The 115343-nt window shown below is 46.0% G+C and carries 104 protein-coding genes, 1 tRNA gene, 1 riboswitch and 1 other annotated feature (2 of these 107 cut by a window edge); of the genes, 74 read left to right on the top strand and 31 right to left on the bottom strand.

Features of this window, described 5'->3' with window-relative positions; translation table 11 throughout:
- From ruvA to MTO69_RS08555, 15 genes are all read left to right on the top strand, one after another.
- A protein-coding gene (ruvA, locus tag MTO69_RS08625) for a Holliday junction branch migration protein RuvA (RefSeq protein WP_248334443.1) crosses the window boundary here: on the top strand, window positions 1-109 show its 3' portion. It extends 509 nt beyond the left edge of the window; only the last 109 of its 618 coding nucleotides appear in the window; its start codon lies beyond the left edge, outside the window; its stop codon occupies window positions 107-109.
- A gap of 12 nt (window positions 110-121) precedes the next feature.
- Window positions 122-1126, top strand: coding sequence for a Holliday junction branch migration DNA helicase RuvB (ruvB, locus tag MTO69_RS08620; RefSeq protein WP_248328368.1), 1005 nt, complete (start codon window positions 122-124; stop codon window positions 1124-1126).
- A 457-nt stretch (window positions 1127-1583) separates the two neighbouring features.
- Complete coding sequence (gene cydA, locus MTO69_RS08615) at window positions 1584-3170, top strand: cytochrome ubiquinol oxidase subunit I (protein WP_248328366.1); 1587 nt, start codon at window positions 1584-1586, stop codon at window positions 3168-3170.
- Between the two features lie 15 nt (window positions 3171-3185).
- Window positions 3186-4322 carry a cytochrome d ubiquinol oxidase subunit II gene (cydB, locus tag MTO69_RS08610; protein ID WP_248328364.1) on the top strand — a complete coding sequence of 379 codons (1137 nt, stop codon included), beginning with the start codon at window positions 3186-3188 and terminating at the stop codon, window positions 4320-4322.
- Window positions 4323-4334: 12 nt separating this feature from the next.
- Entirely contained in the window at window positions 4335-4442 is a 108-nt protein-coding gene (cydX, locus tag MTO69_RS08605; protein ID WP_000270284.1) for a cytochrome bd-I oxidase subunit CydX, read from the top strand.
- The gene (gene ybgE / locus MTO69_RS08600; protein WP_248328362.1) at window positions 4435-4737 is read left to right on the top strand and encodes a cyd operon protein YbgE; all 303 of its coding nucleotides are present in this window, start codon (window positions 4435-4437) and stop codon (window positions 4735-4737) included. Before cydX ends, ybgE begins: the two co-directional genes overlap by 8 nt.
- A 150-nt stretch (window positions 4738-4887) precedes the next feature.
- Window positions 4888-5319, top strand: coding sequence for a tol-pal system-associated acyl-CoA thioesterase (gene ybgC, locus MTO69_RS08595; RefSeq protein ID WP_248328361.1), 432 nt, complete (start codon window positions 4888-4890; stop codon window positions 5317-5319).
- Window positions 5309-6007: a protein TolQ gene (gene tolQ / locus MTO69_RS08590; RefSeq protein ID WP_248328359.1), complete on the top strand. Its 699-nt coding sequence runs from the start codon at window positions 5309-5311 to the stop codon at window positions 6005-6007. Before ybgC ends, tolQ begins: the two co-directional genes overlap by 11 nt.
- 5 nt (window positions 6008-6012) lie before the next feature.
- Complete coding sequence (locus MTO69_RS08585; RefSeq protein WP_176287483.1) at window positions 6013-6456, top strand: ExbD/TolR family protein; 444 nt, start codon at window positions 6013-6015, stop codon at window positions 6454-6456.
- A gap of 12 nt (window positions 6457-6468) precedes the next feature.
- On the top strand, window positions 6469-7539 hold the full coding sequence (gene tolA, locus MTO69_RS08580; protein WP_248328357.1) for a cell envelope integrity protein TolA: 1071 nt from the start codon (window positions 6469-6471) through the stop codon (window positions 7537-7539).
- Window positions 7540-7552: 13 nt separating this feature from the next.
- A complete protein-coding gene (gene tolB, locus MTO69_RS08575) occupies window positions 7553-8905 on the top strand; it encodes a Tol-Pal system beta propeller repeat protein TolB (RefSeq protein WP_248328355.1) in 1353 nt (450 codons plus the stop codon).
- 34 nt (window positions 8906-8939) lie between these two features.
- A complete protein-coding gene (gene pal, locus MTO69_RS08570; RefSeq protein ID WP_248328353.1) occupies window positions 8940-9467 on the top strand; it encodes a peptidoglycan-associated lipoprotein Pal in 528 nt (175 codons plus the stop codon).
- A gap of 15 nt (window positions 9468-9482) precedes the next feature.
- Window positions 9483-10256 (top strand): tol-pal system protein YbgF, encoded by a 774-nt coding sequence (gene ybgF, locus MTO69_RS08565; protein WP_248328352.1) that lies wholly within the window; start codon window positions 9483-9485, stop codon window positions 10254-10256.
- Between the two features lie 129 nt (window positions 10257-10385).
- A complete protein-coding gene (gene nadA, locus MTO69_RS08560) occupies window positions 10386-11447 on the top strand; it encodes a quinolinate synthase NadA (protein WP_248328350.1) in 1062 nt (353 codons plus the stop codon).
- Between the two features lie 96 nt (window positions 11448-11543).
- Window positions 11544-12599, top strand: coding sequence for a potassium channel family protein (locus MTO69_RS08555; protein WP_248328348.1), 1056 nt, complete (start codon window positions 11544-11546; stop codon window positions 12597-12599).
- Window positions 12600-12800: 201 nt separating this feature from the next.
- On the opposite strand, the gene MTO69_RS08550 is transcribed toward MTO69_RS08555, so the two are convergent.
- The gene (locus MTO69_RS08550) at window positions 12801-13370 is read right to left on the bottom strand and encodes a UPF0149 family protein (RefSeq protein ID WP_248328346.1); all 570 of its coding nucleotides are present in this window, start codon (window positions 13368-13370) and stop codon (window positions 12801-12803) included.
- A gap of 129 nt (window positions 13371-13499) precedes the next feature.
- Between MTO69_RS08550 and MTO69_RS08545 the strand changes: the two genes are divergently transcribed.
- The 3 genes from MTO69_RS08545 (at window position 13500) to MTO69_RS08535 (ending at window position 16831) form a co-directional block, all read left to right on the top strand.
- On the top strand, window positions 13500-15929 hold the full coding sequence (locus MTO69_RS08545; protein WP_248328344.1) for a hybrid sensor histidine kinase/response regulator: 2430 nt from the start codon (window positions 13500-13502) through the stop codon (window positions 15927-15929).
- A gap of 219 nt (window positions 15930-16148) precedes the next feature.
- On the top strand, window positions 16149-16598 hold the full coding sequence (locus MTO69_RS08540; RefSeq protein ID WP_248328342.1) for an L-alanine exporter AlaE: 450 nt from the start codon (window positions 16149-16151) through the stop codon (window positions 16596-16598).
- A 145-nt stretch (window positions 16599-16743) separates the two neighbouring features.
- Window positions 16744-16831 (top strand) — tRNA-Ser (locus tag MTO69_RS08535).
- A gap of 413 nt (window positions 16832-17244) precedes the next feature.
- Here MTO69_RS08535 and MTO69_RS08530 read toward each other — a convergent pair.
- The 7 genes from MTO69_RS08530 to MTO69_RS08500 form a co-directional block, all read right to left on the bottom strand.
- Window positions 17245-17874: a hypothetical protein gene (locus MTO69_RS08530; protein WP_248328340.1), complete on the bottom strand. Its 630-nt coding sequence runs from the start codon at window positions 17872-17874 to the stop codon at window positions 17245-17247.
- A 243-nt stretch (window positions 17875-18117) separates the two neighbouring features.
- The gene (locus MTO69_RS08525; protein WP_248328338.1) at window positions 18118-18345 is read right to left on the bottom strand and encodes a hypothetical protein; all 228 of its coding nucleotides are present in this window, start codon (window positions 18343-18345) and stop codon (window positions 18118-18120) included.
- 8 nt (window positions 18346-18353) lie between these two features.
- On the bottom strand, window positions 18354-18707 hold the full coding sequence (locus MTO69_RS08520) for a hypothetical protein (RefSeq protein WP_248328336.1): 354 nt from the start codon (window positions 18705-18707) through the stop codon (window positions 18354-18356).
- A 3-nt stretch (window positions 18708-18710) separates the two neighbouring features.
- Window positions 18711-19901, bottom strand: coding sequence for a hypothetical protein (locus MTO69_RS08515; RefSeq protein ID WP_248328334.1), 1191 nt, complete (start codon window positions 19899-19901; stop codon window positions 18711-18713).
- 18 nt (window positions 19902-19919) lie between these two features.
- Complete coding sequence (locus tag MTO69_RS08510) at window positions 19920-20306, bottom strand: hypothetical protein (protein ID WP_248328331.1); 387 nt, start codon at window positions 20304-20306, stop codon at window positions 19920-19922.
- On the bottom strand, window positions 20284-21174 hold the full coding sequence (locus MTO69_RS08505; RefSeq protein ID WP_248328329.1) for a hypothetical protein: 891 nt from the start codon (window positions 21172-21174) through the stop codon (window positions 20284-20286). The genes MTO69_RS08510 and MTO69_RS08505 overlap by 23 nt, the downstream gene beginning before the upstream one ends.
- A gap of 533 nt (window positions 21175-21707) precedes the next feature.
- On the bottom strand, window positions 21708-22031 hold the full coding sequence (locus tag MTO69_RS08500; RefSeq protein WP_248328327.1) for a hypothetical protein: 324 nt from the start codon (window positions 22029-22031) through the stop codon (window positions 21708-21710).
- A 289-nt stretch (window positions 22032-22320) separates the two neighbouring features.
- On the opposite strand from MTO69_RS08500, the gene MTO69_RS08495 reads away from it, so the two are divergent.
- The 5 genes from MTO69_RS08495 (at window position 22321) to mobH (ending at window position 27020) form a co-directional block, all read left to right on the top strand.
- Window positions 22321-23547 (top strand): tyrosine-type recombinase/integrase, encoded by a 1227-nt coding sequence (locus MTO69_RS08495; protein WP_248328325.1) that lies wholly within the window; start codon window positions 22321-22323, stop codon window positions 23545-23547.
- 77 nt (window positions 23548-23624) lie between these two features.
- Complete coding sequence (locus MTO69_RS08490; RefSeq protein WP_248328323.1) at window positions 23625-24476, top strand: hypothetical protein; 852 nt, start codon at window positions 23625-23627, stop codon at window positions 24474-24476.
- 119 nt (window positions 24477-24595) lie between these two features.
- A complete protein-coding gene (locus tag MTO69_RS08485; protein WP_248328321.1) occupies window positions 24596-24784 on the top strand; it encodes a helix-turn-helix transcriptional regulator in 189 nt (62 codons plus the stop codon).
- Between the two features lie 107 nt (window positions 24785-24891).
- Window positions 24892-25422: a conjugative transfer protein MobI(A/C) gene (mobI, locus tag MTO69_RS08480; protein WP_248328319.1), complete on the top strand. Its 531-nt coding sequence runs from the start codon at window positions 24892-24894 to the stop codon at window positions 25420-25422.
- A gap of 38 nt (window positions 25423-25460) precedes the next feature.
- Entirely contained in the window at window positions 25461-27020 is a 1560-nt protein-coding gene (gene mobH / locus MTO69_RS08475) for a MobH family relaxase (RefSeq protein ID WP_248328317.1), read from the top strand.
- Window positions 27021-27428: 408 nt separating this feature from the next.
- On the opposite strand, the gene MTO69_RS08470 is transcribed toward mobH, so the two are convergent.
- The 4 genes from MTO69_RS08470 to MTO69_RS08455 all read right to left on the bottom strand — a co-directional run bounded on the left by MTO69_RS08470 (window position 27429) and on the right by MTO69_RS08455 (window position 32433).
- Entirely contained in the window at window positions 27429-28319 is an 891-nt protein-coding gene (locus tag MTO69_RS08470; protein WP_248328315.1) for a 6-carboxytetrahydropterin synthase, read from the bottom strand.
- Between the two features lie 570 nt (window positions 28320-28889).
- Window positions 28890-30113, bottom strand: a complete 1224-nt coding sequence (locus tag MTO69_RS08465) for a DGQHR domain-containing protein (protein WP_248328313.1) — start codon at window positions 30111-30113, stop codon at window positions 28890-28892.
- 5 nt (window positions 30114-30118) lie between these two features.
- Window positions 30119-31504: a tRNA-guanine transglycosylase DpdA gene (gene dpdA, locus MTO69_RS08460; RefSeq protein WP_248328311.1), complete on the bottom strand. Its 1386-nt coding sequence runs from the start codon at window positions 31502-31504 to the stop codon at window positions 30119-30121.
- Entirely contained in the window at window positions 31501-32433 is a 933-nt protein-coding gene (locus tag MTO69_RS08455) for a hypothetical protein (RefSeq protein WP_248328309.1), read from the bottom strand. The genes dpdA (MTO69_RS08460) and MTO69_RS08455 overlap by 4 nt, the downstream gene beginning before the upstream one ends.
- 109 nt (window positions 32434-32542) lie before the next feature.
- Here MTO69_RS08455 and dpdA (MTO69_RS08450) point away from each other — a divergent pair, with 109 nt between their 5' ends.
- The 13 genes from dpdA (MTO69_RS08450) (at window position 32543) to dpdD (ending at window position 55495) form a co-directional block, all read left to right on the top strand.
- A complete protein-coding gene (dpdA, locus tag MTO69_RS08450; protein ID WP_248328307.1) occupies window positions 32543-33760 on the top strand; it encodes a tRNA-guanine transglycosylase DpdA in 1218 nt (405 codons plus the stop codon).
- Window positions 33753-34868, top strand: coding sequence for a DGQHR domain-containing protein DpdB (gene dbpB / locus MTO69_RS08445; RefSeq protein WP_248328305.1), 1116 nt, complete (start codon window positions 33753-33755; stop codon window positions 34866-34868). The genes dpdA (MTO69_RS08450) and dbpB overlap by 8 nt, the downstream gene beginning before the upstream one ends.
- Window positions 34852-35517 carry a 7-carboxy-7-deazaguanine synthase QueE gene (gene queE, locus MTO69_RS08440; protein ID WP_248328303.1) on the top strand — a complete coding sequence of 222 codons (666 nt, stop codon included), beginning with the start codon at window positions 34852-34854 and terminating at the stop codon, window positions 35515-35517. The genes dbpB and queE overlap by 17 nt, the downstream gene beginning before the upstream one ends.
- A gap of 9 nt (window positions 35518-35526) precedes the next feature.
- Window positions 35527-36198, top strand: a complete 672-nt coding sequence (gene queC, locus MTO69_RS08435; RefSeq protein ID WP_248328301.1) for a 7-cyano-7-deazaguanine synthase QueC — start codon at window positions 35527-35529, stop codon at window positions 36196-36198.
- 13 nt (window positions 36199-36211) lie between these two features.
- On the top strand, window positions 36212-36835 hold the full coding sequence (gene folE / locus MTO69_RS08430) for a GTP cyclohydrolase I FolE (RefSeq protein ID WP_248328299.1): 624 nt from the start codon (window positions 36212-36214) through the stop codon (window positions 36833-36835).
- 796 nt (window positions 36836-37631) lie between these two features.
- Window positions 37632-40793, top strand: coding sequence for a protein DpdE (dpdE, locus tag MTO69_RS08425; protein ID WP_248328297.1), 3162 nt, complete (start codon window positions 37632-37634; stop codon window positions 40791-40793).
- 5 nt (window positions 40794-40798) lie between these two features.
- Window positions 40799-43303 carry a protein DpdF gene (gene dpdF / locus MTO69_RS08420; RefSeq protein ID WP_248328295.1) on the top strand — a complete coding sequence of 835 codons (2505 nt, stop codon included), beginning with the start codon at window positions 40799-40801 and terminating at the stop codon, window positions 43301-43303.
- Window positions 43294-44244, top strand: a complete 951-nt coding sequence (gene dpdG, locus MTO69_RS08415) for a protein DpdG (protein ID WP_248328293.1) — start codon at window positions 43294-43296, stop codon at window positions 44242-44244. Before dpdF ends, dpdG begins: the two co-directional genes overlap by 10 nt.
- Window positions 44241-47489, top strand: a complete 3249-nt coding sequence (dpdH, locus tag MTO69_RS08410; RefSeq protein ID WP_248328290.1) for a protein DpdH — start codon at window positions 44241-44243, stop codon at window positions 47487-47489. Before dpdG ends, dpdH begins: the two co-directional genes overlap by 4 nt.
- Entirely contained in the window at window positions 47479-48231 is a 753-nt protein-coding gene (locus MTO69_RS08405) for a hypothetical protein (protein WP_248328288.1), read from the top strand. The genes dpdH and MTO69_RS08405 overlap by 11 nt, the downstream gene beginning before the upstream one ends.
- The gene (gene dpdJ, locus MTO69_RS08400) at window positions 48224-52690 is read left to right on the top strand and encodes a protein DpdJ (protein ID WP_248328286.1); all 4467 of its coding nucleotides are present in this window, start codon (window positions 48224-48226) and stop codon (window positions 52688-52690) included. The genes MTO69_RS08405 and dpdJ overlap by 8 nt, the downstream gene beginning before the upstream one ends.
- A 74-nt stretch (window positions 52691-52764) precedes the next feature.
- Complete coding sequence (gene dpdK / locus MTO69_RS08395) at window positions 52765-53268, top strand: phospholipase D-like domain-containing protein DpdK (protein WP_248328284.1); 504 nt, start codon at window positions 52765-52767, stop codon at window positions 53266-53268.
- On the top strand, window positions 53252-55495 hold the full coding sequence (dpdD, locus tag MTO69_RS08390; RefSeq protein WP_248328282.1) for a protein DpdD: 2244 nt from the start codon (window positions 53252-53254) through the stop codon (window positions 55493-55495). The genes dpdK and dpdD overlap by 17 nt, the downstream gene beginning before the upstream one ends.
- A gap of 232 nt (window positions 55496-55727) precedes the next feature.
- On the opposite strand, the gene MTO69_RS08385 is transcribed toward dpdD, so the two are convergent.
- Together MTO69_RS08385 and MTO69_RS08380 are read right to left on the bottom strand one after the other, a co-directional pair.
- Entirely contained in the window at window positions 55728-57347 is a 1620-nt protein-coding gene (locus MTO69_RS08385) for a methyl-accepting chemotaxis protein (RefSeq protein WP_248328280.1), read from the bottom strand.
- Window positions 57348-57630: 283 nt separating this feature from the next.
- Entirely contained in the window at window positions 57631-58515 is an 885-nt protein-coding gene (locus tag MTO69_RS08380; protein WP_248334442.1) for a LysR family transcriptional regulator, read from the bottom strand.
- Window positions 58516-58630: 115 nt separating this feature from the next.
- Here MTO69_RS08380 and MTO69_RS08375 point away from each other — a divergent pair, with 115 nt between their 5' ends.
- Together MTO69_RS08375 and MTO69_RS08370 are read left to right on the top strand one after the other, a co-directional pair.
- Window positions 58631-60166 (top strand): NADH-quinone oxidoreductase subunit L, encoded by a 1536-nt coding sequence (locus MTO69_RS08375; protein WP_248328278.1) that lies wholly within the window; start codon window positions 58631-58633, stop codon window positions 60164-60166.
- 1 nt (window position 60167) lies between these two features.
- Window positions 60168-62579, top strand: coding sequence for a YbcC family protein (locus MTO69_RS08370; RefSeq protein ID WP_248328276.1), 2412 nt, complete (start codon window positions 60168-60170; stop codon window positions 62577-62579).
- Between the two features lie 36 nt (window positions 62580-62615).
- Here MTO69_RS08370 and MTO69_RS08365 read toward each other — a convergent pair whose 3' ends face one another.
- From MTO69_RS08365 to MTO69_RS08355, 3 genes are read right to left on the bottom strand one after another with little or no spacing between them, the layout of a single operon-like run.
- Window positions 62616-63029, bottom strand: coding sequence for a PPC domain-containing DNA-binding protein (locus MTO69_RS08365; protein ID WP_248328274.1), 414 nt, complete (start codon window positions 63027-63029; stop codon window positions 62616-62618).
- A gap of 16 nt (window positions 63030-63045) precedes the next feature.
- Window positions 63046-63348: a DUF1496 domain-containing protein gene (locus tag MTO69_RS08360; protein ID WP_248328272.1), complete on the bottom strand. Its 303-nt coding sequence runs from the start codon at window positions 63346-63348 to the stop codon at window positions 63046-63048.
- Between the two features lie 18 nt (window positions 63349-63366).
- Window positions 63367-64266, bottom strand: a complete 900-nt coding sequence (locus MTO69_RS08355) for a 1-aminocyclopropane-1-carboxylate deaminase/D-cysteine desulfhydrase (RefSeq protein ID WP_248328270.1) — start codon at window positions 64264-64266, stop codon at window positions 63367-63369.
- Between the two features lie 456 nt (window positions 64267-64722).
- Between MTO69_RS08355 and MTO69_RS08350 the strand changes: the two genes are divergently transcribed.
- The 3 genes from MTO69_RS08350 (at window position 64723) to fabV (ending at window position 69092) form a co-directional block, all read left to right on the top strand.
- Window positions 64723-65349, top strand: coding sequence for a TetR/AcrR family transcriptional regulator (locus MTO69_RS08350; protein ID WP_248328268.1), 627 nt, complete (start codon window positions 64723-64725; stop codon window positions 65347-65349).
- 57 nt (window positions 65350-65406) lie between these two features.
- On the top strand, window positions 65407-67698 hold the full coding sequence (locus tag MTO69_RS08345; RefSeq protein WP_248328266.1) for an acyl-CoA dehydrogenase: 2292 nt from the start codon (window positions 65407-65409) through the stop codon (window positions 67696-67698).
- Window positions 67699-67889: 191 nt separating this feature from the next.
- Window positions 67890-69092 (top strand): enoyl-ACP reductase FabV, encoded by a 1203-nt coding sequence (fabV, locus tag MTO69_RS08340; protein WP_248328264.1) that lies wholly within the window; start codon window positions 67890-67892, stop codon window positions 69090-69092.
- A 298-nt stretch (window positions 69093-69390) separates the two neighbouring features.
- Here the strand turns inward: fabV and xthA are convergent, their stop codons facing one another.
- On the bottom strand, window positions 69391-70197 hold the full coding sequence (xthA, locus tag MTO69_RS08335) for an exodeoxyribonuclease III (protein WP_248328262.1): 807 nt from the start codon (window positions 70195-70197) through the stop codon (window positions 69391-69393).
- A gap of 207 nt (window positions 70198-70404) precedes the next feature.
- Between xthA and MTO69_RS08330 the strand changes: the two genes are divergently transcribed.
- Window positions 70405-72522: a methyl-accepting chemotaxis protein gene (locus MTO69_RS08330; RefSeq protein WP_248328260.1), complete on the top strand. Its 2118-nt coding sequence runs from the start codon at window positions 70405-70407 to the stop codon at window positions 72520-72522.
- A 57-nt stretch (window positions 72523-72579) separates the two neighbouring features.
- On the opposite strand, the gene rsmS is transcribed toward MTO69_RS08330, so the two are convergent.
- From rsmS to dinG, 4 genes are read right to left on the bottom strand one after another with little or no spacing between them, the layout of a single operon-like run.
- On the bottom strand, window positions 72580-72741 hold the full coding sequence (gene rsmS / locus MTO69_RS08325; protein ID WP_248328258.1) for a pleiotropic regulatory protein RsmS: 162 nt from the start codon (window positions 72739-72741) through the stop codon (window positions 72580-72582).
- On the bottom strand, window positions 72738-73289 hold the full coding sequence (locus MTO69_RS08320; protein ID WP_248328256.1) for a primosomal replication protein: 552 nt from the start codon (window positions 73287-73289) through the stop codon (window positions 72738-72740). The genes rsmS and MTO69_RS08320 overlap by 4 nt, the downstream gene beginning before the upstream one ends.
- Before the next feature lie 13 nt (window positions 73290-73302).
- On the bottom strand, window positions 73303-74082 hold the full coding sequence (locus tag MTO69_RS08315; RefSeq protein WP_248328254.1) for a sulfite exporter TauE/SafE family protein: 780 nt from the start codon (window positions 74080-74082) through the stop codon (window positions 73303-73305).
- A gap of 27 nt (window positions 74083-74109) precedes the next feature.
- On the bottom strand, window positions 74110-76182 hold the full coding sequence (gene dinG, locus MTO69_RS08310) for an ATP-dependent DNA helicase DinG (protein ID WP_248328252.1): 2073 nt from the start codon (window positions 76180-76182) through the stop codon (window positions 74110-74112).
- Between the two features lie 514 nt (window positions 76183-76696).
- On the opposite strand from dinG, the gene MTO69_RS08305 reads away from it, so the two are divergent.
- Together MTO69_RS08305 and MTO69_RS08300 are read left to right on the top strand one after the other, a co-directional pair.
- Window positions 76697-77767, top strand: a complete 1071-nt coding sequence (locus tag MTO69_RS08305) for a porin (RefSeq protein WP_248328250.1) — start codon at window positions 76697-76699, stop codon at window positions 77765-77767.
- Between the two features lie 117 nt (window positions 77768-77884).
- Window positions 77885-78559 carry a YccT family protein gene (locus tag MTO69_RS08300; RefSeq protein WP_248328248.1) on the top strand — a complete coding sequence of 225 codons (675 nt, stop codon included), beginning with the start codon at window positions 77885-77887 and terminating at the stop codon, window positions 78557-78559.
- A 66-nt stretch (window positions 78560-78625) separates the two neighbouring features.
- Here the strand turns inward: MTO69_RS08300 and bioA are convergent, their stop codons facing one another.
- Window positions 78626-79906 carry an adenosylmethionine--8-amino-7-oxononanoate transaminase gene (gene bioA, locus MTO69_RS08295; RefSeq protein WP_248328246.1) on the bottom strand — a complete coding sequence of 427 codons (1281 nt, stop codon included), beginning with the start codon at window positions 79904-79906 and terminating at the stop codon, window positions 78626-78628.
- Window positions 79907-80037: 131 nt separating this feature from the next.
- On the opposite strand from bioA, the gene bioB reads away from it, so the two are divergent.
- The 4 genes from bioB to bioD are packed head-to-tail and all read left to right on the top strand — an operon-like array spanning window position 80038 to window position 83702.
- Window positions 80038-81090, top strand: a complete 1053-nt coding sequence (gene bioB / locus MTO69_RS08290) for a biotin synthase BioB (protein WP_248328245.1) — start codon at window positions 80038-80040, stop codon at window positions 81088-81090.
- Window positions 81062-82222, top strand: coding sequence for an 8-amino-7-oxononanoate synthase (locus tag MTO69_RS08285; RefSeq protein WP_248328244.1), 1161 nt, complete (start codon window positions 81062-81064; stop codon window positions 82220-82222). Before bioB ends, MTO69_RS08285 begins: the two co-directional genes overlap by 29 nt.
- Window positions 82222-83022 carry a malonyl-ACP O-methyltransferase BioC gene (gene bioC / locus MTO69_RS08280; RefSeq protein WP_248328243.1) on the top strand — a complete coding sequence of 267 codons (801 nt, stop codon included), beginning with the start codon at window positions 82222-82224 and terminating at the stop codon, window positions 83020-83022. The genes MTO69_RS08285 and bioC overlap by 1 nt, the downstream gene beginning before the upstream one ends.
- Window positions 83019-83702, top strand: coding sequence for a dethiobiotin synthase (gene bioD, locus MTO69_RS08275; RefSeq protein ID WP_248328242.1), 684 nt, complete (start codon window positions 83019-83021; stop codon window positions 83700-83702). Before bioC ends, bioD begins: the two co-directional genes overlap by 4 nt.
- A 44-nt stretch (window positions 83703-83746) precedes the next feature.
- On the opposite strand, the gene MTO69_RS08270 is transcribed toward bioD, so the two are convergent.
- Complete coding sequence (locus tag MTO69_RS08270; RefSeq protein ID WP_248328241.1) at window positions 83747-83914, bottom strand: hypothetical protein; 168 nt, start codon at window positions 83912-83914, stop codon at window positions 83747-83749.
- 286 nt (window positions 83915-84200) lie between these two features.
- On the opposite strand from MTO69_RS08270, the gene htpX reads away from it, so the two are divergent.
- The 9 genes from htpX (at window position 84201) to MTO69_RS08225 (ending at window position 91313) form a co-directional block, all read left to right on the top strand.
- Entirely contained in the window at window positions 84201-85064 is an 864-nt protein-coding gene (gene htpX, locus MTO69_RS08265; RefSeq protein WP_248328240.1) for a protease HtpX, read from the top strand.
- 189 nt (window positions 85065-85253) lie between these two features.
- Window positions 85254-85673, top strand: a complete 420-nt coding sequence (locus MTO69_RS08260; protein ID WP_248328239.1) for a nuclear transport factor 2 family protein — start codon at window positions 85254-85256, stop codon at window positions 85671-85673.
- Window positions 85670-86404, top strand: coding sequence for an SDR family oxidoreductase (locus MTO69_RS08255; RefSeq protein ID WP_248328238.1), 735 nt, complete (start codon window positions 85670-85672; stop codon window positions 86402-86404). The genes MTO69_RS08260 and MTO69_RS08255 overlap by 4 nt, the downstream gene beginning before the upstream one ends.
- 4 nt (window positions 86405-86408) lie before the next feature.
- Window positions 86409-87689 (top strand): NAD(P)/FAD-dependent oxidoreductase, encoded by a 1281-nt coding sequence (locus MTO69_RS08250; RefSeq protein ID WP_248328237.1) that lies wholly within the window; start codon window positions 86409-86411, stop codon window positions 87687-87689.
- The gene (locus MTO69_RS08245) at window positions 87689-88465 is read left to right on the top strand and encodes a DUF1365 domain-containing protein (RefSeq protein WP_248328236.1); all 777 of its coding nucleotides are present in this window, start codon (window positions 87689-87691) and stop codon (window positions 88463-88465) included. The genes MTO69_RS08250 and MTO69_RS08245 overlap by 1 nt, the downstream gene beginning before the upstream one ends.
- Before the next feature lie 15 nt (window positions 88466-88480).
- Window positions 88481-89728: an SAM-dependent methyltransferase gene (locus tag MTO69_RS08240; protein WP_248328234.1), complete on the top strand. Its 1248-nt coding sequence runs from the start codon at window positions 88481-88483 to the stop codon at window positions 89726-89728.
- A gap of 10 nt (window positions 89729-89738) precedes the next feature.
- Window positions 89739-90266: a DUF2878 domain-containing protein gene (locus MTO69_RS08235; protein ID WP_248328232.1), complete on the top strand. Its 528-nt coding sequence runs from the start codon at window positions 89739-89741 to the stop codon at window positions 90264-90266.
- Window positions 90220-90780 (top strand): chalcone isomerase family protein, encoded by a 561-nt coding sequence (locus MTO69_RS08230; protein ID WP_248328230.1) that lies wholly within the window; start codon window positions 90220-90222, stop codon window positions 90778-90780. Before MTO69_RS08235 ends, MTO69_RS08230 begins: the two co-directional genes overlap by 47 nt.
- On the top strand, window positions 90780-91313 hold the full coding sequence (locus MTO69_RS08225; protein WP_248328228.1) for a DUF3833 domain-containing protein: 534 nt from the start codon (window positions 90780-90782) through the stop codon (window positions 91311-91313). The genes MTO69_RS08230 and MTO69_RS08225 overlap by 1 nt, the downstream gene beginning before the upstream one ends.
- A 97-nt stretch (window positions 91314-91410) precedes the next feature.
- Here MTO69_RS08225 and purB read toward each other — a convergent pair whose 3' ends face one another.
- The 3 genes from purB to mnmA all read right to left on the bottom strand — a co-directional run bounded on the left by purB (window position 91411) and on the right by mnmA (window position 94725).
- Window positions 91411-92781: an adenylosuccinate lyase gene (gene purB, locus MTO69_RS08220; protein ID WP_248328226.1), complete on the bottom strand. Its 1371-nt coding sequence runs from the start codon at window positions 92779-92781 to the stop codon at window positions 91411-91413.
- Window positions 92782-92930: 149 nt separating this feature from the next.
- On the bottom strand, window positions 92931-93548 hold the full coding sequence (hflD, locus tag MTO69_RS08215; protein ID WP_248328224.1) for a high frequency lysogenization protein HflD: 618 nt from the start codon (window positions 93546-93548) through the stop codon (window positions 92931-92933).
- Window positions 93549-93603: 55 nt separating this feature from the next.
- Window positions 93604-94725, bottom strand: a complete 1122-nt coding sequence (gene mnmA, locus MTO69_RS08210; protein ID WP_248328222.1) for a tRNA 2-thiouridine(34) synthase MnmA — start codon at window positions 94723-94725, stop codon at window positions 93604-93606.
- A gap of 196 nt (window positions 94726-94921) precedes the next feature.
- Between mnmA and MTO69_RS08205 the strand changes: the two genes are divergently transcribed.
- Both MTO69_RS08205 and MTO69_RS08200 read left to right on the top strand, forming a co-directional pair.
- The gene (locus MTO69_RS08205; RefSeq protein WP_248328220.1) at window positions 94922-95191 is read left to right on the top strand and encodes a hypothetical protein; all 270 of its coding nucleotides are present in this window, start codon (window positions 94922-94924) and stop codon (window positions 95189-95191) included.
- 171 nt (window positions 95192-95362) lie between these two features.
- The gene (locus MTO69_RS08200) at window positions 95363-96667 is read left to right on the top strand and encodes an inosine/guanosine kinase (protein WP_248328218.1); all 1305 of its coding nucleotides are present in this window, start codon (window positions 95363-95365) and stop codon (window positions 96665-96667) included.
- Window positions 96668-96821: 154 nt separating this feature from the next.
- Here MTO69_RS08200 and MTO69_RS08195 read toward each other — a convergent pair whose 3' ends face one another.
- Entirely contained in the window at window positions 96822-97235 is a 414-nt protein-coding gene (locus MTO69_RS08195) for an H-NS family nucleoid-associated regulatory protein (protein WP_248328216.1), read from the bottom strand.
- 519 nt (window positions 97236-97754) lie between these two features.
- A riboswitch (Lysine riboswitch) is annotated at window positions 97755-97936 on the top strand.
- A 113-nt stretch (window positions 97937-98049) separates the two neighbouring features.
- On the opposite strand from MTO69_RS08195, the gene MTO69_RS08190 reads away from it, so the two are divergent.
- The 9 genes from MTO69_RS08190 (at window position 98050) to hisIE (ending at window position 107162) form a co-directional block, all read left to right on the top strand.
- Window positions 98050-99651 carry a Na+/H+ antiporter NhaC family protein gene (locus MTO69_RS08190; RefSeq protein WP_248328214.1) on the top strand — a complete coding sequence of 534 codons (1602 nt, stop codon included), beginning with the start codon at window positions 98050-98052 and terminating at the stop codon, window positions 99649-99651.
- Between the two features lie 176 nt (window positions 99652-99827).
- Window positions 99828-99963, top strand: a sequence feature (His leader region).
- Window positions 99964-100013: 50 nt separating this feature from the next.
- Entirely contained in the window at window positions 100014-100910 is an 897-nt protein-coding gene (gene hisG, locus MTO69_RS08185; RefSeq protein ID WP_248328212.1) for an ATP phosphoribosyltransferase, read from the top strand.
- Between the two features lie 5 nt (window positions 100911-100915).
- Window positions 100916-102211, top strand: coding sequence for a histidinol dehydrogenase (gene hisD, locus MTO69_RS08180; protein WP_248328210.1), 1296 nt, complete (start codon window positions 100916-100918; stop codon window positions 102209-102211).
- 11 nt (window positions 102212-102222) lie between these two features.
- Window positions 102223-103263 (top strand): histidinol-phosphate transaminase, encoded by a 1041-nt coding sequence (gene hisC, locus MTO69_RS08175; RefSeq protein ID WP_248328208.1) that lies wholly within the window; start codon window positions 102223-102225, stop codon window positions 103261-103263.
- Between the two features lie 60 nt (window positions 103264-103323).
- Window positions 103324-104397 carry a bifunctional histidinol-phosphatase/imidazoleglycerol-phosphate dehydratase HisB gene (gene hisB, locus MTO69_RS08170; RefSeq protein WP_248328206.1) on the top strand — a complete coding sequence of 358 codons (1074 nt, stop codon included), beginning with the start codon at window positions 103324-103326 and terminating at the stop codon, window positions 104395-104397.
- A gap of 13 nt (window positions 104398-104410) precedes the next feature.
- Window positions 104411-105025, top strand: a complete 615-nt coding sequence (gene hisH, locus MTO69_RS08165; protein WP_248328204.1) for an imidazole glycerol phosphate synthase subunit HisH — start codon at window positions 104411-104413, stop codon at window positions 105023-105025.
- Window positions 105026-105037: 12 nt separating this feature from the next.
- The gene (gene hisA / locus MTO69_RS08160; RefSeq protein WP_248328202.1) at window positions 105038-105775 is read left to right on the top strand and encodes a 1-(5-phosphoribosyl)-5-[(5-phosphoribosylamino)methylideneamino]imidazole-4-carboxamide isomerase; all 738 of its coding nucleotides are present in this window, start codon (window positions 105038-105040) and stop codon (window positions 105773-105775) included.
- Complete coding sequence (gene hisF / locus MTO69_RS08155) at window positions 105757-106530, top strand: imidazole glycerol phosphate synthase subunit HisF (RefSeq protein WP_239868127.1); 774 nt, start codon at window positions 105757-105759, stop codon at window positions 106528-106530. Before hisA ends, hisF begins: the two co-directional genes overlap by 19 nt.
- Window positions 106527-107162, top strand: coding sequence for a bifunctional phosphoribosyl-AMP cyclohydrolase/phosphoribosyl-ATP diphosphatase HisIE (gene hisIE / locus MTO69_RS08150; RefSeq protein ID WP_248328200.1), 636 nt, complete (start codon window positions 106527-106529; stop codon window positions 107160-107162). The genes hisF and hisIE overlap by 4 nt, the downstream gene beginning before the upstream one ends.
- Before the next feature lie 53 nt (window positions 107163-107215).
- Here hisIE and MTO69_RS08145 read toward each other — a convergent pair whose 3' ends face one another.
- Window positions 107216-108070 carry a tetratricopeptide repeat protein gene (locus MTO69_RS08145; RefSeq protein ID WP_248328198.1) on the bottom strand — a complete coding sequence of 285 codons (855 nt, stop codon included), beginning with the start codon at window positions 108068-108070 and terminating at the stop codon, window positions 107216-107218.
- A 295-nt stretch (window positions 108071-108365) separates the two neighbouring features.
- Between MTO69_RS08145 and ectA the strand changes: the two genes are divergently transcribed.
- The 4 genes from ectA (at window position 108366) to MTO69_RS08125 (ending at window position 112136) form a co-directional block, all read left to right on the top strand.
- Window positions 108366-108908: a diaminobutyrate acetyltransferase gene (ectA, locus tag MTO69_RS08140; protein WP_248328196.1), complete on the top strand. Its 543-nt coding sequence runs from the start codon at window positions 108366-108368 to the stop codon at window positions 108906-108908.
- A gap of 24 nt (window positions 108909-108932) precedes the next feature.
- A complete protein-coding gene (gene ectB / locus MTO69_RS08135; protein ID WP_248328194.1) occupies window positions 108933-110198 on the top strand; it encodes a diaminobutyrate--2-oxoglutarate transaminase in 1266 nt (421 codons plus the stop codon).
- A gap of 14 nt (window positions 110199-110212) precedes the next feature.
- A complete protein-coding gene (locus MTO69_RS08130) occupies window positions 110213-110599 on the top strand; it encodes an ectoine synthase (protein WP_248328192.1) in 387 nt (128 codons plus the stop codon).
- A gap of 97 nt (window positions 110600-110696) precedes the next feature.
- Complete coding sequence (locus tag MTO69_RS08125) at window positions 110697-112136, top strand: aspartate kinase (RefSeq protein ID WP_248328190.1); 1440 nt, start codon at window positions 110697-110699, stop codon at window positions 112134-112136.
- A 91-nt stretch (window positions 112137-112227) separates the two neighbouring features.
- On the opposite strand, the gene MTO69_RS08120 is transcribed toward MTO69_RS08125, so the two are convergent.
- Window positions 112228-113430: a putative manganese transporter gene (locus tag MTO69_RS08120; RefSeq protein WP_248328188.1), complete on the bottom strand. Its 1203-nt coding sequence runs from the start codon at window positions 113428-113430 to the stop codon at window positions 112228-112230.
- 208 nt (window positions 113431-113638) lie between these two features.
- Here MTO69_RS08120 and MTO69_RS08115 point away from each other — a divergent pair, with 208 nt between their 5' ends.
- Window positions 113639-114544, top strand: a complete 906-nt coding sequence (locus MTO69_RS08115) for a manganese-dependent inorganic pyrophosphatase (protein WP_248328186.1) — start codon at window positions 113639-113641, stop codon at window positions 114542-114544.
- A 67-nt stretch (window positions 114545-114611) separates the two neighbouring features.
- Entirely contained in the window at window positions 114612-114995 is a 384-nt protein-coding gene (locus MTO69_RS08110) for a DUF2750 domain-containing protein (protein ID WP_248328184.1), read from the top strand.
- 4 nt (window positions 114996-114999) lie between these two features.
- Here the strand turns inward: MTO69_RS08110 and MTO69_RS08105 are convergent, their stop codons facing one another.
- Window positions 115000-115343, bottom strand: partial view of a DUF2927 domain-containing protein gene (locus tag MTO69_RS08105; protein ID WP_248328182.1) — the final stretch only. The gene runs 439 nt beyond the window's last position; only the last 344 of its 783 coding nucleotides appear in the window; its start codon lies beyond the right edge, outside the window; its stop codon occupies window positions 115000-115002.

Below are 115343 nucleotides of genomic sequence, written 5' to 3'. Positions count from 1 at the left end.
GGCGTTGGGGTACAAACCGACTCAGGCCTCTAAAGTCGTCTCTCAAGTCATGACCGCAGACATGAGCAGCGAGCAGTTGATCCGCGAAGCGCTCAAATCCATGGTATAGAGGGCATAAGCTATGATTGAAGCGGATCGTTTGATTGCGCCGGATAATACGGTTTACAGAGATGAAGACGTTATTGACCGTGCAATACGCCCGAAAAAACTGGAGGATTACCAAGGTCAGGACCATGTCCGAGATCAGATGGAGATCTTTATTAAAGCGGCTCAATTGCGTAAAGAGGCGCTTGACCATTTATTGATTTTTGGTCCACCGGGGCTGGGCAAAACCACCTTAGCCAACATTGTGGCCAATGAGATGGAGGTCAATATTCGCACCACCTCTGGCCCGGTATTAGAAAAAGCGGGTGACCTTGCTGCTCTATTAACCAATCTAGAAGAGAATGATGTTCTGTTTATTGATGAGATTCATCGCCTCAGTCCTATGGTTGAAGAGGTGTTGTATCCGGCAATGGAAGATTACCAACTGGACATCATGATTGGAGAAGGTCCGGCTGCTCGCTCGATCAAAATTGACTTACCGCCCTTTACCTTGATTGGTGCTACGACACGTGCAGGTTCGTTAACGTCACCGCTTCGCGACCGCTTTGGTATCACTCAGCGCCTCGAATACTACAAAATTCCTGATCTGCAACATATCGTCCAACGCAGTGCCGATTGCTTGGGTTTGTCTATGGAGGCGGAGGGCGCACTTGAAGTTGCGCGCCGTGCTCGGGGAACACCGCGTATTGCTAATAGGCTGCTGCGCCGAGTCAGAGACTATGCCGAAGTCAAAGGCAATGGTCATATTTGTGCCGAGGTTGCCGACAAAGCACTCAACATGCTCGATGTTGATGCTCAAGGGTTTGACTACATGGACCGCAAGCTGCTGCTTGCCATTATGGAGAAGTTTGGTGGTGGTCCGGTCGGCCTAGACAATATGGCTGCGGCGATTGGTGAAGAGAAAGACACGATCGAGGATGTCCTCGAGCCTTACCTCATTCAGCAAGGCTACTTGCAGAGAACACCGCGAGGTCGGATTGCAACAGACCGAGCTTACCTTCATTTCGGAATTGAAAAATAAGTTTGCACAAGCCAGCGATAAAACGCTGGCTTTTTTATTTGTGAACAAAATCACACTGAATTACATTAGTTACTCCTAATTGGGTAGCGTAATTGAGTGACTTGTTAAACGTATGTGCTGCATAAATAGTTGATTTACCCCTCACGATAACGCCTGTTTAACAAACCCCTTGGTCTTTAGTTGATCTATATCAATTTGATGTTTTTTTAAACAGAAATGCCGCACAAAAGTTGATGCAAATCAAAGCGAACTCTGGCTATAAACCTTTTGAAACATTCATTTTTTAGCAGTAGTATTAGCGCCAGCTATATTAGCTGATGCTTAACAATTAACTAACCGTTACGGTACATTTTTGCAACAAGATGCCTAATATTGGCAACAGTGGTTGAGTGCGATTAACACTGACTAACAATGCATTAATGTCGAAAGTGTCTTCAGCCGACACATAGGAGTAAACATGATTGACGTAGTTGATCTGTCGCGGTTGCAATTTGCACTGACAGCGATGTATCACTTCCTCTTCGTACCTTTGACTCTGGGTATGGCATTCCTTCTTGCCATCATGGAGTCTCTGTACGTAATGACGGACAAGCAAATCTATAAGGACATGACTAAGTTCTGGGGTAAGTTGTTCGGAATTAACTTTGCGCTGGGTGTGGCAACTGGCCTCACGATGGAGTTCCAATTCGGAACCAACTGGTCATATTACTCGCATTACGTTGGTGATATTTTTGGTGCGCCGCTCGCGATTGAAGCTCTGGTCGCATTCTTTTTAGAATCCACTTTTGTAGGTCTATTCTTCTTTGGCTGGGATCGCTTATCAAAACGTCAACACCTTGCTGTCACTTGGTTAGTTGCGCTAGGTTCCAACTTCTCTGCTTTGTGGATCTTAGTGGCCAACGGCTGGATGCAAAACCCAGTTGGCGCCGAGTTCAATTTTGAAACCATGCGAATGGAAATGGTCAGCTTTGCCGAAGTGGTGCTCAACCCAGTGGCTCAGGTGAAATTTGTCCACACGGTCGCGTCTGGCTACACCACAGGTGCGATGTTCGTTTTAGGCATCAGCGCATACTATCTACTAAAAGGTCGTGATATCGCCTTTGCACGTCGCTCGTTCGCGATTGCGGCTTCATTTGGTATGGCTTCCATCCTGTCTGTTATCGTACTGGGCGATGAGTCAGGTTACGAACTGGGTGAAGTTCAGAAAGTGAAGTTGGCCGCAGTGGAAGCAGAGTGGCACACAGAGCCAGCGCCTGCTGCATTCACACTCTTTGGTTTGCCGAACCAGGAGACCATGCACACCGACTACGCTATCAAGATTCCTTATGTAATGGGCATTATTGCAACGCGTTCATTTGACGAGCAAGTGACCGGTCTTCGTGATCTGCGCGACCAGCACGTCGACCGCATCCGCACCGGTATGTATGCCTACGAGTTGCTTGAAAAGCTGCGCGCTGGCGATAAATCTGAAGCCAACATGGCAGCCTTTGATGAAGTGAAGGGCGATTTGGGTTATGGCCTGTTGCTCAAGCGTTATACCGACAATGTGGTTGATGCGACTGAAGACCAAATTCAAGCCGCTGCGGATGATTCTATTCCGACGGTTTGGCCGCTGTTCTGGTCATTTAGAATCATGGTCGCGTGTGGCTTTATCATGCTTTTCGTCTTTGGTGCTGCTTTCGTTCAAACCTGTCGTCAGAAAATCGAGCAAAAACGCTGGATTCTGCGTGCTGCGCTACTTAGCATCCCACTGCCTTGGATTGCGGTAGAAGCCGGTTGGTTTGTGGCCGAGTTTGGTCGTCAGCCATGGGCGGTTGGTGAGATTCTTCCGGTTCATGTGGCAGCATCAGCCTTGACTGCTGCTGAAATTTGGACGTCATTGTTCGCCATTCTTGCGCTTTACACTGTGTTCCTGATTGCGGAAGTTTACTTGATGGTGAAATTTGCCCGTAAAGGACCGAGCAGTCTAAAAACCGGTCGCTACCACTTTGAGCAAAATCCACAATCTGTGGCAGACAAAGTTAGTCGCCAAGTAGAAGCATAAGGCAAGGAGAGACAAATGTTTGATTACGAAATCTTGCGACTTATCTGGTGGGTACTGATTGGTGTCCTGCTAGTAGGCTTCGCGATTACCGATGGTTTTGATATGGGTGTCGGCGCGCTGGTACCTGTTATCGGCAAAAATGACAACGAACGTCGTGTCATGATTAACTCTATAGCACCGCACTGGGATGGTAACCAAGTATGGCTTATCACCGCGGGTGGTGCGTTATTTGCAGCTTGGCCTCTGGTTTATGCAACTTCGTTTTCCGGTTTCTACCTGGCGATGATTGTCACCCTAGCGGCGTTATGGTTGCGTCCAATTGGTTTGGACTACCGTTCTAAAATCGAAGATCCAAAATGGCGTCAAACTTGGGATATCTGTATCTCTATCAGTGGTTTCGTTCCGCCGGTAATCTTTGGTGTGGCGTTTGGTAACCTACTGCAAGGTGTCCCTTTCCAATTGAGCGAATTCCTGATGCCTACTTACCATGGTTCGTTCTTTGGCTTGCTTAATCCATTTGCATTGTTGTGTGGTCTGGTTAGCTTGTTCATGATTCTGATGCAAGGGGCGACCTGGCTGCAGATGAAAACCACAGCAGACGTACACACTCGTGCACGCAATGTGGCGCAGTTGACGGGTCTATTGACTGTGTCTGCATTTGTTGCCGCAGGCTTTTGGGTACAAGGTATGGAAGGTTACGTCATCACGTCGGTGATGGATGGCAACGCAGCATCTAACCCATTAAACAAGGAAGTGATCCGAGAAGCGGGTGCGTGGATGAATAACTTCGAAACCTACCCACTGATGTGGATTGCGCCTGTGCTAGGTGTGGTTATGCCACTGCTAGCGGTTTTGGCATCGCGCCTTGATAAAGGTGGTATTGCGTTTCTTGCATCAAGCCTTGGCAATGCGGGGGTTATCTTCACTGCTGGTTTAGCTATGTTCCCGTTCATTATGCCTTCAGACCTGGTGCCTAATCACAGCTTAACGATGTGGGATGCCACGTCGTCAGAACTTACGTTGAATCTAATGACTGCTGTCGCCTTTGTTATGGTTCCGGTGATTCTTGGCTACACAACGTGGACTTACTACAAAATGTTTGGTCGCTTGGACGAGAAGTTCATCGAAGAAAACAAAAACTCACTCTACTAAGGAGCTATTACTATGTGGTATTTCGCATGGATTCTAGGCGTACTACTTGCCTGTGCATTCGGCATCATTAACGCTCTTTGGTTAGAGCACTCGGAAATGATGGATAAAGATAGTGAGTAATTTTGCTCACCAGGTGGCGAGATTGCACGCCCCTGTCGACAAGGCTCTTTGGCGAGCCTTGTCGTTACTCCTGGGTTTTTATCATGTGGCGTTGCTGATGTGGGATCCGGAGCAGTATTCCGTCTCTATCGGTGGGTTTAACGCTGTGATTGCTCCGCTGCTTATTTGGGCAGTTTGTTCCAGCATGGTGTTTGGTGTCGGTTTTAAACCACGCCATTGGGTATGGCAACTGTGCTTTAGTCCTTATTGCAGCTTGACCATTCTCGGCTATCTCACGGTGTTACGCCTGCTCTAGATTTGAGCACTATGGTAAACCAGTTGTATAAAAAAAGCGCATCACTCTTACCAGTGGGCGCTTTTTTTTGTTTCAAGCTTTGAATTCATCGATTTACCCTTGCATTGGGGGTGACGAATTGCGTTATAGTATCGAGTCAATCAGTTAGAGATGGATAGCAAGGTGCAGCAAGATAAGCCGATATTCGAATGGCCAGTGACGGTGTATTACGAAGATACTGATGCCGGTGGGGTTGTCTATCACTCGAACTACCTCAAGTTCTTCGAGCGAGCGAGAACCGAGCTGCTTCGCACAATTGGTGTTTCGCAGCAAACCTTGCTGGAACAAAACCTTGGTTTTGTAGTCCGACACATGGACATAGACTTTCTACAAGGTGCGCGTCTTGACGACCATCTAACTGTCACCACTCAAATCGCTGACCTTAAAAAAGCCTCATTGGTATTCTGTCAGGAGATCGTTAATCCTGATGGCAAGACATTGTGTAAAGCAATGGTTAAGGTAGCATGTATCGACAATAAGAAAATGAGGCCAAAGCCGATGCCTCAATCAATCGTAATGGAGTTAACTCAAAGTGACCGCTGATATTTCAATGCTCGATCTATTTTTGCAAGCCAGTTTGCTGGTGAAAATGGTGATGTTGATCCTGCTGGGCATGTCGATCGTTTCATGGGCAATGATCATCAAACGCAGCAAAATATTGTCGCAAGCGAGTAAAGAGGCGGAAAGCTTCGAAGATAAGTTCTGGTCAGGCACCGACTTATCGGTACTCTATCAAGCGACCAAGCAGCGTAAGGATGAGTTAGCAGGCACTGAAGAGATCTTTTATTCAGGTTTCACTGAGTTTGCTCGTTTACGTAAATCTAATGCTGGTTCGCCGGATTTCATCATGGAAGGGACGGGTCGTGCGATGCGCGTAGCGGTGGCACGTGAAGTGGACGAGCTAGAAACCCATCTTCCTTTCTTAGCAACGGTAGGCTCGATCAGCCCTTACATCGGCCTATTTGGTACCGTATGGGGCATCATGCACGCATTTATCGCACTCGGTGAAGTGAAGCAAGCAACCCTTGCTATGGTTGCGCCGGGCATTGCCGAGGCCTTGGTGGCCACCGCAATGGGCCTATTTGCTGCTATCCCCGCAGTTATGGCGTATAACCGATTGAGCAACAAAGTCGGCAAGCTCGAGCACAATTACGCCACCTTCTCTGAAGAGTTTCACAGTATATTGCACCGCCAAGCGATGGCTGGGCGTGATACTGTGCAGAAGGATTAGTCGCGATGGCGGGCTACCAACCTAAGAAACGCAAAATGACAGCAGAGATCAACGTCGTGCCATACATCGACGTAATGTTGGTGCTGCTGATCATCTTTATGGTGACTTCACCTTTTGTGACGCAAGGGGTCGATGTCGAGCTACCAAAAACCGCGACCGCTAAGCCTGCTTCGGAATTGGCTGGCGATAGCGATGCGAGCTTTATCATTGTTGAAATCGATCGAGAGGGCAACTTAGGACTAAGCGTCAACGATGAAGAAGTGACACGTGGCATTTCACTGCAAGATGTGATTGTTCGTGTTAAAGCTGAATTGTCATTGAAGCCGAATTCTCCCGTTGCGGTCGGTGGAGACGCAGCGACACCCTATGCGGATGTCGTGTTGGTTTTGGATGAGTTGAGTCGCGCTGGTATACCCAAAGTTGGGCTGCTGACGGACATTAAGGAATAACGTTCGCGATTCATGAAAGAGAAAAAGATCAGAAAAGGTAGTGATTACAAAAAGCCGATATTGATATCGGTCAGTTTGCATGCGCTACTGATTGTGGCCCTTATCTGGGGCACAGACTTTACGATGTCGAAACCCGAGCCAAGTGGGCGCATGGTGCAGGCAGTCGTTATCGATCCAACATTGGTTAAACAGCAAGCTCAGCAGATCCGTAGCCAACGTGAAGCTGCGGCTAAAAAAGAGCAAGAACGTTTAGACAAGCTGCGCCGCGAGAGCGAGCAGCTTGAGAAAAATCGTAAAGCGGAAGAAGAGCGAATTCGCAAGCTAAAAGAGCAGCAAGCCAAAGAGGCGAAAGCGGCGCGTGAAGCTGAGAAACGTCGGATCGAAAAAGAGCAAGAGCGCAAAGCTGAAGAGCAAAAAGCCAAGCAAGAAAAAGCTCGCTTAGCCAAGCTCGAAGAAGAGCGCAAAGCCAAAGAACAAGCGGTTAAGAAAGCAGAACAAGAACGTTTAGCCAAAGAAGCGGCGATTGCTAAGGCAGAGCAAGAGCGGCTTGAGCGTGAACAAGCGGCCAAAGAGGCCGAAGAGAAAGCGCGCAGAGAGCGTGAGGCCGCAGAAAAAGCTGAGCAAGAGCGTATAGCGAAAGAGAAAGCGGCGAAAGAAGCGGCAGAGAAGGCACGTCAAGAGCAAGAGCGTTTAGAGCGACTTGAGCGCGAGCGCAAACAACAAGAAGCGGCGCTTAACGACATATTTGCCGGTCTAGAGTCTGAAGCAGAGCTAAATACCTCAGCTCGCTCTCGATTTGTCGCCAGTGAGGCTGAGCGCTATGGCGCAATTTACACTCAATTGATTCAGCAAAACTTGTTGTTGGAGGACGCTTTTCGGGGAAAGTCTTGTCGAGTTAATCTGCGTCTGATCCCAACAGGCGCCGATGCGATTTTGGGCAATTTGTCGGTGCTCGACGGCGACAGCCGCTTATGCGCGGCAACCAAACGTGCTGTCGCGCGTGTTGCCAGTTTCCCTTTGCCCAAAGACCCTGATGTGGTCAATAAAGTAAAGAATATCAATTTAACCGTAGTACCTGAGTAATAAGGAATAGCTTGTGTTAAAGCGACTAATAATAGGATGTGTGCTCACCGTATTGAGCGTGATACAGACAGCAAATGCGGCGCTTGAGTTAGTTATCACTGACGGTATCGACTCTGCGCGACCTATCGCGATTGTGCCATTTAAATGGGACGGACCAGGAAACCTGCCACAAGATGTGTCTGCCGTTATTGCTTCAGATCTGCAGCGCAGCGGGAAATTTAGTCCGGTGGCGACCAGTAAGATGCCTCAAACGCCATACAGCGAAACTGAAGTCGACTTTAATGCATGGACTGGCTTAGGTGTTGACGCTTTAGTGACTGGCTCCATCACCCAAAGCGCAGATGGAAACTATATCATCAACTACCAACTGGTGGACGTGGTGCGCGGCCAGCTTACTCAAGGCCAGAGCAAAGCGCTGAGCGATGATGGGCAATTGGTGTTATCGAAAGATCATGTCCTGTTTAATAAGCGCGCGACAGTGCCGGGTGATCGGATGCGAGAGTATGCTCACCGTATTTCTGACTTAGTGTACGAGGCACTAACCGGTGAGAAAGGCGCTTTCCTGACCCGCATTGCCTACGTTGTGGTGAATGATAAAGACAGTTTCCCTTACCAGCTTCGTGTCGCCGATTATGATGGGTATAACGAACGTTTGGTGTTGCGCTCCAAGCAGCCGCTAATGTCTCCAGCGTGGTCGCCTGATGGCAAGCAACTGGCATACGTAAGCTTTCAAAACGGCCAAGCTGAAATCTTTATGATGAACATCTACACCGGCGAGCGTGAGAAGGTAACCTCATACCCACGTCACAATGGTGCACCTAGATTCTCTCCTGATGGCAGCAAGCTGGCATTGGTTCTGTCGAAAACTGGTAGCTTACAGGTTTACACCCTGGATTTGGCTAGCAGAAAGCTGACCCAAATAACACGCGGTCGATCGAATAATACTGAACCGTTTTGGCACCCAGATGGTAAATCTCTTATCTTTACCTCCGATCGGGGTGGAAAACCTCAAATTTATCAAGTAGATTTGGCAAACGGTTCGACAAATCGACTCACTTGGCAGGGCAGTCAAAACCTAGGCGGTCAAATTACGCCAGATGGCCGTTTCTTAGTCATGGTTAATCGCAGCAATTCTGGTTTCAATCTGGCCAAACTCGATTTAGAAACAGGCGCGATGCAGACATTAACCAAAACGTTGCTCGACGAGTCACCAAGTATTTCACCGAATGGTGGCATGGTCATCTACAGTTCGATTTACAACAAAACCAATGTCTTATCGATGGTCTCTATCGATGGGCGCTTTAAAGCAAGATTACCGGCAACAAATGGTCGAGTTCGTGCACCTGCATGGTCACCGTTTTTGTAGCAAGTAAGTATCAATAACAAAGGAAACGATAACAATGCAACTTAACAAAGTTCTTAAAGGGCTTCTAATTGCGCTACCAGTACTAGCCGTTACCGCATGTAGCTCAAGCGATGACGCAGCCAATACTTCTGGTTCTACTGAAACTAACCAGACTCAAACTGTTGATAACACAGTTGTGTCGCCAATTGATCAAAACGGTCAACTATCAGAGCAAGAGCTAAAAGAGCAAGCGCTACGCGAAACTCAAACTATCTACTTTGCCTTTGACAACGCAACTATCGCTGGTGACTACGAAGAGATGCTTGCTGCACACGCTGCATACCTAAGCAAGAACCCTGCGCTAAACGTGACAATTGAAGGTCACGCAGACGAGCGTGGTACGCCTGAATACAACATCGCTCTTGGCGAGCGTCGTGCAAGTGCGGTATCTAAATACCTACAAGCGCTAGGTGTTCAAGCCGATCAAATCTCTATCGTTAGCTACGGTGAAGAGAAACCACTTCTTCTAGGTCAATCAGAAGATGTTTACGCGAAGAACCGCCGCGCAGTTCTCGTGTACTAATAGAGGAATTGCCTCATGTTCAGTAACCTTAAGCGCGTTTTTACGCTAACGTTACTGGCAAGTGCAGCGAGCCAAGTGCTCGCTGCACCAGCTCCAGTATCCGATCTAAGCGGTAGCACGACTGCCCGATCAACGTCTTCAGTTTCTGCCAATGAAACTGATGTCCAGCGCTTAGAGCGCCTATTGGAAAACCGCAATCGAGTCCAGTTGCAGATGCAGCAACAGCTTGATGATATGTCTCTTGAAATCAGCAACCTGCGTGGTCAGTTGGAAAAAAGTACTTACGATATGGAGCAAATGTTACAGCGCCAACGTGAGCTTTTTATCGAGCTGGATAAACTGCGTGAGCAAGTGGCTAAGCCCACAGCGCAAGTTGAGCTCAGTGAGGACACTCAACCTGAAGCGGCAGGAACCTTTAGCTCTAACGTGGACGAGCAAACTGCTTATCAAAATGCAGTCGACCTGATTCTCAAAAAGCGTGATTACACCGGTGCCATTGCGGCGTTCCAACAGTTCCAAAAGGACTACCCGGATTCAAGCTTTACCCCAAACTCTCACTACTGGTTAGGCCAGCTCTATTTTGCTAAGAAGCAAGATAAGGAAGCAGTAAAAAGCTTTGCTGCGGTGGTGACGTATAAAGACTCCAACAAGCGTGCAGATGCATTGGTGAAGCTGGGCGATATTGCTAAGCGTAACAACAACGAAGCACAAGCGTTGAAGTACTACCAGCAAGTCGTCGCTGAATACCCAAACAGCGCGTCAGCGAAGCTCGCTCAAGAGCATCTATAACCGAGCTTGTGGTCATTTCTAAAAGGAGCGTACATCGCTCCTTTTTTTGTTGCCGTAGAGAAACTGGAATCTTCGTCGAAGTTGGGGTTACAATAGCCGGATTATCGGAAGTTGCGTAGAGCAAAAGCAATGAGCCACATATTAGACAAAATAGAAACAGTTTACCCTTTCCCTCCAAAGCCCGTCCCACTGACAGCAGAGCAGCAGCAGGCACATATTGCCAATATCAAACAACTGCTCAAAGACAAAGATGCAGTGTTGATCGCTCACTACTATACCGATCCTGAGATCCAAGCACTGGCTGAAGAAACCGGCGGCTTTGTTGGTGATTCATTGGAAATGGCTAAGTTTGGTAACCGCCATCCTGCCAGCACTCTGATTATTGCAGGTGTCCGCTTTATGGGGGAGTCTGCTAAGATTCTCACTCCAGAAAAACGCATTCTGATGCCAACGTTAGAGGCCGAGTGTTCACTCGATCTTGGCTGTCCTGCGGATAAGTTTACTGAGTTCTGTGATGCGCACCCTGACCACACAGTGGTGGTGTACGCCAATACATCCGCAGCGGTCAAAGCACGCGCCGATTGGGTTGTGACATCGAGCATCGCGCTAGAAATAGTTGAGCACCTGGATGCTGAAGACAAGCCAATCATCTGGGGGCCAGATCGTCACTTAGGCTCTTACATTGCCAATAAAACCGGCGCTGATATGCTACTTTGGCAAGGTGAGTGTGTGGTACATGATGAGTTCTCGGCCGACGCGCTGCGTAAAATGAAGGGTTTATATCCTGACGCAGCAATCCTGGTTCACCCTGAGTCTCCAGCTAGTGTTGTAGAGCTTGCTGATGCCGTAGGCTCAACCAGTCAGCTGATTAAGGCTGCCAAGGAGCTGCCGCATCAGCAGATGATTGTTGCTACAGACAAGGGTATCTTCTTCAAAATGCAACAGTTGGTGCCGGAGAAAGAGTTGATCGAAGCGCCGACAGCAGGTGCAGGCGCAACTTGTCGCAGCTGCGCTCACTGCCCTTGGATGGCGATGAACGGCCTTAAAGCCATTGAGTCTGCGCTGCGTGATGGTGGAGAAGAGCACGAGATTTTTGTTGATGAGGAAGTGCGGGTGAAATCACTGATTCCTCTCAACCGAATGTTGGACTTTGCTGAGCAGCTTAATCTGCAAGTGAAAGGCAATGCGTAAGTAGCGCTCGACCCTGTGTTTTGAAACCAGCCAACTAGGCTGGTTTTTTACACTGAATCGGTTCGATCAAAAACCAGCGTTGTAACAAGGAGCACTATGTCCCTTTGGATAACTTTTAGAAAGTGGCTACATTCAAACCTGTTTAGCCTAAGTAATCGAAACTTAGCCTTGTTGCTATTGGCCTACATTGGCTTATCTTGGTTGCTGTTATCCGTCAGTGGTGAGCAAGCGCTGACCCAGGAAGTATCGACGTTTATCTACTTTCTGATGGTAACGGCATCGACGGTGGGCTACGGGGACTTGTCACCAACCACACCTCTGGGTAAGTGGGTAGTGGTTTTGTTTGTCATTCCTGGAGGTTTGTCGCTGTTTGCAGCCTTGATTGGACGCTTGGCTTCAGGGGCGGTGGATTACTGGCGTGCAGGTGTATTAGGTAAACGGAGAGTGGGTGTGGACAATCATATCTTATTATTAGGTTGGAATGGGCAGCGTACTATTCATTTGATTCGGATGTTGCAACATGAAGAAGAGGGCAAACGTCCGATTGTGTTGTGTAGCCGCTCTGATATTGAAAACCCGATGCCAGGTGAGATTGGCTTTGTCAAAGTCAACAGTTACACCGATAGCCAAGAGATGGCCAAGGCGGCGATTTACAGCGCCAGCTGCATCGTCGTCGATAACTTAGAAGACGACATTACCTTATCGGCGGCGCTATATTGCGCCAATGTTAACCCGAGCGCTCATCTGTTAGCCTACTTCAAGGATGAGGCTTTGAGCCATCTACTCAGCCAACACTGCCCGAATGCCGAGTGTATACCGGCTGTTGGCGCAGAAATGCTGGCGAAGTCAGCGGTTGATCCAGGCTCGAGTGCGCTTCATCAAGAATTATTGGCCTCGACTCGCGGTATGACCCAATACTCCACGCTCTATCCGCTAGACCTTGATCCGTTGTCGGTTGAAACGGCGTTTGACTTTCTCAAGCGCCATTATCAAGCCACACTTATCGCGGTGGATATTGGAAAGGGGATTGAGCTCAATCCAGATCTGGCGCGCACTATTACCCCAGGCGGCAAAATCTTTTACATTGCCGATGAACGCATCGAGCAGATTGATTGGCGATCGGCGCTAACTAATACCAAACGGGATAAGTAGGTGTTCAGATAATTGCGCAGGAAAAATCGCTGAAAGCAAGGCATAGATTGCAGCTAGCTAGTTGACCTACCTACAAAATCTATAACGATGCTATCAGCGATTTTAACCAGCAAGAATGACCAGATATTTATGCTGTTTGGTATAAATAGGTTGAGAAAAAAACGCAGCTCTGAGCTGCGTTTTTGATTTCAATAGAGTGAGTTAAGCCTGGTCTGCCAGCATGGTACCGCGCATGGTTAACCCACATAGCATGGTTGGCATTGCGTTAAAAATCTCTTCAAACTGTTCAAGGCCTTCAATGCCCTGTTCGGCGAGCGTCGCAATGGAAGTTTCCGGATCGTAAAGCATGCTCAATGAAAGCAACACGCCGCCAAGTAGTGCGTTGTCTTCGCTATCTTCTGGCATGATAGTTTCCCAATCATCGCGGGCAAGTTGCCAGCCTTGAAGAACCCCTTCACAGAAATCTCTGGTCTCTTGGGTGACGATTTCTTCTTCGTCTAATCGGCATCCATCAGGCCACTGCCAGCGATTTTCAAGTAGTGCAGGGCGGTATTCATTCCAAATTGCTACAATAAGTTCGATATAGGTTTCGAGTTGTTCACCATCGCTAAAGGGCGCGACCTCCTCTCCGCCCCACAGAAACGGTAGCCACTCATGAGGGGGCAATATATTGGGTGCCGCTGCCATAGCGGTGACAAAGCCCTGCGTTTTTGCCTCATTAATCAGTTTCTGTTCCAGTTCAGGCAAAGCAAGTAGTTGTTGTAGTGTCAAAATAGGCATCCTATATCGAGCTTAAGTTGTGATGGCGGCATAGTAACACAGCCAAACTGTGAGATAAAAAGGTTGCTGTAGGCAGTTATTCACTATAATTTTCTATAAAAGGACAAAATTCAAAGATTTATGGAAATACGCTCGTCACTCAAAAGGAAAAGCATCCTAGCGCTGGCCATCTATTTAGCCTTGGTGGTCGCGTTGATCGGTACGATTAGCTATTTAGTGGTTGAGCCTCCTACCCGTGACAATTTGAAACAAAACCTCGACCTAAGAACCGAGATCATCTCCGAGCAAATTCTTCATCCGGTCAACGTGTCACTGGGTATCTTAAAGGCGATTGTCAGTATTGGCGGCTTTAATGATGATCAGTCACATCAAGCAGAGCAACTCAGTCAACTGTTTGCATTGATCGATGGCGTGACGATAAGTGGGGGGATATGGCCCAAACCCTATTCAGTCGATGCGGATACTGCCTACACCAGCCTGTTTTTCAGCCGTGCCAGCGACGGCCAAATTGACCAGCTTCAATCTTGGAACAACCCAGCATTGGGTGGGTATGAAAATGAGTCCTGGTACTTATCGGTGGTCGACAAACCGAGCGGCACCGTCGCATGGTCGCCAGTTTATATCGACCCTTTCACGCACATTCAAATGATTACCGCCTCTTCACCATACTACGTTGATGGAGCGTTTGCCGGAGTCGCTACGGTCGACATTTCGCTGGAAAGCTTAGTTAAGTTTGTTCGCCAACACGCCGAAGAGTATGGGCTAGGGGTGATTTTGCGCGACGGCTATGGCGACATGGTGACAGAGTACAACTTTCAATTGGCAGAAGATGTCTATATCAGCCGACATCAATTTGGTGGTTTCGATTGGAGTGTTGAAGTCGTCAATGCAAATCAACTGGTGGCTGATCAAGTCTACAATGTGGTTTCGAAAGTCGAGGCGGCGATTGTCCCCATTATGCTCGCGTGTGTCATGCTAGGTTATATTCTCATCGATCGATTTTTGATTTCGCCGATCATCACGATTGCGCGCAGTGTTGATAACTCGAAGCAGGGCGGCATTATCGAAACGGACTATCATAGCCAAGATGAAATTAAATATCTGATTGACTCATTCAATCACAAAACCATCTATCTCGAACGCGAAAAAGTCAAAGCACAAGCTTCAACCAAAGCTAAAAGTGCATTCTTAGCCACCCTATCTCATGAAATCCGCACCCCGATGAATGGTGTTCTTGGTACCGCGCAAATCCTGTTGAAGACAGACTTAAATGACGAGCAGCGCAAGCACCTAAAAACTCTGTACGAATCCGGTGAGCATATGATGACCTTACTCAACGAGATCCTCGATTTCTCTAAAGTAGAGCAGGGGCATCTAGAGCTCGAGAGCTCGCCATTTCCGCTTGAGTCAATTATCGGCAGTATCAATAGCGTGTATTACACCCTGTGTTCGGAGAAGGGCCTACAGTTTAAAGTGTACTCAGAAGTCCCTAACGAGCGTTGGTACCTATGTGATAAGGCGCGATTACGGCAAATACTGTTCAATCTACTCAACAACGCGGTCAAGTTTACCTCGCGCGGCTATGTGGAAGTGTACTTCAAAGAGGAGCAGCTAGATGGCGAAGTCTATCTATTGATCCGAGTACGAGACACAGGGATCGGCATTGCTAAAGAGGCGCAGCAGAAAATCTTTAAGCCATTTGAACAAGCTGAATCCTCGACGACACGACGATTTGGCGGAACCGGTCTTGGACTGGCTATCGTAAAACAGCTGTGCGAGCTGATGCAGGGTGAAATAGAACTCACCAGCGAAGTCGGGATCGGTTCGAGTTTTGAAGTACGATTGAAAGTCGAGCAGTGTGAGCCAACCTACGCTGAGTTTGCCGAGAATCAAAAACTCGATTATCACGGTCTAAGAGCTTTAATCGTTGAAGACAATCGAACCAATGCCATCATTTTGTCCACCTTTATGACCAACAAGGGCTTTGCCTGCGATACCGTAGAAAACGGTGAGCTCGGTGTGCACGCGGTGGCGAACGATAACTACGATCTCGTACTGATGGACAACCATATGCCTGTCATGGACGGCGTAGACGCAACAGCGGCGATTAGAAGCTTAAATAGTGCCAAAGCGAATGTGCTCATTTTTGGTTGTACTGCCGATGTGTTTAAAGATACTCGAGAGCGGATGCTTGGCGCGGGCGTTGACTATATTATTTCTAAACCTATTGACGAAATTGAACTCGATGACGCTCTGATGAGTTATTCAGATAAACTCTATCAGTATCGTCCTCATCCAAATCTTATTGAACCCGCCAACTCAGTCAATCTAGAAGAGCCGTTGGCGCTGTTCTACATGGCGATAGAGAACAAAGATCTATCTTACGCCCAGAGCCGCTTCGAGCTAATTGGCGAAGAGCTTGCCGCCATCGAAACACCGCAGTTACAACAAACGCTTGCCACCATCGAACGCCATTTAAAACAAGGTACTTTTCCACCTCAGCAAGACCTTGATGTGCTGACCCTTCTGGTTAAAGATTACTGTAATTAACTTTCATCTAAAGCAAATTCTACGGCTTTTCTAGCGTGATAGTGACTTAATCTAGTTTGTTTACTAGATTTGGTGCATTATTCACCCTCGCAAATAAACTTTGAAATTTAAAACTAATGAAATAATGTTTTAATAGCGCTATAAACTGGGTTGTTGCTTATTATCTGGTTTATGGTTCCTTTTAAATTGATTATGTTGGTTTTTTGTTTGGTGTTGTTTATGAAGTCGCGTGGGCCTTTTTGCATCCGCCATGCCGCCGCAGATACATTTGCGATGGTCGTGTTTTGTTTTGTTTCGGGAATGATTATTGAGGTTTTTGTGTCAGGTATGACATTCGAGCAATCATTGGCCTCAAGGACGTTATCAATACCAGTCAATATTGCGATCGCCTGGCCTTACGGAGTGTTTCGTGACTATGTCCTCAAGCAAGGCTATCGTGTATCGCCATCAAGCATGATGAAGAATCTATCAGACTTGCTGGCGTATGTGCTGTTCCAGTCACCGGTTTATGCGGCGATCTTATTTGCTGTGGGCGCACAACCAGAACAGATTGCAACCGCAGTTGCCTCCAATGCTGTGGTTTCTTGTGCGATGGGCGTACTGTACGGTTATTTCCTCGATATGTGTCGTAAGTGGTTTAGAGTCCCCGGCTACTATCAACAGGCTTAATTTGCTCTATTGCCGATCAAATTAGACAGTTAGTGACCAGTTGCACCACAGACTAGGATTTTTTTGGCTATTTGGCTTGACCTATACCAATAGAATCATTAAATTAGCGCCTCGTTAGCCGATTGCGCTAACCACAATCTGATTCGGTGAGTTGTCCGAGTGGCTGAAGGAGCACGCCTGGAAAGTGTGTATACGGCAACGTATCGAGAGTTCGAATCTCTCACTCACCGCCACATTCTTGAAGAAAGACGTCCTAGGACGTCTTTTTTTATATCTTGATCAGATTAAAATCAATGGCTTATGCTCTAATACGGTTTAATAGAGTGCTATTGAATCCGAGACTCTTTGTAATACTTTTACGCCGGGTATTACTTAGAAGAGTGACAGAGTATTACTTATAAGTAATATTGAAGTCCTTTAAAAAGGATTTTTAATACCAGAAATGTAATGGTCTGCGCAAATTGCTCCAAGTTAAATAATTGAAGTTAAAGTGGATTTCTTGGCTTTGTAATACTTTTTCATTCTTGGGGCCGGCGCTTGAATTATGGCAAATCTGGTATTACTTTTCGTCAATTCTAATGACTGAAACTATCACTAGGCTAAGTATGCAGCGTTTGATTGGATAAGTTTGCTATGCAAAACTTAACTATTGCTTAGTGTCATCGATGGACATTTTTTCATTCCCTTTTCGAAGCGTTAGTCGTTCTTGGAGCGCTGTGAACGCTTCCTTAATCTCTTCCTGCTGCGTTGATGCGCCACGAGTATCTAACGCTCGATTAAACTGCTCGTAGGGCATCTTCATAAGCTGATAGGAGGTAAACTTGCCATCCAGTGTAACCAGCTCTTGCTGAACCACTTCGAACCCCTGCATTGGAATTTCAGCCACCAGAGAGTCGACAAGTTGCGTGTACTGCTCCGTTGTGCCCGTTGACGAATCGCGCAAATAACTTTGCTCATTACCTGATAGCTCTTGACCTAGAGACTTGGCGAGTTCGTATTGTGCGTTCAAGCCGGACTTTTTAATGGCCAACTGCAGTTTTGAGCTTTCACCAACCCCGACTCCATAAACACCTGTAGCGTCCGGTTTCGGTGGGTTGATTACCCATTGGGGCACAGAAGCAAGAATAGCCTGTGCCTTTTCTTGCTCCATTTCATTTTTGATGGCCTGTGCCTCAAGTTGATCTTTAGTTATATCAGCAGCAGTTTGAAGGGTTGATGTACAGCCGACCAACGTCAGTGACGACAGTGCGACCGCTATTAACGTGTTCTTTTGCATGGCTCTTTCCTTTGTATGCGTTGACGACTTCGTTGTATCACGTTTTCCAAAATTCCAAACTTAACGAGATTACTCGATATCAGCGATCAGCTCTTTGTCCACCTCTCCGAGCGATTTTTTGTACTCACTGTAATCAACAAAGGTGATTTTAACTTCGTCTGGGATCGATTTTTTCTGTTTGATGGCCAGATTGATTTCTAGTGCTGACCACCCTTTGAAAAGAGGTGATTTTTTGTACTTACTCTAGTTTTCACTGCCCGTTAGTAACAATAAGCGAGCTGAGTTTGCAAAGGTGTTAGGCGCGGTCGCTGCTTTTGTCGATGACTTTAGTGCAGGGTGCTTACTCAAGTAACGCTCACATATTGATACTTCTTGAATGAGATAGTTCGCATTTAGCAATGACGGATATTTTTCGCGCAATGACGCGATTTCGTGTTCAAACTGGCGCATTGCAATTTTTGTCTTGACCATTAAGTGAGTTATCCTTGTTTGACTGTGACACAGTAGTGGCGCTGTCCGTTTTGAACGCGATACCCCGAAGAGACAGTGCTTACGCGCTGTACTTTGTGCCGGCTGGTCAATTCCACCTGCTCAGTGATAACATCCGTGGTTTCAACGTTATGGTGACTCTCTGTGGTGACTGTTTTGAGTTCGGTTCTTGCGTTGACCTCAACCCCCAACTCATGGGCCAGTTGCCCTTTTGCTAACGCTCTCGCTATCGTTTCATCCTTGATTGCATTACCGCTATCAGGCACACAGGCCGATCCGCTAAGCTCTTGAGCAAAGGCTGATGCAGTCATCAATAAAACGCAGAACCTGACGCTATGCTTCATGATTTACATCCTTCCAAATTTCGAGTTGGGCACCACAACCACCTTTGATTCCAAGGAGGTGATTTGCTTAAGCTCACTTTGAGTCAATCCTTTGATGACCACCGGATTATGGTGACGTTTGCCGGCCACATTCGATCCCAGCATTGCATTGTTTTTTGAATCGTTCGAGAACTGAAATGCATAGTCTTCCCCAGCGAAAAAGTGTGTCTTTCCAGAAATTGGTAGATAACCGGCCTTGTTCGCCGCCTTTATCTCAATGGCGACTGTATGGCTTGTCATATAGTCCAATAAATCGGCGCTGTAGGCTTTTTTCTTTTCGTCGCTAACGTTTTTGTATCGCGGGAAACCGAGCGTATAAGGTGGGTAATACCTTTTGTTCTCGAACGTGTAGAAGTAGTTTGAGGTTACATTTCTAACTGGACTCATCGGAATGTTCCACGCGACCGGCACATGAATATCGTATGTGCCATCACTGTTCTTTTTGAACTTTGGGTTGCCGAGTGTGATTTCTGTTTGAGACTTGAAATAACCAAACACATCTCGATCAATGGCTTGTTTGGCCAGGTCATAATCTTGGCCATCAATCATCGCCAGTTGAAACAGTGTCCCTTGCTCAAAGACTTTCTTCGCGGCAATACGGTTGCTATCCAACTTAGCCAGCACCGCGTCACGCTCAGCGAGCAAGTCCGTTCGGGCGCTCTCATTAATCTTTTGCGTAAGGTTGAGCACTTCATTGCGAAGCCTCTGGTTGTCTCTTTCAAGTGCGTCCATTTTTGCTTTGCGTTCGGGGTCGCTCTTCAGCTTGGCCAAGCCATCTTGAATCGCCTCTTTGGATAGCTTTATCTTGGCCTCGGTGTCGAGCACTACGCTTCCGCTTCCATTAATAGATTGGCTGTCTCTGCGCTCGATGACCTCGAGAAATCCCGCAGTGAGAACGCGCACTTGTTGTTTAGTTATTTTTTGGTTTGATACATGAAGTTCTGATTCGACATACGTTCCAGCGTAATCGGATGCAGCTTTTTTCGCTTGCTCGAGCGTTAACTCTTTTGCGCTGGTTAATGTGTCGTTATCACCAAGCACATAACGCTCATTCACCTTTAACGTTATGTAATCGTCATTTTCAGAAACCAAAGAAACAGCGGCTTGGGCCGAGAACGAAAGGCTAACCAAACACGCCAACAGTGTTTTATTCATCACTTATACTCAATCTTGTTAGTTGTTCCGATACCAATGCGAATCCAGCCCCATTGCTGCACAGGCGGTACACAACAAGACATCGCCGTTGTTTGCAATGATAAGTTCAAGGTTTGGGCGCGTGATTCGACTATCTTGACCTTCTCCCATAAGCAGCGTCACCTTATCACCAGAGACTTTGACGGGCTTTTCCATGCTTCCTTGGTCGGTTATTAACGTTGCACTACCGCTATCAAATGCCAACATTGCCCCGCTATGCCGATCGACATATTCACCGGTAATGATTGCCTCGTTAAACACATCGTTAAGCGCATTCGATGGCGGTTGGACGGTATCAGGGGTACACCCCGACACCGCTAATAAGCTCACCAACAAAGACAGGCTATTCAGGCTTGATGAACTCATACTTTTTGCCTTGTGTGTAGATGGCGGGTAAGACCTCGGAATAGTCGGTATAGGTAGTATTGTTAACTCTAAACTGAGGCATTGCGGCAATGTATAGATAGAACCCTTCAGGCAAATTTTTGGTTAGATCCTTATAATACTCTGTTAAATCGATATCTTTTTTGGTTCGGACACTGAGTGATAGTGGCGAGGTTGCTTTTACAAGGTGATTCTCAACCAGATAGTCACTATTTTTGATGCCGTATGTATAAAACTCCCCTACCTTTTGGTCAATAGAAATAGTTCTTAGTGAGAGCAAGCCTTTTTTAGGGCTATTTAACTGGTAGCCCCCCATGTTGTATTCATTTTTGTCGTCATTGATAACATAAACAAAACCACTGTCTTTGATGTTCCTTTTACTCACATCTCCGTACTTTTTAAGGGTTTCTAAAGTAGCCTTGTCAAGTGTATCCAGAATGTATCTCTGCGCCTCTAGTTCACTAGTAAACTTAGTGGCATCCACCTCAATAATCCATTGATCCCTTCCTGAGTCGTGGTCGCGATCCGCAAGATTGGCGGCAGCACCACCAGCAATATCTATAACCCCCGTAAGGTCTAGAGTTAAGAGCTTTAAACCACCAAACAACATTGATGTGTCGCCACCAGATCTAGCTCGACCGATTGCTAGCGTAATGTTCTCTTTCTCTTGTTGAGTAAAGTCGCGTAGAGGGCTGTCATTGCGTGTCAAAACAGTCTGATTGGCGACGTTAAGGGCGTAGCTGTTTTTGTCCGAAAAAGGCACTGGATTTACTGGCTCGGGTTTAGCCGCACAACCGCTCAAAACCGCAAGCATAGATAGCGTGACTGTGATTGATTTTATATTCATCATAATAAAGTTTCCGTTTTGTAACTGATTGATAATTCGATTCTATCAGTCATTATTTATTTCCAAAATTACTATTAGTTGTCAACGGATTCCTTCTCGATTCCACGATTCTGGGCCTATATACTTTCGTTATCCTATGTCTTAGACCTATAATCTCGTACAGGTTGGACTTTTATCGAGTCAATCTATTTATTCAGCTCTGTGTTGCTGGAAGGGGTGTAGTCTGGATTTGCGCTTTTGCTTTGTCCATTATTAAAATATGTCACTTTATGCTAATGTTAACATTTATAATGGGCGCAGTAGTTACATAGCGAGAGTGATTGTCCGCTCTTACAATAAAATATTTAAAGGGAGGCTTATATATGACAACCGGGGCGTTAATATATTTAGGAATGTGCGTAGGATTTCTTGTGCTTGTGTTCGTAATTGGATGGCCCATTGTTTGTTATCTTTCAGAAAAGTACAATCTAGATTAAACTTTTCAAAGAAAAGAACAAAATTGTACTACAGGCCATATCGCTTTTAATTTTTCGTCTTTAACTGTCGTGATCTTTTCTCATCTCATCCAATTTTTTCTCTAAATAACGAGCTATACGCTCTGCATTAATTAAAAACAAGCCAACCGAAATCATCAGAAAAAGATATCCATACGCTATCCAGTTGAGCCACAAAGGTGTTTGCGGACTCACAATAATCCCTACAACTATGAAGGCTATTGATGTGCTTAGCACTTGAACAATCATCTTTGTATCCTCTAAATCTAGCATGCCCTTTAATAGGATATCACTAGATTCAAATCTCCAAAATCTGGTGCAATCATCAATTAAATGATTGATATTACTTAAAGTATTACATTCCATTCTCGATATCCAGTCTGAGCTTTGCATTCGCGTTCTACCAATTAGATCCTAAAAATGTTATGTCGATCACATTTATTGTCTTTCGAAGATTAGTTTAGCGCGTCAGTCACCAGTTCACACTCCGCCATTTATTGTTAATGACTGGGTTGTCAATAAAATTTATCTTATTAATCAATAGGATGTGTTTTTTCTTGATTTGATTTTTGTGCTCTTGATCACGCATTTAGGAGTTTTAGGTCCTAGTTGTAACCTAGGTAATACGAATGGTGAATAAGGAGTCGGATTCAATATGGCGGCGAGAGCAACCAATAAATTGACTTATCAAAGATGCAAGAATGCAAAAGGTGAAGAGAAAAGTTACAGGCTTTCAGATGGGGGCGGCTTGTATCTTCATGTTAAACCGAATGGAAACAAAACGTGGGAATTTAGATATATACGAACAAGCACGGGTCGACCTTCAATTATGGGGCTTGGAAGCTTTAGGCTGGTAAGTTTAGTTGAGGCGAGAGCAAAGGCGTTGGAACTGAGCAAATTAGTTCATGCGGGTGTCGATCTGCAACTTATGAAGGCCGAAGAGAAAGCCGCACGTGATAAAGAAAATTCAATGACTTTCTTCGTGGTGGCAGAGATGTGGAGAGATTCAAAAGTAAACAGGCTTAAACCTAAAACAATTCACGACAATTGGCGAAAGCTAGAACTCTATATCTTTCCTGAACTAGGTAGCTTACCGATTTGTATGCTAACAGCACCGATGGCGATCAATACATTACGTCGCCTTGAAAAACTCGGCAGGTTAGAGACGGTAAAACGTACAGCTCAACTGCTGAATGAAATCATGAACTATGCGGTTAACTACGGTTTGATTCAGACAAACCCTCTTATAGGTATTCGTGATGTATTTCAGAAACCAATTGTGACTCATATGGCAGCACTAAAGCCTGAGGAAATATCTGAGTTAGTCCAACGAGTAGCGACTGCGAATATCCAAACTACAACTCGTTGTTTAATTGAATGGCAACTCCACACAATGACTAGACCGAATGAGGCTGCCGGTGCTCGTTGGGATGAAATCGATCTTGAACGCATGCTTTGGGTAATTCCTGCTAGTCGTATGAAGATGAAGCAGGTGCATGAAATCCCTCTAACTAAGCAGATGATTGCAATTTTAGATGCTGTCAAACCCATTAGTGGCCATCGAGATTTTATATTTCCTTCAGTACGCGACCCTAAGCGCCATACAGATTCAGAAACAATCAATAAAGCGTTAGGAAAAATGGGCTTCAAGGGGCGTACAACAGCACATGGATTACGCTCGTTAGCATCAACAACATTAAACGAGCAGGGCTTTGATCCAGATGTAATCGAAGCCGCTTTAGCACATCAGCAACGGAACAGAATTCGAGCTGCTTATAACCGAACTAAGTACTTGGATAAGCGTAGAGAGTTAATGAAGTGGTGGAGTGACTATATTGAGAATAATTCGTATGGATCTTACTCAATAATAAAAGTCAATTAATTTCATGAATATAGATGAAGCATAATTTACCTGAAATATTTTTTGCTGACGTGTTTAATTAAGTTAAAGGAGAAAACATGATGTATAGTGATTGTAATCTAAAAAGTGCAAGTCAAATCACAGGTATATCTACAGAAGATTTGCTGAGATATGCACAGGATGAATATGTTGATATTTACTTGAAGTTTACTAAGAATGTGCGAGCAACTACCGAAGTGAGTTCTTTGAATGAATTATTCATTAGTGGGTTGCTTGAAAGTGAAGATAGAAATATTAGACTAGATAAAAGTAAGTATCAGGTAAATGCTTTTATTAATGATGAATTATTCTCGGTCAGGGCCGAGTGTGAAATTAGTGGTATGTGGTCTATACCGAGTTATTGTGTTCAAGACATTCACCTTGGGACCGAAAAGTTTGTAAATAAACTATTAGATAAATCCATGGATATAGTTATCGAATTTGATAAAAGAATACAAGGTTCAATAATCGATGATTATGATATTAATTACTATGCAACTGGGTATGACTTTGGCGTGAATGGTATTATATTTGATGAGGCTAAGGTATTTGTTAAGTTTGAAGACATTGAGAGGATTAAAAGGTTTCATAAAAATGGTAAGTGGTTACCTAAGTTTGGTACAGATTTATCTAAACCATGTTTTGAAAAAGGGAATGTATACCTACCACCGAACAGGAAAAGTAGTGAAGAGGATATAATTCTTCTTGTTGGTTATTTGGTTAAATTGATAGAAAATCCGGAGTTATACGGCTCTATTAAAAGGAGTAAAACTAATTCGGTTTCAGTTGCAAGCATAGTCTCTGGATTATTGAATGAATTAGCATCTACCGAATATTCTGATAAGAATTTTTCCACTTTGGATAGATATATTTCATTTGCACGTGATTCTTATAGTTCTGTAGTTAAGTAACACAGTTCATTAGTCTGTAATTAAATGCTTGGTAGTAAAAAATATTTTTTACTACCAAGCATTTTTATTGACATCAGTATAGTCTTATGTCTGTTAATCAACGCTAAAGAGGAATATGTATGACAGATGGAAAAGTATTGAGACTGAATGAACTTACAGAACTTCTAGGAGTTAGTAAGTCGACAATTTACAAATGGATAAATGAGGGGCATTTCCCATCTGGTGTGCTTTTGGGACCCAATACTCGAGGTTGGTTAAAATCAGAGGTACTTTCTTGGATAGAGAGCGCATATAAAAATAAATCATAGTTCTAAGGTGAAAATGGTAACCCATTGTCATCACTATGGGAGCAGGACTATATAGGTCACAAAGATAGAACAATGGGTTACTACATTTGTTATAGGTAAATTGTCACTTGAAAAAACTAGCTATAAATATAGGTTTAAACATGAACTCATTGGTAGCCATACAAAACGAACTCGACGAATTATACGAGGAAAGTAAATACGTTTATGAACTCTGGATGAGAAAGGTCGCAGAGCGTGAAGTGGATAGATATAGGCGTCGGGATCGAAATGAAAAAACAAACTATCAACTTTCGTTGGAATTCCATGGTTCTTCATTTCGTATCAGATGGATTCGCATTATTTTCGTTAAGAACAATCAGAGAATCACTAGGTTAGCTAAACCGATAGTGACACCAAGAAATAATAAGTATTGTCTTTCTAAGTTCAAGCATGCTGAATCTTGGGAAATGGAATTGATAGAAAGTATTGAGGAGGTTCTATATCCGGTTAGGGTTAAAAAAGCTGCCCTAATGAAGGCTCATCAAAATATTTTAAAAGCGAGCAAGTTGCTCAATGTTTATATTGAGAAATCCACATCAAAACAGAGAGTTCAACCAACAAGTGAATCTATTTCCAAATATAAAAGTAAATATGTCTAATGCTGTTTTTTTAGACGTAATCATACAAAGGGGTTTATATGCTAAAAGTAATTACTAAGCTATTCAGTGTGTTTATTAGCTCTAATGACAATAATGATGAATCAAAAACAAGAGCTAAGGAGTATAAAGGAAATTACCCAGAAGAAAGAAGAGGAATTCCAATACTTTCAACAGATGTAATTTTATCGAAGTTTGATAGTTATATAAGAGAGATTCGCGAGTCGAGTGGGTTAAAATTTCATGAGTTTGATCAGTATATATTACCAGTTATAACCAGCGTTATATCACGAGTTAATCTCCTACCAGCATCAGAATATCATCATCATAGTGGTCCTGGCGGGTTAATTTGTCATTTATTAGACGTAACTAAGCGTGCAGCAAAAAGGGCACAGGTCTCGCATTTCTCATCGTCTACTGGGAAATTTCATGCTGGTCAGAGATGCGTTAGTTATAGGATCGCTGCGGTAATATTGGCCAGTGTGAATCATGATATAGGAAAAATTGCTACTGATATGATTGTTTCTAATGGAGAGCAAGGAGATTGGAAAAGAACATGGTGCCCGCTGAGTAACCTGCCTTTGGAAGAGTGGGCTACAGAGAACAATGTTGATGAAGTTTTCGTCGCTTGGAGGAAAAATCGACACAACGATCATAAACAAGCATCTGTAGCTCTCTCGATGATGACCATTCCAGCAGAAACATGGGGTTGGCTTTCTCACTGTCTGGAGGGGCAAGATATTTGTATTGAGCTATGGAATGCGATATCGGGCCTAGGCGATGATAACCAAGTGCAAACTATAGTAAGTCAAGCGGACAGGTCATCGGTTAAGTTCAATCTTTCGTACCAGCACCCGAGTTGGAGTTTAGAACCCATTAGAAGGGCGATCTTTCAACTTGTTCAAAAATTTACTATGCACTTGGTCTCGATCGGACAGTGGGAGGTCAACCAAGTAGATGGTGTATTGTGGTACATCGACCACGAACTTTATATCTCCTGGAATAGGGCGGTAGCTGATTTGAGAGAGCATTTAGATGATATAGAGTACTCTGTTCCCAAGAGACCTGTGGCTTTGGCTAAAGCGTTAATTGAAGAGGGATTTGCAGACTCTAATGGTGATGAAATATATTTCGACATTTGTCCAGAAGTCTTAGGTACTCCTGAGAATCCGGTTAGATTGAAGTGTTTGAAGGTTACTGATGCATCATATGTCTTCCCGGAAGTTGAAAGGATCTGGTCGATAAAGCAGCACCAGATAAGTAAAAAGATTGATGTACCGAAAGGAAACAACCCCATTTTTGAACGCCAGGTTGGCTTTAGCACGAGTGATTCAGGTACCAATATCTCACCCGAGCATAAGGCCGGAGAAGTCAGCAAAGCGCCAAATGAAAGTTACATGGCATCCAAGAAAAATACTCAGACGATTACTACTTTTCTGGTTGAAAATGGCTTTCAAGCATCTCCGGATGGGATTATAACACTCTCTCAGAAAGATGTTGAAACAGCAGTTGATTTACTCCTAACCTCAGGAATTGCTGGTATCACTGAGATCAACGCATACTCGAAACTGAAATCTTGTAAGAAAGTGGTATTTGCGTAACGAATTTATTGTCTAAAATGATACTTTTAAGAGACCACTTAAACTCTCGTATGTTCAGGTTAGTGGGGGTTTAAGTGGCGAATAGATAAACTGTTTATTGTAATTGGGTAAAACAACCTTTTGCTCAAGGTGTTGTTACTTAACTTTACATTACGTGGTGACTATATGAACAGCTTGATTAGAAAACTCTCAGCAATCGAAAACTTACTGTATTTCCTAGTTATGCTTCTTGTTATTAAGATGTTGTTTTTACAATAAAAACTCAGATGGTTGGCCTCCAGATTTCTGCGATGACTTAAAGCGTAGGTGGGAGCCACTTCTTTAATACACAAAGATTTGGTGGTTTGACCGTTCTAGATTACATGTGAACTTATAGGAAGCTAGTAACCTTTGATTCTGCGGGTGCAGTTATTCATCGGGATAACGGTGAGCTGTAGCTCCTTTTCCCACTCCTTCATATGCAATGACACTGAGAGATTGACTACTATCTAACGACTTATGTACCTCATCCGCGATGTAGCTTGCTAGTAGTTCTATCGTAGTATCGGATTCTATGATTTCGACTTCGGACTTTGGGATAGCGAGTTCAAACTTGCCTTGTGGTGACACATAACTAAATCCATAGTGACTTTCGTCGTCAATACAACTAGCATGAGAACTTAATGCCAGCTGTTTTACGCAAACTTTGTCTTCCAAAGAAGCTATGTAGATGTCCTCCCAACGTCTCGCGAATTGCTCCTCGCGCAGGGCATCTCTCTGGCCATTAACAATTAACTCAATTGCGGAGCGATGACCATGAGCAATACGTTGACAGTTCCCATCATGTTTTTTGAGGCCATGTGAATAGTGATAAAATGCTCCATCAATCTGCTCTGAACGCAAAGTGATAGTCAAGCCTTCCACATTATCCGGTAACACCCCCATCAGCAGTTTAGAGATATGGCCAGTGACGGTATCAGTTGTGATCTCTTTTGCTTCGATGAAACAGTATGATTCTTCTGGACAATTCAAGTGGATACTTTTGCTCTCGCGTATCAGATCCACACACCTATAGCCTTGAGCTACATCACTTACGTTGATCATTGGACTATGCAGAGGAACGAGTAACCGATGGTCAACAAGTTGATCAACGAGGCATTTTATCTGTGATTTAACTTTACCAAAATCCAGTACCATACTCATTTCATTGAGTTGGCCTGTTAGAACAATATCTAAAATCCAACTTTCACCCACCATACCTCGTTTAGAACAAAGATACGAAGCATCGATGACCGTTAGCGCTTTGACAAATAGATTCAAAATAAGACCTTAATGATGTAGATAGCCATTTTTCAATGAGAGTCAGTATACCCCAAAGCTTACCTATTATGTGGTCCTTTATAGGGAGCAATATGTTTTAAGGAGTGGGGCGCATAGACTTTTTACACACCAAATCGTTTTAATAGACCAAAATACTGGAATCGGCGATGAATTAGGTGATAGCCTTAAGCGTGAGAACTCAAACTCTAGGGCTCTGCCTAGCGAAGAAAATGAGTTGGAACTATTACAATATTAGGGGATGTTCTGGAGATACTACAATGGATTCATACAAATTGAGTTTGATAACCTCTCGCTTGTTCCAGTATGAGGTGAGGCCATTTTTGATAGGTGTATCGAGCGGTCAGATCGTACCACACATAGAATCTGAGTGCTGGGTGGACCTAAAAAAGAAGGCTCAGAACAATCAAGTAACTGACAGGGAGTTACGTGAAATGGTTGACATATGTGGATACGAACGGTTGGGAGTACTCTACGAGTTGATGGACTCCCTCGATGAGTAAAATGAAAAGGAGAGAAGGATGTTCCCCTTCTCTCTGAGTTGTTGGTTAGTTATTCGATGAAAATGGGGTAGTCATTTCTCCAACCTTTACTAATTTCATATAGCCTCAAGATGTTGGTAGCAAATAACTGTTTTTCAGACGTAGTGTTTTGGAAGTCATTCCAACGTCTTGAATAAGGGAGAGCTTCGAGTTCAGGGTTGGCTTTGCCCTCTAAATCGTGGCTCCTTGCTACACCAAGAATCCAATACCCTTTGCTGAAGTTGCACTTATCTTTCAACAGGTGTAGCTCTTTTTTGAAGAAGCCCGTAGAAGGTAGTTTATGTGTTAGAATTGACTCATTACCAACATTTTTGTTTGGTGTTTGGAATGTTCTTAGCATATGTCTACAAAGATACGAAAATCCAATGATCGACGTACCGTGAGTGATGTATGTTCTTTTCATATCTCTCGACTTCAAAGCCCAGTCTTCCGCAAAGACCTCCGTCACAGCTTTCCAGAAATTGACCAGAATTTGAACAAACTCCTCCCTCTTTTCGCAGTCTAGGTCCTGATATACTCTAACCCCAATAGTCTGCAATGCCTGACGTTTAACATTCATTACAAACTCTGTAATGGAAGACTCTGCGATTATGCCATCCTTATTACCATTTGATTTTATAAGCCCAACCAGTGGAGATTTTTCATTTTTGAACCCTAGCTCCTCGCAAATGGAAAGCGGGAAAGCTTTCTCAGCAAGTGCTGGCGGCTTGTATATATCGTCGTATAGTGCCAGTGCGTTAAGCTGCACTGAAGTTAGTGGTTTGCCTAAGTTAAGAATTAGGAACTGCTGTATATAGTCGTTTTCGTCTTCAGAAATAAAGATAGAAACCGGCAACGGGTATGTATCATGGTGGCTGTTCTTTACACCACCTGATCTTTGCTGGCCATCGACTATTGCCCCTGGAAGTTGGCTTGATGGCAGTTCAGGATCGTAAGGAACGATAAGGTGGCCAAATTCTGAGCCTTCAGCGATAGGCTCGAACACTACTGTATTATTAAAGCCGATCACAAGGTTAGCTAAAATTGTTGAGTTCTTAGACTCAACGTAGTCTGTGATTGATTCTATATGCTTGGGAAGTTCGTTACGTTGGTATCCCTGAATGTACTCACCTTCACGAGTGATATGTACAATCTTAGCTACATCTCGAACTTTCTTACCTTCAACCCAACCTGTGTAGACGGTTACACCGTTAACGTTCTCTTGTATTACTTTTATCTTCAGTGTTTCGGTCATTTTTCTTACTTCGATTGAGATTGTAATGACTTTATTATGCGATTCTTATGTTGCGTAACGATAGCTAAGTTGTGAATGCCCCTGCGTCTATTTGATTGGTTGGAGCGGAACAAGATGTTCATCAAACCGCCTTCACAGATGCCGCAACGGCAACTTCTCCAAGCACGCTGGTCTAAGAAAGCTCTATATTTCTCTTCATTGCGTTTAAGAGGACCTGCTTTCGTCGGAGTATAATTGGAGGGTAGGTAACTCTCGTTAGTGACCTTTTCATAGGCAATAAGTGCTTTAACTGTGGCTTCAAGGTCTAGACCGGTCTCGTCAAAGTTCTGTAGTTTCTCGAGGCAGTCGAGCTCCAATTTTTTTATACACTCATTCACAGATAACGCTGTGTTTGATAGATCGATATCAAACTCATCGTTTTCGTTTAGAGTCGTGATATGGGCTCTAAGTTCATCTCGGTGCTTGTCAATATGCTTCTGCACATTGTCGTGGTCACATTGGCGTACGCGCACTACTAGTGATTCTTGAAACTTCTGCTCATTTTCGCCTAAAGTGTAGTACTTTCCGCCTTTTAGTCCTTGCATCAAAGGAGACGTGCTATCTGCGCTGGTAACCCCCGCTTTTACGTAAGCAGGAATGTTTTCGAAGCGACAGATGCCTAGCAAGTGGAACTCAGTATCTGGCTCTCTGACTTCACTTAAACACTCGAGGAGTTCAAGCAACTCGTCTGTTTTGGACTTAATCATACCCCCAATGGTTATCTTGCGATAACCGATCTCTTGAAGTTCTTTTACAGAACGTATGAAGGAACCTTTGTCGTAGCCGTGTGCTACACCGTATGCTTCAAAACGATAGTTTTTAGCTTTGGTGTAGAACTCTTTTGCGTTTCGTAACGTGATCGCTATGCGGCGTTCACACTCTTCGATCTCTTCATGTGATAGGGACTCTTTAGCTACGTCGTCTCTCGCATAGGGGAATACGATGTGGTCGAGAGAGATACCGTAATCAAAGCCGCCTCGATCGTAAAATTCGATAAGCTCGTCTACCGTGAAGGGTGGTTCAAACTCGTTGTGATAGTCAAAAGCACCACAATCTCCCATCAACTTGACGTCGGCGAACTTAGGTTTGTTTAATCGCAAAAACTCCCTGGCTCCGTAAAAGTAGAAGTCCTCTGTGAGTTCTTGCTCATAATACTTGCCACGTTTTTGCATAGTGCCAACACCTGCTAACGAAACTAGCATCCCGTCATAAGGCAGTTCTTTAAGAATTTCATGCGGGTAGTTGTCGTCATCGTACTGGCGATGATACTTGGTACGGCTGTTGTCTCGACCATCGAATTGAGGGTCGACAAAATCTTTATTGTCTGGGAAAAAAAAACGGAACTTAGTCACTTTATGTCTTTTCTTTTGTCTAATTGATTATGGTACAAGCGGTAGAGTTTTTTTTGCTCACATGCATACCCTGATTGGCGGTACTCACGGAGTACTCCCGTCTTTGATGGCTTTACCGATTTTTCTAGGTATGAGTCGATGAATTTCCTTATGAATTCATCATCTTGCGGTTGTCTTTTCTTTGACTCTGGCTTCTCCAATGCCGCAATTTCCGACTTCAAGCGAGCAATAATAGCATCGAATGTGTCTTTTGTATCACTCAACGCTTCAACAAGTAAACAGGTAGCCATGCTGGTAACATGTTGAGCGGTTTTGCTAAGTCCAAATGTTGAGCAGCGAGGATGGTTGAATATTCTGTTTGACACTTTTAGGAATGACGACTCGTAAGGTTTCAACGTTTGAGGAACGTTGATTGCGACGACACTGATATATGCCCCTGTTGACTCCAAAATTTCAAACGTATCGAGTAGATCTTTCTGTATCGCTTTCAGGTACTCATTGCTTGCGCAGATGATGAAATGCTCTCCTGGGTGTTCACTAACGAGTTTATTAAAGCTAGTACTGAGTTCACAAGAGGATGTAATCGATCGCCACCACTCTGAAGTCGGTAGGGGTACAGAGTTCTCTCCAGGTGAAAACGTAGCATTATAGTTAGGTAGGGGAGTCTCTGAGGATACAAGACCAAAGCCTGCTGACATTATATGAAGCTTCAAACCAAAGTCCTGGCTAAGTACCTTTAGCCTTTTGAATGCTTGTCCTCGATACAGTTCATCCGCTCTTTTCAGTTCTGATGCGTCTTCACATAACTCTAACCAAGCTTTTAACGACTCTTCCAAGTCGCCTTGTGCCACTTGACTTAATTCTAGGCATGAATTGGATCCTAAGCTTTTGTTTGCTGTACAAGGAATGATTAAGTGTGTTCTGGTCATATCTTTCTCCTGAGCGTGCATTCTAGCTTTACGCTTTCATTGAAGCCAGTATTCCAGAGTAGCTGGATTTCCAAAATTCGTATATGCTTAGTTTCAGGAGGTAACAAAGATGAAATACTACTTTCCTGATAGTCAGGATTTTGTTGACCCAAACTTTGACTTTGTTTCCGAGAAGCGTGAATTGATGCACGTTAGACAAAGAGATGACGTTTACGCCCATGAAATCCTTAGGCGCCCTTATGATGGTTTACTAATTTCTAAAGCTATCGTGGAAGGGGTACCAGGTCAGCCAAATAAAACTCGCTATTCAGAAGGTCAGAGATACAGACTGTTTCGTGAAGGTGCTCATCGTTTTTTTCGCCTCGGCAAAAATTTTGAGGTCATGGGAGACAGCGGTGCGTTTTCATACATGAAAGAGGCAAAACCACCTTATCCGGTAGATGAGCTGATCGAGTTTTATGTGAAAACAAAGGTTGACCGAGGGATATCGTTAGATCACATCGTTTTTGGCTATCGTGATGAGCGAAGCAGAGAGCAAGATTCACTGCCTAAAGACAAAGAGTCGCGAGTTGCTATCACTCTAGAAAACGCAGAAGAATTTTATAATCATTCTAAAGGAAACGGATTTATTCCTTATGGAGTCGCACAGGGCTGGAATCTAGAGAGTTACGTCCAATCTGCGGTGAGTTTGCAGAAGATGGGTTATAAGCACATCACTCTTGGAGGGATAATTACGCTTGATTCACATCAGATCCTGCGTCTTTTAAGCGAAATTAAAGATCATTCTAGAAATGGGATTCAGCTTCATTTATTAGGTATCGGAAGGCTTGAGTTTTTGAAGGACTTTCGCTCATTGAATGTAAGCAGTATTGATACGACAACGCCACTCAAGCAAGCCTTTCTAGATAACAGAAAGAATTTTCGTTTTGGAGATAAAACCTATAGTGCGATTCGTATACCTCAATCTGGGGAAAATCAGTCGGTTAAACGCAATATTGCAGCAGGTCGACTGGACCAGCAATTGGTCAAAAGTATGGAAGTCAACGCCCTCAATGCACTGCGTGGTTATGACCAAGGTATAGTAGATTTGCAGACCGCACTGGAATCGGTTTTGAGTTATGAAGATGTACTGAGCAACAGAAGGGACAAGTTGCATTCGGTATACACACGAACGTTGGAAGAGAAACCATGGAAACGCTGTCGTTGCGCTATATGTCGTGACTTGGGTATCGAAGTAATTATTTATAGAGGATCCGAACGCAATAAACGCAGAGGTTTTCATAACTTGTATGACTTCTACAAAGGAGTGAGCCAACTTGATGCTTAAAAAAATCGCTCTTCGAGTGGAGCAATGCCATGAGGTTAAGCTGTTCGTCACTACAATGAATATTGCTGAAATAGAGTCTGTTTGTACTATTTCAAGAATATTTCGCTCAGATGACAACTCTTTAATGGGGTATCAACGAACAGAGTTGAAAAAACATGTAGACAACATCACAGACTATATTTGCTCTGAAAAATCTGTCATTCCCAACTCGATCATAATATGTGCTACCTCAAAAACAAGTATTGAGTCTAAGGGGGAAGGGATCTATACCTTGCACATCCCTGAGAAAACCAATAGCGCTGTGTTAGTTGATGGTCAGCAGAGGGTAGCCGCATTGCGACGTTCAGGTAGATTGGATTTTAACTATCCTGTATGTATTTTTATAAATGATGACACCGATTTCGAAAGACAGCAGTTTTTACTGATCAACTCTGCAAGACCACTTCCCCTTAGCTTAATAAATGAGTTACTACCACATGCCAGCGGCATTTTTAATGAAGACTTGACACGAAAGAGGTTACCCTCATTCATAGTTCAGTTATTAAATTACAAGTCCGAATCCCCCCTTAAGGGATTAATTAAGTTAACCACCAATCCAGAAGGGTTGATAGCGGACAGTTCTATGATGAAAATGGTTGACAATAGTTTGCGAGAAGGAGCTTTGTACGATTTTTGTGAATTATCCCATGGCAAATATGCTGAGGAAGATTGTAAAGATGCAGTTGATCTCCTAAGCAATTATTTCAGAGCAGTGAAAGAAATTTTTTATGATGACTGGGGTAAAAAACCAAGGGAATCTCGCCTGTTTCATGGAGTGGGTATCATCGCGTTGGGGCAGTTGTTTGATGAGATTTACTATTCATATCTAGCGAAAAAACCGGGCAAAGATTTTTTTGAGTACAGTGTAGAGCAACTATTTCGCATCAAACCCTACTGTTCATGGAGTGAGGGTTACTGGGAGTTGGGTAACGACATAGATGGAGAACCCATCGTTAGAAAATGGAATCAGTTACAAAATTTGAGTCAAGACATATCCATGGTGACGAAATATTTAACAACTGTGTATGGCAAACTTGAAAGAGGTGTTTTAGTTGCTAAAAGTCAATGAGATCTTTGAGACCATTCAAGGTGAGGGAGTATTTACAGGCGTACCTTCCGTATTTTTGAGGTTGCAAGGTTGCCCTGTCGGGTGTGCGTGGTGTGATACCAAGCACACGTGGGAAGTTAATTTAGACCAACAAACTTCGCTTGAGTCAATTAGAGATAAGCGAACGGAAAGTGATAGTTGGTGCCAAGTTCCAACAGGAACAATTGTTGAAGAATGCCAACAGCGTTATACAGCCAAGCACGTAGTGATAACGGGTGGTGAGCCTTGTATATATGACCTAAGAGAGATCACTGCCAGGTTCGAGAAGAGTGGTTTCACCTGTCAGATTGAAACAAGTGGTACATTTGATGTTGTTACAAGCGATAGAACGTGGGTCACGGTATCACCCAAACTCGATATGAAAGGTGGTTTGGACATTAAAGCGCAGGCCATGTCTCGAGCCAACGAAATTAAATATCCAGTTGGTACGCAGAAGGATATTGATAATTTAGAGGCACTCCTCCAAGAATTTGATGTTCGACAAGACGTGATTGTTGGGTTGCAACCTATCAGTCAGCGAAGAAGAGCGACAGAACTCTGCATTGAGTCTTGTATCAAGAATAATTGGCGTTTGTCCGTACAAACCCATAAGTATTTGCAAATCGCATAGAGGAAGAGAATGAAAAAAGCAGTTGTAGTATTTAGCGGTGGTCAAGACTCTACTACGTGTTTGGTTAAAGCACTGACGGAGTACGATGAAATCCATGCAATCACTTTTGATTATGGTCAGCGGCACAAACTGGAAATTGAGGTAGCCAAATCAATATGTGAAGAATTGGGTGTTAAGGCACACAAAGTATTGGACGTCTCCCTATTGAACGAACTCGCGATTAGTTCTTTAACTAGAGATGACATACCGGTATCACATGACCTACAGAGCAATGGATTGCCCAACTCCTTTGTTCCCGGTCGTAATATTCTTTTTCTAACTCTTGCAGGTATTTATGCCTATCAAATTGGTGCAAAGGCTGTTATCACAGGGGTATGTGAAACCGATTTTTCTGGTTATCCAGATTGTAGAGATGCGTTTATTCAATCGATGCAACAAGCATTGAAGCAAGGGATGGAATACGATCTATCAATTGTCACTCCATTAATGTGGCTCGATAAGGCTCAAACTTGGGCGCTCGCAGACAAATATGGAAAACTCGAGTTAGTTAAAGGGAGGACGTTAACTTGCTACAACGGTATTCTGGGTGATGGTTGTGGGGATTGCCCTTCATGTAAATTAAGAAGTGAAGGGTTGACACAGTATCTGAAGAACCGAGAACACTACTCTTCACTGATTTAGGTAGCCACAGATTATGGTTGAAATTTCTCACGAAGCGCGCCTAGTCCAACAAGCATTGTATGAGCAAGGACTCGAAACTCCTATGAAGGAGACAAGTTTAGATCGCAGTCAAAAGCTAGACGTCATTTCTAACGCAGCAAGAGACATTCTTAATGCACTGTCATTGGATTTAGATGATGACAGCCTTGCAGAAACTCCGAATCGAATTGCGAAGATGTATGTTGATGAGATTTTCTCGGGCTTAAACTATGAGAACTTTCCAAAAATCACTACCATTGAGAACAAGATGTATGTTGACGAGGAAATTGTCGTAAGAGATATCTCATTTACTAGTACATGTGAGCACCATATGGTTGTAATTGATGGTGTGGCAACCGTTGGTTATGTGCCGGGTGACAAGGTAATTGGTTTATCAAAGATAAACCGCCTTGTTCAGTTCTTTGCACAAAGACCTCAGGTACAAGAAAGGTTAACCGCTCAGATATACTGTGCATTGCATTCTATTCTTGGTGTAGATGATATCTACGTGGAGTTGGAAGCCACCCATTACTGTGTAAAGAGTAGAGGAATTAAGGACTCAACCAGTTCAACAACAACAGTAAAATCCGGAGGTAAACTTAAGAGACTGCTAAAATAGAGTTTTATCCTTTGGGTTACAAAAAAACCAGAAAAGATCAGACCTAACCTGAGGTGTGTGATTTGATTCATAGAGATCTGGGGCCTAAGTAATGCTCAATTTGTAAGTCACTTTCTCCAGACTCTACGCTTTCCGTCAGTACCATGCTTTTAGACTTGACCTTTCATTCACTTTTGCCATAAACCTTGAGGCCAGTGGGCATTTTTTTCCAGCTTGAATACTAAGTTTAGAAATTCTTGTGTAACCCTCCCTGTTTTAGTGGCGCTCTCAAGGGCATAGAGAAAGTAATGCGGTGGCAATGGCTAAGATGCTAAATCGGCGATGACAGAGGTCTACCATGCTTGCTTTGATTGTTTTGTAACGATGTTTAGGTATGAGGCTAAGATGATAGGTGTAGTCGACCAGATCGTAGCTTCTTGATTTAGTTCCACGATTTAAGCAACAAAGCCGATTTATTGTGTCAAACTTGACAAACTACTCTAATGTTTCATCTATTTACTCGGTAATCGCTTTGGTTGATTAGTTAGAAACCTAAAGCATGCTAATTATTGATAAAATCCGAAGATATATTTTTCGGTTGTATTTTTTTAGCATTGTTTTTCCAAGGGACTCCAAAGCTTCCATTTATATTTGATGTTCATCAAATTAGCCTCGCATTAACGCAGTGTTCTCTTTGTACTTTTGACCCCCATTTATTACACTTTCCACTTCTCCTAAATAAGCGTTTAGTTTTATATTCATATGTCGAATGATTGGCAGCAGTGGGTATGGCTTGCATTTTTTATCTGAGGTGGTTATGTCGTCAGTACGTGTGGGGGCGCTGGTTAAAAGTCATAGTGCGTTTAATGGTATTGGAAAAGTAGTGGCGATAAACACGGTGCTACAGACTGCAGATATTGCTTTCTTCCACTCTCCGAAAAAACCGTATGAAGGAAAAATTACGGTCAAGGCGACTGAGTTGCAAACCGCAAGCATTCAACTCCAGTCGATAGTATTTTGCCGTATTGGTTCAAAGCAGCGCTGGCAACAGGGCTTTTATGACGGCGCTAGGCCTAAAGATCAATTCTTGATCAAGTTTAGCCGTAGTTACTCTGATGTATTTGATGTGCAAGACCTGTTTGTTCCAAATCTTCCCAGCGTGCTTAAGATGCAACCCCAAGATTTCCTAAAAGCTAAGTGTACGGTGTCGCCTTATTTGACCGAGATGCGGAATCGGTTCTTCGATGCTTATATTGATCAACGAAGCGCATGTGAGTCTATTCCGGCTTTGCTCGGTAGTGCCGTCGAATTGGAAAGTCACCAGTTGGCGGTGGTAAGTCGAGTACTTAGTGATAGCACTCAAAAGTATCTACTTTGTGATGAGGTAGGGCTAGGAAAAACCATTGAAGCTGGTCTAATACTTCGCCACCACATCAATGAGAAAGGCAGGCAGGCTCGGGTCTTTGTTATCGCCCCTCAGGCTCTAATGGGACAGTGGAAGAGAGAACTAGAGACTCGCTTTCACCTTGGTGATATCTTAGACCTTGCCTCAGATTCACTGGGAGACAACTTCGACCCAGAACAGATTATCTTTATTGGTGAATATCAAGAAATTCTAGATTTAAACAAGCAGTTTGCTAAGTTGGATGGTCTAAAAAAACAACCTCAAGCACCAACCATGATTGTTATTGATGAGGCTCACCACCTCTCGGAGTTCGCTTGGTCTGGAAATGATGACGAGCGTACCATCTTTAATAATCTCGCGGGGGCTGCAGAGCTTGCTGAATGTTCTTTGCTTCTAACGGGTACCCCCCTTGTTGGTCGTGAGCGCGACTACCTTGCTATGCTACATTGTTTAGAGCCAAGTAAGTACCCGCTTACTGAGCGGGGCGTCGAGCAACTGACAGCGAATATTACCAACCAGTCGAATTATGTGGCTCTCTACCGAAACCTTGACCCAAGCCATGAAGATGATGATATCGAAGATGCAATAGAGGCCATCGAAGACCTGGTTCTGCAAGATAACGAGCTCGACAAATATATTGAAGAAGTAAAGCCGCTAGTTGATTTTTACAATGATGATGAAGTCGACCCGGTCATCAGAAATACGGCGGTATTGGCACTAAGAAAGTATTTTGGTGAAAGATACACCACCAATTATCGCATGTTGCGAAATCGTCGTAATTCTTCCAATGGGGTGCTGCAGAGTAATAGCATTGGCCATCTATTTCCGGGCTTAAACCCCTCTCAAGTGATCACTTGGAACCTGCCTTTGTCAGAGGTTTTGCTTGATCAGCAACTCGACGATTTAAGGGCTATGCAGAGCGTACTTAAATCATCTCTACTGAGTGAGCACAACTATCTTTCATGGGTGAATGCACTCATGTTAAGCCCAGCGTTCTTCGCTAAAAAGATAGAGAGCGAAGCGATCTTACAGCTAACGTCTAGTGAAGAGCGTGAACGATGGATGAGTATGCTTGATGTGGCAAAAGCTGAACAAAAGGCAAAAGATAAGGCTCTGCAAGATGCCATCATTGAATGGAAAGAAGAGCATCCATCAGGAAAAGTCGTGGTTTTTTGCGGCGAACCGTCTGTTGCAGATAGTGTCTACAAGGTGCTAGATAAGTTGTTTAGTTGCTCAGTAGAGCGGCATGTACCAGGTATAGAGCCAGCGTTTGTTCAACAAGACTCTGTATCTGTGCTGGTTTGCGATCAACATGGCGAAGATGGCCTGAATCTGCAAGGGAATAAACGATTGGCTATCCATTACTCGCTGCCTCTTGAGCTTCATCGAATAGAGCAACGAAATGGTCGACTTAATCGCTACAGTGCGCAAAACCGAGGTGCGAGCCCAGTTCAGAATATGATCATGATCCCTGCGCGTGAGGGTTTCTATCGTGGATGGGCGGACGTACTGCGCTATGGTATAGGTACCTTTGAAGAGTATCGAGCGAGTATACAAGAGCCTATCGATCAGTTCCTACAAGCGTCCTGGCCAAGGGTTTGGTCACATGGCTATGAACAACTCAAAGAAATGGAAACGGAACTGAGTCGAGAAAACGGTATTGTAAGAACGGAACTGCGTAAGTTGGAGCTCCAAGATACGATGGATCGAGATACCTTGGATGTTCGGGAATCGGTAAGGTTTTCTGAGCGTATTAAGAGTGCCGATGAGCGCTTTGATGAGTCATCAACCCACTACTTAAACTGGATTACAAATGGCCTGATGTTTAATCGGTCGAGAGGGGGTGTGCCGGACTCGTTTACCTTGTCATTTCAACATGAACGAACTCGAGTTAATGTCAACAACCTCATCAAGCACTGTGTTATCGGCTTGGACTTTGATAATTCATCGTACATTACGCCGAAAACTCACCCCATGTCGCTTGAGCGCTCTAAATGTGCGCAGACAGGGGCTTATCCCTTTAGGCTTGGGCAGCCATTTGTAGACGCTATCTATACGCTGTCTAGCGAACTGCCTTATGGGGTAACCAGTGCTTTGATTCGAAAAGTGAGCGCTAAGATTCAACGTCAACTCGTGCTCAAAACTCAATGGTTAACTACCTATGACGACGGGTCGAGTAGCAATCAAATCTTTAAGGATAGGGTTGCTGCACCGATGATCAGGCAAAATACCTACCAATCGAATGGAGCCTTGATCTCAACGAGTCCAAACATAGAGTTACTGAACGCCCCTTACTCAAAGACGGCAAGTAATCTGTTGATTGGGGATATAACCATTCCCTACCAAGATTTTAATATTTCGATGATGCAAACCGGTAAGGATGTGACGGATCTATGGGAATACGTTGAGCAGTTTTATACCCAAACCACATGGGAGCATGCTATCGATGAGGTCTTTCGTACGAGTAAGCAACAACAGCACACTGAGTATATGAAAAAAAATCCTCATATTGACCCATTGCACGCCTCGCACACATTGCTTTCTATGCAAGTAATTTTGCTGGAGGGGAGTTGATGTCAATGTTCATGAATACTAGTCGACTAGCAGAAGTTACTTCTGAATTAGGCATACAGAATATTATTCAACAGTTGGGCGACTATCCGGAGAATCAATTCACTAAGCGTCTACATAATGCGCTGCAAGGTGGCGATATCACCTTAATGGAGTTCTGGTACTTGGCTAAGGATTGCCTATTTTCATGGTGTACCGATGAAGAACGTCCATCGCTAAGTCTTGGTTTCAAACCTACTTCAGAGCAGTTTTCGGTCCCCTTGGCATTGGGATTGAATTTTGATGCGGCACGCAACGCCTTGGTGATGGAAAAGGATATAGACCTCGAATATCCGCTGTACAGCGACGTATATAAGTTGCGTGAAAAGCGCAGAATCAACAGGGTAGAAATGGATCCAGCGCTCACCTTGAAGATGAGTGAGGAGTACACCCACTACACTAGTCACGCACAAAGAGAGGCGGTTAGAACTACCTTGCTTGCGGAGCCGGGGAGTACCGTTGTAGTCAACCTTCCAACTGGGTGTGGCAAGACTTTAGTGGCACATGCCTGCGCACTGTTCTCGCAGAACCATCAACTGACATTGGTTATTGTCCCTACTATTTCGCTTGCTATTGAGCAAGCGAAGCGCGTAAAGCAAACACTGGAGGCTTCAGGCATTGGCACGGTAAAAGATTATTCGTGGCATAGCGGCTTGAGCAAAGAAGATAAAACGTCCATTCGTCAACAGATTGAGGCCGGACAACAGCAGGTATTGTTTGTTTCTCCAGAATCTTTGACCAAGAGTTTGCTACCGCTGCTATTTAGGCAAGCCGGTAAAAAAGCCATTGCCAATATCGTGATTGACGAGGCGCACCTAATCGATACCTGGGGTGCTGGATTTAGACCTGACTTTCAACGCGTAGGCGCACTGATCACCTCGCTTAAGCAGGACTCTGGTCACTCAATTAAAACCGTACTGATGTCAGCCACCTTTACAGAGCGAAATATTAATACTATCAAGAAGCTGTTTTGTACGGGTATACAGACTCCCTTGATATTTAATGGCTCCTTCCTACGCCAAGAGATGCTGACCGTTAAGACCAAAGTGGTCAAACACGATCATCTAGAAACCCTCTTAGAGAAGGTGATGCAGTCCCCTAAGCCCATGATTGTTTACACATCGTTGGTCGAAGACAGTAAACGGATACTGCAAGAGCTTAGAAAGCATGGTGTAACAAGGTGCCACCTTGTGAATGGGGAAACCCAAGTGTCAGATCGTGAAGTTATCCTACGCCAATGGCAAGACGATGAACTTGATATCATTGTTGCAACCTCTGCGTTTGGTGTCGGCATGGATAAGGGGGATGTACGTAGTGTTATCCATGCATCGATCCCAGAAAATGTCGATCGCTACTATCAAGAAATTGGTCGCTCTGGGCGAGATGGTAGGGCGGCCTATTGCGAGATGGTTTACCACCCTGAGCAGTTTGTTCAAGCGCAGCGCCTGAACCAAGATGCCATTATTACCGTTGATGTTGGGCACGAGCGTTGGACGACGATGAAAAAACATGGGCGGCAGATCCACCACGACAGTGAATATCGCCATTACCATGTTGATCTCAGGATTAGCCCAGAGCGTTTGGGGCGTCAAACCGAACGGTCGACCGATTGGAACTGGTTGACCTTGCTGCTTATGCAGCGAAGTGGATTGATTGAAATATTGTTCGAGTCCATTGACCAAGAGACTCCAGACAACCCAGAGGAGGCAAAGTCATTCTGGGCAAACTACTACAACTCAATCACGGTCAAGGTTCTTGATGAACGCGGGGAATGGGACAAAGAGGTTTGGCTCGATGTGGTTGAAAACCAAAGACAGTCTGAGCTTCGATATCAGAATCAAAGCTTTGCTATGTTGCAGACGTGGTTGCAAGACAAACACCCACAAGGTCTATGCCATCTTTTTCAAAAAGCGTATCGCCTAAATGGCGTTGCTCCGAGTATGGCATGTGGAAGTTGCCCCGAGTGTCGCTCGAAAGGCAAGGGGTACAAGCGTATTCCTGTGGGGTATTTTAGCGACATAAGCGGCGTACTGAATAGCGGTGAAGCTTCGCTTGAAAGCGTGTATTTCCCCGATAGTATGGGTATAGAGAAGACAATATCACAAGCGTTTATTGCGCTAAACAGCAAGCATGGTGTTAACGGTATTGTCGGACCAAAGTCACTGGCTAACGCCGTCCATGTGCAGAACCCTGCCGGCCTATCAAGATTTTGGATATGGGTTTCACCGGAAGAGTACGCCCTCGATGAAGACTATGACCAGCAATTACCGGAGCGATACTCATTGGTGGTTACTGACACCCGTAGTTCAGGTGAGGTTGGTAGCCCTATCTACGCCAAGGGCAAAAACTACTTTATCGCTAATCAAAATCTAACCGATAGTAACCACCCCAGTCGTCAATGGTGGGAAGCAAAAAGTGATTCAATTTCTCTAATTAATTTTATGAACAAGATAGGGCATGAACAATGTCAATAATAAACAACGCTAACCCGGGAAGTAGTGTCGAAGCCCTACATGCGGTTGACAGAATAATTACCAGATTCTCTCAAAATGACAAAAATGAGGGTAAGTATTTGCCTTTAGATACATTGATGTCATTGGTTGCGCCTAACAGTCTGTTCATAGGGACGGAGCGACTAGAAAATGGTGAGTTCAAGCGCTTAGATTCAGCAAAAAAAGTTAAGCAAACGATTAAGTTCTGGGGGGATGCAGGACTTTGGGACGTAACTGAGCAAGGGGTCCGCTCTACATTCCTATTGGACAATACTAGAGACCTGCCGAAACGCTTGCTTAAGTTGATCGCCAGTAAAGACTTTGACCTCTTGAAAGGCAATGGCATCGAGCCCTTCTTGCGGTTTGTTATTTTTTTTCTTTGCGTGGACGAAGTCACCTTTGTTGGGCAGAAACCTCTGGATGGCACCAAAGCTGGAGAACTGGTTGCAAGCCTTATAAATAGCGATGCTGTTGACAATGCTATGTCGCTGAACTCGAACGAACGCCCTAACTTTTTTGCTTATGCACATATGATGGGGTTTCTAGAGCAAGTTGGTAAAAAACAGTACTTTGTTGATCCTACACGTGCCATAAAGACCTTTCTTCCACAAGTCTTTGAAAGTAGTAACTCACTATTTTTTGATGATTTTCTGAATAAGCTGAATCATTGTTTACCGGTATTCGATGAAGGCAAATACCGTGAATTGGTAGAGCAACAGATGATACTTGATACTACTCTCTGGCCTGCTGAAAAAGGTGTCAAACTCTCAGCAAGCCTAAGTATTGCAATTGAAAGGTTAACGCAAGAGCGCATTATCAGTTGTAGTCTGGAGTCGGATAGTGTTGTCCGCCATAGCCTAACACTGCCAAATGGTCAGGAGAAAATGATCAGTACTATTCAATTCTTAGGGGGCAAATCGTGAGCATAAAAAATTACTGGCCCTCTCGGGAGAATGTTACGGCTTGTATTCATAGTGAAGCCGAGGTACTTAGTGATGCTCTTTTACTATCAGTACACTCGCCAATGCGTCTGCAAGCAATAAGTTTCAATGACCGAAGTAAAGTCGTCGAAAAAACCGAGGCTGATCTGCTCAACTATGTACTTAACAATAACGGTCCGTTCCCTGTTGTAGGTGAATCAGGTAGTGGTAAATCGCATATTGTTCGCTGGTTGCACGCTAAGTTAAAGCAGCAAGAGCTTGATAAAAGTTGGCATATTGTTCGTATCCCTAAAAACGCGACTATGGTTCAAGTTCTGACTCTTCTTTTAGAAGGGCTTGAGGGCGATGAGTTTGAGAAAGCTCGTAAAGATATACTATCGGTTGGTTCCGAGTTGTCACCGAAGCTAATCCAGCGCTTATTCTTCACCTACTTGGAAGAGGCCTGTAATGTTTTGGCAAAAGAGTCTAAGGGGTTATCTAAGGCAGAGAGAGAGGCGGGGAATGACGCACTAGCCAAGGAGCTAAAGTCTAAATCTACCATAGCTAAGCATCTTGGTGTTTGTTTTTCAGATCGTACGTTCCAGCATTTAATGTCGGGTGACAACAAGCCGGTAACCAACACGATTGAGCGCTTAAGTCGTTCAAGAAGTTACTCCGAGGTTACAGATGCGGTATATGCAGTAGAAATAAAAGATATCAATATATCTGCAAATGTTGGATTTGAATTAGATGACCTTAATGTCGATGCACGCCGTGCATTTGAGGCTCTACGTTTCTTTACCGATGATGATATTGAAAGCAATGAACGAGCCCTGTTTGCAGTTAATATCATCAATCAGGCTATAAATAATACCGGTAAACTGGTCTTTAATAGCCTGTTTAAGTTCAACAGTGGTGCATTCCCGGATCTGTTCATTTCTATTCGAAAAGCACTCAAAGCGCAGGGGCGCACTCTGGTCATACTGATTGAGGATCTGGCTGCTATTTCAGCTATTGATAACGTTCTTCTGGATAGCTTAATTCAGGAAGATACCTACGCAGGTGAGAATAATCTGTGTGACTTGAAGTCTGTTATCGCAACGACCTCTGGTCAAGCTACCTATCGAGAGAGGCAGGAGAGTATTCATTCTCGCGCCGGGGATGAGCAACTCGAATGGCGTATCCCTACAGCGCAGGAACGTTCGTCTCACAAAGATGATGAAGACCTGTTGATAGATTTCTGCGGCCGTTACCTGAATGCGGCGCGCCTGGGGATCGATAAAATCAACTCTCTCTATACAAACCAAAGCAGTAGTGTGCCTATCTGGCAGACGGCCGAAGAGCTATCAGAAACGGATGCTAAGGCACTCGAAGATTTCGGGGTATCCTCTGATGGAACACCACTGTTTCCATTGAGCAGAACCGCCATTGTCAACCTAGCCAAGCTCAAGGTATATCGACAAGGTAGTCAAAGCTTTAACCCTCGAGTGGTAATCAAGGAGTTGTTGATCCCTATTCTTCGAGACAACCAAGCTGATTTTATCAATGATGATTTTCCCGCTTCTAATTTTACCACTAAATTTGAGTTTAGGGTGCCTGACTCTATCCGTGAATGGTCGAGAAAACACTATGTTGCTGATGAGATCGTGCGCAGAAGGTTGGATAATTTCCTAACCATTTACGCCTCAACTTTTGGGGCTAGACAGCCATTTGATGAGATTCAAGAGAGCATTACGTGCAGTCAGGCGGATGTGTTCAACCTGCCATCCGATAAATTTGGTGAACACTCATCTGAAACGAAACGATGCAGTAACTGCTCGGAACTTATCGAGCAATGTACCTGCGACAAGGTAGAGAGTTGTACTAAGTGCGCAAGACCTAAACAAGAGTGCATCTGTGAAGCTCCGCCAGAGCCTAAATGTACTACTTGTGGTAAGCCCAAGTCAGAATGTGTCTGTGACGAAACCTATGATCTGGAGGTCAAAATTGATGACTGGTTCAACGGAGATTCTCGACTCGATGCTCCAACCTCTAATAGTATACGAAAGCACCTGTTTGACGTGTTGTCTGACGATGCAACGCTGTCTCGATATGGCGTTATAAGCACCAACAAGTGGTCAGGAAATAAATCACTATTCGATATTGCTCTAAAGTCTCATAACCGACTAAATATCTTGATACCAAAATCCGTGGCTTCGATTGACTTGGATGTTGTGAAACTATGCAAAGAAGATCAACTTAATGATAGTGATGCTGGTTTCCAGTTGAAGAAGCAAATTCTTGCCATTGTACGCTATGACTACTATGCCAAGAAAAAACTCGGCTGGAACTACGCTAAAGGTTTCGAAGACTATGGGTATTACATGGAGTTTATGGCGAACTGGATCCCAAGTGCGATACAACAATGCCTTGCTCACGTTCGTTCTGAAACCCCAAAACTGCTAGCAAAGCAGAAGGGACTAGCCTTAGCCCTAGGAATTAACAAACCGAAGAAAGAATTGTTGGACCTCTTTGTTCAGCGTAGCGAACATATTGCCGACAGATTGCCATCGCCGATCAATGACGACTTTGCTGCACTTCAGAACGAACTACTTAAAGAGTGGGATAATACCAGGGGAGAATGGATGATGAGAATTTCTTATTCACCCTCAGCAGGCGGTAGCGAAGTGGGTATAGACGCTCCTTTGTACCAAGAGTACCTCAAGGCGTCGGAAGTTATCCCCTCAGAGCCTTTTACACCAGTACAAAGAACTCTATATCGCCGGGCACAAAGTGAGGTGTCTGAGCGCTTAAACCGCTTTGTTAACTATGTTTCTGAACTCGTGAACTCTGATGATGCTAAGGCGCAATTCGATACGCTTGAACAGGTCTACAGCATTATAAAGACTGATATGATGCCGGATTCAACCACCACAAGAAAGGCAAAAAATAAGCTCAATAAGCTGCGAGGTATGTATGAGTGGTCGCTGATTGAGAATGCTCGAAAGTTCGTCGCATCGAAGGACGAATTACAGCAACTTCAAGCGCTGTATAAGATTGACGGTGAGCAACTAAGCCAATGGTTACTTGTGCTCGATGAATTTGCAACGGTTGAGCAGCATGCATTACCACGACTGCAGCGTAGCAATGAAGAACTTGGTGGGCAAAGAATGAATGAGTTCAGAGAAAACATTGAAAACTATCTGAGCGAGATTGAATCAGCAGTTCGTGAATTGGATGCTCGCAAGGAGACTATTGATGAGCTTTAAATCAAAACTCTGTCAGTTGAATTTGGAGATTGACACCCACGCTCAACTAAGTAAGAACAGGAGTGTCGTTGACGGTTACTCTGAGATTGCTAATCGCCTTAGTAAAGTGGCAGACACTTTGACTGTAGAAGCCAATAAGAAACATCTGGTTGAACAGTTGGTACAGTTTGGCGGTGTGCCAATAGACCCAGAAGCTGAAGTCTTTGCGGACATAGACAAAATATTTGAGCTCTTGGCAAACTATCAAGCGTCATGGGAGGAATTAAAAGAGAAATCTCTGCAGGAGGAGAATAACTTTTTATACCAACTGGAAGATGGCGTTAAGCATAAAGCCAAAGGATTTTCAGAATTCCATGATCAGTCGTGGCAAGATTGGGTGATTTTGAAGCGAAAAGACTTTACTGTTCCAGATTTGATCTTAGAAAACCAACGCGATGTCTACAATAATGAAGTCTTGTATAAGAGCTACAAACTGACACTAGAGAGCTTTAGTCGGGAACTCGACGGTTTTAGTTTCAAGCCTGACCAACTTACCCAAATCTGCCGATTGGTTGAAAAGCTTATTGAACTGCGTAGGCAGATGAATACCGACAATCTACCAGAGTCGGTGCAGAAATTCTTTAATTCGGTAAATAACTATAAGTTTTCCCGCCCAACCTTGGATTTGTTAACGGAAGAAGTTTTCATCTGGCTGAAAGAAAACAATATGTTGAGTAAGTTTATGGTGACACCAAATGTCTGATCTAAAAAAGGTAATGCTGTCTTGCCTAGATGACATTGAAGAACGTGAAACAGAGTTATTGGCTTGGGGGGATACCTCGGTGTCTCACACTGAAGCAGAGATCCTAGCTATCATTCACAAACATGTTGTGTTTCCATTGTCAGCCGAGGAAGTCCTACAGGAGATGGATAGGCTTTGTTACCTATTCTCTGAGCAGGACGATGAGATCAAACTTTACCGAACTAGAATGGCTCAGACGGTCAGGTTGCAGGTTGCCTCTCGCCAATGGTTTCACGGGCAATCGATCTCGAAAAGCAAGACGCTAGTCTCTGATTTTCGATTTCTTCGCCGACGCCGCCGTTACCCGATGCGAACTGAGGCTTCTGACAGTTTGATTCAGCGTTGGAAAACCCAAGGCCTTGTCAACCAACAGCAGTCAAAGATACTGGATTTATTGCTGACTAATGGGTCGATAAAATACAATCTGTCTGGCTTCCAAGTACGTTCTACGGAACGCATTTTGAGAAAGTATGGCCAGCACCTTAGGAAGCAATTTAAACCGAGTGCAACAATCGTCTGCTCTGGAACTGGTAGTGGTAAGACGTTGTCATTTTACTTACCAGCTATCACGAGTTTGGCGATACAACTGCTTACCGACAGTCGCTCGAGAGTGCGTATTCTGGCAATCTATCCACGCAAGGAATTGTTGAAGGACCAGTTCTCCGAAACCTATGCAGAAGTCAGAAAGTTGGATGCTTATCTCCAGCAGAAAGGCTGTCGCAAGATCCAAATCGGTACTTATTTTAGTGATACCTTCTATGCTAGCAAAGTAGAAGATAATGCCATGTTTAACACCATGGCCTGTCCGGAAGATAACTGTAAAGGTAAGTTGCGCTATCGTAAGGCTCATAATCGCCTAGAGTGTGAACGCTGCTCTAAAAAAATAGATGAATCTGAAATTGGTTTAACGCGCGAGTCTATAGAAGCTTCCCCACCTGATATTTTGTTCACCACGACCGAGATGCTGAATCAGCGACTCAGTGACAACGGTTCCAATCATTTATTTGGAGTCGACACAGGCTGTTCAATCCCAGTCGTGTTAATGGATGAGGTACATACCTATGAGGGAACCAGTGGTGCTCAGGTTTCTTACCTCCTGAAGCGTTGGATGAAACGCTCCAATATTGCTCCACATTTCGTAGGCCTTTCCGCAACCCTTGATGATGCAGAGCAGTTTTTTGCCGACCTAACCAGCACCTACAAGCAGGATGTTGAACTCATCGAACCAAAAGAGAGTGAGATGGAAGAGGAGGGGGCCGAGTATATGTTGGCTCTTAAGGGTGATCCTGTTTCTCAAACCGCACTCTTATCAACGACCATTCAGTCAACTATGTTGACAAGTCGAATGCTGGATCCCTTGCGTGGACCAAGAAAGAATCTGTCTGACGGTGTGTTTGGTCAAAAGGTCTTTGTATTTACCGATGATCTAGACGTGATTAATCGTCTCTACAATCAGTTGCGAGATGCTGAAGGTTGGCGAACCTCGGGGGCGCCTAAAGATGTCCCTTCGCTTGTCTTTTTAAGAAGTAAACTTCACCCTGACTTTATGCATAACGCTAAGGGGGAGTTACGCAGTCGTCTAGGCTTAGATTGGGAGGCCAGTTCTAAGATTGGCCATGATATGACGGAAAACTCCCGGGGAAATGTCGGTCGAACTTCTAGCCAAGATACCGGTGTAAATAATGATTCTGAGATGGTTGTGGCTACAGCCTCATTGGAAGTCGGATTTAACGACCCGCAAGTTGGTGCTATTGTTCAACATAAGGCGCCTAGAGGGGTAGCCTCTTATTTGCAACGAAAGGGTCGAGCAGGTCGAAAGCGGGGAACTAGACCGTGGATGTACACCATTTTGTCAGACTATGGTCGCGACCGCGTTACGTTTCAGCAGTATGAGCATTTGGTCAGCCCGAAGGTTAAATCATTTAGCTTGCCAGTGCATAATGCGCATGTGCAGAAAATGCAGGCCAGTGTGGCCATTATTGATTTGTTGAGTAAATCTTTCTCCCAGGTGAATATTTGGCGCGTTTTGGCAGAACCGAAAACCGTCCCTGAAGCCATTCGCATGAGAATAAAAAGGATCGTAGAGCGTTGGGTTGAAACAGATAGTACGGATCTGGAGGTGTATCTGAAGGAAGCGCTTAAGGTAGATAGTTATGCGCTTCAGCATATCCTATGGGCCTCGCCTCGTTCGATAATGATGGATTTTTTGCCGAGTTTGTTACACAAGCTAGAAACAAACTGGGCGCTTGATGGACAAGCATGGGCAGGACTCATTGACGACATAAGGCACCCTATGCCAGAGTTCATTCCGGCTAACCTGTTTAGTGAATTGCACGCAGCATCAATTCATATCAATTTAGAGCGCGGTTCATTGGAAAAGCCATTCTACAAACCTGAGGAAATGGGTATTTTCGCAGCGTTAAAGGAATTTGCGCCCGGGCGAGTTTCTAAGCGTTTTGATTATGATGACCGCAACGATAGTGACTGGTTGGTTCCGGATAACTTTTTACCTCATCCGGGTGTGAATGCATCGGTAGATTTCGATATTGAGCAGGCGTTTTTTAACAAAGAGCATCAGGTGTATATTGCTGATATCTACAGCGAAGATGGTGATTCGATTTCTGTATATCAACCCGTCAAGATGAGAACCCAGCGAATACCAACCGGGTACGATAATGACCCCCGCGAGTATTTTAACTTGGCCGGGACGAGTAATTCGCAGCTTCGATGGAGGTCTCAATTTAGGACACCTAATGAACGAGGGGAGAGTATCAGTGTTCCGCAGAACAGTGATTGGGCGGGCATCCTAACGAAGATAGCATTTTATACCCATGATGAGGCAAATCCAGTAGAGGTCATTCGCTACAGCACGGGTGCTGACGCGGAGCTCAAATTTAAGCGAACCCAAGAGGTTGCATTGACTCAATTTAACTGGGTTTTGGATGGCAATCCGGTTGCAGTCGGTGCAAGATTGTTGGTTGATGGCGTAAAACTGGTCTTTCAATTTACTGATGAGCAGCGTAGGCAAATGGCATCCTTTGCAGATAACAAATTTGCGCTGAGGTTTTCCTATATTGAAGACAGTTTCGTTCATCATATTGTATACAAAAATCGCTTCTTCTTCGCAAAGTGGGTGTTTGAGTGTGTTACCTGTGCCTTGACTATCTTGATCGAAGAGCAAGGCTTGAACCTGGATGATGCGGTTGCACACCTGTCAACTGCGTCTGGGTTGATGCTGTTGAAATCCATCCCATCAGAAGTCTTTAATTTAGTTGCAGACGATGATGAAGATGACAATATTGTTTTAAAAGAACAGGCTCTTCAAGAAAGGTTGGTCGAGTACTTTGATAGCCAATCAGGATTGCAAGAAATCCTTCAGGCGTTAGATGCAATTAATCACAATGATGGTTCTCCTGAGTATCAAGAATGGATAAAAGATGTATTGGCTTCAACGGTCTCCGGTGGCATATCGAACTTGATTTTGCAAGTATTACCAGATGTGAGCGAAGGTAGCGTTGTCGTCGATCATTATTGGAGCGGCGATGAAATACATGTTTGGATTACCGAATCTGAAGTCGGTGGCATTGGCATTGTCCATCGATTCAAAGAGGTGTACGCCAAAGACCCGCTAAATGTAGTATCTCAGTTCAGTCAGATGTTTAGCGCAGGTGAAAGCGAACAGGTTGATTTTGATCTTTACCATTTACTCAATGAAAAAAAATCTAAGCCCGAAATATCTAACGCATTTGACGCATTACGTCGAGCCGTGGGTTATGCACAAAGAGTCGAGGCAAACAAAACACTGAATAGGATTGTATCAAACACTGGTATCTTCACTTCCCATTCATGGAGCACAATGCTTCACTCTCGAGTATTTAAACCAGGTAGTGATAGCAATAACGACAGTTTCTTATGTCAGTTGCTGACTGAGTGGCGTGAGATTGAAAATAAGGTAGGTATGGAGGTTCCGTTAGTTATTGTTTCTCATCTATTGGCGAAAAAACATCACAACAATTCTGAGCAGTTGAGTACCTACCGAAATTTCATCTTAGGCCTCTTGTGGCCACGAGGAAACCAGATTCGTCAGGCTCGCCTTGAAAGCTACAATCGTTTCGCCAACCGAAGAGTTCGTACCGAAAGGCTTCTACTGACAAGTATTCTCGTCAATGAAGCAATAAAGGTGACTTACGACAGTTGTGAAGATTGGGCTGAAAAGTTGGAGCAACTTCTTGGCAAAGAGGGGCGGGGAGTGCTTGTGATCCCAACCAGATCCAGACATAAAATTGGCGCAGTATCCGCACTGATCAACACCATGGTAATAGATATGAATGGGCTGTTGGTATATCCAAGAATCTCAATGATTAAGTCATCAATTGGTCTGATTGAAATGAATATTGAACTGGCGGAGAGCCTGCAGTGACGCAATTAAAGGTAAGGCGAATAATGACGAAAACCTTTTCCGGGAAGAGGCAGATTAGGGAAGTCATTGCCTCAATGTTGATTAGTGAGATCCTCAATCCTAAAGAGGTGTGGTTGGTTAGTGCATGGGTGAGCAACTTTGATCTGCTAGATAACCGCTCCGGTGCCTTTGATGCGTTAAACCCTGGTTGGGGGCATCGAATGCTGACTTTTTTTGAAGTGCTTGAAACCATGGTTGATGCTGGTTGTACCGTTAACGTTGTTATCAAAGACCATGAAACGAATACCAGTGCTTTACATGAGATCAGATCCAAACTTGCCACGTCTCATAACGTAAACCTAAAACTGAGCGAAGAACTGCATGCGAAAGGCTTGCTCACCAAGGATGCGTTGCTTAGTGGTTCAATGAACTTTACCTATTCAGGCACGAACCGAAATGATGAGCTAATGACTCTAGATCGATCAGAAGAAGCTATCGCAGATGCGTTTAGAGAGTTCACCACGGCGTATCCAATGGATAAGCCAACGGCAGAGCATGTAGAAGAATCAGAGGAATATGACGATGAAGTGTACCTCTAATGAAGACCTACTGCAGGCATTTTTTTCGGCTGAAAACCAGGTAAAATTTAACAGCCAATTGGTGTCAGATGTACATAGTGTTGAGACGGCGAGAAAGTCTCTCAACGCCTCGACAGATATAAAACACCTAGTTGGTAACGATGGTTCCAATGTACGCGACTACCTATTTTGTGATGATTTTGTTTTAACCAACCAACTTATCCAGTGGGTGCAGCACTCACTTGGCACCTCGCACACTGAGATACCTGAGCTATATGTTACCCCCAAGCTAAACTACGAAACCGAGTTGTTAAAGCGTTATCAGCATGGTGTAGTCGTGGTAAAGCGCCGCAACCCGCTGCCTAACTTAGTAGTTAATAGCCAGGAACCGGTAGAGCGTTATGTTGAATCAGTGATTACTCGCATGCTCAATAGCTTTAATCGCAGACCAGCGCTTGAGAATAAAGTGCTTCGCCCACTTGGCCGAATTTTGCGTGATTTCTTTTGGTCTTGTAACCAGCATGATGGCAAGCAAGCCCATGCCTTTTTTCAAGAGATCAAAAATCAAGAACTCTTAGACCATAGGAACCTACTATCTCTCGAGTTGCAGGTGTACGAAGCCGGTTACGAATGGCATAAAATCACATCGCACCCTCAATTAGAGCACTTACTTTCTGGTGTTGTCTCACAGAAAGTCGTTGAGTTAGTACTAAAGGCACACCTAGAAAACCAAGGGATCAACACTGAAGAGTTGAACTCTGTGAATTGGAATGCACTAGAAGAGGCACTTGTTGACCACCAGTCTTTCTTTAGGCGAAAACCAATGCTTGGAGAAGATAGACCGTCCTCAGTTTACCTCTGGAAAGCATGGGCGATATTGGCCTTTGCGCTAAATATTCAAGGGTTTGCCGAGCACCTGCCCGAGTGCGTCTCACAAGCGTGGGTCCAGCAGTTGCTTTCGATCGATCGCAATGCGGAATTTACCCGTGAATTAGTTGAGTCACAGGTAGTTAAGTTAATTGCCTTAGAGTGTAACTTGGATAATGCGGTAAAAGTTCTTGAGTATGGTGAGACGTGCTTTGAGGGGGAAATAAAGCCCTTAGTTGAATGGTTGTTTGAGTTGCCAAATCTTGTCGTGCGACAGATAAAATCCAACAAAGTACTACGTGGTATCTTTAACCAGATGGAGGATATCTATTACGATCAGTTCCCTGTAACACAGTCTGATGACAGTGGATTAACTCCACAAGAGCACACTGTAGGAGACTTAGACCAGGATACTTCGAACGTAGAAACCACAGTGGATAGGGGTTCTGCAAAGGTTGCACATACGGATAACCACATCGAAACTTGGTCCGACTGGTTCTCCGGTCGAGACAAGGTGCTGACGATCAGTTATGACTATTTCCGAGATTGGCCAATAGATAGGTTTGATGGTGATGCTGTTTTGCAAGCTGTCGAAGATACGGTTGATGCTGAGGTTATCCGCAATGTTCTACCGCACTTTATTAAGTGGGTTGATGAGCGAGAAGTTACTCCAAACGCACCATTATGGATAGCACTGCTCGAGTTGATAGCTATTGACGAGAGAAAGTCCGCAGTTACTCTTGATCTTCTCATGGAACTTTCTGAGCGAAGCCTGACGTTGGATCATATTAAATCCGAATATGACCGTGTGGTTGACGCTATTGCTATCTGCCAAGATGATGGTCTCACTCTGTACACGTTCTCTAAATTCATTGATCTCTATGAATTGGTTTATCAATATACCCCTCAAAATAGTAAGGGGTTAGCTGGCGCATTTGGGAGCTCATTGATTGATTTTGCCAACCACAATTGGTCTCGCTTATCCATAAGCCAGCAAGTAACGTTTGGTGACATACACCATTTGCTATTGGGGTATGAGTTCCCAGAGCTAAGCCAAAAAAGTGTAGAGGGTCAATATGCAGACCTTTCCTCAATCCATATGGCCGTTGGTTTGTATTCGCTTTCTGAAAGTACATTGAACCGTGCCAAAGGTATTATCGAGAAGTACTGCCCAAATGTCGCTATCACTTTAAACTCGGATAAAACAAACACAGCGGCACTGTCCAACATGGTTAAAAAGTCGGATAAGGTATTTTTCTGTGATAGAAGTGCCTCACACCAGGCTTATTATGCTATTAAGGCAATCTCCAAGGATATCGTCTACGTCAAAGGCAAAGGGAGCAGTTCAATACTGCGAGCCTTTTTTGAACAATTAGTCTAGCATTGGCTAGTCAGAAGTTGATTCAGAATAACAGCCCATATTTTTAGTATTGGTTTTAAAGTCAGCGATCTGCATCTAGCAATACCTGTAGTAATACTCACCCTCAGCCCCATTTTATTTTTAATTAAAATTCAGTGATTTATTTCTCCAAGTGTACTGCCTCACTCACCGCCATATTCTTGAAAAAAGACGTCCTAGGACGTCTTTTTTTGTATCTGAACCTTGCTGCCCACTAGACCTTAAAGTATTTGAGTTGATCGGTAAGGTGTTCTGCGGTGTTGGCCATCATCTGGCTGTCTTCAGCGAGTGATTGCGATGCTTGCAGTACCTCGTTGGCAGCGAGGTGTATGCCGGTTACGTTTTGGTTCATTTCGCTGGCGACGGTGCTTTGCTGCTCAGACGCGGCGGCGATCTGTGCGACCATGTCGTTTGCGTTTTGCATCTCGTAGACGATAACATCCAGTTGTTTCCGTGTCTCGTCAGAGGCAATCACGCTTTGTTCTACTCTGTCATTACTGGTTTGCATCGCCGCGAAGGTTTTGTTGGCTTGTTCGGTCAGTTTTTCAATCGTTTGTTGCACTTCGGTCGTTGAGCTCTGAGTTCGGCTCGCTAGGTTTCGGACCTCGTCGGCGACGACGGCAAAACCACGACCTTGCTCGCCAGCTCGCGCGGCTTCGATCGCAGCGTTCAGTGCCAGCAAGTTGGTTTGTTCAGACACCTCGCGAATAACGCCCACCACGTTACTGATTTCATTGACGCCGGATTGCAGGTCGCGCACCAGCTCATTGGCGATGGAAATATTGTCAGACACGTGTGCGATGGATTCCGAAGTTGTGCGCATGGTTTCGTCATTACGCTGGGCATGGTCGACCACTTTATTAGTGCTGGTTGCGGTGTTTTCTGCGTTGGTCGCGACGTCTGAGATGGTGGCGCTCATTTCTGTCATCGCTGTCGATAGCAGTTCGAGCTGCGCGTGTTGTGAGTTGACGCTGGTGGCGGCCTCTTCACTGGCTTGGGCAATTTGACTTGCCATGGTGCTCGATTGCATCGCGGACTCATTTGCGGTGCGCAGTGTGTTTTGCAACTTATCCAACATTTTGTCGATTTGTTGGCTCATATCACCCAATTCATCTTTGCGACTCATGTTCATGCGTACGCGCAAATCACCATCGGCAATTCTATGGGTATTGTCGATCAAACGGTGTAGCGGGACCAAAATATTGTTCGAGATTGCGTAACCCATGGCGAACAAGAGCGCGGTTAAAACGACAGCGACGATGGCTTCTTTGATCGCGAGGGCATAAAACGCTTCTTGGATGTCTGCGACTAAAATACCTGTACCAATAATCCAGTTCCACTCAGGGAAGAGTTGGACATAAGAGATCTTGTCTTTGAGTTGACCTTGTGGGCTCTTCCATTGGTAATCGAGAAACCCTTTTTGCTCAGGTGTGTTAGAGATAGCCACCATTTCACGCCAATGATACTTGCCCGCACCATCTTGAAAGTCTCTGGCATTTTTCCCGTTGAGCGCAGGCTTAATTGGATGCTGAACCACGTTCATTTGTTGGTCGAGGACCCAAAAATAGTTGTTTTCATCATAGCGAAGTGACTGGATGGCGCTTAGGGCTTGCTGCTGCGCCTCGAGGTTGCCGAGAGTATCACGTTGGTTGTAATAGTGTTGGACCAAGCTGATCACTGCATTTACTTGGGCGCTGAGTTTGCTTTCTCGTTCTTGCAGTGACGAGTTGCGTTGCTGGATTAAATTATAGGCACAAGCCATAACGATAAGAATCGCAGACAATGCCACAATGGAAGCCAACTTGGACTTAATGGTGAGGTTGCTTAGTTTCATTTCTGACTCGTTATAATAGTGAATACATCTAGCTTGACGGAAATAAAACTCTAGCAATTTTTATTCACTTCATAAGGATGAAAGTCATAAATTGGAATAATACATATTGTTGCACAGCAATAAAGTGCTTTAGCTCAATAGGCGGATAAGTAAAATTGTTAGTCCGCCAATCAGCAGGGCGCAATAGGTTAGCGATGTGTGTGCAAAGGTATGGCGCTTGAGGCATGCGATTGCAACTGGATACACTGATTGAGTTGGTGCTGTTGCTTTGAGTCGGCGTCGGTTATTCAGGCGCGACGCCGTTTAATAGGTCATTGATGATCGACATATTGAAGTGCCTTTTGGTGGTGATGGCGTAAAAACACTCGCTGACCGACTCCAAGCTCAGATAGTTTTTGAGCAAACCGGACTCTATTTCGTCTTGAACGACGACCTCTGGTACTACCGCCAAGCCCTCTACATCTCGTGCCAAAAGACGCAACATCGCCATATCATCGACCTCTGCATAAGGGGTTATCTCAATGCCATGCTGCTCACAAAACAGGTCAAATTGCAGCCGAATATCGCTACTTGGCCCCGGCACCAGAAGATTGACCTGGTCTAACTGCTGAGGCAAAGACAACGCTTGCAGCGAGGGGTTATTCGGACCGACCAAGCAAACTTGTTGCTGAGCAATGAGTCGACATCGCCACGGTTTCGAGGAGTCGCTGGCGACGGGTTGATTGGACAGGACCAGATCCAGTTTGTGCATTTGCAGTTGCTCAAGTAACGCCTCCTGACTAGAGGAGTGAAGGATTAGGCGGATGTTTTTCTGACCTAACACCGGACGAAGAAAGTTTTCTTGGAAATTACGTGACAAGGTCGCCACCGCGCCAATTCGCAGTTGCTGAACACGCGCCATCTCACCGCTATCAAGGATAGAAAGCAGTTCACCGCTGAGATTAAAAATACTGTCTGCGTATTCCAGTACCAAATAACCGGTTTCCGTTAGCTTTAAACTGCGCCCCTGGCGGACAAACAGTGCTTGGCCAAGATGCTCTTCCAATTGACGAATTTGCGCTGAAAGTGCCGATTGAGACACGTTAAGCCGTTGCGCAGAGCGAGTTAAATGCCCCTCTTTAGCGACGGTCCAAAAGTAACGTAGGTGGTGGAAGTTGAGTGATCGTATTTTCATTGTTCTGTTTTATAGAACGATTTGTGAATAATTAACTATTTTACATTATGTATCGCTCGCCAGCAAAATGCTCCTCATAAAAATAAATCCTTGTGAGGAGGAAAATAAGGTGTCAGACCTACTTACTTTTTGGTTCCTGCCGGCGATTTTTTCTGCGGCCGCGGTGACTGCCTGGCTACCGGGCATCAATACCTGGCGCATTGCAAAGTTGGCGACAACACTTGCCTTGCTTGTGGCTAGCGTGAGTGCAATTATCGAGCTGTCTCGCTTCTTCGTTGAGGGGCAAAGCCAAGACTCGCTCGGGTTATTGATGGTCTTGCTGGTGTCACTCTTGAGTTGGGTTATCGTCCGTTTTTCTGCAAATTATCTTGCCGGCGAGTCGGGTCAACGCCGTTTTGTTCGAGCAATGCTGTTCACACTGGCGTGTGTTGCTTGGTTAGTGACCAGTCACAATCTTCTTATCATCGCGATTGCTTGGTCGGCGACCAGTATTGGCATGCATACACTGTTAACTTTTTATCCTCAGCGCAAGTCTGCTCAGCTAGTCGCGCACAAAAAATTTATTGTCAGCCGCCTGGCAGACTTGTGCCTGATAGGTGCACTGGTATTGGTTTACCAGAGTGTAGGAAGCTGGCAGCTTGATGCGATTGGCCAGCACTTGGTCGCCGATGGTGCCAATGCTCCCTTACTCTGGGTCGCGGTACTCATTGCGCTGGCGGCTATCTTAAAAACCGCGCAATTGCCGCTGCATGGCTGGCTAATCCAAGTGATGGAAGCACCGACGCCGGTCTCTGCGTTATTGCATGCAGGTGTGGTCAATATGGGGGGCTTCGTATTAATCCGAATGGCTGATGTGATTGGCGCGGCGAGTATCGCTCAATGGATATTGATTTTCGTCGGAAGTTTAACCGCGCTACTCGCTGGGCTGGTTATGATGACGCGAATTAGCATCAAAGTCCGTTTAGCTTGGTCCACCTGTGCGCAAATGGGCTTCATGTTACTCGAGATCGGACTCGGTCTTTATGAACTGGCGCTGCTCCACTTGGTGGCTCACTCGCTATACAAAGCACATGCGTTCCTAAGCTCAGGACAAGCGGTGCAGCAGACGTTTGAAGAGCAACTTCAGGGGCGTTATCGAATCGGCTCTGCGGCCTCCTTAATGCTTGCACCTATTGCAACAGCAGCCATTGTGATCGCCTCTACAGCCGTTTGGCACTTTGTGATAGATGGGTTCGAACTTGCTCCTGTAGTGGTGGTCATCCTAGCGTTTGGTTTTGCGCCGTTAATGTGGCCAGTGCGAAGCGGTGCCATGGCGTTGCTATCAATGATGCGTGTGGCGCTTTTGACTCAAGTGTATTTGCTGTTTCATTTATTGTTTGCTCAAGCGATCAGTGCCGAGCCGCTAGACTCTTCAATGGCAACGGCGTGGGTAGTGGGTGTGTTCCTATTGCTTTACTTGACTCAAGGCCTGGTTTGTTTGTTGTCGCATCATCCGCTGGTCGCTCGTCTGTATAACTGGGCGTATCACGGCTTTTTCCTCGATGAAACCTTTACCCGTTTAACCTTCAAGTATTGGCCAGCCCGATTTAGTCCCAGCCAAGCGCAAACCTGGGTACTTAAGCAACCTCGTCAGTGGGAGATCTAATATGAACCTTAAACTATCGAATACCATTGATTTAAGTGATGTCGTCAAGCAAGTTTGTCAGCGTATTACACCCAACTGGCCGCTGGACCAAATGATAGCCGTGAGCCCTTATTGGCATCGGATCAGCCAACCTTTTTCTGAGGTTGCCGCTTGGTTAGAAAAACAAGCAGGATCGCCGATGAGCATGGACAGTGCGGTGTACCTAGAGCAATGGCAACGTGGCGAGATCACCGAGCAGCACTTAGAGCAAGCAAATCAAGAGCTGGGCGCCGCTTACACTGTCTCGGCGTTGGTTGACTATCTTTCTACCCCTTCAACTAAGTTGACGCCTGCGCCACTGCATTGCGATGCGCTAGATAGCCTGCGAGATCTGTCTCATCAGCCTGCGTGGTGCGACACGATAACGACGCAGATTTCTCAGTTCTGCGCTGCCTATTTTGATCAAGGCTTATCAGATTGGAAAGCGGATAACGACAAAGGCCTCTATGCCAGTTGGCGCGATGCGATGGAGTCCGATTACAGCGTCGCATTGCTGATGAAGTCTAAACAAGTTAACCGCCGGGCTAAACTGCTTCCCAATGACAGCTTGGCTGCGATTGATTGGGTGCTTGAAAAACTGGCCATTGATGACAGGGAGTACGCTCGCTATCTAGAAGCTTGTTTATTGAGGATTAACGGCTGGGCCTCTTGGTGTGCGTATCTCAATTGGCAAGCGGGTTTTAAGCAGCAATCGACCGAGTATTTGCAAGATCTGCTGGCAATTCGTCTCTGCTGGGAGTGGTTGATCTTGGAATCGGAGAGCCCCGTTACCGCGATTTGGCAGCGCCAATGGCAAAAACATTTTGCCAAGCCAAGTCAAATACTGCCACTGATGGTTTGGCAACGTGCTGATGAAATCCGTTATCAAACAGAGTTGTTTGACAGGTTGCAGCAAAACCTCGCCAAACCTGTGCAAGCAGCCGCTGTAGAAGCACAAGTAGCGTTTTGTATTGATGTACGCTCAGAGGTGATTCGTCGTCACCTAGAAGCGACCAGTGACAATGTTCAAACCATTGGATTCGCTGGCTTCTTTGGTATGCCAATCAGCTATAACCCGATTGGCACTGACGTACATCGACCTCAGTTGCCCGGACTGCTTGCTCCGCAAATGCAGGTTTCTGAGTGCTGCGTCAGCGATGATCAGCAAAAGGCGCTGGTTAAGCACCGCACTGCACAGCTCAAGCGCAAGCAAGCCTGGCAGCCATTCCATCGCCAACCTAGCGCGGCGTTTACTTTGGTCGAATCGACGGGTCTTAGCTATATAAGCAAACTCGTTAAGCGCGCCTTGCCGTTAAGTATGGCTGGGCGTATCAACAAGAGCCAATCGACGAGCGGTGTCTCTTGCGCCATTCCTCAGTTGACTGATGCGGTTTCCACTGAGCAGCGTGCCCAGCTAGCCGCAGATATACTCACAGGAATGGGACTGGCTCATCGCCAAGCGCGTTTAGTCGCCTTGGTTGCCCACGGCGCACAAACTGAGAATAATCCGCAACAAGCCGGATTGGATTGCGGGGCGTGTTGCGGCCAGAGCGGTGAAGTGAACGCGAGAGCCGCCGCGGCGCTACTGAATGAACCCCAAGTTCGAGCGCATTTAGCCAAGATTGGGATTGAACTGTCTGGTGACACTTGGTTTGTCGCTGGGCTACACAACACCACCACCGAGGAAGTGGAACTGCTCGATGTGGCATCGGTGCCGGTCTCGCACCAAGCGGATATCACCAAGTTGCAAATAAGACTCAGGGAGGCAAGTGGTCATGCTCGCCGTGAGCGAGCGCCACAGATTGGCATCAAGCTTGATGAGCGCGACGATCGTCAACTGGCCAAAGCGTTTCGCCAGCGAGCCCTAGATTGGTCGCAGACACGTCCAGAATGGGGGCTGGCCAACAATGCTGCATTTGTAATCGCACCGCGCAGTCGCAGCCGCGGCATTAATCTCGAAGGGCGAGTGTTTATGCATGAGTATGACCCGAGTCAAGACTCGCATGGTGAGCTGTTAGCGAAGATCATGACCGCGCCTATGTTGGTCACCCATTGGATCAACATGCAGTACTTTGCCTCAACGGTAGATAACTTTAGATATGGCAGCGGCAATAAAACGCTGCACAATGTGGTGGGTGGAAGCATTGGTTTGTTTGAAGGCAATGGCGGTGACTTGCGCAGTGGCTTGGCGATTCAATCGGTGCATGATGGTGAGCGATGGCGACATCAGCCACTGAGGCTAACCGTGGTGATTGATGCGCCAAAAGCGTCGATTCAACGCGTGATCGATAGCCATCAAGTGGTCAAGCAACTGGTCGACAACCAGTGGTTATATATAGCCCGCTTTGGCGACGACGGCTTTGAGCACTATCGCGGCGGCGAGTGGATTGGCTAATTACCATCCCAGCTCGCGTGTTGAGATGGTGCTGTGCTAACGCTGAGCGTTATTGTCTGTCGTTACAACCAGCTCCGTATAGCCGGTGGCCGCATCGGGCTCGCGCGAAAAGTTTAGGTTTGAATAGGCGTGGATAATTAGCTCGGCGGTGGTGTCAATCAATGAGCCGGGCATCAAGTGTCCACCAATCACAGAGCCATCGGCACGTGAGGCAGACAGATGCACGTGCTGGTGGTTTGGTGTCAGGGTACCCATCACCGAAACAATCTCTAGCGGCTCATCGAGTTGCAGTGTCTCACTGGCTCCGGCTAGTCGGATGTGAAGGCATGACAAGCTGCCAACACAAGATGTGATGCAGCCCGCTTTTATTTGGTGCTGGGTCACTAGCTGTTGAAGTGCCAGTTTTAGGTCGTCGCCTTGAGTGAAGCGAACGGCAATAGGAGTTATCAAAATGGAGCCTTGTTGTTTATTGTGTGCTGTAGCGCTTGCCTGATTTAGGTTGGCTTTGCTCGGGCGCTGGAGTGTGTTCAAGACTTTGCCACTTAAGTGCGCCATTGGTTTCAAAGCTATTCGCGGCGCTACATTGTAAGGCATGCTCGCCAACGGTAATGATCGCCCCCTCAGAATAGGCTTGGTCTTGGAAGTAACAGACACGCTTTGCCACTTCACTGGCGTTGATACCAATGACGGCTTTCGGCGACTTTGCAATGGTATTGGCTAGTGCTGGAAAACACACCAGGCTAACTAGCCCCAAATGGCATAATCTCATTGTGTTTCTCCATAATTTTCAAGACCAAGGACCATATTTTCGCTCATAACGAGGTAGCATACTCTCATTTCCCAATATGCCACCTTGATGGACGTAGATGATCGTTTTGTCTTGATTGTGTTTATACCATGATTGTAGACACTGCCACATCATAGGGTCATACAGCAAATCAAATTCCACATCGGTTTCGGCCAATAGCTGTTGCCAAATCTGGTAGTCCTGCTGGTACAACTTGCCAAAGTGGTGTTTGTAATCAAGCTCGAGGATCTCAGGAAAGTCTTGTTCACCAAGTTGTTGAAACTGCTTAACTAAGTACTCTTTGCCACCCACACATGGGCAGGTTAGAACCTCGATAGAATGAGGTTTTAGAAACTTGTGCAAATAGAGTGCGGTTGTGCCAGTGCCTGCGGGTAGGGCCACCACAAACTGTTTATGTGGTTCGTAGCGAGTCCAAGAGAGGATTTCTCTGCCCAACTGCTCTATGCCCATTCGTGAGGTTGTCGAGCGTCCCCCTTCAGGAATCACAAGACAATTGCTGTCGGGTTGACGAACTTGCTCGATGTAGGTTTGCGGATGAAGCTGGTGATTATTAGTGGCAATGATTTTTGCACCGAGCTCAAGTGCACCACGATAGTTGCCGATCGGTTTTTTCACTAGCCACTGTGGCAGATGATCAACATAAAACTCAAACTTCCACCCTTTAATCTTTGCTAGCGAAGAGAGAGAAAACAGCGAGTTAGCCTGTGTACTGCCGTAGCTAATCAGTGTCTCGATATCCGGATAGTCTTGCTCCAAAATCGCCATAAATTTACGCGCTTTGTTGCCACTAAAGTGACAGTGGATTTGATCGTCACGTTTCAGGTAGAACGGAATACCATCAAACTGATGTTGAGTAATAGGCGTGTTGGAAAGCTTCATATCAGTCAATCTTGCTATCTTGGGCGCTTATCATAGCCTCGTCGTTGGGGGATGCATCATTCTAGATCAAGTTTTTTCTTCAGTAACGGATTGCGCGGTACACAAATAAAAAAAGCCCAGCGCAAGTGTGCGCTGGGCGGATACAAATAAACATAGGAGTTAATAAGAAAAAGCAGCGTAAATTAGTAGCTTCAGTAAGAAAACAAGTTTGACGGCCTGTAAACTTTTTGGGATGTCCAATCCCTGAATGCTCTGCTAACTACACCTATTCAGACCGAGCAATCGACAAACAGTTCCCAAAAATTGAAAAAAATTTTAATTGAGCGCTTTCAGAAACTTAATCTCTAGCATTGCCGTTCTGGTCGGACCAATACTCAAAAGTGTGATGTTAATAACTTGTTGTCTTTGTGTTTCGAATGTATATTTTCAAACAGTTGTTTAATACGAGTGATTGAAATGCCAGCTAGAAATTCAACCAAAGAGAAAATCCTGGATGTTGCAGAAGCTTTGTTTGCAGAGCATGGCTTTAAAGATACCTCTTTGCGCACGATTACCAGCAAAGCGGGGGTGAATCTCGCCTCAGTCAATTACCACTTTGGCGACAAAAAAACGCTCGTCCGCGCTGTGTTAAACCGTTACCTAGAAGCGTTTATGCCAGCGGTGCAAGATGCCCTGATCACACTGAATCTCAATCAAAACTACCACATGGCAGACGTGTTTGAATCGCTACGCGGTCCTCTTCGCAACTTAAGTGATGTACGGCCAAACGGGACTAGCCGTTTCATGTTGCTGATTGGCCGGGGCTATACCGATGTTCAAGGTCATCTGCGCTGGTTCATCACCACTCGTTATGCTGACACCTTGGCACTGTTTACTCAGTCGGTGTTGAAAGCCAACCCCAAGTTGACGCAAGAAGAGTTATTTTGGCGTCTACACTTCACCTTGGGGACGTGTGTATTCACTATGGCCTCGAGTCAGGCCTTGCTTGAAATAGCCGAGAACGATTATGGCAAAGCGATGGATGCGAAATCTGTCGTTGACCAACTGATTCCATTTTTAGCTGCAGGCGTCGCTGCAGAATAAAACCTCAACCTACAACAACAAAAATATTGGACCACCACAGAACAAAAGGATCTGATTATGAGCTCTCTAAGACAAAAATGGGTCAGTGACCCAGCTTTCAAACTGTTTAAAAAGGTGCTACCACCGCTGTCCAGCACTGAAAAAGAAGCAATGGAAGCGGGTAGTGTATGGTGGGATGGAGAGCTTTTCTCTGGTCGTCCAAACTTTACCAAGTTGCACCAGTACCCAACGCCAACATTGACTGCAGATGAGCAAGCGTTCATGAACAATGAGCTCGAAACCCTGCTGTCGATGTTAGACGATCATAAAATCGTCAAAGAAGACCGTGACCTGCCGCCAGAAGTGTGGGAGTTCCTGCGTAAAGAGCGCTTCTTCTCATTAATTATTTCTAAAGAGTACGGTGGCCGTGAATTTTCATCACTGGCGAATTCGACCATCGTTTCTCGCATCGCGACTCGCAGCATCAGTGCGGCGGTATCGGTCATGGTTCCTAACTCATTAGGCCCAGGTGAGCTGTTGTCACACTACGGTACTCAAGAGCAAAAAGATTACTGGTTGCCGCGTTTGGCAAACGGTACTGATATTCCGTGTTTTGCCCTGACTGGTCCTGAAGCTGGCTCTGATGCCGGTGGTATCCCTGATGAGGGCATTGTGTGTTACGGCAAGCATGAAGGCAAAGAAGTACTGGGTATTCGTCTTAACTGGAACAAGCGTTACATCACCCTTGCCCCTGTTGCTACGGTACTTGGTCTCGCATTTAAGATGTACGACCCTGATGGGTTGATGGGCGATAAGAAAGAGCTCGGCATCACGTGTGCGCTTATCCCAGCGGATCACAAAGGTGTTGAGATTGGTGAACGTCACGATCCACTCGGTTTGGCGTTTATGAATGGCCCAACTCGCGGTAAAGATGTGTTTATCCCGATGGAGTGGCTAATCGGTGGTCAAGACTACGCAGGTAAAGGCTGGCGTATGCTGGTGGAGTGTTTGTCTGCAGGTCGAGGCATTTCACTGCCAGCGCTTGGTACGGCGATGGGGCACTTGACTGCTCGTACTACCGGCGCGTATGCGTATGTTCGCAAGCAGTTTGGTATGTCTATTGGTAAGTTTGAAGGTGTCGCGGAAGCGCTTGGCCGCATCGGTGGTATGACTTACCTACTAGAAGCCACTCGTACACTGACGACCACCTCGTTGGATTTGAAAGAAAAGCCGGGCATTGTCACCGCTATCGCCAAATACCACATGACGGAGATCGCTCGCTCCATTCTTAACGACTCGATGGATATTCACTCAGGTCGTGCGATTCAAGATGGTCCAATGAACTATCTGGCGGCGCCTTATCTAGGCATTCCGGTTGCTATCACGGTAGAGGGGGCCAACATCCTAACCCGTAACCTAATGATCTTTGGCCAAGGTGCGACTCGTTGTCACCCATACGTGCTTAAAGAGATGGAAGCAGCGGCAAACCCGGATGAGAAACAGGGCGCGAAAGAGTTCGATGATCTGCTGTTTAAGCACATCGGCCACGCAATGAAAAATACCTTTGGCGCATTCGGCGCTGCATTGACCGGCTCACGCTTTATCAAAGCAGACATGAGCGGCCCGACTCAAAAGTACTACAAAGAGATGACGCGCTTAAGTCGTGCCCTTGCAGTAAGTGCCGATATTGCGATGGCGACCTTAGGTGGCGATCTCAAGCGTAAAGAGATGATCTCTGCGCGCTTAGGTGATGTACTGGCTTATCTATACATGGCTTCAGCAGCGCTGAAGAAGTATGAGGATGAAGGTCGTCAGCAGCAAGATCTAGACTACGTGCACTATGCGGTTCAGCACTGTCTGTACCATGCAGCTCAATCACTGCAAGAAGCGTTTACTAACTACCCACAGAAAGCGGTCGGTCGCCTACTGAAAGGTTTGATCTTCCCGCTAGGTAATCATTACCACAAGCCAAGTGATACGCTAACAGTGAAGCTAGCAGAAAGCCTGATGACACCGGGCGCACACCGTGACCGTCTGACTCACCTTTGCTACATAGGTAAAGATGAAAACGACAGTGTCGGCCTGATGGAAAACGCATTCCTAGCGATGTACAGCGTTAAAGGCTTGGAGCGTAAACTGATGCGCGCAGCGAAAGAAGGTAAAGTGGCACGCAAGGGTCTGCTAAAAGACCGTCTCGCTCAAGCTTTAGAAGCTGACGTGTTGTCTCAGGAAGAAGTCGACCAAATCTTAGCCGCAGACCAACTGCGTTACAAAGCGATTCAAGTTGACCACTTTAGCCATGATTTCAGCGAAGTTCGCACCCATGGTGAGACAAAAAAGTCGAAAGCAAAACTGGATAGCGCTGCGTAATCGAGATATTTCGCCTAGTAGCAGCTAGACATTGGATAAATTCAAGGCACCTCACTGTAGGTGCCTTTATTTTGTACAGAATCTATAAAAGAGCTCCAACCACTTGCATTTTAGCGACATTTTTACAGAAATTAGATGCGAACTGCGGGTGAAACTTTTATCCTAGCGGAGTTTTTTAAAGGAAGTTGAATATGATCATCAAACCTAGAATTCGTGGATTTATCTGTACCACAACGCACCCAGTGGGCTGTGAAGCTAACGTAAAAGAACAAATCGCATACACAAAAGCGCAAGGTCCAATCAAAAACGCACCAAAGCGCGTGCTAGTGGTTGGCGCATCCAGTGGCTACGGTCTATCTTCTCGTATTGCGGCAGCATTTGGTGGTGGCGCTTCAACTATCGGTGTATTTTTTGAAAAAGAAGGCACAGAGAAGAAACCGGGCACTGCTGGCTTCTACAACTCAGTCGCATTTGAAAAGCTGGCGCGTGAAGAGGGCTTGTATGCAAAAAGCCTAAACGGTGATGCTTTTTCTAATGAAGCAAAACAGAAGACCATTGACTTGATTAAACAAGATCTTGGTCAGATTGATATGGTGGTTTACTCACTCGCATCGCCAGTTCGTAAAATGCCAGAAACTGGTGAGCTAGTTCGCTCTTCTTTGAAACCAATTGGTGAAACCTACACATCAACGGCGGTAGACACCAACAAAGATGTGATCATCGAAGCGAGCGTTGAGCCAGCCACAGAGCAAGAAATCAAAGACACCATCACCGTTATGGGTGGTCAAGATTGGGAGCTGTGGATCAATGCACTATCAGAAGCCGGCGTACTTGCCGACGGCTGTAAAACGGTGGCATACAGCTACATCGGTACTGAGCTGACTTGGCCAATCTATTGGGACGGTGCTCTCGGTAAGGCAAAAATGGACCTAGACCGTGCAGCAACCACACTCAACGACAAACTTGCAGTGACTGGCGGCAGTGCCAATGTTGCAGTATTGAAATCGGTAGTGACTCAAGCAAGTTCTGCGATTCCTGTTATGCCACTCTACATCGCTATGGTGTTCAAGAAGATGCGTGAGCAGGGTGTGCATGAAGGTTGTATGGAGCAAATCTACCGTATGTTCAGCCAGCGTCTATATAAAGAAGATGGCAGTGCACCAGCAGTGGACGAGAAAAACCGTCTACGCTTAGACGATTGGGAACTGCGAGACGATATCCAGCAGCATTGCCGTGAGCTATGGCCACAAATTACTACCGAGAACCTAAAAGAGCTCACCGACTATGTTGAGTACAAAGAAGAGTTCTTGAAACTGTTTGGTTTCGGTGTGGAAGGCGTCGACTACGAAGCAGACGTGAATCCAGACTACAAAGCAGACTTTATTGCTATCTAATACCAAACAGCATAAATATCTGGTCATTCTTGCTGGTTAAAATCGCTGATAGCTTCGTTATAGATTTTGTAGGTAGGTCAACTAGCTAGCTGCAATCTATGCCTTGCTCTCAACGATTTTTCCTGCGCAATTATCTGAACACCTATTTATCCCGTTTGGTATAATGCAATCATTTGCTTAAGTAAAAAATCCGGAGCCTGCGCTCCGGATTTTTTATATTCGAGTAGTTCAGTTTAGTATCAGATTCTGAATCACGGTCGTTCCTCCCTGTTCAGAATGACAATAAGCTCGCTTCTCGCTACTTAAACGTTGACCAAATGGGTGCGTGGTCAGACGGCTTTTCAATGCCGCGCAGTTCATAATCGATGTCAGACTCGACACACTTTGCTGCCAGTGATGGTGTGGCTAACACTACATCAATCCTCAGGCCTCGGTTGTCATCAAAGCCTCTTGAGCGGTAATCGAACCAGGAGAAGCGGTCATTGACGTCTGGATGGACTTGGCGGAAAGTATCGACAAAGCCCCAATCTAATAGTGTCTTCAACCACTCTCGCTCTTCCGGTTGAAATGAACACTTACCTGTTTTCAACCAACGCTTACGATTTGGCTCACCGATGCCGATATCGCTGTCGAGCGGACTGATGTTGATATCGCCCATCACAATCAATTGTTGTTGATTGTTGTGACTATCGTTGAGATAAGTCATCAGATCTTGGTAAAACTGACGTTTGTATGGGTACTTGGTTTCATGAGCAATATTATCGCCTTGTGGAAAGTATCCATTAAGAATAGTGACTTCCTCACCTTGGTCATTTTCCATTGTCACCATGATCATCCGCTTCTGATGCTCTTCATTATCAGTAGGGAATCCCTTTTGCACCGAAAGCGGCTCTTTTTTACATAGCATCGCCACACCGTAGTGCGCCTTTTGGCCGTGGAAATAAACGTTATAGCCCATTGCCTCAACGGCTTCGATAGGGAAAGCTTCGTCGTGCACCTTGATCTCTTGAAGGCCAATCACATCCGGTTGGTGCTTATCGATGACCGCTTGCAGTTGATGAAGGCGAGCACGCAGGCCGTTGATGTTGAAAGAGATGACTTTCATCTGGGTTCCTTTTTTGCTGACAGTTCGTGTTTTTGTTGCCGTCATACTAACATCAAATAAACACTGACGTGAATCGTGGTCAGCTTGTCAGTAACTGTTAACAAAATTGAAACTTTCGATTGATAAATCGGCGAATTATGATGTAATTCACTGTGTTATTTAGGTTTAGCCTAACATTCAAAATCGAGTTTGCTAAAAGGAAGTAGTATGCGAACCTTATCAGTGCAATGGAAAATCACCTTGCTAGCGGGCGTCTGCCTGCTGGTCACTTCTTTATCCTTGATCGGTTTTTCAGTCTTCAATGCGGTCAGTAATCAACAACAAATCAAAGCGCAAAGTGCTCAGTCGGTGAGCGACAAATCAGAACAGATAGTGGAAACTCGCGCACTGTTAAATGCAACCGAAGTGTCCGAATACTTGAGTGGCGCGCTTTATCGTGCGGAAATGTTGGCGTCGAGTGCGATGTTCCAAAAAACACTCAGTGAAGAGAACTTTGGCGACAGCGAAACCTTACGCACAGGTCTTGATGAAATGGTGCGCCGCGCAGTGCTCGACTTTGATACGATTCAAGGTGCCTACTTGGTGTTCAAACCAGACTTACTCGATGCAGAAGATAGCAACTATATTGATGCAGAGTATGTTGGCTCAAATGATATTGGCCGTTTTGCCCCTTACTGGACGATTGCCACCAACGGCGAAAATGTCGTCGCGAATGTACTCTCTGAAGCTACCTTAGCCGATGACTTAAATAGTGAGCGCTTTTTCTGTCCTATCTCTTCCGGCGAAACTTGTATCACCACACCTAAATTGGTCAACCATGAGAGTGGCCAGTTTCTGACGACCTCGATTTCTGTTCCGCTACTGATTGATGATGTGCCTATCGGTTTCTTCGGTATCGATCTACGCCTCGATGGGCTGGCAGGGGTCGTGTCTCAGTCGGACAGTGAGCTATTTTCTGGCAGCGGCAACATCAACATCGTTAGTCTCGATGGCACACTGATTGCGAGTGACAATAGCGACAGTATCATTGGGCAGCCATACACCAGTGATACCTTAACCAATGCACAGCTTACCGACCTGCTATTTGGTCAGCAAGTGGACACCAGTTGGAGTGATGATGGTGAGTGGTTACGGGTATTTGCTCCGATCATGATCGCCAATCAAACCTGGGGAGTACTGTTTGATATGCCGCGTGATAGCGTGTTGGCCGATGCGCTGGCACTTGATGCAACGATTAGTCACCAAGTCGAGTCTAGCATCACCACTGAGCTGATTGCCGGTATTGTGCTGGTGATGATCGGCTTAGCGACCATCGCGATTTCAGCGGCGCGCCTGGTGAAACCGATTCGGGCCGTTGTCGCTAGGCTTGAAGATATTGCTTCGGGGGAAGGGGATCTAACTCAGCGACTGGAGGTTGCATCGAATGATGAGATAGGACAGCTCGCGCGCGGATTCAATCAGTTTCTCGATAAGCTGCAATCCATTATTAGTGATGTGGTTGATACCACATTACAAATTGGCACTACATCTCAACAATCGAGTGTTGCCGCGCAGCAAACCAGAGCCAGCAGCGATTCACAGTTCAAAGAGGTCGATCTAGTGGCGACAGCGGCGGAAGAGATGACTCAAACCGCGAGTTTAGTGGTGCAAAATGCCGAAACCGCAGTAAGCGCGGCTGAGCAAGCCAATGAAGCCGCAGGGAGCGGGCAAAAAGTGATTGAGCAGTCTCAAGCGGAAATGGCACGCTTGGTCGAAAGAATGACCGCAGCCGTGCCTGTGGTCGAGGAGCTGGCCAACAACAATGCCAACATCACCGAAATACTCACGGTTATTGAGGGCATTTCAGAGCAAACTAACTTGCTGGCGCTCAATGCCGCGATCGAAGCGGCGCGGGCAGGGGAGCAAGGACGTGGTTTTGCGGTCGTCGCTGATGAAGTGCGTAACCTAGCCAGCAGAACGCAAGATTCTGTTGGAGAGATTCGACAGGTGATTGAAAGCGTTCAAACTGGCACGCGCGATGTGGTTCAGGCGATTCAAGATGGCAACGATCTGGCCAACGACTCTGCAGACCATGTGCAAAATGCCGCCAAAGAGCTGACCCATATTTTTGAGGCGATTGCGTCTATTAATGATATGAACTCGCAAATTGTACGAGCAGCGGAAGAGCAACAATCGGTGTCGGCTGAGGTCAACCAGAGCGTCAGTAATATACGCGACCTAAGTGCGCAGATCTTGTCTCAGGCTGAAGAGTCAGAAAGTGTCAGTGCGCAGATAGGTGACTTATCACACAAGCAGCAGCAACTGGTCAATCAATTTAAAGTTTGATAAGGGTAATTTTGAGCTCAAATACAATCAAGGCTTCGCATTGGCGAAGCCTTGATTTTACTGAGCGTCATTTTCAAGCTTATTGACTAAATCCGCTTTGACCATCTCTATCGCTGCTAATGCCGTTTTGGGATCGACGTGATTGCTTTCTAACAAATAAATCAGGTCAACGGCTAATTTGATTTCATCAGGCGCATTGTCTAATCCTTGCGAAGTCATGATTGGTGTCTCTCTCTATAGGTGATTTGCTTTTCTATCTTAAGCTTTGCCTCCTGGCAGCGTTTTAGGCGTTGCTCTGTGGTCAACAACGCTTGCTGAGCGGCTTGTTGTTGAAACGGCGGAGCGTATTGCAGCGCCAGCTCCTTATCTCTCACCATTTCCATCAGTCTTCGCTCCCACTCTTGATGCTGGGAAAGTTGCTGATAGAGCTCGTTTATAGGCTTTTGGAAATAGCTTTTATGCTTAGGTTCGTGCTTACGAATGTTGGTGGTGGCAAGCTCACGCTGAATGGCGGCCACTTGAGCAAGTAAGCGCTCAGTTAAATATTCGGCGCGCATCGGAGTGAGCTTGCTGGCCTCTTCTTCACGCACTAAAGTCGCAAGCGTCGCTTGCGTCTCTTTAACGCAAGGAACCAGAAGTTTGGCCTTAGATTGAAACAGGCGCTCGTCAAATAACGGCAAGTGGTGTTCACCACGTTGTCTATCGAGGGCGGCGGCCTGTACAGCAAGCTGCTCTAGTGTACTTTGCAACTGACGAATTTTACTCATCGCGCTTTCTCCGTCAAAGTGGAACCAACCAAGCGTCATAGGCGAGCTTGACGGCCAAAATACTCACGACGGTCACGAAAACGGGGCGAATGAACTTCGCGCCAAACCGAATTGCAGAATGAGCGCCAACAAATGCTCCCACCATCAAGCAAACGCCCATGGTCAGGCCCAGCACCCAGTCAATATGCCCCAGCACAGCAAACGTAATTAACGAGGTAAAGTTGCTGGTGAAGTTCATCGCCTTGGCAAGGCCAGATGCGAGCAAGATGTTGAGTCGATAGAGCGCCATAGAACTCACGGTCCAAAAAGCGCCCGTGCCTGGGCCGGCCACGCCATCATAAAACCCAAGCGAGAGGCCTTGCAAATACTGTTTTTTGTGTAGCGTTGGACAAGGTTCAGGGGTGGCATTGTCGCTTGTGCTTGGCGTTTTATGCCATATGGTATAAATAGCAGCGGCTAAGATAATCAGCGGAAGTATTTTTTCCAGCCATTCTGTACTGATCCAATCGACAACCAAAGTACCGAGTATCGCACCCACTAAGGTCGCAAAAAAGGTTCGGCTCCAGCATTCTGGGCGAAACAAACGCTTTCGATAATAAGTAAATGCAGCGGTCGATGAAGCAAAGGTTGCGGCAAGCTTATTGGTACCAAGCGCAATGTGTGGCGGTAACCCCAATGATAACAGCGCTGGGACAGTTAACATACCACCACCACCGGCCACCGCATCGATAAACCCAGCAGCGAAAGCGACTAATGCCAACACAATCAAAACGGTTGGCTCGAGAAATTCCATAGATGATTCTTCTTGTTGTTTGGAGTGCTATTCAATCACGCGTTTAAAGGGTGGGAGTGAGTCGAGCAACGCACTACCATAACGTTTCGTGACCAATCGGCGATCGAGTATGGTGACTGTACCAGAATCCCGCTCTTTACGCAGCAAACGACCTACAGACTGAATTAACTTTTTACTCGCCTCGGGAACCGTGATTTGCATAAACGGGTTACCGCCACGACGCTCGATGTATTCTGCATGCGCTTGTTCGACGGGAGAGGTCGGAACCGCGAACGGGATCTTAGTAATCACTAAGTGTTCAAGAAGCTCTCCTGGAAGGTCAAGCCCTTCGGAAAAACTCCCTGTACCAAATAGTACGCTGGTCTTCTGGCATTGAACTAGGGTTTTATGTTTTTTTAGTATTTCTGAGCGCGACTCTTGTCCCTGAACTTGTAGGGTCCAACCTTTTTTGACAAATAGGCTAGATAGAGCCTCGGCAACTTGATTCATCTGCCAATAAGAAGAGAACAGAACCAAGTTGGCCTTTTTATCGACGATGAGGTTGGGCAGCGCCTCAATCAAATAATCAGTGAACTGCGGCGCTTGTGGCTCACATGGGGTTTTAGGGATACGTAGCTCTGCTTGCTGTGCATAATCAAACGGCGATGCAAGCGCCAAAAAGCGCACACCATCCTCGCTTTTTTCACTTATTCCTGCCTGGCGACAGAAAAAGCTAAACGAGTTAAGCGCGCGCAATGTGGCAGAGGTGAGCACCGCACCAACGCAGCGACTCCAAAGCTGTTGATCCAGTTGCCAGCCCACCTCTAACGGTGAAACGTTGACGATGAAATCGCCCTCGCGCTCTTGGCTAACTTCGAGCCAGCGGGCGAGGGGAGCGCCCTCTTCTCGAGTTGGCTCGGCCATCAAGCGCCAAACTTGCGCCAGATTGTCCATCCGTTGAATGTAAAAGCCAAGTTCTGCCAGTGCAGGTTCCGCGAGCTTGTTAGACAGCTCACCATCCTTAACGCGTTCGGCGATTAAGTCGGCAATTTTTGCTACGGTTTGAGCGCCTTTTTGCGCTAGTTTTTTCAGATCTCGCGCTTCTTCTTCGAGCCAAGTCGGCAGCTCGCCATTTTCAAAGCGATAAATGTTGTCCTCGAAATGGGTCGGATCAAAACGGCTCGCCAATTGAGATAAAGAGGGCAGTAATTGCTGAACGGAATCTTGTAGCTCATTGCGAAAGCGAGCGACGCGTTTTTCGTCTGCAAGATTGGCGAACTTGGTCACTGATTGATTGAGCCTCTCAAGCCATGAAGCCGCGCCTTTTAGACTGGCGGCTGCTGAAGAGTGATCGCGCGCGACATGCGGAAGATGGTGGGCCTCGTCAAAAATATACAGGGTGTTTTCTGGTTCAGGCAAAATCACTCCGCCACCGAGGTCTGCATCCGCCATCACCAAACTATGATTAGCAATGATCACATCCACTTTGTCGAGCTCTGCGCGTGCCTTTTGAAATGGACAGTTGCGATGGGTAGGCATGCTGTTGTTGCAGCTATGCTTGTCACTGACGATCATCTGCCACAGTTCATCTTTAATCGGTTTTGGCCAGGCGTCGCGGTCGCCATCCCACTTTCCTTGTGCTAGCGCTTTGTACATTGTCTCAAACTGCTCAACATCCTTGCGTTTAGGTTTGCTTTCAAACATGGCCAATTGGCCCCCATCCACGCCACTGGCGGAGGCGAGCTTTTCCGCGCAGCAATATCGTTGTCTGCCTTTTGCTAGCAAAAAAGAGAACTCAAAGTCGGTGAGACGCCTATATAGCGGGAGGTCTTTATTGAGTAACTGCTCTTGCAAAGCCACGGTGGCGGTTGAGATCACCACCTTACGGCGATTAAAAACCGCTACCGGTATGGTCGCCATTAAATAAGAGAGCGATTTGCCAATGCCAGTTCCCGCTTCTGCAACAATCATACGGGTGGATTTGTGATACTCCCCACATAATGTTTTGGCGATCTCCGCCACTAGGTAGTTTTGCGCTCTGCGAGGGACAAAGTGATCAAGCTGATATTGGAGGTTTTTATAACTGCTGCGAATGGCTTGCTGGGCTTTACTGGTAATCATATGGCGACCTAACGAACGGGGGCGGCATCATAGCACAGTTTGCTAAACACTACTTAGTTCACGAAATAGAATCCTTAATCATCAAATATGGATCTTGTTCACAAAAAAAAACTGAACCTTCAGTGGCTTACAATTAATTCTAAATGTAAAAAATATATCACGCCATAAGATGATATAGATTAGTGTTTTTATCTATACTCATGGGTTTATTAAAATAAGATCAGAATTATATTCTAAATATGAGCCTCGCCGCATTTGGTTGAATAAGCCGCAAAATCCTATGAACCTGGTCGTATTTTGCGCATGTAAAAATGTAACCTATTGTTCTTGTTGGTTTTTATGTTTTTTTAGCGATGTTTTTTATAACATTTGACACGCCGGATAATCTTTTGCAATCTAGACCTCGAATTTAGTGGCGATGACATCCTACTCATAAGAAGTAAGAGCCATCATCAAAAAACAAAAGGGAACCGGACAAGGATTTCCCATTCTATAGAAAAGGCAGTGGATTATTATGAAAAAGACTCTAGTAGCTCTTTCAGTTCTAGCAGCAGCATCAGCACAAGCTGGTATTGAAGTGTACAACCAAGATGGCGTAACAGTTAACCTTAAAGGCGACATCGAAGTAGTATACAAAAAAGGTACAGCAAAGGATTCTGAGTTCACTCAAGAAATCCAAGATGCAGACTTCGGTTTTGACGTTCGTTACGCAATGAACGACGAAGTAAGCTTCGGTGGTTACTGGGAATTTGACGGCGCAAGCAGCGACGTTACAGCTGGTAAAGATTCTTACGCTAAAGTTGGTGACGCTTACGTTGCTTTCTACACTAACTCTTACGGTTCTATCAAGTTTGGTCGCACTTGTGGCGCGCTAGATGACGCTGGTGTTGGTTCTGACTACCAATTCGGTATCACTTCATTCTTCAACAACGACAGCTCTTTCTGTGCTGACGAAATGGTTCGTTACGACTTCGACAACGGCTCTTTCTACGCAACAGTTGCTCTAGCGCAAGACGAGAAAAACGTTGACCGCATGGGTAAAGATGGCCACTACGTAGACGGTAAACTTGGCTACCGCGTTGCTGGTTTTGATTTCACAGCTTACTACGCTCAAGCTGACCTAAGCGCTAAAGCTGCTTCTACTGAGTTCCGCTTAATCACTGCTGACGACGTAACTAAAGGTCTTGACGTAGATGGTGTTGGTGCAGGTAATTACGGTAAAGCAACTATCAGCGCTAAGCCACAAACTGACGAAAAGCTAATGGCTCTAGAAGCTCGCTACTCAGGTGTTGAAAACCTAGGTCTAGGTCTTGGTTACTACACTGTAGAAGTTAAGCCGGCAGCAGGCACTAAAGTTGATGCTGACGTAATTGCTCTAGGCGTAGACTACACTGTAAGCGGCGTTAAACTAGCAGCGGGTTACGACATTGTTGACGTAGATGGTGCGGCTAAGAAGACTAAAAACTGGTTCCTAAACGCAGGCTACGGTATCGCACCAAGCACAACAGCTTATGTTGAAGTTGGTGGTAACAACAAAGACAACTCTGAAACTGGCGTAGCAGTTGGTGTTAAAGCTAGCTTCTAAGCACTAGCTAACAGTCTCTAAATAAAAGCCACCGTAACGGTGGCTTTTTTATTGGCAGTGCATTTAGAATAGTTGTCAATACATTGTCTTTTGAACTCAAGTATATAGGGGCCTCTTGTGAAGAAAACTCTTACTATTTTCGCCAGTTTAATGGCATTCAATTTGTCGGCAGCGGAGCTGGTTCCTGCTAGTGGCGTATCTATCTTGTACATTAATGGTCAAGAAGCTCAATCTAAGATCCGTGCTAATCAAGTTGATTCCGGTTTTAATCAAGTTGTGGTCCGCATGGATAAAGACGTGGGTCGAGGCAGCGGAAATGGGGTGTTTACTTCTAAGCCGTATGTGATCACCTTTGATGTCACGGGTGAACAAATCAAAATCGACCACCCGACAGCACGCAGTATCAAAGAAGCTGAAATCGCGTTTAAAAATGACAAGCCTAAATGGTCGATTACTCAAGATGGACAGCCGATCAAATACCAACAAGAGCTGTTGCCAGGTAAAAAGGGCATGTTGCCGTATATGGGAATGGCGGAGTTGATCGAAAGTTACAACCAACAAAAAGGCATCTATTTCGATAATGGTCAATTGGTTGATAAGCCAGTTGAAGTCAAAGCGTTGCCAGTCGCTGCAGCGGCGACTGCGGTAGCGGCAACAACAAAAACCAAGCCAACAGCGAATCAACCGAAGGCTACGCCTTCGAGTAACGTCGAGCAACTTAAAGCCTGGTACCTAAAATCTTCTAAAGAGGAGCGTAAAGCGTTCCGCCGCTGGATGATTGACCAAGAGTAACATATAGCTTGAAGTATCGAGCTGCGAGCTTTTATAACTCGCCACTCGCAGCTCGAAACTAAAGTGTTAACCACTAAAGCATTCTTCTCGTTTCAACGCCGATTCAACTGCATCAACCAACTTCTCAATATGCTCCGGCTGACTAATAAACGGCGGCATCATGTAGATCAACTTACCAAAAGGTCGAATCCAGACCCCTTGCTCGACGAAGTGTGCTTGAATCGCTTCCATGTTGACTGGTCGCTTGGTCTCCACTACGCCAATTGCGCCGAGCCAGCGCACATCGGCAACCAGGTCGTATTGAGCTAAGTTTGGCAGTAACTCAGAGAAGAGTTGCTCAATCTGTTTTGTCTGCTGTTGCCATTCATTGCGCTCTAGCAGCGCCATGCTGGCAGTTGCCACGGCACACGCCAACGGGTTACCCATAAACGTGGGGCCATGCATAAAACAGCCTGCCTCACCACCACATACGGTATCGGCAACTTTTGAAGTTGTCATCGTAGCAGAGAGGGTCATATAACCACCGGTAAGCGCCTTGCCGACACAAAGAATGTCAGGCTCAATCGCGGCATGTTCACACGCAAACATCTTGCCTGTGCGGCCAAACCCTGTCGCGATCTCATCTAAGATCAACAACACACCAAATTGGTCACATAGCTCTCTCACCCCTTGCAAAAACTTCGGATGGTAGATACGCATCCCACCTGCGCCTTGGACTATCGGCTCTAGAATGACGGCCGCAATCTCTGTGTGGTGCCGGGTTAACTTGGCTGTGAAGTCATCCAAGTCTGACTCATCCCATTCTTGCCAGAACCCTGTTTTTGGCGAGTTGGCAAAGATATGCTCGGGAAGAAAACCCTTATACAAGGAGTGCATCGAGTTGTCCGGATCTGTCACCGACATAGCCGCAAAGGTATCGCCATGATAGCCATCTCGTAGGGTCAGAAATTTAGACCGAGATTCCCCTTTTGCATGCCAATACTGTAGCGCCATTTTCAAGCTGACTTCGACGGCGACAGAGCCTGAGTCGGCCAAAAAAACGTGTTGCAGATTATCAGGGGCTAACGCTAGCAGCTTTTTACATAAATCAATGGCAGGTTGGTGGGTGATTCCGCCAAACATCACGTGCGAGACTTTATCAATCTGCGCATGGGCGGCGGCATTTAACTCAGGATGATTGTAGCCATGAATGGCTGACCACCAAGAAGACATACCATCGATAACTTCTCGACCATCCTCAAAATAGAGGGAAACCCCTTGAGCTGAAGTCACGGGATAGCAGGTCAGAGGTGTTAGGGTTGATGTGTAGGGATGCCAGATATGACGGCGATCAAAGGTAAGATCCATAAAATACCTAGAATATAAAGCGATTGAAAAACAACCAAAGGTAAACCTTTGTAATCTTGTGTTGTTGACAGTTTATCGTGTGTCGGTAGACTAGCCAAGCAAACTAACTAACAATAATCAAAGGAAAGCAGGTGGAAGTTCGTCATAACTGGACCGTCGAGCAAGTTCGTGCGTTAATGGAAAAGCCGTTTATGGACTTGATCTTTGAAGCACAGCAGGTTCATCGCAAGTACCAACAGCCCAACCAAGTACAAGTCAGCACTCTACTTTCAATCAAAACCGGCGCTTGTCCTGAGGATTGCAAATATTGTCCTCAGAGTGCTCGCTATACGACTGACATAGAGAAAGAGCGTTTGATGGAAGTTGAACGTGTGCTTGATGCCGCGCAAAAAGCGAAGAACGCCGGCTCGACGCGCTTTTGTATGGGCGCAGCTTGGAAGAACCCCAAAGCGCGCGATATGCCTCATCTCACCGAGATGATCAAAGGCGTGAAAGAGATGGGACTCGAAACCTGTATGACTTTGGGCATGCTGACCGCTGACCAAGCGCAGCAACTGTCGGATGCTGGACTGGATTATTACAATCACAACTTAGATACCTCACCAGAGTTTTACGGCAACATCATTACCACTCGCACCTATCAAGACAGATTGGACACGCTCTCCCATGTGCGCGATGCGGGAATGAAAATCTGCTCGGGCGGTATTATCGGAATGGGCGAGAGTGCCAACGACAGAGCAGGGCTTTTGGTCGAACTTGCTAACTTGCCGACTCATCCAGAAAGCGTGCCGATCAATATGTTGGTCAAAGTAAAAGGCACGCCATTAGAGAAAGTCGATGACGTCGAGCCATTTGATTTTATTCGCTTGATTGCTATCGCTCGAATCATGATGCCACAGTCGGCAGTGCGTCTGTCGGCAGGGCGTGAAAACATGAATGAACAGATGCAAGCGCTCTGCTTTATGGCTGGTGCCAACTCGGTGTTTTATGGTTGTAAGCTGCTCACCACGCCTAACCCATCGGAGGATAAAGACTTACAGTTGTTCAATAAGCTTGGCATCAATCGTGATGAAGTGTCACAAAAGCCCGATCAGATTGAAGAGAACGAGCTGCTTGACCGAGTCGTCGAACGCGTTGCTGCTAGACCGAGTAAGGATGACCTGTTCTACGATGCCAGCGTTTAACCAGCGTATTGAGCAAGCTCTCTCTGCCAGAAAACAGCAAGGATTACAGCGGAAGCTGCACCAGATTGAGGGTGGGAATGCTCGCGAGTTACATAGTGCTGGCCAGCGCTATGTCAACTTCTCGAGCAACGACTATCTTGGTTTAGCTACGGATAAGCAACTCACAAGCGCTTGGCAGCAAGGGCTGGATAAGTATGGCAATGGCAGTGGTGCCTCGCCGCTGGTGACCGGGTTTAGCCCAGCACACGCAGAGTTAGAACAGACTTTGTGCGACTGGCTTGGTTTTGAACGCGCCATTTTGTTTGGCTCTGGGTTTTCGGCCAATCAAGCCTTGCTGTTTGCATTGCTGGAAAAACAAGATTTGTTGTTACAAGACAAACTCAACCATGCGTCGTTAATAGAGGCGGGCATGCTGTCGCCCGCGACGATGAAGCGTTTTCGTCACAACGATATTGAGCATCTCGAAAAGTTGCTTGAACCTAGCAGCCTAGTCGTGACAGAGGGTGTGTTTAGCATGGATGGCGACCTGTCGTTGCTGGCTGAAATTGCTTCAAAGGTTCAACCTGAGTCTTGGCTCGCAGTGGACGATGCTCATGGCATTGGGGTATTAGGGCCAAAAGGAGCAGGAAGCTGCGCGCGCGCAGGCGTGGTGCCTGATGTGTTGATTGTCACTTTTGGTAAGGGGTTTGGCCTATCCGGCGCGGCGATCATGTGCAGTAAAGCCTTAGGCGACTACCTGACCCAGTTCGCTCGCCACCATGTCTATTCAACCGCTATGCCTCCGGCGCAAGCCTTTGCACTAAACAAAGCCGCGCACATGATTCAGCAACAAGAGTGGCGCCGTGAAAAGCTGGCTGAACTATCAGATTATTACGACCGTCTGTTGAGCGATTGCCCTGAGTATCGTTATACGCCTACCGCGATTAAGCCGTTTGTGGTTGGTGAGAGCGATGCTGCAAATGATTACTCGCAATACCTCAAACGGCAAGGTATCTGGGCGAGTGCGATTCGGCCGCCGACAGTCGCGCCCGGGAGTGCCCGATTAAGGGTAACCTTGACGGCATCACACACCATGCACGATGTTGAATTGCTGGCCAATCAACTCAAACGGCTTAGCCAGGAGATTGGGTAATGGAAGCGGCTTTGAATGTCTCTTATCCCAGCGTAGATAAAAAGCCAATTGCGGAGGCGTTTGGCCGCGCCGCAAAAACCTATGATCGTCATGCGGCGTTTCAGCGTGATGTTGGTGAGCGCCTACTGGGTAAAATGCCTAAAGATTTGAGCGGTAAAGTGGTACTCGATTTAGGCTGTGGAACGGGATATTTTTCCCAAGCGTTAACCGAACGCGGTGCTGAAGTGATCAGTTTTGATTTATCGTCTCAGATGCTAGATGCCGCGAAGCAGCGCTGTGCAAACAAAGTCGTTTGTTACCTCCAAGGGGATGCCGAGTCTTTGCCATTGTGTGACAACAGCGTCGACTACGTGTTCTCGAGTCTAGCGTTGCAGTGGTGCTCAGATTTCTCAGTCCCGCTGCGAGAGATCCGTCGCGTGGTGAAAAAGGGCGGGCAAGCCTTTGTCTCAACCCTATTAGAGGGCTCTTTAATTGAGCTCAAGCAAGCTTGGGCAAAGATTGATGCATATCAACACGTGAATCAGTTTACCCCAATCAATCAGATAAAAATTGCGTTAGCGCAATCTGAGTGTGACTCCCATCAACTAGACTTACCCGAAATTACGGTTTGGTATCCATCGGCATTTGCTCTGATGCGCGACTTAAAAGGCATTGGCGCCACTCATGTTAACGGTCGTTCTCAAGGCCTGACCAGTCGCCGTGCATTGCTTGGTGTCGAACGAGAGTATCAAGCCTTTCGGAACCATCAAGGTCTTCTACCTGCAACATATCAGGTTTGTTTAGGGGTTATTCATTTATGATTGATGCATTTTTTATTGCGGGTACGGATACCGATGTTGGAAAAACTGTTGCGTCTAAAGCGATTCTCAATGCGCTTGCGCAGCAAGGTTTGCGAACCATTGGTTATAAACCAGTGGCCGCAGGGAGTGATAATACGGAGCTAGGCTTTCGCAATTCAGATGCGCTTTATTTACAGCAAGCGGCGACGGTTGATATCGATTATGACAGCGTCAATCCATATGCGCTGGAGCTACCAGCTTCGCCGCATATTGCCGCTAAGCGAGAAGGTGTCACTATCGACTATGCAGTATTGAGCGACAAACTTGATCAACACAAGCGCAGCTCCGATATTGTCTTGGTTGAGGGCGCGGGTGGTTGGCGTGTTCCGGTGTCAGACTCAGAGTGTTTGTCGAGCTGGGTGCAACAAGAGAAGTTGCCAGTCGTGCTAGTTGTCGGGATTAAGCTTGGCTGCTTGAGTCATGCCTTGTTGACTTTAGATGCGATTAAAGCTGATGGGTTAGAGGTGATAGGCTGGGTCGCGAATCGAATCAACCCAGGCACCGAGCACTATGCCGATATCATTGCCATGCTAGAACAAAAGATAAGTGCTCCGAAAATTGGTGAGATTCCCTATGTGCCTAGTGTCAAGCGCAAGGATTTAGCCAAGTATATTGATGTCGCACCGCTTCTCAATGGTTAAATAAAAAATGGGCTGCCAAAAGGCAGCCCATTTTTTTATGCTTGTTACTTATCTTGATTTAAGCCCATCAATGCATGTTGGGTTTCAAGAATACGCTGTTGCGTTTTATCTTCAGCCGAGATGCCAAGTTGCTGCTTCGCTTCGTCTTCAGAAATACCTAGATGACAACACAACAGATCAATAGCCATTTGATAGTCGTTAGTTTCAACCATGATTTTGTTCCTTATTCCTTGGAATCTCCAATCTAAGCTAAATTTAGCAGCTTTGGCTTGAGCCACAATACGACCAAAGTCTAACAAGCTATCTTGTTGTTGGTCACAGTGCTACAAGCCTGCTGCAGGCGGAAGTTTGCATGTTATTGAACAAACTGGAAAACAAATGTTTCAATTTACTTCTTAACCTTGTAAATAAAGGGGATAGACTATATGTATACACTAAGAAAAAATCTAAGCGTTGTTGCTTAGGTCGTTAGATGCTTGCGTATCTGGAGAAAAGTAAATGAAGCGAGTGATGTTATTTTTGGCAACCAACCTAGCGGTTGTGCTGGTGCTGAGTGTTGTCCTAAATATTGTTTATGCTGTCACGGGCATGCAGCCAGGGAGTCTATCAGGGCTATTGTTGATGGCAGCTGTGTTTGGTTTTGGGGGTTCTTTTATCTCTTTGATGATGTCAAAGGGAATGGCGTTGCGTTCTGTGGGTGGTATGGTGATCGAATCGCCGCGTAACGAGACAGAACACTGGTTGCTGGAAACGGTGCGTCGTCAATCTGAGCAAGTCGGTATTGGTATGCCAACCGTCGCTATCTATGACTCGGCAGACATCAACGCGTTTGCTACAGGGGCAAAACGTGATGATTCGTTGGTGGCGGTATCGACTGGTCTGTTGCATAACATGACACGTGATGAGGCAGAAGCGGTGCTTGCCCACGAGGTAAGTCATATTGCTAACGGTGATATGGTCACCATGACCCTAATGCAAGGTGTCGTGAACACCTTCGTTATCTTCCTATCGCGTTTTATCGCCAATATCGTGGCATCGAACGACAACGAAGAAGAAGGCGGCAGCAACATGATGGTCTACTTCGGTGTGAGCATCGTGTTGGAGCTGGTGTTCGGATTCTTAGCGAGCTTTATTACCATGTGGTACAGCCGTCATAGAGAGTTTCATGCCGATGCCGGAGCGGCACATTTGGTCGGTAAACACAAAATGATTGCGGCGCTAGAGCGTTTGAAAATGAGTCACGAATCGCAGTTAGAAGGCTCAATGATGGCTTTTGGTATCAACGGTAAACGCTCGATGACAGAGCTGTTGATGAGCCATCCGCCACTTGATAAACGCATCAACGCATTACGCAATTCGTAATTCTATCGTCTAATATATTGAAAAGGCTTGGTTTATAACCAAGCCTTTTTTGATCTGTTTAGCATTGGATGACGTACAAGTCACAACAAAAAGTTATACAAAAATTTATTTGTACAACTTTTCAATTTCATCTATGGTTTAATGGTTGTACAAAAAAAGTTGTTGTACATGTCGGGAAGGAGAGTATGAATGGATGTGCAGTCGGTGAGTCAGGTATATCAACAACTCAACAAATCCAATCTTCACCTGTTGTCAGATGTCTACCATCAGCAGGTCGTGTTTGAAGACGCCGCGCACCGCTTAGAAGGGTGGCAGCAGCTTGAGCGTTACTTTGAAACCCTGTATGCCAACGTTAAGCGCTGTGACTTTAATATTATCGAGCACCAACAAGCGGGCGACAGTGGCTTTATTACCTGGCAGATGTCGTTAGAGCACCCCAAATTGTCAAAAGGGGCCGTGATTCAAGTCAATGGTGTGAGCCACATTAAGTTTCATGAAGGTAAGGTTATCTACCATCGCGATTATTTCGATCTTGGCGAAATGCTTTATGAGAACCTGCCTGTTTTGGGCGCCATCATCAAAACCATCAAACAGAGGCTTGGCCAATGAAACGCGTTTTGATCACCGGAGCAACATCGGGTATCGGCAAGCAGCTTGCCATTGATTACGCCAAGCAGGGCATCGAGGTGATTGCATGCGGGCGTAACCGGCAAGTACTCGATGAAATGAGTGAGACTCATTCTACCATCACTGGTGTTGCGTTTGATTTAACCGATCTCGAACAGACCAAACAGGCACTGGCATCGCTAGAGCAAATCCCGCACTTGTGGATTTTCAATGCTGGGGACTGTGAATACATTGACGATGGCATGATAGACGCTGCTCTATTTCGCCGGGTCATTGAGATTAATGTGCTTGGGTTAACCAACGCATTGGAAGCTTGTCAGGGCTATTTTCAGTCTGGTCATCGAGTAGCGATTGTTGGATCTATTGCCAGTGAGGTTGCGCTGCCAAGGGCAGAGGCGTACGGCGCCTCGAAAGCGGCGGTGAGCTATTTAGCGCGAACCCTGCAGCTTGATCTCAAACCACGCGGGGTCGATGTTTCTATCATCTATCCAGGCTTTGTGAAAACACCATTAACCGACAAAAACACCTTTGAAATGCCAATGCTGATTTCTACCGAACGCGCATCTGAAGAGATTCGACAAGCGCTGGCGAAAGGCAAAGACCATATCTACTTTCCAAAACGTTTCACTTCTATCTTACGTTTGATTGGCGCGCTGCCTTACCGTTGGCAAAACGCATTGACGGCTAAGTTACTCGCTCAAGGACAGGACTAATTACATGAAAATAGCAATTATTGGCACAGGCATCTCGGGGTTAACGTGCGGGTATTATCTTCATAAAAGACACGATGTGACCCTGTTCGAAGCGAATGACTATATCGGAGGCCATACTGCCACCGTCGATGTTGAACTCGATGGCAAAAGCTATGCGGTTGATACGGGCTTTATCGTCTATAACGATAGGACTTATCCCAATTTTATTAAGCTGATGAATGAGATAGGCGTCACCGGCAAACCCAGCCAGATGAGCTTTAGCGTTCGCAATGATGACAATGGCTTAGAGTACAACGGCCACACCATCAGTACGCTTTTTGCTCAAAAGCGCAATTGGCTCAATCCTAAGTTTTATGCGTTTATCTTTGAGATCTTGCGCTTCAACCGCATGGTGAAAGAGGTAGCAAACAACGGCGCACACAGTGAACAAACACTGGGTGATTTTTTATCTCAACATGCGTTTAGTGACTTCTTTAGTGAAAACTACATCTTGCCGATGGGCGCAGCCATCTGGTCGTCTACCTTAGCCGACATGCGCGCGTTTCCCCTCTCTTTCTTCGCTCGATTTTTCTTAAATCATGGGTTGCTAGATGTGACCAATCGCCCGCAGTGGTATGTCATTAACGGCGGCTCAAGAGAGTACATCAAACCGCTGACTCAAGGTTTTGCTGACCGTATCCGCCTTAACAGCCCTGTTGAAAGTGTGGTGCGCGATCAGGCTGGCGTCACTCTACAAGTGAATGGTCAAACTGAGCGTTTCGACCAGGTGATATTCGCCTGCCATAGTGACCAAGCTAGAAAGCTTCTCACTGATGCGGGACAAAGTGAGCAGCAAATTCTAGGTGACCTAGCCTATCAAGCTAACGACGTTATCTTGCATACCGACGAGAGCCTGTTACCCAAACGCAAAGCCGCTTGGGCCTCTTGGAACTACTGGTTAGAGGGCAGTGAAGATCAGCAAGTTCGCGCGCCAACGCTGACCTACAACATGAATATCTTGCAGCATATTGATGCACCCCAAACGTTCTGTGTTTCACTGAATAGCCATGATCAGATTGACCCGGACAAAATAATGCGTCGCTTTGTTTATCACCATCCGGTCTTCAATCAAAAATCAATTGCTGCTCAGCAGAGGCGTAATGAAATCAACGGGATGTCTAGGACTTGGTTCTGTGGCGCTTATTGGTACAACGGCTTTCACGAAGATGGGGTGCGCAGTGGGTTAGATGTGGTCCGCGGAATCGAACAGCTTGAGAACGAGATGACGACTCGAGGAGCGGCGTAATGGAAGACGCTTGCCGTAGCCGTTTGTTGGTGGGAAGCGTTCGCCATCGCCGCTTTACCCCTGTGGTCCATGCGTTGGACTATGGCCTTTTTATGCCCATGCTCGATCTTGATGAGATTGAGGTACTTAAGCAAAAAGTCTGGGGGTTCGGCGACCGATGGTGGCATTGGGCGCGTTTCAAACGTGAAGATTACTTAGGACAGGGTAGTTTAAAGAGCGCTGTTTATGAAAAAGCACAGCAGCTAGGCGCCGAGCACCTGCAGGGGCGCGTTGAGGCGGTGGTTCATTTACGCTATTTCGGTCTCTATTTTAGCCCGGTCAATTTCTACTATCTTTATGATCAACTCGATGAGTGGCGTTATTTATTGGCAGAAGTGAGCAATACGCCGTGGAATGAACGTCATTATTACTTGCTGGATGCGAAAGATGAATCTACTTGGCGTCATCAAAAAGCGTTCCACGTATCACCGTTTAACCCGATTGAGCAACAGTACGTATGGAAGTTAAAGCCGCTGCGCGACAAGCTGTCTATTCATCTCGAGTGCCATCGGGAGAAAAAAGAGTTTGATGCTACGCTTAAGATGACTAAACAACCGTTTAGCTCGAAAGTATTACTTAAGCATTTGATCGCAACCCCAATTATGGCAGTAAAAGTAGTCACGGGTATTTACTGGCATGCGCTCAAGCTTTGGATAAAGAAAGCACCGTTTTACTCACACCCCAAATACCAACAAGGTGCAGGTAAAGGCAAAACCAAGCACGAAGCAGAACAATAACAAGGAGCTTAGGAGATGATTAACTCGCAAACCTTACCTTTTCCCACTCAGCTGACTTCTATACAAAAGTCGGCGAGAAACATTGCATTTTCATGCCTGTACAAATTACAAGTTGGCTCATTGACCGTCATTGAAAACTTTGCTCAACAAGCCAATCAAGGTTCACGAGAAAACTTTGGCAAGCCACAAGATGGTCAGCCTCACGCCATAGTCGAGGTCAATAATCCGGCCTTTTATGCGCGCCTACTCAAAGGTGGCAGCATTGCCGCAGGTGAAGCTTATATGGACGGCTGGTGGGATAGCCCGGATTTAACCAAAGTGATGGAGCTCATGGCGCTTAATCTCACCGCTCTTGATTCCATTGAGAGTCGCTCAACCTTGCTGTCTAAGCTAACTTATCAAATCACTCATTGGTTGAACCGGAATACACTGAACAACTCTGCGAAAAACATCGAAGCGCATTACGATCTCAGCAACGAACTGTACCAAACGTTCCTTGACGAAAAGATGCTCTATTCATCCGCTTTGTTCTCATCTGAGCAAGATTCACTAGAGCAGGCGCAAATCAATAAGATGGAGCGTCTTTGCCAGCAGCTAAAACTGAACCAAGATGATCACGTGATTGAGATAGGCACGGGTTGGGGCGCGATGGCGATATACATGGCAGAGCAGTACGGATGCCGAGTGACCACCACCACCATCTCTGAGCAGCAGTATCAACATGCCAAAGCGGAAATTGAGCGCAAAGGCTTAGAGCAGAAAATCACGCTATTGAAGCAGGACTATCGTCTGTTAGAAGGGCAGTTTGATAAACTAGTCTCGATTGAGATGATAGAGGCTGTGGGTAAGCAGTACCTCACGTCCTACATTCAAAAGTGTCAGTCATTGCTCAAGCCTGGTGGGCTGATGGCGATTCAAGCGATCACTATTGCTGATCAACGCTACGACTACTACAGCAGTAATGTAGACTTCATTCAAAAGTACATCTTCCCTGGTGGGTTTTTGCCGTCTATCACTGCCTTAACTCAAGCCACAACCAAACACAGTGACTTGGTGTTGCGCGACCTGTTCGATATTGGTCAAGACTACGCTCGAACGTTGAGAGAATGGTATCTGCGCTTCAATCAACAGCATCAAAGGGTGGAAGAGCTTGGGTTTGATCAACGCTTCGTTAGAATGTGGAATTACTACTTCTGCTATTGTGAGGGCGGCTTTAAAGCGCGCTCGATCAGTACCGTCCACATGACCTTTGAAAGACCATAAGGTGGGTTAAGTGTCAGTCAAACAGTTACTTTTTGTCTCGACCTGGTTTCAAGTTCTATGGTTTGTTGCTGTCATCGGACGTGAAAGCTGGCAGTGGCTGGCGCTTATTGTCGTTACCCTGACGTGGGTGGCGAGCTATTTTCTCTCGCGGTTTAATCTAGCCCGTTGCGCGTTAATTGTGATATTGGGAGTGGCGGTTGACTCTCTCAATATGACGATGGGGTGGTTCAACTTCCCAAGCCCATCGATACCCTTATGGCTCTTGGCCCTGTGGGGCATTTTTTCTTGGTACGCGTTTTATTTACATCCAATTGTGAGCCGCTTTCCCTTGTCGGCCGTATCAATGATTGGTGGTGGTGCTGGCGCACTGAGTTATTTAGCCGGTGCGAAACTCGGCGCTGTCTCCTTTGGGATGCCGACACTACCAATGATTGCGATTCTTTTTGTTGAGTGGGTCGTTGTTGTGTACATGATAATGAGGGTGTTAGGTTATGAAAGTCGTACTCGTAATGGCGGTATTTCTGGGGTTAATCAATAGCGCTCTAGCCGCCAGCGTAGACGAAAGCAAAGCAGATTGGCGCATTTGGCCTAAAGTGGGCGAAGCGCAATTGTCGATGCTTTTTTTTGATATTTACCACTCTCAACTTCTTTCCCCAACCGGACAATATCAGTTAGCGGAAGACGTTACGCCTCATCCACTTGCGCTATCTATTACATATCAGCGAGACATCAGCCAGCAGCAGCTTCTTGATGCCACCATAGAGCAGTGGCAAAAGCTTGGTTATAACCCACAGCAAATCGAACCATGGGCCAAGCAACTTGCGTCTGTTTTCCCTAACATCGAGGAAGGCACAAATTTGACCTATGTGACGGACGGAAAAACGGGTCGATTCTACTATTTCAAAAATTCCTCTGAGGGGCAGGTTGGAGTGAGTCCACAACAGATTGGCAACATTGACGACGAATCGTTTAATGATGCCTTTGTTTCTATATGGCTCGCACCTAACACTGAATACCCTAAATTACGTTCTCAATTGATAGGAAGCCGTTAATGAAGCGCTGGATCTCTAAAATCGTTGTCACTATCACTATACTGTTTGGTCTCTCTGCTTGTTCAAGTGACCTAGATGATTATCAAGCGTCAGGGCCCAGCTTTGACTTGTTTGAGTACTTTGAGGGCGAATCTACCGCGTGGGGGATGGTGCAAGACTATACCGAACAGCAGACGCGCCGCTTTGAAGTTAAGATTGTAGGAAGTGTGGATGGGAATACCTTAACACTGGTCGAAGATTTTGTGTTTGACGACGGCGAGGAAACTCAGCGAATCTGGACTATCGAACGCCTAGCTGATGGTACGTACCAAGGGCGGGCAGATGATATTATTGGCGTCGCAACGGGGCGTGAAGTTGGCAATGCGTTGCAATGGCAGTACGACTTTGAGCTGCAAATGGAGGATTCAAGTGTCGTGGTTGCGTTCGATGATTGGTTGTACCGACAAGACGAAAAACACGTGTTCAATCTGACCAAAATTAAGAAGTTTGGCATCGAAGTCGGCACCATCACACTTTTCTTCCAAAAGCAGTAGAAGTGGTTTTTCGAAAGCCATCACACAGTGATCGGACAATAAAAATGGGTTGACGCTCAAACGTCAACCCATTCTATTTTTCGGAAACTCGAAACGATTACAGCTTGTCTGTCAGCTCGATTGCTTGACCGATGTAGTTTGCTGGTGTCATCTCTTTCAAGCGTGCTTTTTCGTGCTCAGGAAGCTCAAGACCGTCAATGAAGTTACGCATTGCTTCGCCGTCTACACGCTTACCACGAGTCAGTTCTTTTAGTTTCTCGTAAGGCTTCTCAATGCCGTAACGACGCATTACCGTTTGTACTGGCTCTGCAAGCACTTCCCAGTTGTTATCAAGCTCAGCAAGAAGTGCTTCGCGGTTCACTTCTAGTTTGCTGATGCCTTTCAGCGTAGACGTGTAGGCGATGATTGCGTAGCCAACACCCACACCTAGGTTACGTAGAACGGTTGAGTCAGTTAGGTCACGTTGCCAGCGAGAGATAGGCAGCTTTTGTGCTAAGTGACCGAACACTGCGTTCGCAAGGCCTAGGTTACCTTCTGAGTTTTCAAAGTCGATTGGGTTCACTTTGTGAGGCATGGTCGAAGAACCGATCTCACCCGCAATGGTTTTTTGCTTGAAGTGGCCCAGGGCAATGTAACCCCATACGTCACGGTCGAAATCAATCAGGATCGTGTTGAAACGCGCGATTGCATCGAACAGTTCAGCGATGTAATCGTGTGGTTCGATCTGAGTGGTGTAAGGGTTCCAAGTTACGCCTAGAGACTCAGTGATGAACTCTTGTGAGAATTTGTGCCAATCAAGCTCTGGGTAAGCAGATAAGTGAGCGTTGTAGTTGCCTACCGCACCGTTGATTTTGGCTAGGATCTCAACGTTCTCGATTTGCTTAAATTGACGCTCCATACGGTACGCTACGTTCGCCATCTCTTTACCCATTGTCGATGGAGATGCAGGTTGACCGTGGGTACGTGAGAGTAGCGGGATATCGCGGTACTCAACTGCAAGCGCTTTGATTGCATCAATGAGGTTGCGAATCTCTGGTAGAATCACGTTCTCACGCGCTTCTTTCAGCATCAGAGCGTGTGATGTGTTGTTGATGTCTTCAGAAGTACAGGCAAAGTGGAAGAACTCATTTACTGCGTGCAGTTCAGGAACGTCAGCTACTTTCTCTTTTAGGAAGTACTCGACCGCTTTTACGTCGTGGTTAGTCGTGCGCTCGATCTCTTTGATACGGCGCGCATCTTCTTCAGAGAAGTTTGCAGCAAGGTCGTCTAGGAATTGATTGGCTTCAGCGCTGAATGCTGGCACTTCTGCGATTTCAGCAGTAGCAGCAAGCTTTTGTAGCCAGCGGATTTCAACGATAGTACGGTATTTAAGTAGACCGTATTCACTGAAAATTTCGCGTAATGCAATTGTCTTGCTTCCATAACGGCCGTCTACTGGTGAAACAGCAGTCAATGCTGACAGTTCCATGATGTTCTCCTGAATTGGGTTTCTAAATTTCGTGAGCTTTATACCAATAACCGTGGCAATTGTCACGAACAATGCGCAAACGTTTGCGCTGAGTTGATACTGAACAAAAAAATCAGCTCGCAAAGAGCGCGAGCTGAGGTTTGGATAGGTTACATACGTGCAAGCAGGATCTGTGCTTGCTCGACCATTTTCTTACGGCCAAAAATAAGATGACGACGTTTGCCGCCCACTTGGCGCCACAGCACTGCGCTGCGGATTCCCGACAACAGCAGAGCACGCACCTTGTGCTGGTTGGCTGTCTGCTGCAGTACCGATGGTGTTCCGGTCACTTGGATTCTTGGTCCAACAGGGCTGATCACATCTAAGTAGACACTCGCTAAATTACTGATCATTTGATCGTCAAGCAGGTCGAAATGGTCTAACTGGCGTTCGAGCATTTGAATACGATCGCCCAGTTGCGACATCGCATCATTGCGACTTTGTAGCTTACGTTCCAGTGCCATCAAGCTGATAATGTAGCGAGTGATTTCGCTGCCGCTAGGGGTGCTATCGATGCCTTTCACTAAACACTCTAGACCAAGCTTCAAATCAGATTCTCGGCCATAGACACCAACCGTATTGCTCGGGTTGGTGTTAAGAATGGCTTTTAATGAAGTTTCAAACGCGTCCGAGTCACAGTGACCGTTTTTCGCCACCTGTTGCACCAAAGCGACAGCTTGGCAAATTCCTGCAAAAGCGATAGTACGGTCATATAGTGTGTTAGCCACGTAGTTCTACTCCTGATAGTTAGTGATACCTAGAGGGGCGTGATCCCGAATGGTATTAAATGCGCTGTTCGATGATGCCGCCGCCAAGACAGACTTCGCCTTGGTAGAAAACCGCAGACTGGCCTGGTGTAACGGCAACTTGCGGCTGGTCAAAGATAACTTTAATGTTTTCATCATCAATTGGGATGATAGTACATGGTATATCTGTTTGACGGTAGCGAGTTTTTACACTGCATTGTAACGGTTGTTTAATCGCTTGACGATCAACCCAGTGCAATTGTGAGGCGATCAGACCTTGAGATTTTAATAGCGGATGATCGGCACCCTGTACTGCAATAAGTACATTGCGTTCAAGGTCTTTATCAGCGACATACCATGGGTCTTCATTGCCGCCGCCGCCTTTTTGTCCACCGATATGCAGACCTTTACGTTGGCCTAGGGTGTGGTACATCAAGCCTTGATGCTCTCCAATCACTTTGCCTTCAGGTGTCTCAATTTTACCTGGTTGCGCGGGTAAGTAGCGCGATAAGAAGTCAGTGAACTTGCGCTCGCCAATAAAACAGATTCCGGTAGAGTCTTTCTTTTTCGCCGTTATCAGCCCTTGCTCTTCGGCAATTCGACGAACCTCTGGTTTTTCAAGCTCGCCGACAGGGAATAGGCTGCGACCAATCTGCTCACTGCTAAGTGTGTACAGGAAGTAACTTTGGTCTTTGTTCGTGTCGATACCACGCAGCATCTGTGGTTTTTCGCCATCTTGCGGGAAAGAGCGACGCACATAGTGACCCATGGCAATGTAATCGGCATCAAGTACTTCGTCTGCGAAATCAAGGAAAGCTTTAAACTTAATCTCTTTGTTACACAGAATGTCAGGGTTAGGAGTGCGACCGGCTTTGTATTCTGCCAAGAAGTACTCGAACACGTTGTCCCAATATTCAGCCGCAAAGTTAATGGTGTGAAGATGAATGCCTAACTTGTCACACACCGCCTGAGCATCTGCGAGATCTTCGGCGGCGGTACAGTATTCCTCGTTGTCATCTTCTTCCCAGTTTTTCATGAACAACCCTTCGACTTGATAGCCCTGCTGTTTGAGCAGATAAGCCGAAACGGATGAATCCACGCCACCGGACATGCCTACGATGACTTTCTTTTGACTGTTATCAGTACAGTTGTCAGACATTACTTAACACCACTTAAATTAACTGGACGCAAATTCTATCAGAAAGCATAGCTAGGGGACAGATCCGAGATCGGACTCACATTTCCCTAAATGGTGCGATATTGACCAACTACGCTGAGAAGTTCGCGCTTTCTAGAGTATAGAAAGGGTATATGTGGCATAGTGAGGCAAATTCAAGTGAGGCAATGAAATTATTATGAGTGAAGAGAATCAAATCTTTGAAGAAGCGCATTTAATAGAAGTGATCGAAAACCAACTGGCGGATGGCAATCCGATTAAGGTCAAAGAGACGTTAATGCGCTTGATGATGACGGGAACTCCGCGAGATGAAGCCGTGGCAATGATGGCTTGCGCTATGTCGATCGAAATATTTGATGTAATGAAAAACGAGGGTGAGTTTGACTTAAAACGTTACAGCGAGAATTTGGATAGACTGCCGGACTTGAGTTTTATGGAAGGTGAATAAGCGCGACTGCCTACATTTCGCATGCGTGGCGGGTTCTGAGTGAATATCTAACTGCTTGGGAAGCGCAATTAATTAGCACGGCAAACGTTTGCTATAATTCCTGATATTGCTGCATGTAATGTAGCGATGTAGAATCCGGCATCCTTTCATCCCTTATTCAGAATCAGCAATATGAAATTTCCTGGTCAACGTAAATCCAAGCACTATTTTCCAGTTCATGCCCGTGACCCACTTGTGACTCAATCGCAAGAGAGCAAAAAGATGTCGCGTACTCATATCATAGGTATTGACCAAACCTTGGTCGATATTGAAGCTAAGGTAAGCAGTGAACTGATTGAAAAATATAAGCTGAGTAAGGGACATTCGCTGGTTATTGATGATGAAACGGCCGAAGCCTTGTACACCGAGCTAAAACAGCAGGAACTGATTACCAATGAGTATGCGGGTGGCACGATTGGTAATACCTTACATAACTATTCGGTACTGGCGGACGATCGCTCAACCTTATTGGGTGTTATGAGCCAAGACATCAAAATTGGTAGCTATGGTTATCGATATTTGTGTAACACTTCGAGCCGAATGGATCTCAATTATCTACAAGGTGTTGATGGTGCCATTGGTCGCTGTTTTGCGTTGATTACTGAAGATGGGGAGCGTACTTTCGCGATCAGTGAAGGTCAGATGAACCAACTGCATCCAGACAGCATCCCAGAAAAGATTTTCAAGAACGCTTCTGCATTGGTGCTTACCGCCTATCTGGTTCGTTGCAAAGAGGGCGACCCTATGCCGGAAGCAACGATGAAAGCTATTGAGTACGCCAAGAGAAACGATGTACCTGTGGTACTGACGCTTGGCACTAAATTTGTTATCCAAGACGACCCTAGTTTCTGGCAGCAGTTCTTACGTGAGCATGTCAGCGTGGTTGCGATGAATGAAGATGAAGCTGAAGCCTTGACCGGTGAGTCAGATCCCTTGATGGCCTCTGACAAAGCCCTAGAGTGGGTGGATCTGGTATTGTGTACCGCAGGGCCGTTAGGTCTATTTATGGCGGGTTATACTGAAGATGCCGCAAAACGCGAGACTTCATTGCCGCTACTGCCAGGCAGCATTGCTGAGTTTAACCGCTATGAATTTAGCCGCCCAGCATCGAAGTCGCTTTGTGAAAACCCGATCAAGGTCTATTCACATATTTCACCTTATATGGGTGGCCCTGAGAAAATAAAAAATACCAATGGTGCTGGAGATGCTGCATTATCGGCATTGTTGCACGATATGGCTGCAAATAAATACCATAAAGAAAATGTGCCTAATTCAAGTAAGCATACATATTCTTATCTTACTTACTCTTCATTTTCTCAAGTATGTAAGTATTCAAATCGTGCTAGTTACGAAGTGCTGGTTCAACACTCGCCACGATTGTCGAAAGGCTTGCCTGAGCGAGAAGATAGTTTAGAAGAAGCTTACTGGGAACGTTAATCGGAACACTAGTAAAAATACTCTCCGTATTTATACGTAGTATTAAATTAAGAATGATAATGCCTGAACTTGTTCAGGCATTTTTTGTGTGTAATAAAAAAGCGCCAATCGGCGCTTTTAAAAATACTTAATCTGATTAGGGTTCTATCAGAGATTAAATGAGAAAGTCATCGAGTGACTTGCCTGCGTCCAACTGTGTCTGAATGGCAGAAGGAGTGCGGCCTTGGCCAGTCCAAGTTTTCTCTTTGCCAGAAGCATCCACATATTTGTACTTTGGTGGACGAGGAGCGCGTTTAGTTTTTGCTTTGCTGTTTGTTTTTGACTCTCCAGCAAGCGCAGAAATGAGTGCGTCTACATCGATTCCATCTTTTGAAATTTGCTCAGCAATTGCGGCTAATTTAGCCTCTTGCTCAGCTGCTGCCGCGCGTTCAGCTTCTTCCGCTTCTTTACGCTCTGCAACAACAGTGGTTAATTTGTCTAAAGCTTCTTCTAATTGCTCGACTGTAAGTTCACGAGCAAAAGCGCGCAGACTACGAATATTCAATAGTGTTTTCGTTAATTCCGACATTTCTTCATCTCTTCATATAAGTTGCCGATAGAAGAATCATAAACTGCTCATATAAATAATACAATCGAATAGAGAATAATTTAGATAAATAAAATTCTTTGAGAGATCAAAATATAATCTTTCTTACCAACCAGATGCCTTAATCCAAAATGGCGCTCTAAAAGATGCGAACCTGCTACATTCGTTTCATATATGTGTGAGCTATCTATTATAACAATCTAACTATGACTGAACGGGCATATAGACATGCTAGCTTACCTGTAAAGAAGCGTTATACATTTAAAATATCGGATATTGCGTCGCGAATATGTTTGCTTTGCGCAACCTAAGGTTATTGAACTGGATGAATATTCAAATAGCATCGATATTCAACGAGTATGCGAATGTCACATGGTTAATAAGAAAACTTAGAATAATCTGTTGAATCATAGGTTGAGATAAGTACAATGGCGTCAACCTAATGCGTTGTGCTGGTTAAATTATTGTTAAATTGATTTTTCATTAGTTTAAAGTTCCATCACTCGCGGTAGAGGCGCGGAATAAATAAGTAATGCTTGTTGGGGTGATGCCAATGAACAAGCTGGAAAGGTTATTTCGCCGAAGTGAGTATCCATATCAAAGGAGCTTGCTGGGGTTACACTCGAAAGGGGTAACACTGCCATAGTCTATAATTTGTAAAACTATGGAGCGCTACTGTAGGGCTGGGTCAAGCATTCGCTTGCCCGTCGCTTATTCTAACTACATTGTCGGAAATGAATTCCTTCAACTAGTCTGCAGTAGATCTCTAACCATTTATTACTGGTTTTTGAAGATCATGAATTTAATTGATTTTGCATCATCTCCTTTGTCTCTTTTGCCGCCGTTAGTGGCATTGAGTCTCGCTATTATTACTCGTCGCGTATTGGTTTCGTTAGGCGTGGGTATTGTTCTTGGCGCTGTCCTTTTAAACGATTACTCGCTGGCGAATGCCGCTGGTTACATCGGTACCACAGTTTCGAGTGTCTTCGTTGAAGATGGGGGCTTGAATACGTGGAACATGAGTATTGTCGGCTTCTTACTCTTGCTTGGCATGATGACTGCGTTACTGACTTTGTCGGGTGGTACACGTGCATTCGCTGAGTGGGCGCAATCACGCGTTAAGAGCAAACGTGGCTCTAAGCTGTTGGCGGCTTTTCTAGGCGTGTTTATTTTCGTCGATGACTACTTTAACAGCCTAGCCGTCGGTGCGATTTCTCGTCCTGTGACGGATCGCTTTTATGTCTCTCGCGCCAAGCTTGCTTACATTCTTGACTCAACCGCCGCACCTATGTGTGTCATCATGCCAGCATCAAGCTGGGGGGCATACATTATGACCATCATTGGTGGCATCTTGGTGTCGCACGGTGTTACTGAATACTCTGCGCTTGGTGCTTATGTTCGTCTTATTCCGATGAACTTTTATGCCATCTTTGCGCTATTGATGGTGTTTGCCGTGGCATGGTTTGGCCTTGATATTGGCAAGATGCGCGACCACGAAATCGCGGCATCGCGAGGTCAGGGTTTTGCGAAAGAGCAGGCAGAAGACTCGCAAGAAGCCCATGAGCTGAATGAAGAACTGGACATTGTCGAGAGCTCTGGCGGCAAAGTCTCTGATTTGGTGTTACCGATTGTGCTGCTGATTGTAGCCACAGTGGCGTCAATGCTTTATACCGGCGGTCAGGCACTGGCTGCGGATGGTGTCGCGTTTAACTTGCTCGGCGCATTTGAAAATACCGATGTTGGCATGTCTTTGATTTATGGTGGCTTAGTCGGCCTGGTGGTCGCGCTATATACTGTATTTAAGCAAGGACTCGCCTTTAACCAGATTTCACGCACTCTGTGGATTGGCGCGAAATCGATGTTTGGCGCTATCCTGATCCTGGTTTTCGCCTGGACGATTGGTTCAGTGATCGGCGACATGAACACGGGCAAATTCCTGTCAACTTTGGCGCAAGGTAATATCAACCCGCATTGGCTACCTGTTATCTTATTCCTGCTTGCTGGCTTAATGGCGTTTTCTACCGGTACTTCGTGGGGAACGTTTGGCATTATGTTACCGATTGCGGGTGACATGGCCGGTGCGACCGATATTGCGCTTATGCTGCCTATGTTAAGTGCGGTACTGGCAGGTTCGGTGTTTGGTGACCACTGTTCGCCGATTTCAGATACCACCATACTCTCTTCAACCGGTGCTCGTTGTAACCACATCGATCACGTGGCGACTCAGCTCCCTTATGCGTTGTCGGTTGCAGCAGTTTCGTGTATTGGCTTCGTAACTCTAGGTATGACGGCGTCAGTATCTTTAGCATTTGCTGCGGCGAGCGTGAGCTTTATCTTAGTATGTGTGCTGCTCTCTGTACTGTCTAAGTCGAGAATGGCCGCTTGCCAAGACGCGTAACTGACTGAAATTCATCTGTCTTGTTAGGGAGCTTCGGCTCCCTCTTTTATTTGTCATATACAAAATGAAAAAAGTACAAATTAATGGTTGAAAAAAATGTTCGCCTTGGTTAGTGTGGTTATCAACCAAGCGAAACAAAAGAGCTTTTCAAGTATGCGTTTATCAGTAATGAACATTCATCACCATCATCACCCAGTCTAGTCTTTCGGGAGATGTACGCATACCCGGGAGATAGGAAACTCCCGGAGGCCAAATCGCAAACTACAAGATTTAGAACCCTCGGGAGATACATTCTTCCGAGGGTTTTTTAGTTTTTAGTTTAATAATTTCGAATGATGACAAATTTGCACAGGGACAAAGTAATGCAAACACAACGCCTAAGAATCGCAATCCAAAAGAAAGGCCGCCTTAGTAAAGAGAGCCAAGCCTTACTGAAAAAGTGTGGAGTGAAGTTCAATGTGATGGGTGAGCGTTTAGTCGTTCACTCTGAAAATATGCCGATTGACCTGTTACTCGTCCGTGATGATGATATTCCTGGTCTTATCATGGATGGGGTGGTCGACCTAGGTTTCATCGGTGAGAATGAGCTTGAAGAAGTCCGTCTAGACCGCAAAGCGCTCGGCGAGCCAAGTGAGTTTGTAACGCTGCGTCGTTTAGATTTCGGTGGCTGCCGCTTGTCGATTGCCATTGATAAAGACGAAGAGTACAACGGGCCGCAAGATCTTGCAGGAAAACGCATCGCCACGACTTACCCGCAATTGTTAAAAGCTTACATGGACCAGCAAGGTGTTTCATTCTCGACCTGTATGCTGACCGGCTCTGTTGAAGTGGCTCCGCGTGCAGGTTTGGCCGATGCTATTGCTGACCTTGTGTCAACGGGCGCAACGCTAGAAGCGAACGGCCTAAAAGAAGCCGAAGTCATTTTCCAGTCCAAAGCAACGCTCATCCAGCGAAAAGGCGAATTTGATGCCGACAAGACAGCACTTATAGAGAAACTTCTCACTCGTATGCAAGGTGTGCAACAAGCTAAAGAGTCGAAATACATCATGCTTCACGCTCCCGTCAGCAAGCTCGAACAGATCAAATCCCTACTACCTGGTGCTGAAGACCCGACAGTACTGCCATTATCAAGCGATAAAGAGAAAGTGGCGGTGCACCTGGTGAGTACCGAGAATCTATTCTGGGAAACCATGGAGCAGCTAAAAGAACTGGGTGCCAGTTCAATCTTAGTGCTACCAATTGAAAAAATGATGGGGTAAAAGCGATGAGAACCGTTGTTTGGCAGTCATTGAGTGAATCACAACAAGATTCAATATTAGAGCGCCCTGCAATCAGCGAAGGCGCAAATATTACCGCCGCTGTTTCTGAGGTTATTGCTAAGGTACGTCAAGATGGTGATGCGGCATTGATCGAGCTGACTGAGCGATTTGATGGGGTAAAACCGGAATCGATTCGAGTGTCAGAAGCTGAGATTGACCAGGCGTGTTTAAGACTCTCTGCTGAGATGAAGCAAGCGCTTGAGCAAGCTTACCAAAACATTTCTAAGTTCCACAAAGCGCAGAAACCTCAACCGATTAAGGTAGAGACTCAGCCTGGGGTTGTGTGTGAGCAAGTGACGCGAGCGATTCAAAAAGTGGGCCTTTACATCCCCGGCGGCAGCGCACCACTTCCTTCAACGGTATTGATGCTCGGCGTACCAGCGAAAATCGCCGGCTGTCGTAAAGTGGTACTGTGCTCGCCACCGCCTATCGCCGACGAGATTCTCTACGTTGCCAAGTTGTGTGGTATTGATGAAGTATACAACGTTGGTGGCGGTCAAGCCGTAGCGGCGATGGCATACGGGACCGAAACCGTCTCGAAAGTAGACAAAATTTTTGGCCCGGGTAACGCCTACGTTACCGAAGCCAAGCGCCAGGTGAGTAACGATTTTCGCGGCGCTGCTATCGATATGCCAGCAGGTCCTTCGGAAGTCCTGGTGTTGGCCGATGAGACCGCTGATGCCGATTTTATCGCTGCCGATTTGCTGAGCCAAGCCGAGCACGGTCCTGACTCTCAAGTGGTATTAGTAACCCCTTCGCCGATTATTGCCGATCAAGTAACGGATGCGGTTCAACGTCAATTAAAGCAGCTTTCACGCGCTGACATTGCCCAGCAAGCACTGGCGTCGAGTTTAATTATTATTGCCGAATCGATCACTCAATCGGTTGCAATCTCTAATTACTACGGTCCTGAGCACCTCATCGTTCAAACTAAAAACCCGCGCGAGTTGTTGCCACTGCTTGATAATGCTGGCTCGATCTTCTTGGGTGATTGGTCGCCAGAGTCAGCGGGCGACTACGCTTCCGGCACTAACCACGTGCTTCCTACCTACGGTTATACCCGCACCTACTCAAGCCTTGGATTAGCAGATTTCTCTAAGCGCATGACGGTTCAAGAGTTGTCGAAAGAGGGGCTAAAAAATCTGGCGCCAACTGTGGTCACTATGGCAGAAGCTGAAGGGCTTGATGCCCACAAACGTGCTGTCACGATTCGCGTTGAGAAGCTGGCTGGTAAAGCGTAAGGAATATTGAGATGGAAAAGCTAGCACGTAAACAAGTTCAACAATTGACGCCATACCTTTCTGCGCGTCGCATTGGCGGAAGCGGTGATGTGTGGCTAAACGCCAATGAATCACCTTTTGACAATGAATACAAAACCGATTTTGCTCGCCTCAATCGCTACAGTGAATGCCAACCTAAAGAGTTGATACAAGCTTACGCTGCGTATGCGGGGGTGAAACCAGAGCAAACTTTAACCTCTCGCGGTGCGGATGAAGGCATTGAGTTACTGATTCGTGCTTTTGTTGAGCCAGGTGAAGATGCCATTCTCTATTGCCCGCCTACTTACGGCATGTACGCTATCAGTGCCGAAACCATTGGTGTTGAGCGTAAAACGGTACCATTAACATCGGACTGGCAACTTGACCTGGCTGGGATTGAAACCAATCTTGATGGCGTAAAGCTGGTGTTTGTTTGTTCGCCCAACAATCCAACCGGTAACTTGGTGAAACGTGAAGATATCGTCTCTCTGCTCGAGATGACCAAAGACCGAGCCATTGTGGTGATGGACGAAGCGTACATTGATTTTTGTCCAGAAGCGTCGACGGTCGACTTGTTAGAACAGTACCCTAACTTGGCTATCTTGCGTACCCTATCTAAAGCCTTTGCACTTGCAGGTTTGCGCTGCGGTTTTACTCTGGCAAACAAAGAGTTAATCGATGTGCTGCTTAAGGTTATCGCCCCTTACCCAGTGCCTGTACCTGTGGCTGAAATCGCGACTCAGGCGCTGTCTGAGGCGGGCTTGGCTCGAGCTAAATTTCAAGTGCTCGACCTCAATGCCAATCGCGCCTATTTGCAAGTCGGTTTATCCATGATTACTGGGCTAAAAATTTATGAAGGTTGGGGAAACTACCTATTAGTGAAGTTCCCTAATGGCGATGAACTGTTTAAAGCAGCATGGGATAGCGGAATCATTTTACGCAATTCGCCGATAGAGGATTGTGTCCGTATTAGTATTGGCAGCCGAGATGAGTGTGAGAAAACCCTCGGTTTCATTAGAAATTATTACAGCTAAAGCGATTTTGGTGTGGCGGCTTTTCGCTGCATCATCCTATTTTGAAATAAGGAAGTTCGAGTGAGTAAGCAACAAAAAATTCTATTTATCGACCGTGATGGCACCTTAATTGTTGAGCCTCCTGTTGATTTTCAAGTTGACCGTCTAGATAAACTTAAACTAGAGCCATTGGTGATCCCTAGTCTGCTTACCTTGCAAGATGCAGGCTATCGGTTAGTTATGGTGACAAACCAAGATGGCCTCGGCACCGACAGCTACCCACAAGCTGATTTCGATGCCCCACATAACATGATGATGGAGATTTTCGAATCTCAGGGCGTCAAGTTTGATGATGTACTGATTTGTCCTCACTTTGACCACGAAAACTGCTCGTGTCGCAAGCCAAAACTTGGCTTGGTGAAAGAGTACCTGCAACAAGGTAAAGTCGATTTCAAACACTCTGCCGTTATCGGTGACCGCGTCACGGATCTTCAGTTGGCAGAGAACATGGCGATTCGCGGCATCCAGTATCACCCTGACACCATGAACTGGAAGCAAATCGTTAAAGATCTGACGGTAAACGCGCGTGTGGCAGAAGTCATTCGCACCACAAAGGAAACCGACATCAAAGTTGCGGTCAACCTGGATGAGCAAGGGGGCAACGATATCTCTACCGGGCTGGGATTCTTTGACCACATGCTAGATCAAATTGCCACTCACGGTGGCTTCCAAATGGTGTGTAAAGTAGAAGGTGACTTGCATATTGATGATCACCACACCGTCGAAGATACCGCGCTTGCTCTTGGTCAAGCTCTGAAAGAGGCGTTAGGCGATAAGCGTGGCATTGGTCGCTTTGGCTTTAGTCTGCCGATGGACGAATGTTTAGCACAATGTGCATTGGATCTATCTGGTCGTCCTTACCTTAAATTTGATGCCCAGTTTGGTCGTGAGCAGGTCGGTGATCTTTCAACGGAGATGGTGGTTCACTTCTTCCGCTCTCTGACGGATACCCTAGCGTGTACGCTGCACCTTTCTTCTGCGGGCGACAATGATCACCACATTATTGAGAGCTTGTTTAAAGCCTTTGGCCGCACGTTACGTCAAGCGATCAAAGTTGAAGGTACTGAACTGCCAAGTAGTAAAGGCGTTCTTTAAGGGAGAGTAACCAATGACAGAACAGAAAGTCGTCATTATCGATACCGGATGCGCCAACGTATCTTCAGTCAAGTTCGCCATTGAACGCCTTGGTTATGAGGTCACCATATCTAAAGATCCGCAAGTGGTTTTGGCTGCGGATAAGCTGTTTCTACCGGGCGTAGGAACCGCGAGTGAAGCGATGAAAAACCTTGAAGAGCGTGATCTAATCAACTTGGTAAAACAAGTAGAAAAGCCGTTGCTTGGTATCTGTTTAGGTATGCAATTGCTCGGTAAAGTTTCTCAAGAGAAAGGCCAAAAAGCAGACGAGCTGGTGGAGTGTCTCGGACTGTGTGACGGTGAAGTGAAGCTACTGCAAACTGGCGATCTACCGCTTCCTCATATGGGCTGGAACACGGTGGCGGCAAAGGCGGGTCATCCACTTTTCAAAGGGATTGAGGAAGGCGAGTACTTCTACTTTGTGCACAGCTTTGCGATGCCAGTTGGAGGCTACACCATCGCCGAATGTGATTACGGAAATCCATTTACTGCAGCAGTGCAGAGTGGCAACTACTATGGTGTGCAGTTCCACCCAGAGCGTTCTTCAAAAGCGGGCGCGAAGCTTATTCAAAACTTCTTAGAATTATAAAAGGGATTTAGTGTGATTATTCCAGCTCTTGATTTAATTGAAGGACAGGTGGTTCGCCTTTATCAAGGTGATTACGGTCAAGTGACCGAGTACAAAGTCGACCCAGCCGAGCAGTTCAACTTGTACCACCAAGCGGGTGCCAACTGGCTGCACTTGGTGGACTTAACTGGCGCGAAAGACACCACAGCGCGCCAACTTGATTTAATTGCAAAGCTACTAGCCAGCACGCCAGCGAACATCCAAATCGGTGGTGGTGTGCGTACAGAGCAAGACGTGATTGATCTGTTAGAAGCCGGTGCGCAGCGTGTTGTAGTCGGTTCTACCGCAGTAAAACAACCAGAGCTTGTGAAAGGTTGGATGGAAAAGTACGGCGCGGAGAAAATCGTGCTCGCGCTAGACATCAACATTGACCAAGACGGCACCCGTAAAGTCGCGATCTCCGGTTGGCAAGAAGACTCGGGCGTGACTATTGAAGCGCTGATCAGCGATTACTTAACGGTAGGTTTGCAGCACGTGCTTTGTACCGATATCTCTCGTGACGGCACGCTAGAAGGCTCAAATGTCGAGCTTTACGTCGATCTATGCAAACAGTACCCTCAAGTGCAGTTCCAATCTTCAGGTGGTATCGGCTCATTAGCAGACATCGAAGCACTAAAAGGCAGTGGTGTGGCTGGAGTGATTGTGGGCCGCGCACTGTTAGACGGTAAGTTCACAGCAGAGGAGGCATTTGCATGTTGGCAAAGCGAATAATTCCATGTCTTGATGTGCGTGATGGACAGGTGGTTAAAGGCGTCCAGTTCCGCAACCACGAAATCATTGGCGACATCGTTCCTCTGGCGCAGCGCTATGCGGAAGAAGGTGCAGATGAGTTGGTGTTTTATGACATCACGGCATCAAGTGATGGCCGCGTTGTCGATAAAAGTTGGGTTGCACGCGTGGCAGAGGTGATTGATATTCCGTTCTGTGTGGCTGGTGGTATTAAATCGGCAGAGGACGCGGCGCGCATTCTTGAGTTTGGCGCAGATAAGGTGTCGATTAACTCACCTGCATTGGCCAACCCTCAGTTGATTACCGACCTTGCGGACAAGTTTGGCGTGCAATGTATTGTGGTAGGTATCGATTCCTACTACGACAAAGAGACCGGCAAGTATCAGGTCTACCAGTTTACTGGTGATGAGGAACGCACCAAGGCGACTCAATGGGAAACCCGTGATTGGGTGCAAGAAGTACAAAAACGTGGTGCTGGTGAAATCGTGCTCAACATGATGAACCAAGACGGTGTACGTAACGGCTATGACATCGACCAACTGAACATGGTGCGTGAAGTGTGTAACGTCCCCTTGATTGCGTCGGGCGGTGCAGGTGCGATGGAGCACTTTGCCGAAGCCTACCAAAAAGCTAACGTTGATGGCGCACTTGCCGCTTCGGTATTCCACAAACAAGTCATCAATATCGGTGAACTAAAACAGTATTTGAAACAACAAGGTATTGAGGTACGACTATGAGTTTTAACACCGCCGACGTCAGTTCGCTAACAGAGCGAATCAACTGGGAAAAGGTGGATGGTCTGGTCCCTGCCATCGTCCAAGATTTTGAGTCTAGCCAAGTGCTGATGATGGGTTACATGAACCAGGATGCGTTGGCAAAAACGGGTGAAACAGGTCAAGTAACCTTTTATTCGCGCACCAAACAACGCCTTTGGACCAAAGGTGAAACCTCGGGCAACGTGTTGCAGCTTAAGAACATCGCCCTAGATTGCGACAGCGATACACTACTGGTTAAAGTGAATCCCATTGGCCCGACGTGCCACACGGGCACAACGACCTGTTGGGATGGTGATGTGCAAGAAGAGAGCCAAATGGTGTGGCTTCATCAACTTGAGCAATTATTGGCTGCCCGCAAGAGTGCCGATCCAGACTCGTCTTACACCGCTAGTCTTTATGCTCGTGGCACCAAGCGGATTTCGCAAAAGGTGGGTGAAGAAGGCGTTGAAGTCGCGCTTGCGGCGACGTCGGGCGATAAGGCGGAGTTAGTGTGTGAGTCTGCGGATCTGATTTACCATCTGATGGTACTGCTGCAGGATCAAGGCTTATCAATCAACGATGTGATTAACAAGCTAAAAGAGCGTCATAAATAATCGCATTAAACACAAAAGCCGCCGAAAAAGGCGGCTTTGTTGTATCTAAATCGCTAAGTTTCTGTGTGTACCGGAATTAGGGCATCGAACCTCGGGTTGCCATGCAAACCTTCCAAATCCGGCTCATTATCGATCAAATCAGAGATAGACGGGCTGGCTTCAATCGCCTTTTCGAGATCTTCAATAGCTTGCTCCTCAACACCCAAACGGGAGTAGGCACAGGCTCTTTGATAGAGTGCAGGGCCATTGGTGGTGTCTAGCTCGAGCACGCGGTTACAAAGGCTAAGTGCCCAGTGGTACTCTTTAATTTCCATCGCCGCGTCGGCTTTGTAAGTTAAGGCTTCTAAATCACCAGGTCTGATGGTTAAAATCTCATCGAACACATCAATCCGTTGCTCTGCGGTCGGCATGCTTTGCGCTCGCAACCACAAGTTGTGAATCTCATTAATCTTTTCAATTTCTTTATTGTTTTCACTGATGATACGAGTTTTGCGTTTCAGGTCGCGTTCGAGCACGCTGAACTTTTTCTCGTAATCTTTGGCGATTGCATCAAGACGCTTGTCCGCCATCTCTTTAGTGTTGTGCTTGAACTCCCGTAGAGACTGCCATCCAACAAAAGCGATAAGAGACGCGACACCTGCGATGATATAGAAAAAGTAGGTAACAGTGACGTTGGCATAGTTAAGTGACTTGTCAGCCACGCTCAGTTCACGATCGGTAATTTGTACGATGACTCGACGTTCTAAATCTTGCTGATCTTGCCTCAATGCTTTGAGTTCATCCAGGATATAACGCTCCATTAGTGGGCGGTCGAGTAATTCCGAATCTGAGTAGGCGGTGGGTTCAGAGAAGGCTGGCAGACTAGTTAGAGTGCAAAGCAAGCCGAGAAACGTTATCCAAAGTCGCATATTCGCGTCCATCTATCTATTTGATTTGTAGTGCCGAAACCTTAACAAATTTGTTCATGTTTTTACACGTCAGCGTCATTTGTTCGACGAATCAGCGCCATCGCGCGGGCGTTACCCTAACACGATCAGCATGTTGATAAATCATTAATTAGACCACTAATTAATATTTGGCTTGTTTATGTGATATGAGTCACATAAATGGGCGCTTAATGTCAGTGTGATTTGATCTTTCAATCCGGTTTAGCCGATATTAATGGCGTTAATTGTTTAGAGTTCAAAGGAAATGTATTTACACATGATAGCTTCAGCACCTTGGGTTATGTACCCAGAAATACAGGATGACCACCAGTCTGAACTGAAATTAAGTCAGCCTTGTGCTGAAGATGGAGATGGCGTCGCCCAGTTGATTGCTGAGTGTCCACCTCTTGATGTTAACTCTTCGTACTGTAATTTTTTGCAGTCTACTCACTTTAGTAAAACGTGTGTGATCGCTAAGCAAGGCGACAAGGTTGCGGGTTTTATTTCTGCTTACGTAAAACCTGAGCAACCGAACACTCTGTTCGTCTGGCAGGTGGCAATCGGCGCTGACTTTCGTGGTCAAGGTCTAGCATTCACTATGCTTTCATCGCTGCTCAACCGAGAAAACTTGCGCAACATTGACGCGGTTGAAACCACCATCACCAAAGACAACCAAGCATCATGGGCACTGTTTAACAAGCTAGACCAACAGCATGGTTTGCAAGGTAAGGTGAGTAAATTTCTTGACGAGCATAAACACTTCAAAGGGAAGCATGATAGCGAATACCTATATCGTATCCCACTAAACCACAACCAATAATCAGGAGTTAGAAACGGTATCATCATGGATATTTTTAAAAAGCAGGAATCAAAAGTCCGCTCTTATTCGAACAGTTTTCCAGTAGTATTCACTAAAGCAAAAGGTTGCTGGCTCGAAACTGAACAAGGCGATCGTTACCTAGATTTCCTCGCTGGGGCAGGTTCACTGAACTACGGCCACAATAACCCTGTATTAAAACTCGCCTTGCTTGAGTACATCGAGATGGATGGCCTAACCCACGGTCTAGATATGCATTCTCAAGCAAAAGCGGACTTCTTAACCGCGCTACAAAATTATATTTTGGCACCGCGCGATCTGAACTATAAAGTCCAGTTTACTGGACCGACAGGCACCAATGCTGTCGAAGCAGCGCTGAAGTTGGCGCGTAAGGTCAAAGGTCGTGACTCAGTAGTGGCATTCACTAACGGTTTCCATGGCTGCACAACGGGTGCGTTGTCGGCAACCGGTAACCAGCATCACCGCCAAGGTGCAGGCACGAGCTTGACCAATGTGACGCGCATTCCATTCGAAGGTTACGCAGATATTGACGGCCTTAAACTGTTCGAAACCATGCTCAATGATAACTCTGCCGGTATGGATAAACCTGCCGCAGTGCTGTTGGAAACAGTGCAAGGCGAGGGCGGACTCAATGCAGCTTCAAATCAATGGCTCCAGCGCCTGCGTAAGCTCTGTGACCAACATGACATTCTGATGATTGTTGATGATATACAGGCAGGCTGTGGCCGCACTGGAACTTTCTTTAGCTTTGAGCCATCTGGCATCGTTCCTGACATCGTGACCCTATCTAAATCAATCGGTGGATACGGTCTACCAATGGCGGTGGTATTGCTCAAACCTGAGCTCGACCTGTGGAAACCAGGTGAACACAACGGCACCTTCCGCGGTAACAACCATGCCTTTGTCACCGCTGCAAAAGCGCTAGAAATCTACTGGGCTGATGAACAATTCGAACAACACATTGCCCTTTGCTCTGCAAAAGTGAGCGAAGTCATTCAGCGCAACATTAAACGTTATCCAGAGCTGTTCTTGCAGCAAAAGGGTCGAGGCATGATGACGGGTGTCGAGTGTCACGACGGAGACATCTCTGATGAGATTACCAGTGCCTGTTTTGACAATGGCATGGTGATCGAGACGGCTGGTCCAAATGATGAGGTGGTGAAGTTTTTCTGCCCGTTGACCATCACTGAAGCTGAGTTAGATCAAGGCCTAGCGATCTTTGAGAAATCAGTGAATCAAGTAGCCGCTAAACACATTAAGAAAGCATCTTAAAACGAGAGTGAAACATGATAGTAAGAACACTAGAAGAGTGTCGTGATAGTGAACGTCGCGTGGTCGCTGAAACCTGGGAAAGCGTTCGTATGTTGTTGAAGGATGACAACATGGGGTTCTCATTTCATATCACAACCATTTATGAAGATACTGAAACGCACATCCACTACAAGAATCATCTTGAGTCAGTTTACTGTGTGAGTGGTGAAGGAGAGATTGAAGTGGTTGGCGGCGAAACCTATCCGATCCGTCCAGGCACCCTCTACATCCTAGACAAACATGATGAACATTATCTGCGTGCTTACAAAGGTACGCCAATGGTGATGGCCTGTGTGTTCAATCCGCCTATTACAGGTCAAGAAGTTCATGATGAAAACGGTGTCTACCCACTGGTTGATTAATCGTTTGTTTCGAGGGTCTGTTGACCTTTCTTAGGGGCAAGATGCCCCTTTTGTTCACCCACTCAACCCACATTTTAGAAACCCAAAAGGTTCTTATATGACTTATACCGTAGAGAAAATCGGCGGTACCTCAATGACAGCATTTGATGCTGTTCTCGATAACATTATTTTACGTCCCGCTGAAAACGACCGTTATAACCGAGTGTTTGTTGTATCGGCGTATGGCGGCATGACCGACTCACTACTTGAGTGTAAAAAAACCAGCAAGCCAGGTGTCTATCAACTGATTGCCAAACGCGATGACGGTTGGCAAGAAGCGCTCTCTTATTTAGAGCAACGTATGCTATTGACCAATGAACATATGTTTGCCGACCCAATGAGTCGCCACCGCGCAGACAAGTTTATTCGCTCGCGCATTGCAGAGGCGAAGAACTGCATCTCCAATATTCTTGAAACCTGCGAGTATGGCCAGTTTTCGCTGCGTCATTACTTACCACAAATCCGTGAGTTTTTAGCGTCAATCGGTGAAGCGCATAGTGCGTTTAACACGGTACTAAAACTGAAGAACATCGGCCTAAATGCTCGTTTTGTCGACCTCTCTGGTTGGACGACCAATACGCCGAAAAGCTTGGATGAGAGTATTCGAGATGCATTTGCTGGCATTGATGTCACCAAAGAGCTGCCTATTGTGACTGGCTATGCGTCTTGTTCTGAGGGGCTTATGTCGACCTATGACCGTGGTTATAGTGAGATTACCTTTAGCCGAATTGCAGCGATCACTAATGCCGATTTAGCGATAATTCACAAAGAGTATCACCTGAGTTCGGCAGACCCTCGTGTTGTTGGCCCGGATAAAGTACTGCCGATTGGTAAGACGAACTATGATGTGGCCGATCAACTGGCAAACTTAGGCATGGAAGCGATTCACCCCAATGCTGCCGCTGGCCTTCGCGATAAAAACATCGAGCTGCAAATCAAGAACACCTTTGAACCTGAACATCCAGGCACATTGATTTCGAATGACTACCAATCGAGCAAAGATAAAATCGAGATTATTGCCGGTAAAGAGAAAGTATTTGCGCTGCATCTGTTTGATCAAGGCATGGTCGGCAATGTGGACAATGTCAGTTACGATTTGATGGAAATCATTGCTGACGCGCATGTGAGCCTAATCGGTAAAGAGATGAATGCCAACTCGATCACTTATTACTTGGGTGGCAGCAGTGAGAATCTGAACAAAGTGTTGTACAAGGCAGAGAAGAAGTACCCGCAAGCTGAAATCAAGGGACGCATGGTCGCACTGATTTCTGCTATTGGGGCACAGATTGATACCAATAAAGCGCTCGCGCAGGGCGTATTTGCTCTGCTTAATCAAGACATTACGCCAGTGGCGCTGCACTCGTCAATGCGCAATGTCAATGTGCAGTTTGTCGTTAGTGACAAAGAGTACCAGCAAGCGATTTTCGCTTTACACCAAGAGTTTTTCGCCGATAGACAGCCGAAAATCAGCAAACCCAAACCACAGAAAGTGGCATAACCAAAGCAAAACAATCTCCTCCTTAATTTGCGCCCCTATTTGGGGCGCTTTTTTGTCTCTGTTTGTTGTGGTGGAGAGCGGTAAAACCAAGTTATTCAAACAGCCAGTAGTAGCCATATCCGATTAAAAGTGCCGGCAGCGCTGAGTACAAACTGGCGACCAAAGCGGCTTTGGGAGCGAAGGCGATGGCCGGAAATAGCGCATCACCATCATTGGCTATGGCGTTCGATAGCTGCGTTGATAGTGGCGCCGCCCCAGATAAGTAAAGACTCGTCACTAGGATCTGTGGCCCGCATCCAGGCAGTAAACCGATGATCATCCCTGCCATGGGCATCCAGGGTCCCCAATCGTTGAGTATTGCTGACATCTGAATATCGGCACTGGCTTGGATTAGCTCAAAGGCCACAAACGCGACCACGACCCAAGCGGTGACAAAGTTGGTGTCTTGAGCGGCTTTTTGCATCGGATGCGAAGAGAATGATTTGCAGTCTTCTGCCACGGTTGACTGATAGTCGCTGATCTCCTTTGTCAGTGACCACAGCAGCATACTGACCACGATAAGCACTGCGCCGATCCACTCCATCGTCAGTGTAGGCAACGACAGCAATGAGTTGATATCAACTTGGAACGAGTTCAAGCCTGCGATGATCGCTGATGGTAGCAACAACCATTGCCAAAACTTACCTTGTAAATTGATTGCCGTTTGCTCAATTGAGGGAGAGTGGTTGCGGCAACACTGATGGGTAGGGGAAGTGCTGGTATGTTTGGGGCGTAAAAAGCCTTCGTGATGCATGACGTTTACGCACCAACCGGTGAGGCAACCCACAACGCAACCAACCACTATCACCACCAACCCCGTTTTCGGTTGGCTGGCAAGGAGCAGAAACGCCGCATCGCCCATGGTTGAAGTCAGTACAGCCACTAAGGCCCCAAATCCTACTCGACCACTAACAAATTGGGTGGTCACGACGATGGCTCCGCCGCAGCCCGGCAAGGCCCCGAGTAGGGAAGCAAACAGGACTTGGTAGGTGGGTGAAGAGTGATAAAGGTTCACTACACGATTGGGATGACGAAACAATCGTGCTAAGTAGTGATAGAGTGAAAGAGTAAACGCGACATAACACGCAACGGCCCAGTAAGCATCGGCCAATGAGAGCAGCACTGACTGACGAGTCTGAGGTGCCAACAACAGCGTTATCAGACCAATAGGCAACAGCAGCCGTCTATAAGCGGGACGAAACTGGGCAAGTTTGAAGCCTATCGCTGTTTGCGTGCTGATCTTAATGCTATCCATACTCGCTCTTAATGCAAATGATAATAGTTATCATTTTATGCTAATGAGAATTATTTTCAATAGGTTTTTGTTCGGCTTTATCGTCACACTATGTCTTATGCCGAAATATTCTTTTTCAGCCGATGACAAACGGACAAATTAGGGTAAAATATTGGGTTTGTGAGTAATTGCCCAAGTCGGGAATAAATAAAGTCAGATAGGAAAAAAGATGATTCTAGTTGTAGGTCACAAGAACCCTGATAGCGATAGTATCTGTAGTGCACTAGTCGCAACCGAACTGCTAACAGCACGTGGTGTTGAGGCAAAGCCGATTCGCCAAGGTGAAATTAACCGTGAAACTCAACACATTCTTGAAGTCGCTGGCGCAGAAGTTCCAGAGCTACGCACTTCAGTGGCGGGCGAAAAAATCTGGTTGGTAGACTACTCAGATCTCGCACAAGCTCCAGATGACGTGGCTGAGGCTGAAATCCTGGGTATCGTTGATCACCACCGCCTAGGTGATGTGATGACAGTGAACCCAATGGAAGCGTGGATTTGGCCTGTTGGTTGTACTAACACTGTACTGTTCAACATGTTCAAGATTGAAGGTCATGAAATCAAGCCACAAATTGCTAAGCTTATGATGTCTGCGATTCTATCTGACACGGTAGGTTTTGCATCACCGACTTGTACTCAAAAAGACAAAGACGCAGTGGCCGAGCTTGCAGAAATCGCTGGTGTGACTGACGTCGACACGTTCATCAAAGATTTGTTGATCGCAAAAACTAACATCGAAGGCCTATCAGCGGCTGAATTGGTCGAAAAAGATCTGAAAGGTTACCCTTTCAATGGTCGTGATGTTGTGGTTGGCCAAGTTGAGCTTGCAACACTTGAGCAAGTTGATGGCATGATTGACGCGCTTGAAGCGGATCTAGAACGTCGTTGCAACGAAGAAGGTCTGGCATTTGCCGCGGTGATGCTAACCGATATCACTACCGCACAAACTCGTCTACTCTACAAAGGTGAGTGGGCAGAGAAGCTGGTTAAGCACGAAAAAGATGGCGTGCTGATGATGGAAAACACGCTAAGTCGTAAGAAGCAAGGTTGGCCTTGGCTACAAGCTGAACTAGCGTAATTTATCGAGCAATCGCGACGAACGCCCACGTATCTATCGTGGGCGTTTTATTTTTTAAGGGGCATGTATGTCACAACCACTATCGCAACAACAAATTGAATCGGTAAATAAGATGCGTCCAGATGAGCGCTTAAACTACTGTATCAAAGAGATGGCACAGCAACGTAAAGTCTGGATTCTGACGGATGAACATGGCTGTGTGATGCTTAACAGCGAAGATGAAGATTGCGTTCCTGTGTGGCCACACCAAGAATTTGCTCAGCAATGGGCGACAGGGGAGTGGGCTCATTGCCAAGCGGAAGCGATTTCTACGGCTAAGTGGTTTAGCCGCTGGACCTATGGTCTAGAAGATGACGAGTTAGCAGTGGTGGTGTTTCCCGACAGCAATCAAGAGGGCGTCGTGCTTTACCCCGATGAGTTTGAATTTGAACTTAAAAAGCGCGGAGCTTAGGGTCTCAGTATCCCACTAACTGAAACAATTCTCCGCCCGTGGAGACAGAGACGGCGCTTTTTAAGGTGCCGTCTTTTTGATAGCGCTGAAGTATAGGACCAATCACTGTTCGAACTTGTTGCTCATTCATACCTGGGGTCAATTCTGGTTCATAGAGCAGTTTCAGTAATACTACGTCAAGTGGGGAGAGTAAGTCCTCTGGCGTTTCATCATTAAAAATAGAGGGGTAGGCGAGCTCTGAATCATTGGGTAGACCGAGCACTTGCGTGATTTCTTCGACAATACACGCCAGTAACTTGCCGTGGCCTCTGGCTTGATCGACTGGGATGATCACCGCAGCCTTGGCAA

It is taken from the genome of Vibrio sinaloensis (assembly GCF_023195835.1).
GTDB classification, from domain to species: Bacteria; Pseudomonadota; Gammaproteobacteria; order Enterobacterales; family Vibrionaceae; genus Vibrio; species Vibrio sinaloensis_C.
Note: the sequence above shows the minus strand (reverse complement) of the source record. Positions and strands in the feature narration are given on the sequence as shown.

Coding starts and splice junctions, on each gene's coding strand:
- ruvB (WP_248328368.1), top strand. CDS start 122: ATGATTGAAGCGGATCGTTTGATTGCGCCGGATAATACGGTTTACAGA.
- cydA (WP_248328366.1), top strand. CDS start 1,584: ATGATTGACGTAGTTGATCTGTCGCGGTTGCAATTTGCACTGACAGCG.
- cydB (WP_248328364.1), top strand. CDS start 3,186: ATGTTTGATTACGAAATCTTGCGACTTATCTGGTGGGTACTGATTGGT.
- cydX (WP_000270284.1), top strand. CDS start 4,335: ATGTGGTATTTCGCATGGATTCTAGGCGTACTACTTGCCTGTGCATTC.
- ybgC (WP_248328361.1), top strand. CDS start 4,888: ATGGATAGCAAGGTGCAGCAAGATAAGCCGATATTCGAATGGCCAGTG.
- MTO69_RS08585 (WP_176287483.1), top strand. CDS start 6,013: ATGGCGGGCTACCAACCTAAGAAACGCAAAATGACAGCAGAGATCAAC.
- tolA (WP_248328357.1), top strand. CDS start 6,469: ATGAAAGAGAAAAAGATCAGAAAAGGTAGTGATTACAAAAAGCCGATA.
- pal (WP_248328353.1), top strand. CDS start 8,940: ATGCAACTTAACAAAGTTCTTAAAGGGCTTCTAATTGCGCTACCAGTA.
- ybgF (WP_248328352.1), top strand. CDS start 9,483: ATGTTCAGTAACCTTAAGCGCGTTTTTACGCTAACGTTACTGGCAAGT.
- nadA (WP_248328350.1), top strand. CDS start 10,386: ATGAGCCACATATTAGACAAAATAGAAACAGTTTACCCTTTCCCTCCA.
- MTO69_RS08555 (WP_248328348.1), top strand. CDS start 11,544: ATGTCCCTTTGGATAACTTTTAGAAAGTGGCTACATTCAAACCTGTTT.
- MTO69_RS08545 (WP_248328344.1), top strand. CDS start 13,500: ATGGAAATACGCTCGTCACTCAAAAGGAAAAGCATCCTAGCGCTGGCC.
- MTO69_RS08540 (WP_248328342.1), top strand. CDS start 16,149: ATGAAGTCGCGTGGGCCTTTTTGCATCCGCCATGCCGCCGCAGATACA.
- MTO69_RS08530 (WP_248328340.1), bottom strand. CDS start 17,874: ATGCAAAAGAACACGTTAATAGCGGTCGCACTGTCGTCACTGACGTTG.
- MTO69_RS08525 (WP_248328338.1), bottom strand. CDS start 18,345: ATGGTCAAGACAAAAATTGCAATGCGCCAGTTTGAACACGAAATCGCG.
- MTO69_RS08520 (WP_248328336.1), bottom strand. CDS start 18,707: ATGAAGCATAGCGTCAGGTTCTGCGTTTTATTGATGACTGCATCAGCC.
- MTO69_RS08515 (WP_248328334.1), bottom strand. CDS start 19,901: ATGAATAAAACACTGTTGGCGTGTTTGGTTAGCCTTTCGTTCTCGGCC.
- MTO69_RS08510 (WP_248328331.1), bottom strand. CDS start 20,306: ATGAGTTCATCAAGCCTGAATAGCCTGTCTTTGTTGGTGAGCTTATTA.
- MTO69_RS08505 (WP_248328329.1), bottom strand. CDS start 21,174: ATGATGAATATAAAATCAATCACAGTCACGCTATCTATGCTTGCGGTT.
- MTO69_RS08500 (WP_248328327.1), bottom strand. CDS start 22,031: ATGGAATGTAATACTTTAAGTAATATCAATCATTTAATTGATGATTGC.
- MTO69_RS08495 (WP_248328325.1), top strand. CDS start 22,321: ATGGCGGCGAGAGCAACCAATAAATTGACTTATCAAAGATGCAAGAAT.
- MTO69_RS08490 (WP_248328323.1), top strand. CDS start 23,625: ATGATGTATAGTGATTGTAATCTAAAAAGTGCAAGTCAAATCACAGGT.
- MTO69_RS08485 (WP_248328321.1), top strand. CDS start 24,596: ATGACAGATGGAAAAGTATTGAGACTGAATGAACTTACAGAACTTCTA.
- mobH (WP_248328317.1), top strand. CDS start 25,461: ATGCTAAAAGTAATTACTAAGCTATTCAGTGTGTTTATTAGCTCTAAT.
- MTO69_RS08465 (WP_248328313.1), bottom strand. CDS start 30,113: ATGACCGAAACACTGAAGATAAAAGTAATACAAGAGAACGTTAACGGT.
- MTO69_RS08455 (WP_248328309.1), bottom strand. CDS start 32,433: ATGACCAGAACACACTTAATCATTCCTTGTACAGCAAACAAAAGCTTA.
- dpdA (WP_248328307.1), top strand. CDS start 32,543: ATGAAATACTACTTTCCTGATAGTCAGGATTTTGTTGACCCAAACTTT.
- dbpB (WP_248328305.1), top strand. CDS start 33,753: ATGCTTAAAAAAATCGCTCTTCGAGTGGAGCAATGCCATGAGGTTAAG.
- queC (WP_248328301.1), top strand. CDS start 35,527: ATGAAAAAAGCAGTTGTAGTATTTAGCGGTGGTCAAGACTCTACTACG.
- folE (WP_248328299.1), top strand. CDS start 36,212: ATGGTTGAAATTTCTCACGAAGCGCGCCTAGTCCAACAAGCATTGTAT.
- dpdE (WP_248328297.1), top strand. CDS start 37,632: ATGTCGTCAGTACGTGTGGGGGCGCTGGTTAAAAGTCATAGTGCGTTT.
- dpdF (WP_248328295.1), top strand. CDS start 40,799: ATGTTCATGAATACTAGTCGACTAGCAGAAGTTACTTCTGAATTAGGC.
- dpdG (WP_248328293.1), top strand. CDS start 43,294: ATGTCAATAATAAACAACGCTAACCCGGGAAGTAGTGTCGAAGCCCTA.
- MTO69_RS08405 (WP_248328288.1), top strand. CDS start 47,479: ATGAGCTTTAAATCAAAACTCTGTCAGTTGAATTTGGAGATTGACACC.
- dpdJ (WP_248328286.1), top strand. CDS start 48,224: ATGTCTGATCTAAAAAAGGTAATGCTGTCTTGCCTAGATGACATTGAA.
- dpdK (WP_248328284.1), top strand. CDS start 52,765: ATGTTGATTAGTGAGATCCTCAATCCTAAAGAGGTGTGGTTGGTTAGT.
- dpdD (WP_248328282.1), top strand. CDS start 53,252: ATGAAGTGTACCTCTAATGAAGACCTACTGCAGGCATTTTTTTCGGCT.
- MTO69_RS08385 (WP_248328280.1), bottom strand. CDS start 57,347: ATGAAACTAAGCAACCTCACCATTAAGTCCAAGTTGGCTTCCATTGTG.
- MTO69_RS08370 (WP_248328276.1), top strand. CDS start 60,168: ATGAACCTTAAACTATCGAATACCATTGATTTAAGTGATGTCGTCAAG.
- MTO69_RS08360 (WP_248328272.1), bottom strand. CDS start 63,348: ATGAGATTATGCCATTTGGGGCTAGTTAGCCTGGTGTGTTTTCCAGCA.
- MTO69_RS08355 (WP_248328270.1), bottom strand. CDS start 64,266: ATGAAGCTTTCCAACACGCCTATTACTCAACATCAGTTTGATGGTATT.
- MTO69_RS08350 (WP_248328268.1), top strand. CDS start 64,723: ATGCCAGCTAGAAATTCAACCAAAGAGAAAATCCTGGATGTTGCAGAA.
- MTO69_RS08345 (WP_248328266.1), top strand. CDS start 65,407: ATGAGCTCTCTAAGACAAAAATGGGTCAGTGACCCAGCTTTCAAACTG.
- fabV (WP_248328264.1), top strand. CDS start 67,890: ATGATCATCAAACCTAGAATTCGTGGATTTATCTGTACCACAACGCAC.
- xthA (WP_248328262.1), bottom strand. CDS start 70,197: ATGAAAGTCATCTCTTTCAACATCAACGGCCTGCGTGCTCGCCTTCAT.
- MTO69_RS08330 (WP_248328260.1), top strand. CDS start 70,405: ATGCGAACCTTATCAGTGCAATGGAAAATCACCTTGCTAGCGGGCGTC.
- rsmS (WP_248328258.1), bottom strand. CDS start 72,741: ATGACTTCGCAAGGATTAGACAATGCGCCTGATGAAATCAAATTAGCC.
- MTO69_RS08320 (WP_248328256.1), bottom strand. CDS start 73,289: ATGAGTAAAATTCGTCAGTTGCAAAGTACACTAGAGCAGCTTGCTGTA.
- MTO69_RS08315 (WP_248328254.1), bottom strand. CDS start 74,082: ATGGAATTTCTCGAGCCAACCGTTTTGATTGTGTTGGCATTAGTCGCT.
- dinG (WP_248328252.1), bottom strand. CDS start 76,182: ATGATTACCAGTAAAGCCCAGCAAGCCATTCGCAGCAGTTATAAAAAC.
- MTO69_RS08305 (WP_248328250.1), top strand. CDS start 76,697: ATGAAAAAGACTCTAGTAGCTCTTTCAGTTCTAGCAGCAGCATCAGCA.
- bioA (WP_248328246.1), bottom strand. CDS start 79,906: ATGGATCTTACCTTTGATCGCCGTCATATCTGGCATCCCTACACATCA.
- MTO69_RS08285 (WP_248328244.1), top strand. CDS start 81,062: ATGACCTGTTCTACGATGCCAGCGTTTAACCAGCGTATTGAGCAAGCT.
- bioC (WP_248328243.1), top strand. CDS start 82,222: ATGGAAGCGGCTTTGAATGTCTCTTATCCCAGCGTAGATAAAAAGCCA.
- bioD (WP_248328242.1), top strand. CDS start 83,019: ATGATTGATGCATTTTTTATTGCGGGTACGGATACCGATGTTGGAAAA.
- MTO69_RS08270 (WP_248328241.1), bottom strand. CDS start 83,914: ATGGTTGAAACTAACGACTATCAAATGGCTATTGATCTGTTGTGTTGT.
- htpX (WP_248328240.1), top strand. CDS start 84,201: ATGAAGCGAGTGATGTTATTTTTGGCAACCAACCTAGCGGTTGTGCTG.
- MTO69_RS08260 (WP_248328239.1), top strand. CDS start 85,254: ATGGATGTGCAGTCGGTGAGTCAGGTATATCAACAACTCAACAAATCC.
- MTO69_RS08255 (WP_248328238.1), top strand. CDS start 85,670: ATGAAACGCGTTTTGATCACCGGAGCAACATCGGGTATCGGCAAGCAG.
- MTO69_RS08250 (WP_248328237.1), top strand. CDS start 86,409: ATGAAAATAGCAATTATTGGCACAGGCATCTCGGGGTTAACGTGCGGG.
- MTO69_RS08245 (WP_248328236.1), top strand. CDS start 87,689: ATGGAAGACGCTTGCCGTAGCCGTTTGTTGGTGGGAAGCGTTCGCCAT.
- MTO69_RS08240 (WP_248328234.1), top strand. CDS start 88,481: ATGATTAACTCGCAAACCTTACCTTTTCCCACTCAGCTGACTTCTATA.
- MTO69_RS08230 (WP_248328230.1), top strand. CDS start 90,220: ATGAAAGTCGTACTCGTAATGGCGGTATTTCTGGGGTTAATCAATAGC.
- MTO69_RS08225 (WP_248328228.1), top strand. CDS start 90,780: ATGAAGCGCTGGATCTCTAAAATCGTTGTCACTATCACTATACTGTTT.
- purB (WP_248328226.1), bottom strand. CDS start 92,781: ATGGAACTGTCAGCATTGACTGCTGTTTCACCAGTAGACGGCCGTTAT.
- mnmA (WP_248328222.1), bottom strand. CDS start 94,725: ATGTCTGACAACTGTACTGATAACAGTCAAAAGAAAGTCATCGTAGGC.
- MTO69_RS08205 (WP_248328220.1), top strand. CDS start 94,922: ATGAGTGAAGAGAATCAAATCTTTGAAGAAGCGCATTTAATAGAAGTG.
- MTO69_RS08200 (WP_248328218.1), top strand. CDS start 95,363: ATGAAATTTCCTGGTCAACGTAAATCCAAGCACTATTTTCCAGTTCAT.
- MTO69_RS08195 (WP_248328216.1), bottom strand. CDS start 97,235: ATGTCGGAATTAACGAAAACACTATTGAATATTCGTAGTCTGCGCGCT.
- MTO69_RS08190 (WP_248328214.1), top strand. CDS start 98,050: ATGAATTTAATTGATTTTGCATCATCTCCTTTGTCTCTTTTGCCGCCG.
- hisG (WP_248328212.1), top strand. CDS start 100,014: ATGCAAACACAACGCCTAAGAATCGCAATCCAAAAGAAAGGCCGCCTT.
- hisD (WP_248328210.1), top strand. CDS start 100,916: ATGAGAACCGTTGTTTGGCAGTCATTGAGTGAATCACAACAAGATTCA.
- hisC (WP_248328208.1), top strand. CDS start 102,223: ATGGAAAAGCTAGCACGTAAACAAGTTCAACAATTGACGCCATACCTT.
- hisH (WP_248328204.1), top strand. CDS start 104,411: ATGACAGAACAGAAAGTCGTCATTATCGATACCGGATGCGCCAACGTA.
- hisF (WP_239868127.1), top strand. CDS start 105,757: ATGTTGGCAAAGCGAATAATTCCATGTCTTGATGTGCGTGATGGACAG.
- hisIE (WP_248328200.1), top strand. CDS start 106,527: ATGAGTTTTAACACCGCCGACGTCAGTTCGCTAACAGAGCGAATCAAC.
- MTO69_RS08145 (WP_248328198.1), bottom strand. CDS start 108,070: ATGCGACTTTGGATAACGTTTCTCGGCTTGCTTTGCACTCTAACTAGT.
- ectA (WP_248328196.1), top strand. CDS start 108,366: ATGATAGCTTCAGCACCTTGGGTTATGTACCCAGAAATACAGGATGAC.
- ectB (WP_248328194.1), top strand. CDS start 108,933: ATGGATATTTTTAAAAAGCAGGAATCAAAAGTCCGCTCTTATTCGAAC.
- MTO69_RS08130 (WP_248328192.1), top strand. CDS start 110,213: ATGATAGTAAGAACACTAGAAGAGTGTCGTGATAGTGAACGTCGCGTG.
- MTO69_RS08125 (WP_248328190.1), top strand. CDS start 110,697: ATGACTTATACCGTAGAGAAAATCGGCGGTACCTCAATGACAGCATTT.
- MTO69_RS08120 (WP_248328188.1), bottom strand. CDS start 113,430: ATGGATAGCATTAAGATCAGCACGCAAACAGCGATAGGCTTCAAACTT.
- MTO69_RS08115 (WP_248328186.1), top strand. CDS start 113,639: ATGATTCTAGTTGTAGGTCACAAGAACCCTGATAGCGATAGTATCTGT.
- MTO69_RS08110 (WP_248328184.1), top strand. CDS start 114,612: ATGTCACAACCACTATCGCAACAACAAATTGAATCGGTAAATAAGATG.